The organism is Pantoea sp. BJFS-204 (genome assembly GCF_049310725.1).
Classification (GTDB): domain Bacteria; phylum Pseudomonadota; class Gammaproteobacteria; order Enterobacterales; family Enterobacteriaceae; genus Pantoea; species Pantoea agglomerans.
In genome coordinates this window covers 115,344-228,455 of the sequence record NZ_JBMOWE010000006.1, presented here as the reverse complement: position 1 = coordinate 228,455, position 113,112 = coordinate 115,344, and the positions used below count along the sequence as shown (strand labels likewise).

108 protein-coding genes (2 of these 108 running past the window's edge) are annotated in these 113,112 nt (G+C 57.1%); 45 read left to right on the top strand and 63 right to left on the bottom strand.

Translation table 11 applies throughout. The features are described 5' to 3' along the window. A protein-coding gene (kefG, locus tag ACO6VX_RS17335) for a glutathione-regulated potassium-efflux system ancillary protein KefG (protein WP_010253037.1) crosses the window boundary here: on the bottom strand, positions 1–451 show its 5' portion. 101 nt of this gene lie to the left of the window's left edge; the window shows 451 of its 552 coding nt (coding positions 1–451); the start codon lies at positions 449–451; its stop codon lies beyond the left edge, outside the window. A 112-nt stretch (positions 452–563) separates the two neighbouring features. Between kefG and ACO6VX_RS17330 the strand changes: the two genes are divergently transcribed. After that, entirely contained in the window at positions 564–2,468 is a 1,905-nt protein-coding gene (locus ACO6VX_RS17330; protein WP_010671582.1) for an ABC transporter ATP-binding protein, read from the top strand. Between the two features lie 32 nt (positions 2,469–2,500). Here the strand turns inward: ACO6VX_RS17330 and tauD are convergent, their stop codons facing one another. The 4 genes from tauD to tauA are packed head-to-tail and all read right to left on the bottom strand — an operon-like array spanning position 2,501 to position 5,915. Beyond that, positions 2,501–3,340 (bottom strand): taurine dioxygenase, encoded by an 840-nt coding sequence (gene tauD / locus ACO6VX_RS17325; RefSeq protein ID WP_010253043.1) that lies wholly within the window; start codon positions 3,338–3,340, stop codon positions 2,501–2,503. Next, positions 3,337–4,164 carry a taurine ABC transporter permease TauC gene (gene tauC, locus ACO6VX_RS17320; RefSeq protein ID WP_010253046.1) on the bottom strand — a complete coding sequence of 276 codons (828 nt, stop codon included), beginning with the start codon at positions 4,162–4,164 and terminating at the stop codon, positions 3,337–3,339. The genes tauD and tauC overlap by 4 nt, the downstream gene beginning before the upstream one ends. Beyond that, positions 4,161–4,928 (bottom strand): taurine ABC transporter ATP-binding subunit, encoded by a 768-nt coding sequence (gene tauB, locus ACO6VX_RS17315; RefSeq protein WP_010253049.1) that lies wholly within the window; start codon positions 4,926–4,928, stop codon positions 4,161–4,163. The genes tauC and tauB overlap by 4 nt, the downstream gene beginning before the upstream one ends. 9 nt (positions 4,929–4,937) lie before the next feature. Beyond that, positions 4,938–5,915, bottom strand: coding sequence for a taurine ABC transporter substrate-binding protein (gene tauA, locus ACO6VX_RS17310; protein ID WP_010253052.1), 978 nt, complete (start codon positions 5,913–5,915; stop codon positions 4,938–4,940). Between the two features lie 236 nt (positions 5,916–6,151). Between tauA and ACO6VX_RS17305 the strand changes: the two genes are divergently transcribed. Further along, positions 6,152–7,132 carry a LacI family DNA-binding transcriptional regulator gene (locus tag ACO6VX_RS17305; RefSeq protein ID WP_010253055.1) on the top strand — a complete coding sequence of 327 codons (981 nt, stop codon included), beginning with the start codon at positions 6,152–6,154 and terminating at the stop codon, positions 7,130–7,132. A gap of 1 nt (position 7,133) precedes the next feature. Here the strand turns inward: ACO6VX_RS17305 and ACO6VX_RS17300 are convergent, their stop codons facing one another. Then, positions 7,134–7,736, bottom strand: coding sequence for a LysE family translocator (locus tag ACO6VX_RS17300; protein WP_010671578.1), 603 nt, complete (start codon positions 7,734–7,736; stop codon positions 7,134–7,136). Positions 7,737–7,793: 57 nt separating this feature from the next. Between ACO6VX_RS17300 and ACO6VX_RS17295 the strand changes: the two genes are divergently transcribed. From ACO6VX_RS17295 to ACO6VX_RS17285, 3 genes are all read left to right on the top strand, one after another. Continuing rightward, positions 7,794–8,810, top strand: coding sequence for a hydrolase (locus ACO6VX_RS17295; RefSeq protein ID WP_031593717.1), 1,017 nt, complete (start codon positions 7,794–7,796; stop codon positions 8,808–8,810). 4 nt (positions 8,811–8,814) lie between these two features. Next, the gene (locus tag ACO6VX_RS17290; protein ID WP_010253066.1) at positions 8,815–9,033 is read left to right on the top strand and encodes a YheU family protein; all 219 of its coding nucleotides are present in this window, start codon (positions 8,815–8,817) and stop codon (positions 9,031–9,033) included. 61 nt (positions 9,034–9,094) lie between these two features. Next, positions 9,095–9,964 carry a phosphoribulokinase gene (locus ACO6VX_RS17285; protein ID WP_010253068.1) on the top strand — a complete coding sequence of 290 codons (870 nt, stop codon included), beginning with the start codon at positions 9,095–9,097 and terminating at the stop codon, positions 9,962–9,964. Between the two features lie 355 nt (positions 9,965–10,319). Here ACO6VX_RS17285 and ACO6VX_RS17280 read toward each other — a convergent pair whose 3' ends face one another. Further along, positions 10,320–10,724 carry an OsmC family protein gene (locus ACO6VX_RS17280; RefSeq protein WP_010253071.1) on the bottom strand — a complete coding sequence of 135 codons (405 nt, stop codon included), beginning with the start codon at positions 10,722–10,724 and terminating at the stop codon, positions 10,320–10,322. Positions 10,725–11,027: 303 nt separating this feature from the next. Here ACO6VX_RS17280 and crp point away from each other — a divergent pair, with 303 nt between their 5' ends. Both crp and ACO6VX_RS17270 read left to right on the top strand, forming a co-directional pair. Continuing rightward, entirely contained in the window at positions 11,028–11,660 is a 633-nt protein-coding gene (gene crp / locus ACO6VX_RS17275; RefSeq protein ID WP_003852956.1) for a cAMP-activated global transcriptional regulator CRP, read from the top strand. A 57-nt stretch (positions 11,661–11,717) separates the two neighbouring features. After that, the gene (locus ACO6VX_RS17270) at positions 11,718–13,793 is read left to right on the top strand and encodes a YccS/YhfK family putative transporter (protein ID WP_010253083.1); all 2,076 of its coding nucleotides are present in this window, start codon (positions 11,718–11,720) and stop codon (positions 13,791–13,793) included. A gap of 1 nt (position 13,794) precedes the next feature. Here ACO6VX_RS17270 and argD read toward each other — a convergent pair whose 3' ends face one another. The 5 genes from argD to ppiA form a co-directional block, all read right to left on the bottom strand. Continuing rightward, a complete protein-coding gene (argD, locus tag ACO6VX_RS17265) occupies positions 13,795–15,015 on the bottom strand; it encodes a bifunctional acetylornithine/succinyldiaminopimelate transaminase (protein ID WP_022624054.1) in 1,221 nt (406 codons plus the stop codon). Between the two features lie 81 nt (positions 15,016–15,096). Continuing rightward, entirely contained in the window at positions 15,097–15,672 is a 576-nt protein-coding gene (locus ACO6VX_RS17260) for an aminodeoxychorismate/anthranilate synthase component II (RefSeq protein ID WP_307378719.1), read from the bottom strand. Between the two features lie 41 nt (positions 15,673–15,713). Continuing rightward, positions 15,714–16,307, bottom strand: a complete 594-nt coding sequence (locus ACO6VX_RS17255; RefSeq protein ID WP_022624052.1) for a putative adenosine monophosphate-protein transferase Fic — start codon at positions 16,305–16,307, stop codon at positions 15,714–15,716. Next, a complete protein-coding gene (locus tag ACO6VX_RS17250) occupies positions 16,297–16,467 on the bottom strand; it encodes a YhfG family protein (RefSeq protein WP_010253095.1) in 171 nt (56 codons plus the stop codon). The genes ACO6VX_RS17255 and ACO6VX_RS17250 overlap by 11 nt, the downstream gene beginning before the upstream one ends. A 99-nt stretch (positions 16,468–16,566) precedes the next feature. Then, a complete protein-coding gene (ppiA, locus tag ACO6VX_RS17245) occupies positions 16,567–17,139 on the bottom strand; it encodes a peptidylprolyl isomerase A (protein ID WP_003852970.1) in 573 nt (190 codons plus the stop codon). Between the two features lie 261 nt (positions 17,140–17,400). On the opposite strand from ppiA, the gene tsgA reads away from it, so the two are divergent. Continuing rightward, complete coding sequence (tsgA, locus tag ACO6VX_RS17240) at positions 17,401–18,579, top strand: MFS transporter TsgA (protein WP_010671573.1); 1,179 nt, start codon at positions 17,401–17,403, stop codon at positions 18,577–18,579. A gap of 35 nt (positions 18,580–18,614) precedes the next feature. On the opposite strand, the gene ACO6VX_RS17235 is transcribed toward tsgA, so the two are convergent. Continuing rightward, positions 18,615–19,892 (bottom strand): cytosine deaminase, encoded by a 1,278-nt coding sequence (locus tag ACO6VX_RS17235; RefSeq protein WP_029519456.1) that lies wholly within the window; start codon positions 19,890–19,892, stop codon positions 18,615–18,617. 217 nt (positions 19,893–20,109) lie between these two features. On the opposite strand from ACO6VX_RS17235, the gene nirB reads away from it, so the two are divergent. From nirB to cysG, 3 genes are read left to right on the top strand one after another with little or no spacing between them, the layout of a single operon-like run. Beyond that, entirely contained in the window at positions 20,110–22,650 is a 2,541-nt protein-coding gene (gene nirB / locus ACO6VX_RS17230) for a nitrite reductase large subunit NirB (protein WP_422458237.1), read from the top strand. Next, positions 22,647–22,973: a nitrite reductase small subunit NirD gene (nirD, locus tag ACO6VX_RS17225; protein WP_010253107.1), complete on the top strand. Its 327-nt coding sequence runs from the start codon at positions 22,647–22,649 to the stop codon at positions 22,971–22,973. Before nirB ends, nirD begins: the two co-directional genes overlap by 4 nt. A gap of 45 nt (positions 22,974–23,018) precedes the next feature. After that, positions 23,019–24,383, top strand: a complete 1,365-nt coding sequence (gene cysG, locus ACO6VX_RS17220) for a siroheme synthase CysG (RefSeq protein ID WP_010671571.1) — start codon at positions 23,019–23,021, stop codon at positions 24,381–24,383. Positions 24,384–24,441: 58 nt separating this feature from the next. Here cysG and trpS read toward each other — a convergent pair whose 3' ends face one another. The 7 genes from trpS to aroK form a co-directional block, all read right to left on the bottom strand. Continuing rightward, a complete protein-coding gene (trpS, locus tag ACO6VX_RS17215) occupies positions 24,442–25,443 on the bottom strand; it encodes a tryptophan--tRNA ligase (protein ID WP_010253111.1) in 1,002 nt (333 codons plus the stop codon). A 16-nt stretch (positions 25,444–25,459) separates the two neighbouring features. Then, positions 25,460–26,137, bottom strand: a complete 678-nt coding sequence (locus ACO6VX_RS17210) for a phosphoglycolate phosphatase (RefSeq protein WP_010253114.1) — start codon at positions 26,135–26,137, stop codon at positions 25,460–25,462. Beyond that, positions 26,121–26,804: a ribulose-phosphate 3-epimerase gene (gene rpe, locus ACO6VX_RS17205; protein WP_010253116.1), complete on the bottom strand. Its 684-nt coding sequence runs from the start codon at positions 26,802–26,804 to the stop codon at positions 26,121–26,123. The genes ACO6VX_RS17210 and rpe overlap by 17 nt, the downstream gene beginning before the upstream one ends. A 67-nt stretch (positions 26,805–26,871) precedes the next feature. Beyond that, a complete protein-coding gene (gene dam / locus ACO6VX_RS17200; protein WP_010671570.1) occupies positions 26,872–27,687 on the bottom strand; it encodes an adenine-specific DNA-methyltransferase in 816 nt (271 codons plus the stop codon). 93 nt (positions 27,688–27,780) lie between these two features. After that, positions 27,781–28,833: an SPOR domain-containing protein gene (locus ACO6VX_RS17195; protein WP_010671569.1), complete on the bottom strand. Its 1,053-nt coding sequence runs from the start codon at positions 28,831–28,833 to the stop codon at positions 27,781–27,783. Positions 28,834–28,905: 72 nt separating this feature from the next. Next, positions 28,906–29,994, bottom strand: coding sequence for a 3-dehydroquinate synthase (gene aroB, locus ACO6VX_RS17190; RefSeq protein WP_010253124.1), 1,089 nt, complete (start codon positions 29,992–29,994; stop codon positions 28,906–28,908). Between the two features lie 38 nt (positions 29,995–30,032). After that, positions 30,033–30,554 carry a shikimate kinase AroK gene (aroK, locus tag ACO6VX_RS17185; protein ID WP_003852989.1) on the bottom strand — a complete coding sequence of 174 codons (522 nt, stop codon included), beginning with the start codon at positions 30,552–30,554 and terminating at the stop codon, positions 30,033–30,035. A gap of 97 nt (positions 30,555–30,651) precedes the next feature. Here aroK and ACO6VX_RS17180 point away from each other — a divergent pair, with 97 nt between their 5' ends. Beyond that, positions 30,652–30,825 carry a hypothetical protein gene (locus ACO6VX_RS17180; protein WP_223265993.1) on the top strand — a complete coding sequence of 58 codons (174 nt, stop codon included), beginning with the start codon at positions 30,652–30,654 and terminating at the stop codon, positions 30,823–30,825. 91 nt (positions 30,826–30,916) lie between these two features. On the opposite strand, the gene hofQ is transcribed toward ACO6VX_RS17180, so the two are convergent. Genes hofQ through pilM form a run of 5 tightly spaced genes read right to left on the bottom strand, consistent with a single transcriptional unit; the run spans position 30,917 to position 34,335 of the window. After that, positions 30,917–32,188, bottom strand: a complete 1,272-nt coding sequence (gene hofQ / locus ACO6VX_RS17175) for a DNA uptake porin HofQ (RefSeq protein ID WP_187508389.1) — start codon at positions 32,186–32,188, stop codon at positions 30,917–30,919. Then, on the bottom strand, positions 32,127–32,510 hold the full coding sequence (locus ACO6VX_RS17170) for a HofP DNA utilization family protein (protein ID WP_062759602.1): 384 nt from the start codon (positions 32,508–32,510) through the stop codon (positions 32,127–32,129). The genes hofQ and ACO6VX_RS17170 overlap by 62 nt, the downstream gene beginning before the upstream one ends. Continuing rightward, positions 32,500–32,994: a hypothetical protein gene (locus ACO6VX_RS17165; protein ID WP_010253138.1), complete on the bottom strand. Its 495-nt coding sequence runs from the start codon at positions 32,992–32,994 to the stop codon at positions 32,500–32,502. The genes ACO6VX_RS17170 and ACO6VX_RS17165 overlap by 11 nt, the downstream gene beginning before the upstream one ends. Beyond that, positions 32,987–33,529, bottom strand: a complete 543-nt coding sequence (locus ACO6VX_RS17160) for a PilN domain-containing protein (RefSeq protein WP_191920622.1) — start codon at positions 33,527–33,529, stop codon at positions 32,987–32,989. Before ACO6VX_RS17160 ends, ACO6VX_RS17165 begins: the two co-directional genes overlap by 8 nt. Further along, positions 33,529–34,335 carry a type IV pilus biogenesis protein PilM gene (gene pilM, locus ACO6VX_RS17155; protein ID WP_089415015.1) on the bottom strand — a complete coding sequence of 269 codons (807 nt, stop codon included), beginning with the start codon at positions 34,333–34,335 and terminating at the stop codon, positions 33,529–33,531. Before pilM ends, ACO6VX_RS17160 begins: the two co-directional genes overlap by 1 nt. A 116-nt stretch (positions 34,336–34,451) precedes the next feature. Between pilM and mrcA the strand changes: the two genes are divergently transcribed. Continuing rightward, positions 34,452–37,001, top strand: coding sequence for a peptidoglycan glycosyltransferase/peptidoglycan DD-transpeptidase MrcA (gene mrcA, locus ACO6VX_RS17150; protein WP_022624040.1), 2,550 nt, complete (start codon positions 34,452–34,454; stop codon positions 36,999–37,001). A gap of 72 nt (positions 37,002–37,073) precedes the next feature. Here the strand turns inward: mrcA and nudE are convergent, their stop codons facing one another. Continuing rightward, positions 37,074–37,637, bottom strand: coding sequence for an ADP compounds hydrolase NudE (nudE, locus tag ACO6VX_RS17145; protein ID WP_010253151.1), 564 nt, complete (start codon positions 37,635–37,637; stop codon positions 37,074–37,076). A gap of 391 nt (positions 37,638–38,028) precedes the next feature. Here nudE and ACO6VX_RS17140 point away from each other — a divergent pair, with 391 nt between their 5' ends. From ACO6VX_RS17140 to pckA, 5 genes are all read left to right on the top strand, one after another. Beyond that, entirely contained in the window at positions 38,029–40,164 is a 2,136-nt protein-coding gene (locus ACO6VX_RS17140; protein WP_010253154.1) for an intracellular growth attenuator family protein, read from the top strand. 57 nt (positions 40,165–40,221) lie between these two features. Next, positions 40,222–40,869 carry a GMP/IMP nucleotidase gene (gene yrfG / locus ACO6VX_RS17135; protein ID WP_422458236.1) on the top strand — a complete coding sequence of 216 codons (648 nt, stop codon included), beginning with the start codon at positions 40,222–40,224 and terminating at the stop codon, positions 40,867–40,869. Positions 40,870–40,882: 13 nt separating this feature from the next. Beyond that, positions 40,883–41,287 carry a ribosome-associated heat shock protein Hsp15 gene (gene hslR, locus ACO6VX_RS17130; RefSeq protein ID WP_010253159.1) on the top strand — a complete coding sequence of 135 codons (405 nt, stop codon included), beginning with the start codon at positions 40,883–40,885 and terminating at the stop codon, positions 41,285–41,287. A 49-nt stretch (positions 41,288–41,336) separates the two neighbouring features. Next, the gene (gene hslO / locus ACO6VX_RS17125; protein WP_010671560.1) at positions 41,337–42,203 is read left to right on the top strand and encodes an Hsp33 family molecular chaperone HslO; all 867 of its coding nucleotides are present in this window, start codon (positions 41,337–41,339) and stop codon (positions 42,201–42,203) included. Between the two features lie 368 nt (positions 42,204–42,571). Beyond that, a complete protein-coding gene (gene pckA / locus ACO6VX_RS17120) occupies positions 42,572–44,191 on the top strand; it encodes a phosphoenolpyruvate carboxykinase (ATP) (RefSeq protein WP_010253165.1) in 1,620 nt (539 codons plus the stop codon). A gap of 39 nt (positions 44,192–44,230) precedes the next feature. On the opposite strand, the gene envZ is transcribed toward pckA, so the two are convergent. Together envZ and ompR are read right to left on the bottom strand one after the other, a co-directional pair. Beyond that, positions 44,231–45,598: a two-component system sensor histidine kinase EnvZ gene (envZ, locus tag ACO6VX_RS17115; RefSeq protein ID WP_010253168.1), complete on the bottom strand. Its 1,368-nt coding sequence runs from the start codon at positions 45,596–45,598 to the stop codon at positions 44,231–44,233. Then, entirely contained in the window at positions 45,595–46,314 is a 720-nt protein-coding gene (ompR, locus tag ACO6VX_RS17110) for a two-component system response regulator OmpR (protein ID WP_003853014.1), read from the bottom strand. Before ompR ends, envZ begins: the two co-directional genes overlap by 4 nt. Before the next feature lie 537 nt (positions 46,315–46,851). On the opposite strand from ompR, the gene yjbE reads away from it, so the two are divergent. The 4 genes from yjbE to ACO6VX_RS17090 all read left to right on the top strand — a co-directional run bounded on the left by yjbE (position 46,852) and on the right by ACO6VX_RS17090 (position 52,001). Beyond that, positions 46,852–47,100: an exopolysaccharide production protein YjbE gene (gene yjbE / locus ACO6VX_RS17105; RefSeq protein ID WP_010253177.1), complete on the top strand. Its 249-nt coding sequence runs from the start codon at positions 46,852–46,854 to the stop codon at positions 47,098–47,100. A gap of 182 nt (positions 47,101–47,282) precedes the next feature. Beyond that, positions 47,283–47,756 carry a transcription elongation factor GreB gene (greB, locus tag ACO6VX_RS17100; protein WP_010253180.1) on the top strand — a complete coding sequence of 158 codons (474 nt, stop codon included), beginning with the start codon at positions 47,283–47,285 and terminating at the stop codon, positions 47,754–47,756. Positions 47,757–47,859: 103 nt separating this feature from the next. Continuing rightward, on the top strand, positions 47,860–50,187 hold the full coding sequence (locus ACO6VX_RS17095) for a Tex family protein (RefSeq protein WP_033759014.1): 2,328 nt from the start codon (positions 47,860–47,862) through the stop codon (positions 50,185–50,187). Positions 50,188–50,315: 128 nt separating this feature from the next. Further along, positions 50,316–52,001 carry an alpha-amylase family glycosyl hydrolase gene (locus tag ACO6VX_RS17090; protein WP_010253185.1) on the top strand — a complete coding sequence of 562 codons (1,686 nt, stop codon included), beginning with the start codon at positions 50,316–50,318 and terminating at the stop codon, positions 51,999–52,001. Here the strand turns inward: ACO6VX_RS17090 and ACO6VX_RS17085 are convergent, their stop codons facing one another. Both ACO6VX_RS17085 and bioH read right to left on the bottom strand, forming a co-directional pair. After that, on the bottom strand, positions 52,002–52,271 hold the full coding sequence (locus ACO6VX_RS17085; RefSeq protein WP_010253187.1) for a YdgH/BhsA/McbA-like domain containing protein: 270 nt from the start codon (positions 52,269–52,271) through the stop codon (positions 52,002–52,004). It abuts the gene before it with no gap. Positions 52,272–52,444: 173 nt separating this feature from the next. Further along, positions 52,445–53,218, bottom strand: a complete 774-nt coding sequence (bioH, locus tag ACO6VX_RS17080; protein WP_033768069.1) for a pimeloyl-ACP methyl ester esterase BioH — start codon at positions 53,216–53,218, stop codon at positions 52,445–52,447. 34 nt (positions 53,219–53,252) lie between these two features. Here bioH and gntX point away from each other — a divergent pair, with 34 nt between their 5' ends. Next, on the top strand, positions 53,253–53,933 hold the full coding sequence (gene gntX, locus ACO6VX_RS17075; RefSeq protein ID WP_022624032.1) for a DNA utilization protein GntX: 681 nt from the start codon (positions 53,253–53,255) through the stop codon (positions 53,931–53,933). A 58-nt stretch (positions 53,934–53,991) separates the two neighbouring features. After that, positions 53,992–54,567 (top strand): Fe-S biogenesis protein NfuA, encoded by a 576-nt coding sequence (nfuA, locus tag ACO6VX_RS17070; RefSeq protein WP_010253194.1) that lies wholly within the window; start codon positions 53,992–53,994, stop codon positions 54,565–54,567. Between the two features lie 35 nt (positions 54,568–54,602). On the opposite strand, the gene malQ is transcribed toward nfuA, so the two are convergent. The 5 genes from malQ to glpE form a co-directional block, all read right to left on the bottom strand. Further along, positions 54,603–56,684 carry a 4-alpha-glucanotransferase gene (malQ, locus tag ACO6VX_RS17065; RefSeq protein WP_422458235.1) on the bottom strand — a complete coding sequence of 694 codons (2,082 nt, stop codon included), beginning with the start codon at positions 56,682–56,684 and terminating at the stop codon, positions 54,603–54,605. A 9-nt stretch (positions 56,685–56,693) separates the two neighbouring features. Next, a complete protein-coding gene (malP, locus tag ACO6VX_RS17060) occupies positions 56,694–59,099 on the bottom strand; it encodes a maltodextrin phosphorylase (protein ID WP_187515378.1) in 2,406 nt (801 codons plus the stop codon). Positions 59,100–59,254: 155 nt separating this feature from the next. Continuing rightward, the gene (locus ACO6VX_RS17055) at positions 59,255–60,013 is read right to left on the bottom strand and encodes a DeoR/GlpR family transcriptional regulator (RefSeq protein WP_010253201.1); all 759 of its coding nucleotides are present in this window, start codon (positions 60,011–60,013) and stop codon (positions 59,255–59,257) included. Positions 60,014–60,044: 31 nt separating this feature from the next. After that, positions 60,045–60,866: a rhomboid family intramembrane serine protease GlpG gene (gene glpG / locus ACO6VX_RS17050; protein WP_033773027.1), complete on the bottom strand. Its 822-nt coding sequence runs from the start codon at positions 60,864–60,866 to the stop codon at positions 60,045–60,047. A 29-nt stretch (positions 60,867–60,895) separates the two neighbouring features. Continuing rightward, complete coding sequence (gene glpE / locus ACO6VX_RS17045; RefSeq protein ID WP_010253207.1) at positions 60,896–61,222, bottom strand: thiosulfate sulfurtransferase GlpE; 327 nt, start codon at positions 61,220–61,222, stop codon at positions 60,896–60,898. 227 nt (positions 61,223–61,449) lie between these two features. Between glpE and glpD the strand changes: the two genes are divergently transcribed. The 9 genes from glpD to mdcH all read left to right on the top strand — a co-directional run bounded on the left by glpD (position 61,450) and on the right by mdcH (position 70,400). Further along, complete coding sequence (gene glpD, locus ACO6VX_RS17040; protein WP_422458234.1) at positions 61,450–62,955, top strand: glycerol-3-phosphate dehydrogenase; 1,506 nt, start codon at positions 61,450–61,452, stop codon at positions 62,953–62,955. 381 nt (positions 62,956–63,336) lie between these two features. After that, positions 63,337–64,992 carry a malonate decarboxylase subunit alpha gene (mdcA, locus tag ACO6VX_RS17035; protein WP_010253213.1) on the top strand — a complete coding sequence of 552 codons (1,656 nt, stop codon included), beginning with the start codon at positions 63,337–63,339 and terminating at the stop codon, positions 64,990–64,992. Further along, positions 64,992–65,852 carry a triphosphoribosyl-dephospho-CoA synthase gene (locus ACO6VX_RS17030; RefSeq protein ID WP_022624028.1) on the top strand — a complete coding sequence of 287 codons (861 nt, stop codon included), beginning with the start codon at positions 64,992–64,994 and terminating at the stop codon, positions 65,850–65,852. Before mdcA ends, ACO6VX_RS17030 begins: the two co-directional genes overlap by 1 nt. Positions 65,853–65,860: 8 nt before the next feature. Continuing rightward, complete coding sequence (mdcC, locus tag ACO6VX_RS17025) at positions 65,861–66,160, top strand: malonate decarboxylase acyl carrier protein (RefSeq protein ID WP_010253220.1); 300 nt, start codon at positions 65,861–65,863, stop codon at positions 66,158–66,160. Further along, positions 66,153–66,986 carry a biotin-independent malonate decarboxylase subunit beta gene (locus ACO6VX_RS17020; RefSeq protein WP_010253223.1) on the top strand — a complete coding sequence of 278 codons (834 nt, stop codon included), beginning with the start codon at positions 66,153–66,155 and terminating at the stop codon, positions 66,984–66,986. Before mdcC ends, ACO6VX_RS17020 begins: the two co-directional genes overlap by 8 nt. Beyond that, positions 66,986–67,786, top strand: a complete 801-nt coding sequence (gene mdcE, locus ACO6VX_RS17015; RefSeq protein WP_033768059.1) for a biotin-independent malonate decarboxylase subunit gamma — start codon at positions 66,986–66,988, stop codon at positions 67,784–67,786. The genes ACO6VX_RS17020 and mdcE overlap by 1 nt, the downstream gene beginning before the upstream one ends. Before the next feature lie 133 nt (positions 67,787–67,919). Further along, complete coding sequence (locus ACO6VX_RS17010; protein WP_346531462.1) at positions 67,920–68,879, top strand: AEC family transporter; 960 nt, start codon at positions 67,920–67,922, stop codon at positions 68,877–68,879. 1 nt (position 68,880) lies between these two features. After that, positions 68,881–69,501, top strand: a complete 621-nt coding sequence (locus ACO6VX_RS17005) for a malonate decarboxylase holo-ACP synthase (RefSeq protein WP_346531461.1) — start codon at positions 68,881–68,883, stop codon at positions 69,499–69,501. Next, positions 69,498–70,400, top strand: a complete 903-nt coding sequence (gene mdcH, locus ACO6VX_RS17000) for a malonate decarboxylase subunit epsilon (RefSeq protein ID WP_010253234.1) — start codon at positions 69,498–69,500, stop codon at positions 70,398–70,400. The genes ACO6VX_RS17005 and mdcH overlap by 4 nt, the downstream gene beginning before the upstream one ends. Here mdcH and ACO6VX_RS16995 read toward each other — a convergent pair. The 7 genes from ACO6VX_RS16995 to asd form a co-directional block, all read right to left on the bottom strand. After that, positions 70,381–71,316 carry a LysR family transcriptional regulator gene (locus ACO6VX_RS16995; protein WP_010253237.1) on the bottom strand — a complete coding sequence of 312 codons (936 nt, stop codon included), beginning with the start codon at positions 71,314–71,316 and terminating at the stop codon, positions 70,381–70,383. The genes mdcH and ACO6VX_RS16995 overlap by 20 nt on opposite strands. 222 nt (positions 71,317–71,538) lie before the next feature. Next, positions 71,539–73,986: a glycogen phosphorylase gene (gene glgP / locus ACO6VX_RS16990; RefSeq protein WP_311974826.1), complete on the bottom strand. Its 2,448-nt coding sequence runs from the start codon at positions 73,984–73,986 to the stop codon at positions 71,539–71,541. Between the two features lie 19 nt (positions 73,987–74,005). Beyond that, positions 74,006–75,439, bottom strand: coding sequence for a glycogen synthase GlgA (gene glgA / locus ACO6VX_RS16985; RefSeq protein WP_010253243.1), 1,434 nt, complete (start codon positions 75,437–75,439; stop codon positions 74,006–74,008). Positions 75,440–75,502: 63 nt separating this feature from the next. Beyond that, a complete protein-coding gene (glgC, locus tag ACO6VX_RS16980) occupies positions 75,503–76,795 on the bottom strand; it encodes a glucose-1-phosphate adenylyltransferase (protein WP_010253246.1) in 1,293 nt (430 codons plus the stop codon). 10 nt (positions 76,796–76,805) lie between these two features. Beyond that, complete coding sequence (gene glgX / locus ACO6VX_RS16975) at positions 76,806–78,788, bottom strand: glycogen debranching protein GlgX (protein ID WP_422458233.1); 1,983 nt, start codon at positions 78,786–78,788, stop codon at positions 76,806–76,808. After that, entirely contained in the window at positions 78,785–80,968 is a 2,184-nt protein-coding gene (gene glgB, locus ACO6VX_RS16970) for a 1,4-alpha-glucan branching enzyme (RefSeq protein WP_191924664.1), read from the bottom strand. Before glgB ends, glgX begins: the two co-directional genes overlap by 4 nt. Positions 80,969–81,328: 360 nt before the next feature. Continuing rightward, positions 81,329–82,438 carry an aspartate-semialdehyde dehydrogenase gene (gene asd / locus ACO6VX_RS16965; protein ID WP_010671542.1) on the bottom strand — a complete coding sequence of 370 codons (1,110 nt, stop codon included), beginning with the start codon at positions 82,436–82,438 and terminating at the stop codon, positions 81,329–81,331. Between the two features lie 217 nt (positions 82,439–82,655). Here asd and ACO6VX_RS16960 point away from each other — a divergent pair, with 217 nt between their 5' ends. The 4 genes from ACO6VX_RS16960 to ACO6VX_RS16945 all read left to right on the top strand — a co-directional run bounded on the left by ACO6VX_RS16960 (position 82,656) and on the right by ACO6VX_RS16945 (position 84,738). After that, positions 82,656–83,249 carry a YhgN family NAAT transporter gene (locus ACO6VX_RS16960; RefSeq protein ID WP_003853054.1) on the top strand — a complete coding sequence of 198 codons (594 nt, stop codon included), beginning with the start codon at positions 82,656–82,658 and terminating at the stop codon, positions 83,247–83,249. A 159-nt stretch (positions 83,250–83,408) separates the two neighbouring features. Continuing rightward, positions 83,409–83,990 (top strand): hypothetical protein, encoded by a 582-nt coding sequence (locus ACO6VX_RS16955; protein ID WP_157353903.1) that lies wholly within the window; start codon positions 83,409–83,411, stop codon positions 83,988–83,990. After that, entirely contained in the window at positions 83,987–84,412 is a 426-nt protein-coding gene (locus tag ACO6VX_RS16950; RefSeq protein WP_157353906.1) for a hypothetical protein, read from the top strand. Before ACO6VX_RS16955 ends, ACO6VX_RS16950 begins: the two co-directional genes overlap by 4 nt. Further along, positions 84,409–84,738, top strand: coding sequence for a DUF805 domain-containing protein (locus ACO6VX_RS16945; RefSeq protein ID WP_081113823.1), 330 nt, complete (start codon positions 84,409–84,411; stop codon positions 84,736–84,738). Before ACO6VX_RS16950 ends, ACO6VX_RS16945 begins: the two co-directional genes overlap by 4 nt. Positions 84,739–84,751: 13 nt before the next feature. Here ACO6VX_RS16945 and gntU read toward each other — a convergent pair whose 3' ends face one another. The 4 genes from gntU to ACO6VX_RS16925 all read right to left on the bottom strand — a co-directional run bounded on the left by gntU (position 84,752) and on the right by ACO6VX_RS16925 (position 88,565). Then, a complete protein-coding gene (gene gntU, locus ACO6VX_RS16940) occupies positions 84,752–86,092 on the bottom strand; it encodes a gluconate transporter (protein ID WP_010671538.1) in 1,341 nt (446 codons plus the stop codon). A gap of 2 nt (positions 86,093–86,094) precedes the next feature. Then, the gene (gntK, locus tag ACO6VX_RS16935; protein WP_010671537.1) at positions 86,095–86,631 is read right to left on the bottom strand and encodes a gluconokinase; all 537 of its coding nucleotides are present in this window, start codon (positions 86,629–86,631) and stop codon (positions 86,095–86,097) included. A 140-nt stretch (positions 86,632–86,771) separates the two neighbouring features. Further along, the gene (gene gntR / locus ACO6VX_RS16930) at positions 86,772–87,767 is read right to left on the bottom strand and encodes a gluconate operon transcriptional repressor GntR (protein WP_010253274.1); all 996 of its coding nucleotides are present in this window, start codon (positions 87,765–87,767) and stop codon (positions 86,772–86,774) included. A 102-nt stretch (positions 87,768–87,869) separates the two neighbouring features. Continuing rightward, positions 87,870–88,565, bottom strand: coding sequence for a pirin family protein (locus ACO6VX_RS16925; RefSeq protein ID WP_010671535.1), 696 nt, complete (start codon positions 88,563–88,565; stop codon positions 87,870–87,872). 348 nt (positions 88,566–88,913) lie between these two features. On the opposite strand from ACO6VX_RS16925, the gene ACO6VX_RS16920 reads away from it, so the two are divergent. Then, positions 88,914–89,408 carry a GNAT family N-acetyltransferase gene (locus ACO6VX_RS16920; protein ID WP_033768045.1) on the top strand — a complete coding sequence of 165 codons (495 nt, stop codon included), beginning with the start codon at positions 88,914–88,916 and terminating at the stop codon, positions 89,406–89,408. Positions 89,409–89,659: 251 nt separating this feature from the next. On the opposite strand, the gene ggt is transcribed toward ACO6VX_RS16920, so the two are convergent. After that, positions 89,660–91,411, bottom strand: coding sequence for a gamma-glutamyltransferase (ggt, locus tag ACO6VX_RS16915; RefSeq protein ID WP_031292113.1), 1,752 nt, complete (start codon positions 91,409–91,411; stop codon positions 89,660–89,662). 206 nt (positions 91,412–91,617) lie between these two features. Here ggt and ACO6VX_RS16910 point away from each other — a divergent pair, with 206 nt between their 5' ends. Continuing rightward, entirely contained in the window at positions 91,618–91,911 is a 294-nt protein-coding gene (locus tag ACO6VX_RS16910) for a DUF2756 domain-containing protein (RefSeq protein ID WP_010253283.1), read from the top strand. On the opposite strand, the gene ugpQ is transcribed toward ACO6VX_RS16910, so the two are convergent. The 10 genes from ugpQ to ACO6VX_RS16860 all read right to left on the bottom strand — a co-directional run bounded on the left by ugpQ (position 91,908) and on the right by ACO6VX_RS16860 (position 102,364). Further along, the gene (ugpQ, locus tag ACO6VX_RS16905; protein ID WP_266094158.1) at positions 91,908–92,651 is read right to left on the bottom strand and encodes a glycerophosphodiester phosphodiesterase; all 744 of its coding nucleotides are present in this window, start codon (positions 92,649–92,651) and stop codon (positions 91,908–91,910) included. The genes ACO6VX_RS16910 and ugpQ overlap by 4 nt on opposite strands. Beyond that, positions 92,648–93,721 carry a sn-glycerol-3-phosphate import ATP-binding protein UgpC gene (locus ACO6VX_RS16900; protein WP_163638286.1) on the bottom strand — a complete coding sequence of 358 codons (1,074 nt, stop codon included), beginning with the start codon at positions 93,719–93,721 and terminating at the stop codon, positions 92,648–92,650. Before ACO6VX_RS16900 ends, ugpQ begins: the two co-directional genes overlap by 4 nt. Before the next feature lies 1 nt (position 93,722). Beyond that, on the bottom strand, positions 93,723–94,568 hold the full coding sequence (gene ugpE, locus ACO6VX_RS16895) for a sn-glycerol-3-phosphate ABC transporter permease UgpE (RefSeq protein ID WP_039387959.1): 846 nt from the start codon (positions 94,566–94,568) through the stop codon (positions 93,723–93,725). Then, positions 94,565–95,452 carry a sn-glycerol-3-phosphate ABC transporter permease UgpA gene (gene ugpA, locus ACO6VX_RS16890; protein ID WP_039387961.1) on the bottom strand — a complete coding sequence of 296 codons (888 nt, stop codon included), beginning with the start codon at positions 95,450–95,452 and terminating at the stop codon, positions 94,565–94,567. Before ugpA ends, ugpE begins: the two co-directional genes overlap by 4 nt. Before the next feature lie 54 nt (positions 95,453–95,506). Next, positions 95,507–96,823 carry a sn-glycerol-3-phosphate ABC transporter substrate-binding protein UgpB gene (gene ugpB / locus ACO6VX_RS16885; RefSeq protein ID WP_031592699.1) on the bottom strand — a complete coding sequence of 439 codons (1,317 nt, stop codon included), beginning with the start codon at positions 96,821–96,823 and terminating at the stop codon, positions 95,507–95,509. A gap of 620 nt (positions 96,824–97,443) precedes the next feature. Next, positions 97,444–98,157, bottom strand: a complete 714-nt coding sequence (gene livF, locus ACO6VX_RS16880; RefSeq protein ID WP_022624013.1) for a high-affinity branched-chain amino acid ABC transporter ATP-binding protein LivF — start codon at positions 98,155–98,157, stop codon at positions 97,444–97,446. A gap of 1 nt (position 98,158) precedes the next feature. Next, the gene (livG, locus tag ACO6VX_RS16875; RefSeq protein WP_022624012.1) at positions 98,159–98,926 is read right to left on the bottom strand and encodes a high-affinity branched-chain amino acid ABC transporter ATP-binding protein LivG; all 768 of its coding nucleotides are present in this window, start codon (positions 98,924–98,926) and stop codon (positions 98,159–98,161) included. Continuing rightward, positions 98,923–100,194 carry a high-affinity branched-chain amino acid ABC transporter permease LivM gene (locus ACO6VX_RS16870; RefSeq protein ID WP_010253305.1) on the bottom strand — a complete coding sequence of 424 codons (1,272 nt, stop codon included), beginning with the start codon at positions 100,192–100,194 and terminating at the stop codon, positions 98,923–98,925. The genes livG and ACO6VX_RS16870 overlap by 4 nt, the downstream gene beginning before the upstream one ends. Continuing rightward, on the bottom strand, positions 100,191–101,117 hold the full coding sequence (livH, locus tag ACO6VX_RS16865) for a high-affinity branched-chain amino acid ABC transporter permease LivH (protein WP_009087789.1): 927 nt from the start codon (positions 101,115–101,117) through the stop codon (positions 100,191–100,193). The genes ACO6VX_RS16870 and livH overlap by 4 nt, the downstream gene beginning before the upstream one ends. Positions 101,118–101,251: 134 nt before the next feature. Then, the gene (locus ACO6VX_RS16860) at positions 101,252–102,364 is read right to left on the bottom strand and encodes a branched-chain amino acid ABC transporter substrate-binding protein (RefSeq protein ID WP_010253311.1); all 1,113 of its coding nucleotides are present in this window, start codon (positions 102,362–102,364) and stop codon (positions 101,252–101,254) included. 395 nt (positions 102,365–102,759) lie between these two features. Here ACO6VX_RS16860 and panM point away from each other — a divergent pair, with 395 nt between their 5' ends. Continuing rightward, positions 102,760–103,155 carry an aspartate 1-decarboxylase autocleavage activator PanM gene (panM, locus tag ACO6VX_RS16855; protein ID WP_010253313.1) on the top strand — a complete coding sequence of 132 codons (396 nt, stop codon included), beginning with the start codon at positions 102,760–102,762 and terminating at the stop codon, positions 103,153–103,155. A 59-nt stretch (positions 103,156–103,214) separates the two neighbouring features. Here panM and rpoH read toward each other — a convergent pair whose 3' ends face one another. The 4 genes from rpoH to ftsY form a co-directional block, all read right to left on the bottom strand. Beyond that, complete coding sequence (gene rpoH, locus ACO6VX_RS16850; RefSeq protein ID WP_010253314.1) at positions 103,215–104,072, bottom strand: RNA polymerase sigma factor RpoH; 858 nt, start codon at positions 104,070–104,072, stop codon at positions 103,215–103,217. A gap of 240 nt (positions 104,073–104,312) precedes the next feature. Next, complete coding sequence (gene ftsX, locus ACO6VX_RS16845; protein WP_010253316.1) at positions 104,313–105,296, bottom strand: permease-like cell division protein FtsX; 984 nt, start codon at positions 105,294–105,296, stop codon at positions 104,313–104,315. Continuing rightward, a complete protein-coding gene (gene ftsE / locus ACO6VX_RS16840; protein ID WP_010253318.1) occupies positions 105,286–105,954 on the bottom strand; it encodes a cell division ATP-binding protein FtsE in 669 nt (222 codons plus the stop codon). Before ftsE ends, ftsX begins: the two co-directional genes overlap by 11 nt. Before the next feature lie 5 nt (positions 105,955–105,959). Next, positions 105,960–107,651 carry a signal recognition particle-docking protein FtsY gene (gene ftsY, locus ACO6VX_RS16835; RefSeq protein WP_061901966.1) on the bottom strand — a complete coding sequence of 564 codons (1,692 nt, stop codon included), beginning with the start codon at positions 107,649–107,651 and terminating at the stop codon, positions 105,960–105,962. Between the two features lie 232 nt (positions 107,652–107,883). On the opposite strand from ftsY, the gene rsmD reads away from it, so the two are divergent. Both rsmD and ACO6VX_RS16825 read left to right on the top strand, forming a co-directional pair. Continuing rightward, a complete protein-coding gene (gene rsmD, locus ACO6VX_RS16830; RefSeq protein WP_033759058.1) occupies positions 107,884–108,483 on the top strand; it encodes a 16S rRNA (guanine(966)-N(2))-methyltransferase in 600 nt (199 codons plus the stop codon). Then, entirely contained in the window at positions 108,473–108,745 is a 273-nt protein-coding gene (locus tag ACO6VX_RS16825) for a DUF1145 family protein (RefSeq protein WP_003852192.1), read from the top strand. Before rsmD ends, ACO6VX_RS16825 begins: the two co-directional genes overlap by 11 nt. Before the next feature lie 26 nt (positions 108,746–108,771). On the opposite strand, the gene ACO6VX_RS16820 is transcribed toward ACO6VX_RS16825, so the two are convergent. Next, entirely contained in the window at positions 108,772–109,128 is a 357-nt protein-coding gene (locus tag ACO6VX_RS16820; protein ID WP_010253324.1) for a DUF2500 domain-containing protein, read from the bottom strand. Between the two features lie 144 nt (positions 109,129–109,272). On the opposite strand from ACO6VX_RS16820, the gene ACO6VX_RS16815 reads away from it, so the two are divergent. Both ACO6VX_RS16815 and ACO6VX_RS16810 read left to right on the top strand, forming a co-directional pair. Further along, positions 109,273–109,902, top strand: coding sequence for a lysoplasmalogenase (locus ACO6VX_RS16815; protein ID WP_010253326.1), 630 nt, complete (start codon positions 109,273–109,275; stop codon positions 109,900–109,902). A gap of 93 nt (positions 109,903–109,995) precedes the next feature. Next, positions 109,996–112,287: a zinc/cadmium/mercury/lead-transporting ATPase gene (locus ACO6VX_RS16810; protein ID WP_064691026.1), complete on the top strand. Its 2,292-nt coding sequence runs from the start codon at positions 109,996–109,998 to the stop codon at positions 112,285–112,287. A 54-nt stretch (positions 112,288–112,341) separates the two neighbouring features. On the opposite strand, the gene tusA is transcribed toward ACO6VX_RS16810, so the two are convergent. Further along, positions 112,342–112,593 carry a sulfurtransferase TusA gene (tusA, locus tag ACO6VX_RS16805; protein WP_010253330.1) on the bottom strand — a complete coding sequence of 84 codons (252 nt, stop codon included), beginning with the start codon at positions 112,591–112,593 and terminating at the stop codon, positions 112,342–112,344. Between the two features lie 204 nt (positions 112,594–112,797). Here tusA and ACO6VX_RS16800 point away from each other — a divergent pair, with 204 nt between their 5' ends. Beyond that, a protein-coding gene (locus ACO6VX_RS16800) for a 7-cyano-7-deazaguanine/7-aminomethyl-7-deazaguanine transporter (RefSeq protein ID WP_010253331.1) crosses the window boundary here: on the top strand, positions 112,798–113,112 show its start. 351 nt of this gene lie beyond the right edge of the window; 315 of the gene's 666 nt are visible here — the first part of the coding sequence; its start codon is at positions 112,798–112,800; the stop codon falls past the right edge of the window.

The following is a 113,112-nucleotide window of genomic DNA, read 5'->3' as shown; positions in this document are numbered from 1 at the left end:
TCATCGGCGGCATCCAGTGCATACGGCACATCTGCGCGGTCAGCTCAAAAGGACGCATAATGTCATTGAGCGAATAGCGGTTCAGACCCTGATGTCTGAAGGCACTTTCCGGTTCTCCGGTGGTGACGACACTGCGCCAGTACTTTCCTTCCAGCGCATTGCCATCCACGCCATTGGCGAAACCGCGCGACAGAACCCTGTCCAGCCACTCTTTCAGCAGCGCCGGACAGCTATAGGTATAGAGCGGATGCTGAAAAATGATGACATCATGTTCACGCAGCAGCTGTTGTTCATGGTGAATATCGATAAAAAAATCCGGATAGGTCGCGTACAGATCGTGCACGGTAACGTGTTCCAGTGCCTGAGCCGGCTGCAGCAGAATCCGATTGGCGATCGAATCCTGTGATTCCGGATGAGCATAAAGCAGCAAAACCCTGGGTGGCTGCGACATCCTTTCCCTCCAAAGCGTCGTCATTGGTGCGGTTTTCCGCTACCATGCACGACGCAGCAAAATCTCATTATGTTGCCAGTAAATTAACATATTCTGACGATACGGCGCTTACATGATTGTCTTCTCAGCCTTACAAATTCGCCGCGGCATCCGCGTCCTGCTCGACAATGCCACCGCCACCATTAATCCCGGCCAGAAGGTCGGGCTGGTGGGTAAAAACGGCTGTGGAAAATCCACGCTGCTGTCGCTGTTAAAAGGTGAAATCACCAGCGATGCCGGTACCGTCACTTTCCCCACTCACTGGGCGCTGGCCTGGGTGAATCAGGAAACCCCTGCGCTGGATAAAGCCGCGCTGGAGTACGTGATTGATGGCGATCGCCAGTTTCGCCAGCTTGAAGCAGAACTGGCGGACGCCAATCTGCGTGACGATGGCAATGCCATCGCGCTGCTGCATGGCAAGCTGGACGCGGTGCAGGCGTGGAGCATCCATGCGCGCGCCTCAAGCCTGCTGCATGGTCTGGGCTTCAGTCAGGAACAGTTGCAACGCCCGGTCAGCGACTTCTCGGGTGGCTGGCGCATGCGCCTCAACCTGGCACAGGCGCTGATTTGCCGTTCCGATCTGCTGCTGCTGGATGAACCGACCAACCACCTCGATCTCGATGCGGTGATCTGGCTGGAGCGCTGGCTGAAGAGTTATGAAGGCACGCTGATCCTGATTTCGCACGATCGTGACTTCCTCGATCCCGTCATCGACAAAATTATTCATATCGAACAGGAGTCGATGTTCGAATATACCGGCAACTACAGCTCCTTTGAGCGGCAGCGCGTCGCCAAACTGGCTCAGCAGCAGTCACTGTATGAGAGCCAGCAGGAGAAAGTGGCGCACCTGCACAGCTACATTGATCGCTTCCGCGCTCAGGCCACCAAGGCGAAGCAGGCGCAGAGCCGCATCAAGATGCTGGAGCGCATGGAGATGATTGCGCCCGCCCATGTCGATAACCCGTTCAGCTTCACTTTCCGCAAGCCGGAGAACCTGCCTAATCCGCTGATGAAGATGGAGAAGGTCACTGCGGGTTATGGCGATCGTATTATTCTCGACGCCATCAAGCTCAACCTGGTCCCCGGCTCGCGCATCGGCCTGCTGGGACGTAACGGTGCCGGTAAATCGACCCTGATTAAGCTGCTGGCGGGTGAGCTGGAGGCGATGGACGGCAAGATGGGTCTGGCGAAAGGGATCAAGCTCGGTTACTTCGCCCAGCATCAGCTGGAGTATCTGCGAGCTGATGAGTCACCGCTGCAGCATCTGTCGCGTATTGCGCCTGAGGTGCTGGAACAGCAGCTGCGCGACTATCTGGGCGGCTTCGATTTCCGCGGCGATAAAGTCACTGAAATCACTGAGCGCTTCTCCGGCGGAGAGAAAGCGCGACTGGTGCTGGCGCTGATTGTCTGGCAGCGCCCTAACCTGCTGCTGCTGGATGAACCCACCAACCACCTCGATCTCGATATGCGCCAGGCGCTGACCGAAGCGTTGATCGACTTCGAAGGTGCGCTGGTCGTGGTATCGCACGACCGACATCTGCTGCGCGCGACCACAGACGATCTCTATCTGGTGCATGATGGCAAAGTGGATGTGTTTGAAGGCGATCTCGAAGATTATCAGAAGTGGCTGAGCGATCTGCAGAAGCAGCAGGCGCAACAGGATGCCGCGCCGAAGCAGGATAACGGCAACAGTGCCCAGGCGCGTAAAGACCAGAAGCGTCGTGATGCTGAACTGCGCACCCAGACGCAGCCGCTGCGCAAAGAGATAGAGAAGCTGGAAAAGCAGATGAGCAAATGGCAGAGCCAGCTGGCCGAAGCCGAAGCTCAGCTCTCAGACAGCGCTATCTATGAACAGAGCCGTAAAGCGGACCTGACCACCGCGCTGCAGCGTCAGGCGGAGAGCAAATCTGCGCTGGAAGAGGTGGAGATGGCGTGGCTGGAAGCGCAGGAACAGCTCGAACAGATTATGGCCTCATAAAAAAATCTCCCCGCTCGCGGGGAGATTCTCTTTTAACGGGGTTTATCGCCCAGCACCGTTGCCCGCTGCATAATGCGCCGGGCAGGATAGTAATCAGCATTGGCATAATGCTGCGTGACCCGATTATCCCAGATAGCCAGATCGTCTGGCTGCCAGCGCCAACGCACCTGAAACTCCGGTTTGGTGGCGTGCGCAAACAGAAAGCCCAGCACCGCATCACTCTCTTTCTCGCTTAAATCGACGATCCGCGTGGTAAAGCCCTCATTCACAAACAGCGCTTTTTTGCCGCTGACCGGATGGGTGCGGATGACCGGATGCTGCACCGGCGGATGTTTTGCTACCGCCTGCTGCCAGCGCTGATGCTCCTCCTCGGTTTTGCGGTACTTATACTCCTGGAATGACTTTTTGAAATCATGCTCGGCATGGAGACCTGCCAGCAGCTGCTTAAAGGGTTCAGAGAGCGCTTCGTAAGCCGCAATTCCGCTGGTCCAGAGCGTGTCACCCCCCGACTCCGGTAACACCTTCGAGGCCAGCAAGGCGATCGCTGGCGGCGTATCAATAAAGGTGACATCGGTATGCCAGTTGTCATTATCCGGCGGATTATCCTGATGGGTATCCAGCACGATAATCTCTTCGACGCCTTCCGCATGCGGATAGACCGGATGGATGTGCAGATCGCCAAAGCGGATTGCCAGCGCGCGGTGCTGTTCCGGCGTTATTTTCTGGTCACGCAGAAACAGCACCTGATGACGAAGCAGGCCATGATAAAGCTGCTCAAACTGAGCATCACTCAATGGGCGAGACACATCCAGGTTTGAGACCTGCGCGCCAATGTACGGGCCAAGCGGGGTAAAACTGAGACGTTCGTTCATGATTGTTCTCCACTCCAGGGCGTCAGACGGCGCTGCAACGCGCGGAGCCCGAGTTCTAAGCTAAAAGCAATAAAGGCGATTACCGCGATACCCGCCAGCACCACATCGGTGGCGAGGAATTCTCCTGCTGACTGCACCATAAAACCCAGACCCCGCGTGGCGGCAATCAGCTCAGCGGCCACCAGCGTTGACCAGCCAACCCCCAGACCGATGCGCAGACCGGTGAGGATCTCCGGCAACGCGCCTGGCAGAATCACCCAGCGCAGCAGTTGCCAGCGATTAGCCCCCAGCGAGCGAGCCGCACGAAGTCGGACCTGCTGCGTGTTACGCACACCGGCCAGGGTGGAGAGCGTCACCGGCGCGAAAATCGCCAGATAGATCAGCAGGATTTTCGAGGTCTCACCAATGCCGAACCAGATCACCATCAATGGCAGATAGGCGAGTGGCGGAATCGGGCGATAGAGTTCAATCAGAGGATCGAGCAACCCGCGAGCGACCGGGCTGAGGCCCATCAGGATCCCTACCGGAATACCGATGGCGGCAGCGGCAGTCAGCGCAATCAGCATTCGTGTCAGGCTGGCGGCCAGATGCTGCCACAGCGTGGCATCCATAAAGCCCTGCGCGCTGGCAATCAGCAGCAGCTTGCTTAACACCTGCTGCGGCGACGGCAGGAACAGCGGGGCAATCAGGCCCAGCGCGGTCACGCCCCACCAGAGCAGCAACAGCAGAGAGAGACTCAGCATGCTCAGCGTAAAGGCGGTTGAAAACGGCCAGCGCAAACGACGGCGCACCGGCAGAGACTTGTCATTGATGAGTGCACTCATGCAAACGCCTCCCGCTGATCAAAGACCCGGCTCAGCACATACTCGCGCTGGGCGATAAACTGCGGATCGGATTTGATGCTGCGGCACGACTCTCCCGCGGCAAAGCGCTGACCAAAGCCAGGACGCAGCCGCTCTACGATGCGGCCCGGTCCTGGCGACAGCAGAATCAGTTCGCTGGCCAGGAAAATCGCCTCTTCTATGTCGTGCGTAATCAACAGAATCTGTTTACCGCTGTCGCGCCACAGCGTCAGCAGCAGGGTTTGCATCTGCTCTCGGGTAAAGGCATCCAGTGCGCCGAAAGGCTCATCCAGCAACAGCAGTTGTGGATCGGTAGCCAGCGCGCGCGCAATGCCCACCCGCTGACGCTGACCGCCGGACAACTGCCAGATGGCGCGCTTTTCCGCGCCCTCCAGCCCCACCTGCCTGATTAACCGGCGGGCAATCGTGTCGCGATCCGGGCGTGACATCCCCGCCAGCTGCAGGCCAAAGGCGACGTTATCCAGCACATTGCGCCACGGCAGTAATCCTTCATGCTGAAACACCACGCCGCGCTCCGCACCAGGCCCGGTCACCGGCTGGTTATCCAGCGTGATGCTGCCCGACTCCACCGGCAGGAAACCGGCAACCAGATTGAGCAGTGTGGTTTTGCCGCAGCCGGAGGGGCCGAGCACCACCAGCAGTTCATGGCTATCCAGCTGCAGATTGATATCCTGCAACACCGGCTGTCCGGCATAACGGGCATTAAGGTGAGCGATGCGCAGCATAGTGCCTCCTTAAGGTTTAACTAATGGCTCGACGAAACGGGAGGTCACATAGCTGCTGTAGTCGTTATCCGCCTGCGGCACCCGGCCCTGCGCTTTCAGAAACTGCGCGGTATCGACGATCGCTTTATTGACCGGTTTGCCCAGTTGCTCAACCTGCTGCTGCGCCGTGAGGTAGGTATTGCCCTTCACCAGACCGGGCACCTGTGCTTCCGGCACACCGCTAAGGCGAGAGAGTTTGCTGAGGTTATCGGACTGCTTCAGCCAGCTGTCGGGGCTGTTCAGGTAGGCCTGCTGCGCGTCAAGCGCGCTGCGGGCAAAAGCAGTCACGATCTCCGGATGCTGCTGAGCAAAATCTTTGCGTACCACCCAGACATCCAGCGTCGGCGATCCCCAGCTTCCCACTTCCGCAGAGTCGGTTAACACCTTGCCCTCTTTTTCCAGCTCATTAACCGCCGGTGCCCAGACGTAAGCGCCATCAATGTCGCCACGCTGCCAGGCAGCAATAATCGCTGGCGGCTGCAGATTGACCAGCTGTACCTGTGACGGTTTGATGCCCCAGTGTTTCAGCGCAGCCAGCAGGCTGTAGTGGGTGGTAGAGATGAACGGCACCGCGATGCGTTTGCCAATTAAATCTTTGGGCGTAGTGATGTTCTTCTTCACCACCAGCGCTTCAGAGTTGCCCAGCTGAGAGGCGAGTAAAAAGGCTTCAATCGGCAGCTTCTGCGCCGCCGCGACCGCTAACGGGCTGGAACCGATATTGCCAATCTGGACGTCACCGGACGCCATCGCACGTAATACCCCGGCGCCGCTGTCAAATTTGCGCCAGTCAACGCTGGCCCCGCTCTCTTTCGCAAAGCTGTTGTCAGCCTGCGCCACTTTCGCCGGCTCAGCCGAGGTCTGGTAAGCCACGGTGACATTGACCGCATCAGCCCGAAACGCCAGCAGCGCCAGCGCTGCGGCTAAAAAAGTTAAACGTGTTGCTGCCATGATCACTACCCCACCGTTTTTATAGTGGAGGCAGTGTCTCTGCGCGCTATAGTTTCATAAAGGAATTAAAAATTATCCCTAATAGAAATAAGTTCTTAGATCACTATCTGCAAAACTAAGTCAAAAATCGCAAATGCTGAAAATAGCTAAAGTAAGCAAAAATGTCAGGCGCTCACATTGTCCCTGTGCTATTCATATGCGTTCCCAATTATTGCCTGTTAAGGTTTCTGAATCCGATGTCGATCGAGAAAGTCGCTCAGCTGGCTGGCGTCTCCAAAGCCACGGTATCGCGGGTTCTCAACGCGCATCCCGGCGTGAAGCCCGATACGCGTGAGAAAGTTCTGGCGGCAATCTCTGCCTGCGACTATCAGCCCAACTTACTGGCGCGTCAGCTGCGTACGTCGCAAAGCAACATGCTGCTGGTGCTGATCTCGGATATCACCAATCCCTTCTGTTCACGCGTGGTTCAGGGCATCGAGGCCGAAGCGGAACTGCACGGCTATCACATCCTGCTCTGTAACTCCGCCTCGCAGCTCCAGCGTGAAGCCGCCTATCTCTCCCTGCTGACCGGAAAAGTGGTCGATGGCGTGATTACGATGGATGCGGCCTCCGGTTTACAGGATTTGCAGGCGCTCATCGCCGGTGCGCCGTGGGTGCAGTGCTGCGAATTTGATCCGGATATTCCCGCCTCCTCGGTCAGCATTGATCACCTTGAAGCCGCGCGCGACACCGTCCATTACCTTGCCGGTAAAGGGCGTAAACGCATCGGGCTGATCAATGGCGACATGCGTTACCTTTACTCGCATCATCGTGAAAAGGGCTACCGGCAGGCGATTGAGGAGCTGGGGTATGCGTGGTCCGGCGTCTCCTACACTTACGAAATCTCCTGTGAGGCGGGCAGTCAGGGGCTAAGGGAGTTGATGGCGCTGCCGGAACCGCCGGATGCGGTGTTCGCTGTTTCAGATGTGCTGGCGGTAGGCGTGGTGCATGCGGCGCTGGAAGCGGGCTTGCGCGTGCCGGAAGATCTGGCGGTGGTCGGGTTTGATGGCGTGTCGTTTACCCGCAGCCTGAATCCGCCGCTGACGACCATCGAGCAGCCGATGAACCAGCTGGGCGCGCGTAGCGTGCAATTGCTGCTGCAGAAGATCCGCAATCCTAATGCGCCAGTCATCCGCGAGGTGCTGCCCTGGACGCGCGTTGAACGCGCATCCAGCTAATTTAGTGCCAGATTAACAGCACGCAGGCGGCGGTCAGCAGCCCCATGGCGAGGTTAAAAATTTTCCAGGCGCGACGGCTGCGCAGAATGCGGCCGATCATCGCACCAAATCCCATCCAGATAACACCCGATACCAGATTAACCAGAAACATGCCGATGCTTATCGCCATCACTGAATGGCGATATGCGTCACCGGCCAGGCTGAAACTGGCGACCGCGCCCAGCGCCATCAGCCAGGCCTTGGGATTGATCAACTGCAACAATCCGCCCTGCCAGAAGGGCATCGGCGCATCCGGCGCCTGATCGGTTTCCAGCTTCTCATAACTGGCGGTAGCGATTTTCCATGCCAGCCAGAGCAGATAGAGGCTACCGGCGATTTTCAGCACCAGGTGCAGCGAAGGATAGAGCAGGATCAGCCCGCCGACGCCAAAGGCCACCATCAGCAGCATCACCTGCATTCCGATCATGATGCCAATCATCAGCGGAATGGTGCGCATAAAGCCAAAATTAGCGCCCGAGGCGGTGAGTAACATATTATTAGGCCCGGGCGTAATGGCCGCGACCCAAAGAAATCCCAACATTGATAAGAAAAGACTCAGTTCCATGGCAATCGGGTACTCCTTACCCTGCAAGAAAAAACTTATCGAAGCTAACAGTGTGATATGGAACAGACAAGCTTTTACCACATGAAATTTACCGGACCGGAAAACGAGCACTTCACGCCTCCTGAGAGTCTGCGTAACGCGCACCTGCAGACCCTGCTGCCGCGCCTGCTACGTCGTCGTATCACGGGCGATCCCCACTGGCAACGTCTCGACCTGCCGGATGGCGACTTCGTCGATCTCGCCTGGAGTGAAGATCCGCAGTTCGCGCAGCATAAACCGCGCGTGGTGCTGTTTCATGGGCTGGAGGGCAGTTTTCATAGCCCCTATATTCATGGACTGATGGCGATCTGCCGCGCGCGCGGCTGGCTGGCGGTGGTGATGCATTTTCGCGGCTGCAGCGGCGAACCGAATCGGCTCAACCGCATCTATCACTCCGGCGAAACCGAAGATGCCCGTTTTTTTCTGCACTGGCTGCGCACCCGCTGGGGCCGCGTGCCCACCGCCGCGGTCGGTTTCTCGCTGGGCGGTAACATGCTGGGCTGCCTGCTGGGCCAGCAGGGCGCAGCCGCTGAGGTAGACGCGGGCGTCATTGTCTCCGCTCCGCTGCTGCTGGAGCCCTGTAGCGTAAAACTGGAACGCGGCTTCTCACGCGTCTATCAATACTATTTGCTGGCGCAGCTCAAGAAAAATGCCCGCCGCAAACTGCACGCCTGGCCGGATACGCTGCCGGTCAATCTGGCGCAGCTGAAAGCGCTGCGGCGACTGCGCGACTTTGATGATGCCATTACCGCCCGCGCCCACGGTTTTCTGGATGCGGCCGATTACTATCATCGTGCCAGCGCCATGCCCTGGCTGAAGCACGCAGAGAAACCGCTGCTGATCATTCACGCCAAAGATGATCCTTTTATGAGTGATGAGGTGATCCCGCACAGCAGCCAATTATCTGCCACTATTACTTATCAACTGACACCACACGGCGGCCATGTAGGTTTTGTTGGTGGGACATTACGCCAGCCTGAAATGTGGCTGGAACAGCGCATCCCCCAGTGGATCGCCCCTTTTCTGGATAACTGATCTCGTGATTATTCCCTGGCAACAGGTCTCACCTGAGACCCTTGAAAATCTGATTGAAACCTTTGTGCTGCGCGAAGGCACGGACTATGGCGAGCAGGAACGCAGCCTGATCGACAAGGTGGCCGATGTGCGACGTCAGCTGGAAACGGGTGAAGTGGTACTGGTGTGGTCAGAACTGCACGAATCGGTCAATATCATGCCGCGCAAAGAATTTCGTGGCTGATGCACCCAACGGCATTTCGTGTTAACAATGCCTATTGCCCGACCTCACAGGGAGCTTTTCTATGTCTGCACGTCATCCCATTATCGCGGTGACTGGTTCCAGCGGCGCAGGGACCACCACCACCAGCGTGGCGTTTCGCAAAATCTTTCAGCAGCTCGATCTTCATGCGGCGGAGCTGGAAGGTGACAGTTTTCACCGCTTTACCCGCCCTGAAATGGATATGGCGATTCGTAAGGCGCGCGATTTAGGACGTCATGTCAGCTACTTCGGCCCGGAAGCCAATGACTTTGGCCTGCTGGAGCAGAGCTTTAAAGAGTATGGTCAGAGCGGACAGGGCCAGTCGCGTAAATATCTGCATACCTATGATGAAGCAGTGCCGTGGAATCAGGTGCCCGGCACCTTTACGCCGTGGCAACCGCTGCCGCAGAACACCGATATTCTCTTCTACGAAGGGCTGCACGGCGGCGTGGTAACGGCGCAGCACAACGTAGCAGAACAGGTTGATCTGCTGGTTGGCGTGGTGCCGATTGTGAACCTGGAGTGGATACAGAAGCTGGTGCGCGACACTGGCGAGCGCGGCCATTCACGTGAAGCGGTCATGGATTCGGTGGTGCGCTCGATGGAAGATTACATCAACTTCATCACACCACAGTTCTCACGCACTCACCTCAACTTTCAGCGCGTCCCGACGGTCGATACCTCAAACCCGTTCGCTGCCCGCGCTATTCCGTCACTGGATGAGAGCTTTGTGGTGATCCACTTCCAGGCGCTGGAAGATATCGACCTCCCCTATCTGCTGGCGATGCTGCAGGGCTCGTTTATCTCGCACATCAATACGCTGGTGGTGCCTGGCGGCAAAATGGGTCTGGCGATGGAGTTGATTATGGGCCCACTGGTGAAGCGGCTGATGGAAGGCAAACGAATAGAGTAAGAGGCCAAAAGGGCCTTTCCAGACTAATGCCAATGCCAATGCCAATGCCAATGCAGGATGAATCTGACAGCAGCGAAAAAGCTTAACACGCAGGGAACCGGGTCAGAAGAGGAAAGCGTCCCGCGCCAGGGACGGCGCGGGCCGAGCGGCCAGGGATTGGCTTAAGCGACTTTCCGATCTGACCCGGTTCCCAGCGCAGGCACAGTCTGACAGCGGACCGACACAAACCGCTCTGACCCTGTTCAATACGCAGGCACAGTATCAAAGCGGATTCCCGGCCCAGGCACAGTCCTAAAGCAACCTGCATCAGATACTGGAAGTGAAGTTAGCAGGTCTGCAATAACCCCTGCGGCTACTAAAGTTCGATCACTTCATAGCTATGGGTAATGTTGACGCCTTTACCCAGCATGATGGCCACAGAGCAATATTTTTCAGCAGAAAGATCAACAGCGCGTGAGACCGCTTTATCCTGGAGGGCTTTACCACTCACGATAAAATGCAGGTTGATGTGCGTAAAGATTCGCGGCGCCTCTTCACGACGTTCTGAGGTCAGTTTTACTTCACAATCAGCCACATCGTTTCGGCCTTTTTGCAGAATTGATACCACGTCAATCGCGCTGCATCCGCCCGCCGCCATCAGCACCATCTCCATTGGGCTGGGCGCTTTATCACCCGAATTTCCATCCATCAGTATCTGATGGCCGGATGAGGATTCTCCGAGGAATGTCAGCCCTTCTACCCATTTCACTCTTGCCTGCATGATTTTTGCTCCGGAATACGCTGTTTTGTCGCCAGAGTACGCTTTCGCCTGGTAAACAGCAATCCAGAGAAATCCGCCCGTAGCTGAAGCGAGACAACAGAAGACAGTCGGCAAAAGCTGTGCTACAAACAGTGCTGAAAATATTTTTCGTCACCCGATGACGAAGCCGGGAAGGATGATGCGCACTGCGCCTGATGCGGCCCGAATAATTTCCTGAAATGGAAACGCTTGAAGCTTTCACCGCCTGACAGGGAAAACTGCCCCCTGTATTTTGGGCACGATTACAACAGAGGATAATAGCGAATGGTTCTCGGCAAACCGCAAACAGACCCTACACTCGAATGGTTCCTGTCCCATTGCCATATTCACAAGTATCCATCCAAAAGTACGCTGATTCACCAAGGTGAAAAAGCAGAAACGCTTTACTACATCGTGAAAGGTTCCGTTGCGGTTCTGATTAAAGATGAAGAAGGCAAAGAGATGATTCTTTCCTACCTGAATCAGGGCGATTTTATTGGTGAACTTGGCCTGTTCGAAGAAGGCCAGGAGCGCAGCGCCTGGGTACGTGCGAAAAGCGCGTGCGAAGTGGCGGAAATTTCTTACAAGAAATTCCGTCAGCTGATCCAGGTTAACCCTGACATCCTGATGCGACTCTCATCGCAGATGGCGCGTCGCCTGCAGGTGACGTCTGAAAAAGTGGGTAACCTCGCTTTCCTCGACGTAACCGGACGCATTGCACAGACCCTGCTCAACCTGGCGAAGCAGCCAGATGCCATGACGCATCCCGACGGCATGCAAATTAAAATCACTCGTCAGGAAATTGGCCAGATTGTTGGTTGTTCACGTGAAACCGTGGGCCGTATTTTGAAGATGCTGGAAGATCAGAACCTGATCTCCGCACACGGCAAAACCATCGTCGTTTACGGCACCCGCTAATTCCTGTCACCCACGGCGTGATGGCAACATCACGCCGTTATTGTTTGTGTTGGGCCGATGTGGCGTCGAATTATTTACCATCCTGAAGTTAACTACGCCTTGCGGCAAACGCTGGTGCTCTGTCTGCCGGTGGCGCTGGGCTGGCTGGCTGGCGACCTGCAAAAAGGTCTGCTGTTCTCATTAGTGCCCGCCTGCTGCAACATCGCCGGTCTGGATACCCCGCATAAACGCTTCTTCAAACGCCTGATTGTTGGCGGCAGCCTGTTTGCCCTCGGCAGCTTTCTGATGCAGTGGCTCACCCTCCATGCTATTCCGCTGCCGCTGATCCTGTTTGCTATGCCCTTATTGCTCGGCGTTACCGGGGAGATCAGCCCGCTGCATGGCCGTCTGCTGCCCGGCACCCTGATTGCCGCCATCTTTACCCTGAGCCTGATTGGCCGCATGCCAATCTATGTTCCCCCGCTGCTCTATATCGGCGGCACGCTGTGGTACGGGCTGTTTAACTGGTTCTGGTTCTGGCTGTGGAAAGAGCAGCCGATGCGCGAAAGCCTGAGCCTGATCTACCGCGAGCTGGCTAACTACTGCGACGCAAAATATACCCTGCTGACGCAGCTGACCGATCCGGAAAAGGCGCTGCCGCCGCTGCTGGCTCGCCAGCAGAAAGTTGTCGATCTGATTAACACCTGTTATCAGCAGATGCATATGCTGTCGGCAAGCCGCGATCACAGCCATAAACGGCTGACGCGCGCCTTTCAGGTGGCGCTGGATCTGCAGGAACATATCTCGGTCAGCCTGCATCGGCCGGAAGAGGTGCAGAAGCTGGTCGAACAGAGCCACGCCGAAGCGGTGATCCGCTGGAATGCCAAAACCATCTCGGCCCGGTTGCGGGTGCTGGCGGATAACATTCTCTATCACCAGCTACCCGATCGCTTTGCGATGGATAAACAGCTCGGCGCGCTGGAGAAAATCGCCCATCAGCATCCCGACAATCCGGTGGGTAACTTCTGCCTTTACCACTTCAACCGCATCGCGCGGGTCCTGCGCACCCAGAAACCCCTTTATCAGCGCGATCTGATGGCTGACCGCCAGCGCCGTCTGCCGCTGTTACCGGCGCTGCGCAGTTATCTCTCTTTTCGTTCATCGGCCCTGCGCACTGCCGGCCGCTTTGCGGTGATGCTGATGCTGGGCAGCGCGCTGGCGCTGTTCTTCAACATCCCCAAACCCTACTGGATCCTGATGACCATCATGTTCGTCAGCCAGAACGGCTACAGCGCTACCCGTGTCCGCATTCAGCACCGGGCGCTGGGCACTTTTGCCGGTCTGGTGATCGCGGCCGCCACGCTGCGCATGGCGGTGCCGGAGTCGCTGGTGCTGCTGATCATGCTGGCGATTACCTTTATCAGCTATCGCTTTACCCGCCAGTTTTATGGCTGGTCGATGATTGGCTTTACGGTCACGGCGGTTTACTCGCTGCAATTGCTATCGCTGAATGGCGCGCAGTTTCTGCTGCCGCGACTCATGGATACGCTGATGGGTTGTCTGATCGCCTTTGGCGGGATGCTCTGGCTGTGGCCGCAGTGGCAGAGCGGCTTGCTGCGGCAGAACGCCCATGACGCACTGGAAACTTATCAGGATGCGCTGCGGCTGTTGCTGGGTGACGAACAGTCACCAGAGAAACTGGCTTATCAGCGGGTGAAGGTCAATCAGGCACACAATGCGCTGTTTAACTCACTGAATCAGGCGATGCAGGAACCCGCGTTCAACTCCCGCTATCTGAGTGATATGCGGCTCTGGGTCACGCACAGCCAGTTTATCGTCGAGCATATCAACGCCATGACGATTCTGGCGCGGGAGCACACCATGCTCACTGCCTCGCTGGCTGAGCGTTACCTGCAATCCTGTGAAATCGCGCTGCAGCGGTGTCAGCAGCGGCTGGAATATGATGGTGAAAGCTCACAGGTTAACCTGCTGGATGAGCTGGAGAACATCAGTGAGGGACCGATCACGGTGGTGGAGCAGCATGTGCGGCGCATTCTCGACCATCTGAGCGTGATGTACACCATTTCATCGCTGGCGTGGAACCAGCGGCCGCAACATGGCCGCTGGCTGATCAGACGCTTACGTAAAAACTAAGCTAGCCGTTGAGCACATTGCCGACGGCCGTGGCGAAGCGGCTCATGCCCTCTTCGATGTCGGCAGGCTCAATGATCAGTGACGGGGCAAAACGCATCACGTCGGTTCCGGCAACCAGCACCATCACGCCTTCTGCGGCCGCGGCATTCAGGATGTCGCGTGCTTTACCGGCATGCTGCGGTTTCAGCGCCGCGCCAATCAGCAGACCCTTGCCGCGAATATCGCTGAAGAGATCATACTTCGCATCGATGGCCTGCAGCGCCGTGACAAAGTGCTGACGACGTGTCTCAACGCCTGCCAGCACCTCCGGCGTATTGATAATATCGAGCGCAGTTTCGGCGATGGCGCAGGCGAGTGGATTGCCGCCATAGGTGGTGCCATGCACGCCCGGCGCCATGGTCGAGGCGATTTCGTTAGTGGTCAGCATGGCGCTGACCGGGAAACCGCCGCCCAGCGCTTTGGCTGAGGTCAGAATATCGGGCTGGATGCCATAATGCTCATAGGCGAATAGCTTGCCGCTGCGCCCCATGCCGCTCTGCACTTCATCCAGCACCAGCAGCGCCTGGTGCTGATCGCAAAGCTCACGCAGTCCCTGCATAAATTCCTGCGTTGCGGGCACGACGCCGCCCTCACCCTGAATCGGTTCAACCACAATGGCGCAGGTATGATCGTCAATGACCGCTTTTACTGCGTTCAGATCATTGAACGGCACATGGACGATATCCGCCGGTTTAGGCCCGAACCCATCAGAATATTTTGGCTGTCCGCCGACCGTGACGGTAAACAGCGTCCGGCCATGAAAGGCGTTATGAAAGGCGATAATCTTACTTTTGAATGGGCTGTGACGTTTGCAGGCGTAGTAGCGCGCCAGCTTAAAGGCGGCCTCGTTGGCTTCGGCCCCGGAGTTAGCGAAGAAGACCCGCTCGGCAAATGTCGCCTGAATTAACTTACTGGCAAGACGCAGCGCCGGTTCGTTGGTGAAGACGTTGCTGGTGTGCCACAGCGTCTCGCCCTGACTTTTTAGCGTCTCCACCAGCGCAGGATGGCAGTGTCCAAGTGCGGTGACGGCGATACCACCTGAGAAATCGATATACTCTTTGCCCTGCTGATCCCATACACGACTGCCCTTGCCTTTTACCGGCACGAACTGCGCAGGTGCATAAACAGGCAAAATAACGTTATCGAACGTCTCCCGCGTGACCGCAATTTTTTCCGCTGCCATTGATGACCCCATTTAGATGATTGACGTGCAAATTTGAAATAATAATCACAAAATATGCATAAAAAATCACTCAAAGGCAACTTATTGCTCAAGGAAATTGCGCAGCAGCTGATGTCCCTGCTCGCTGAGAATACTTTCGGGATGGAACTGCACGCCTTCCAGCGCCAGGGTTTTATGGCGGAATCCCATAATTTCGTCAGGCTCGCCGTCACGCACCGTCCAGGCAGTCACCTCGAAGGCATCTGGCAGGGAGTCGCGCTGTACAATCAGCGAATGGTAGCGGGTCACGGTCAGTGGATTATTCAGACTGCGGAACACGCCCTGTCCGGTGTGCTGAATCGCAGAGGTTTTGCCGTGCATCACCTGACGCGCGCGCACGACCTGCGCGCCATACGCCTGCGCAATTGCCTGATGGCCCAGGCAGACGCCCAGCACCGGCAGCTGACCGGCGAAATGCCGGATCGCCGCCAGCGAAATGCCTGACTCCGACGGCGTGCAGGGGCCAGGGGAGATCACCAGATGAGTCAGCGGTAACGCCGCCATCTGCTCCAGCGTGATGGCATCATTGCGCACCACCTGAACCTGCGCGCCCAGCTCGCAGAAATATTGATAAAGATTCCAGGTAAAGGAGTCGTAATTGTCGATAAGCAGCAGCATGGCCAGTCCAGAATAATTACCCGCGCCGCTATTCTACGCGGTTAAGCCGCCTCGCTCACCACTTTCGCAAATACCTGCTCCAGCAGAGTCAGGTCTCCGGCCACACCAGCCTGATTCGCCGCTTTCCAGCTTTCAGCGTCAGTCTCTTCCCAGGAGAGCAGATAACCGGCATGCAGCGCCAGCTGTTCAAAGAAAATCCGCTGCGCCCGACCGTTGCCGTGGCGGAAAGGATGCAACATATTGATTTCGCAGTAGTAGTGGGCAACACGCTCAATAAACGCGTCACGTGGCAGGTCAGCAAGGCCCTTCTCCTCCTCCAGCGCGGCCATCAGGGCGTTACCTTCCTTTTCGATATATTCGAAATGACAGAACGGCGTCTCATCGCGCCAGATATCGATAGTGCGCAGTTCACCAGCCCAGCTGTAGACGTCCTGAAACAGCGTACGGTGGATCTGGCGCAGGTAAGGCAGTCCAGGATTACGTGGGCCCAGCTCCAGCGTGGCGGCACGCGCCGCACTAAAACTCAGCTCCGCCTTACGCAGCTGCGCGGCATCGTGAATATCGGGCAGGTTTTTCAGCACATTGTCATGCTGCCACAGGTAGGGATCCTGGCTGACGGCGGTATTAGAGTCCATATTGCCTCCTCAGTGACGCCAGACGTGCGGCCGCATCATCGCTGTTTACGCTGGTTTCATTTGGCGAGAAGCCTTCCAGCCGACAGCTGGCCTGATAGCTGGCGCTACGCCGCTGTCGCCACAGGGTGACCTTCTGTTTTTCGGTGAGTTTGTTCGCCATGCCGCCTCCTGCTCAGGTTTTTGCCCTAAGTATAAGAGCAAATTCTGGCTTTGCCGGATGCGGCAGGCGGTCGCCATCCGCAGATGGCGACGAACGGACTTAAGGCAGGACTTTGGCGGAGAGGATAACTACCGGTTTGGATGGAACATTCTGGTAAGGACCCACATCTTTGGTCGGTACCTGAGAAATTTTTTCAACCACATCCTGACCTTTCACAATCTTACCAAATACGGCATAGCCAAAATCGCGCTGTCCGTGATCGAGGAATGCATTATCCGCGACGTTGAGGAAGAACTGGCTGGTCGCACTGTCTTTATCGGCGGTACGCGCCATGGAAATCGTGCCACGCAGGTTACGCAGGCCGTTATCCGCTTCATTCTTGATCGGCGCGTTAGTCTGCTTCTGCTGCATGTCCGTAGTGAAGCCCCCACCCTGCACCATAAAGCCCGGGATCACGCGGTGAAAAATGGTGTTGTTGTAAAAACCGTTGTTGACGTAATCAACGAAGTTTTTCACAGAAACCGGCGCTTTCTGGTTATTCAGTTCGAGTTCGATATTGCCGGCGGAGGTGGTGAGCAGAACGTGGGTGTCACCTTTTGCAGCCAGCGCCTGGGCGGAAACGGAAGAGAGCGCTAACAGGGTGATGGCCGCTGTTAAAGTACGTTTAAACATGAAAGATTCCTTACCTGGGAGAGCGGGCACAAAAACGTGATTGATTGTAAAGAGACTCTATTCCAGGAGCCAGCGTTTTACCTATATTTACGCTGTGGCAGCAAATGAGGGGAGCAAACGTTAAACCCCGGCAATTACGTGATTAAAATCACACAACACATGAAATATGGATCTCTGGTTTCACTGGTTGTTTATTAAGATCACGGTTCCGTTTACACTTTCTGACACTTTTTGGCACCCGGTTCTCAACAGGTTCAGAACATGACAAACCGTAATCGTATTGGCCTCACCTGGATAAGCTTCTTCTCCTACGCGCTTACCGGCGCGCTGGTGATTGTTACCGGCATGGTAATGGGCGATATCGCAAAAGATTTCCAGATCCCCATCTCCAGCATGAGTAATACCTTCACCTTCCTCAACAGCGGCATCCTGGCGGCGGTTTTCCTGAACGCCTGGCTGATGGTGATTGTGCCACTGAAGCGTCAGCTGATTTTCGGCTTCGTCCTGATGGTACTGGCGATAATCGGGTTGATGACCAGCCGCGATCTGACCGTCTTCTCGCTCTGTATGTTTGTGCTGGGCGTGGTCAGCGGCATTACTATGTCGATCGGCACCTTCCTGATCACCCATATGTATGAAGGCCGCCAGCGCGGTTCGCGCCTGCTGTTTACCGACTCCTTCTTCAGCATGGCGGGCACGCTGTTTCCGGTGCTGGCGGGGATTCTGCTGGCGCGTCAGCTGCCGTGGTACTGGGTCTACGTCTGCATCGGCTTTATCTACGTCGCGATCTTCATCATGACGCTGTTTGTCGAGTTCCCGGTGCTGCGTAAGCCCGAAAACAGCCCGACAGTTGAGAAAGAAAAATGGGGTGTGGGCGTACTGCTGCTGGCAGTGGCGGCGCTCTGCTACATTCTGGGCCAGCTTGGCTTTATCTCCTGGGTGCCGGAATATGCCACCAAAGTCATGGGCATGAATATTAATGATGCCGGACAACTGGTGGGCAGCTTCTGGACCGCTTATATGGTGGGGATGTGGGCCTTCAGCTTCCTGCTGCGCTTCTTCGATCTGCAACGCATCCTGATGGTGCTGGCGGGACTGGCTACCGTGCTGATGTACTGGTTCGTCAGCAGCCAGGATGCCGGTATGCTGAAGTGGATCATTATGGTGTTGGGCTTCAGCTCGAGCGCAATTTACACCACCATCATCACGCTCGGCTCGCTGCAGACCAAAGTGGCGTCACCGAAACTGGTGAACTTTATTCTGACCTGCGGCACCGTTGGCACCATGCTGACCTTCGTGGTGACCGCGCCGATTGTTGAGAAGAGCGGCGTGCACACGGCGCTGGCCACCGCCAACGGCCTCTACGCGGTGGTGTTTGTGATGTGTGTCCTGCTGGGGCTGGTCACTAAACATCGCTCGCACGGTCACGTTACGCATTAATCATTCAGGGCGGCGATTGATCGCCGCCCTGCTGTTTAACGCCGGAAGTCTATCCGCTCCCGCTCCCGCCAGTAAATCTCGCTTTCTGCGGGCTTTGTCTCTGCCACCACAGTGCCGCGACGCAGTGAATAGCGCACCGGAACCTGTCTTCTTACTGCATCAAAACCACTCTCTGCCGGCAGAATAATCAGGCTGGCATCGTTGCCGGTCTGAATGCCATAGCCTGACAGCTGCAGCGTCTTCGCGCTGTTATGCGTAATCAGATCCAGCCCCGCATCAATCTGCTCATAGCCCATCAACTGACAGACGTGTAAGCCCATATGCAGCACCTGCAGCATGCTGGCGGTACCCAGCGGATACCAGGGATCGAACACATCGTCGTGGCCGAAACAGACGTTAATCTCCGCCTCCAGCATCTCTTTCACCCGCGTAATGCCGCGCCGCTTAGGGTAGGTATCAAAGCGGCCCTGCAGGTGAATATTGACCAGCGGATTCGCGACAAAATTAATGCCCGACAGCTTAAGAAGTCGAAACAGTCGTGAGGTATACGCGCCATTGTAAGAGTGCATCGCGGTGGTATGACTGGCCGTAACGCGCGCGCCGTTGCCATCGCGATGCGCCAGCGCCGCCACGGTTTCCACAAAGCGCGACTGTTCATCATCGATCTCATCGCAGTGAACATCGATCAACCGATCGTAGCGGTTAGCCAGCGCAAAGGTTTTATGCAGCGACTCAACGCCATATTCACGGGTGAATTCGTAATGCGGGATCGCGCCGACCACATCCGCGCCCAGCCGCAATGCCTCCTCCAGCAGCGCTTCACCGTTGGGATAAGAGAGAATACCCTCCTGGGGAAAAGCAACAATCTGGATAGTGATCCACGGCGCCATCTCCGCCTTCAACTCCAGCATCGCTTTAAGCGCCGTCAGTGACGGGTCAGAAACGTCAACATGAGTACGGACAAACTGAATGCCGTTGGCAATCTGCCACTTCAGCGTCTGCATCGCTCGCCGCTTAACATCTTCATGACTGAGCATGGCTTTGCGTTCAGCCCAGCGCTCAATGCCTTCAAACAGCGTCCCGGACTGGTTCCACGCGGGTTCGCCAGCGGTCTGGGTGGTATCCAGATGAATATGCGGCTCAATAAAAGGCGCGCAGGCTAAGCCACCCTCGCCGTCCAGCGATTCATCCGCCGGTGAAGCGTGCTGCGGCTGGGCTGAGAGCCGGGCAATTTTGCCATCGGCGATGGCGATCTGCCATAACCCATCCCGCCAGGGTAAACGCACGTTATTGATCCACTTAGGTGACATCATTGCCGACTCCTTTTCCGGTTTTGTGTTTTAAAACTAACACGATTCAGGTGACCCGCCGCAAGCCCGAATAATCAGCGGGTTATCCGCACCAGAAAAAATTATTTCAAATCAACCATATACCTCTTAATAGGTATATGGCGTCGTGGTTGATGTATATCAATAAGTGCCAGAAACGGCGCGCTATTGTAGCCGCAGATATCGCAAATTTGAGGCAAAAATGAGCAAGCACAATGTCGTCGTTATCGGTAACGGCATGGTCGGCCACCGCTTCATAGAAGAATTACTAGAGAAAGCGGAACCTGACCAGTTTTCGCTGACCGTCTTTTGTGAAGAACCCCGTGTCGCCTATGATCGTGTCCACCTGTCCGCCTACTTTTCCCATCACACCGCTGAAGAATTGTCGCTGGTTCGTGAAGGCTATTACGACAAACATCAGGTCAATCTGCTGCTGGGTGAACGCGCCATCACCATTAATCGTGATGAGAAACTCATCCACTCCAGTACCGGTCGCGCAGTGCATTACGATACGCTGATTTTTGCCACCGGCTCTTATCCGTGGATCCCGCCAATTAACGGTGCCGAAGGCAGCGACTGCTTTGTCTATCGCACCATCGAAGATCTTAACGCCATCGAAGCCTGTTCGCGCCGCAGCAAACGCGGCGCGGTGATTGGCGGCGGCCTGCTGGGGCTGGAAGCGGCGGGCGCACTGAAAAATCTGGGCATTGAAACCCACGTCATTGAATTTGCGCCGGTGCTGATGGCGGAGCAGTTAGATCAGCAAGGCGGTGAGCAGCTACGTCGCAAGATTGAGCAGATGGGCGTGCGGGTCCACACCGGTAAAAACACCCAACAGATTGTGCATCACGAGCACGGCGGCAAAACGCTGCAGTTTGCTGATGGCAGCGCGCTGGAGGTCGATTTCATCGTCTTCTCCACCGGCATTCGCCCGCAGGACAAACTGGCGAAGCAGTGTGGATTAGCACTGGGGCCGCGCGGCGGCATCGCCATTGATGACCAGTGCCGGACCAGCGATCCCACTATCTACGCCATCGGTGAGTGCGCTGCCTGGCAGAATCGCGTCTATGGCCTGGTGGCGCCGGGATACAAAATGGCCCAGGTCGCCAGCGACCATCTGCTGGGCCGCGACAGTGCGTTTACCGGCGCGGACATGAGCGCCAAACTGAAGCTGCTGGGTGTTGATGTTGGCGGCATTGGCGATGCGCGCGGCACCACGCCAGGCGCTCGCAGCGTGGTCTGGCTGGATGAGAGCAAATCGATCTACAAGCGCCTGATTATCAGCGAAGATCAGAAAACCCTGCTGGGTGCCGTACTGGTGGGCGACACCAGCGACTATGGCAACCTGCTGCAGCTGGTGCTGAATGCTATTCCGCTGCCTGCTAATCCGGAAGCGCTTATTCTGCCAGCCGGCAGCGGGGATAAACCGGCCATCGGCGTCGATTCTCTGCCTGATACCGCACAAATCTGCTCCTGTTTTGACGTCAGTAAAGGCGACATCATTAAGGCGGTACAGGGTGGCTGTCATACCGTGGCAGCACTGAAAAGCAGCACCCGTGCCGGCACCGGTTGCGGCGGCTGTATCCCACTGATCACCCAGGTTCTCAACAGTGAACTCAGCCGTCAGGGCATTGAGGTCAATAACCATCTTTGCGCCCACTTCGCCTGGTCACGTCAGGAGCTTTATCACCTGATTCAGGTAGAGGAGATTAAAACCTTTGACGAACTGCTGGCCCGCTATGGTCAGGGTTATGGCTGTGAAGTGTGCAAGCCGGTGGTTGGCTCACTGCTCGCCTCCTGCTGGAATGAATATGTGCTCAAACCCCAGCACGCGCCGTTACAGGACAGCAACGACCTCTACCTTGGCAACATCCAGAAAGATGGCACCTACTCGGTGATCCCGCGCTCGCCCGGCGGTGAAATCACGCCCCAGGGACTGAAAGTAATTGGCGAGATCGCCGAGCGCTATCAGCTCTACACCAAAATTACCGGCTCTCAGCGCATCGGTCTGTTTGGCGCGCAGAAAGACGATCTGCCCGCCATCTGGTCACAGCTGATCGACGCCGGATTTGAAACCGGCCAGGCCTACGCCAAGGCGCTGCGCATGGCGAAAACCTGCGTTGGCAGCGCCTGGTGCCGTTATGGCGTGGGTGACAGCCTCGGCTTCGGCGTGATGCTGGAGAACCGCTACAAAGGCATCCGTACGCCGCACAAGATGAAGTTTGGCGTCTCTGGTTGCACCCGCGAATGTGCGGAAGCACAGGGCAAAGATGTCGGCATTATCGCGACGGAAAAAGGGTGGAACCTTTACGTCTGCGGCAACGGCGGCATGAAGCCGCGCCATGGCGATCTGCTGGCGGCCGATCTCGATCAGCAGACGCTGGTCACCTATCTCGACCGTTTAATGATGTTCTATATCCGCACTGCCGACAAACTGCAGCGCACCTCGCTGTGGCTGGAGAGTCTGGAAGGCGGCATCGACTATCTGCGTAAGGTGATCGTGGATGACAAACTTGGCCTCAACAGCCAGATGGAGCAGCAGCTGGCCGCCCTGCGTACCAGCGTCAGCTGCGAATGGAAAGCGACGCTGGAAGATAAGGATCACCTGACGCGCTTTGCCCACTTTATCAACTCGCCGCAACGCGATCCTGGCGTGCAGCGGGTCGCGGAGCGCGACCAGCACCGCCCGGCACGCGCCGATGAACGCATTGCCGTGACCCTGATTGAGGAGACCGAATCATGAGCCAGTGGAATCCGGTGTGCCCGCTGACGCAGATCCTGCCCGCCACGGGCGTCTGCGCGCTGGTCAAAGGCCAGCAGGTTGCTATCTTCCGTCCCCGCAACGATGAGCAGCTCTATGCCATCAGCAATATCGATCCCTTTGCCGATGCCAGCGTGCTGTCACGCGGCATTATTGCTGAACATCAGGATGCGCTCTGGGTTGCCAGCCCGCTGAAAAAGCAGCGTTTCCGTCTTAGCGATGGCTACTGCATGGAGGATGAAACGCGCTCCGTGGCGGCCTGGCCGGTGCGGGTCAATGCCGGACAGGTTGAAGTCTGCCTGTAACTCCCGTCAACAGCCCGCCTCCGCGGGCTTTTTTAAGGACGTCTGATGGACTACTTCCCCTTATTCTGCCGCCTGCAGGGCCGACGCTGCCTGCTGGTCGGCGCAGGTGACGTGGCTGAGCGGAAAGCCCGCCTGCTGCTGGAGGCCGGCGCCGAGCTGCTGGTCGGTGCCCTTGATTTCTCCCCCGCCTTCCGGCAATGGGCGCAGCAGGAAACCATCACGCTGCTGCCAGGGGCGTTTGATCCGCACTGGCTCACCGGCTGCTGGCTGGTGGTCGCCGCGACCAGCGATGATGCGGTTAATCAGCAGGTGGCTGAAGCCGCCGAAAAACAGCAGATCTTCTGCAATCTGGTGGATGCGCCGCAGCAGGCCAGCGCCATTATGCCGTCGATTATCGATCGTTCCCCGCTGATGGTCGCCGTCTCTTCCGGTGGACGCGCGCCGGTACTGGCGCGGCTGTTGCGGGAGAAGCTGGAGGCGATGCTGCCGCAACACCTTGGCCAGCTGGCTCAGCTGGCAGGCACTCTGCGCGCGCGGGTGAAACAGCAGTTCAGCTCTGTCAGTGCCCGCCGCCACTTCTGGGAACGCTTCTTTAACAGCCAGCGGCTGGCCCAGACGCTGGCCAACGGCGACAGTGAACGCGCGGAGCAGATTACCGACCAGCTCTTTAACGCTGACCTTCGCCAACAGGGTGAAGTGGCGCTGGTCGGTGCCGGTCCGGGTGATGCCGGATTACTGACTCTGAAAGGCTTACAGCTGATCCAGCAGGCAGATGTCATCGTCTATGACCGGCTGGTTTCCGATGAGATCCTGAATCTGGTGCGCCGCGATGCTGAACGCATCTTTGTCGGTAAACGCGCCGGACATCACTGCGTGCCGCAGGATGAGATTAACCAGCTGCTCTGCGAACAGGCGCAGCGGGGAAAACGGGTCGTACGGCTGAAAGGCGGCGATCCCTTTATCTTTGGTCGCGGCGGTGAAGAGCTGGAAGCGCTGGCGCAGCGGCAGATTCCGTTCAGCGTGGTGCCGGGGATCACCGCCGCATCGGGCTGTGCGGCTTACAGCGGTATTCCCCTGACCCACCGCGATCATGCGCAGAGCGTCAGACTGGTTACCGGACATCTGCAGAAAGAGGGCTCGCTCGCCTGGCAGACGCTGGCGGCGGAACAGCAGACGCTGGTCTTTTATATGGGGCTCACGCAGGCCGGAGAGATTCAGCAGCAGCTGATAAAGCACGGTATGCGCAGCGATATGCCGGTGGCGCTGGTGGAAAACGGCACCACTACGCGTCAACGCGTGGTCACCGGGACACTGAGCGAGCTGGAAGCGTTAGCCGGTCAGGTGACCAGTCCCAGCCTGATGATCATCGGCAGCGTGGTAAGTCTGCGTGACAGCCTGCGCTGGTTCTGAGTCCGGCAAATAAAAACGGCGGGCACAATGCCCGCCGTCCTGGTTGTCTGCTCAGCCATTACGGCATCGCGACAAAGCCTACCGCCTGATACACCTTCTTCAGCGTTTCCTGCGCCTGTGCGCGTGCTTTGGCCGCGCCATCACGCATCACCTGCTCCAGCAGTGCTTCATCGTTGCGGAAGCTGTGATAACGCTCCTGCAGCTCAGAGAGCATACCCGACACAGCATCGGCTACTGCGCCCTTCAGGTGACCATACATCTTGCCTTCGAACTCCTGCTCCAGCTCGGCGATAGTTTTACCGGTCACGCCCGACAGAATATCCAGCAGGTTAGAGACGCCCGCTTTCTCTTTGATATCGTAGCGCACCACTGGCGGCTCTTCAGAATCGGTGACGGCGCGTTTAATCTTCTTCACGACCGCTTTCGGATCTTCCAGCAGGCCGATCACGTTATTGCGGTTATCGTCAGACTTGGACATCTTCTTCGTCGGTTCCAGCAGCGACATCACGCGCGCGCCAGACTTCGGAATCAACGGCTCTGGTACTTTGAAGATATCGCCGTAGATCGCATTGAAGCGGTGCGCGATATCGCGGCTCAGCTCCAGATGCTGCTTCTGATCTTCACCCACCGGCACCTGATGGGTCTGATAGAGCAGAATGTCAGCCGCCATCAGCACCGGATAGTCGAACAGACCGGCGTTAATGTTCTCTTCGTAACGCGCTGATTTATCCTTAAACTGCGTCATGCGGCTCAGTTCACCGAAGTAGGCATAGCAATTCAGGATCCAGCTCAGCTGCGTGTGCTCTGGCACATGCGACTGAACGAAGATGGTGCTTTTTTGCGGGTCTATACCACAGGCCAGATAGAGCGCCAGCGTGTCCAGCGTCGCTTTACGCAGTGCAACAGGATCCTGACGCACGGTGATAGCGTGCAGATCAACGATGCAATAAATGCAGTGGAAATCATCCTGCATCTGCACCCACTGACGCAGCGCTCCCATATAGTTGCCAATGGTCAGTTCGCCGGACGGCTGTGCGCCGCTGAAAACGATGGGTTTCATACTTATGTCCTGATATTTACAGCCCCAGAGCGGGCAAAAGTTCGTCGAAAGAGTCGAGGGTTAAATCGGGCTGGCTGGTGGCAATCGGCTCGCCATAGTTATAGCCAAAGGTCATGCCGATATTGGGTACGCCCGCCGCCTGTGCCGCCTGGATATCATTGCGTGAGTCGCCGACAAACAGCAACTCATTCGGCAACACACCAAAGGTGCCCAGCACCATAAAAATTGCCGCAGGATGCGGTTTTTTAACCGGCACATCGTCGCCACCGATAATCAGCGAAAACGCATCAGCAATGCCAAGCGACTCCAGCAGCGGTGCCACAAACGGCGTCGGCTTGTTGGTGACTATCGCCATCGGCAGCCCGGCGGCCTTTAAGGCGGCCAGCGTCTGCTTTACCTGTGGAAACAGCGTACTGCCCGCATCCACGGTATCGGCATAATGTCGGTCAAACAGCGCCCGCGCATCACGCTGCTCTTCCGGCTGCGGCTCACGGCCCAGCGCGAAGGTCAGCGCGCGGGCCATCATGATATCCGCGCCGTTGCCAATCCAGGTTGAGACACGCTCAAGGCCCGCCTGCGGCAGACGGAGGTCGTTCAGCGTGCGGTCAATCGCATCGGCCAGGCCGGGTGCGCTATCCACCAGTGTCCCATCGAGATCAAACGCCAGCGCACGAATATCAGTGAAATGAGCCATTGGCCTTCTCCAGTTCGTTGCGCATATCATCGATCACTTTTTTATAGTCAGGGTGACCGAAGATCGCGGAACCGGCGACAAACATGTCGGCACCGGCGGCAGCGATCTGGCCAATATTGTCGATCTTCACGCCGCCATCCACTTCAAGGCGAATGCTGTAACCGCTCTGATCGATACGCCTGCGCGCTTCACGCAGTTTATCCAGTGTACCAGGAATAAATGACTGACCGCCAAAGCCAGGGTTCACTGACATCAGCAGAATGATATCCAGCTTATCCATGACGTAATCGAGGTAGCTCAGCGGGGTCGCCGGGTTAAACACCAGACCCGCTTTGCAGCCATGCTCTTTGATGATTTGCAGGGTGCGGTCAACGTGTTCGCTGGCTTCGGGATGAAAGGTGATGTAGGTGGCACCCGCTTTGGCGAAATCAGGGATTAGCGCATCTACCGGCTTCACCATCAGATGCACATCGATGGGGGCAGTGATGCCATAGTCGCGCAGTGCTTTCAGCACCATCGGACCCATGGTCAGATTAGGCACGTAGTGGTTGTCCATCACGTCGAAGTGAACCACGTCACCTCCGGCCGCCAGCGCTTTGGCTGTGTCTTCGCCCAGGCGAGCAAAGTCCGCCGAAAGGATTGAAGGGGCCAGTAAATATTGTTTCATCCGATTCTCCCACTGTTGTGCGCCAGCACGCAGGCTGGCGTAATGCGTTGGTCGCGGACGAAACAGACTAGCTATAAAGTGCCAGCAGTTCGTCGACCTTGGTGCGACCCGTTATGCTTCGGCTGATAGAACGCCGGGCTTTGACCACATGTAACTCTGCATCCTGATACCATAAACGCGTCAGTGCAGTGTCGTGGTTAGAAATCAGTACCGGAATCCGGTCCTCCGACGAAGCCAGCTTTGCCGCTAACGCCGCCAGGTTCTCCTGCTCACGCAGGCTGAAGCTGTTGGTGTGATAAGCCGTGAAATTGGCCGTTGCCGACAGCGGCGCATAAGGCGGATCGCAATAGACTACCGAGCCTTTACCGGCATTGGTCAGGGTAACATCGTACGATTCACAGACAAACGTCGCTTTTTGCGCACGCTCGGCAAACCATAACAGTTCTGCTTCCGGAAAGTAGGGTTTGCGATAGCGGCCAAACGGCACGTTGAACTCGCCACGCAGGTTATAGCGACAGAGGCCGTTGTAACAGTGACGGTTCAGATAGAGGAACAACAGCGCGCGCAGGTAGGCGTCGGTGCTGGTGTTAAATTCGGTGCGACGCTGGTAATAACAGATCTCGTTGTTACTTTCCGGCGTAAACAGCAGCTGCGCGTCACGGATGAAATCCGCCGTGCGCGTTTTAACAATGTTATAGAGATTAATCAGGTCACTGTTGATATCAGCCAGATGGTAGCGATCAAATTCAGTGTTCAGAAACACCGAACCCGCGCCAACAAAGGGTTCTACCAGACAGTCGCCTTGCGGCAGATGGCGATGGATCTCTTCTACTAAGGGAAATTTTCCCCCTGCCCATTTCAGGAAAGCGCGATTTTTTTTCATGCTGTCGTGGTTATTACATCTTATTGTGAGGCTGTGGCTGGACCGACAGCAGATCTGCGCTTAAAACGGGGCCAGAAACTGGCCCCACATCCGCTATTGGCTGGCTTCTTTCTTCACCTGGCTTACTGGTTTAACCCACGGGTTCTTCGCACGCACTTCGGCAGGCAGTGAGGCTACCGCGCGTTTGGCATCAGCCGGTGTGGCATAGGAACCACTCACCAGCACGTACCACGACTGACCGTTACGGGTGGTTTTGTAGACGTGATACCCACTCAGATTCTGCTGCTTAGCCCAGGCATTCAGGCTTTCCGCCTTCGATGCACCGCTCAGCTGCAGGGTATAGCTGCCGCCTGGTAATGATTTGCTGGCTGAACTGCTGCCTGCCGCCGCAGTGGCCGGAGCAGAAGGGGCTGGCGTACGTGCTGGCGTGGTATGTGTTTTGCTGTCACGGGTTGCAGGCTTCGAAGCAGTTTTATGCGATGAATCGTGCGCCGGACGGGCAGAAGCGTTTGATTTGTTTGGCGTCTGACGGCCTGCAGGGGCCGTAACCGGATTCGCAGCCGTTCCGGCATTGCCGCTGACCGTGGCAGGGGCTGTTGGCAGTGAACTGCCACCCTGCGTGCCCATCGCGGCACTGTCGACCTGCTGCTGCTGATTACTCAGCGCGCTGTTCAGATCGCCCGGCAGCGTGACACGCTGCTGATTTGCTGGCGTCTCAACAGGGGCGGCCTGCGTAGGCGTTGAAGCCACAGGCGGCATTGAGACGTCGCGCTGCGGGTCAGACACAGCATTACCGCTGGTCGCCGCGTTATTTTCGCTGGTAGCTGGCGTGGTCTGCCCGCCGGTTGGCGTCGTCTGTCCACCCGACATGGAAGAGGAGCCGGCCAGGTCGATATTCTTTTCGCTGCCGGAACCGCCACCAGCGGCAGGCGTATTGCCCGCAGTCGCAGGTTTTTTCTCATCCGGGCCATTCAGCGCCGAACCAATACCCAGTACCAGTAACAGCAGAACCAGGATCCCGACACCCATCATGATGCGCTGGCGCGAAACCGGTATTTTGGCTGCGGGAGACGACTTACGAGGGCGCGAGGGACGGCGATCGCTGGCGTCAGGTTTTAACTCATCTTCCGGTTTAAACTCATCCATTTTGCCTCCTCCGTAAAGCGGCATTCCGCACTGCGCACCCTGCGCGCCGCGTCACCACTCAACTGCTTAATCTCAGGATTGCTGACAATCATTAATTGCAGCCAGCACCATATCATGTGCCACGCCACCACGCACTTCAGAGCGGCCAATCGACAGCGGGAGTACCAGCCGCAATTCGCCCGCCAGAACTTTCTTATCGCGCATCATGTGCGGCAGATACATCTCCGCACTCATCGCCTCAGGCCCATGTACCGGCAAACCGGCACGCAGGAACAGAGCAATAATGCGGTCCGTCTCCTGTGCCTGGAACTGCCCCAGGCGTTCAGCCGTGCGTGCCGCCATCACCATGCCCGCTGCAATCGCTTCACCGTGCAGCCAGTTGCCATAGCCCATGTGTGCTTCAATCGCATGACCAAAAGTATGGCCCAGATTCAGCAACGCCCGCTGACCGTTTTCACGTTCATCGGCGGCCACGACTTCGGCTTTCAGTTCACAGCAGCGACGAATGCAGTACGCCAGCGCCTGTTCATCCAGCGCCAGCAGGGCATCAAGATTCTGCTCCAGCCACTGGAAAAACGCACCGTCGAGGATGATGCCGTACTTAATCACTTCCGCCAGACCCGACGCCAGTTCGCGCGCGGGCAACGTCTGCAGACAGGCAGTATCAATCACCACCGACGCGGGTTGATAAAACGCGCCGATCATGTTTTTGCCCAGCGGATGGTTAACGGCCGTTTTGCCGCCAACCGAAGAGTCGACCTGCGACAGTAAGGTGGTCGGTACCTGAATAAAGCGTACGCCACGCTGATAACTGGCCGCAGCAAAACCGGTAAGATCGCCAATGACGCCGCCGCCTAAGGCGATAAGCGTCGTATCACGACCGTGCGGCTTTTGCAGGAGCGCGGTAAAAACCTGATCCATCACGGCCAGCGTCTTATATTGCTCGCCGTCGGGTAAGATCACCTGATCCACTTTTACACCTGCCGCCGTCAGCAGCGCAGTCAGCTGGTCAAGATAAAGCGGAGCCAGCGTCTGGTTTGTCACCACCATGGCGTTTTCGCCCGCGGTTAGCGGCCAAAAAGAAGCCGGATCGTTAAACAGTCCGGCAGCGATAGTGATGGGGTAACTGCGTTCCCCCAGTGAGACGGTGATCTTCTCCATGATGCCCGATACCTGTTAAGGAGCCTTCGAACGTTGGATCAACTTTTTTCCAACATGTGGATAATCTGATTCGCCACCACTTTCGCACTCTGATCATCTGTGCGAATGGTTACATCGGCGATCTCTTCGTAGAGCGGGTTACGTTCGCCAGCCAGCGCTTCGAGCACTTCACGCGGCGGTGAATCCACCTGCAGCAACGGACGTTTTTTGTCACGTTGGGTGCGCGCCAGTTGCTTCTCGATGGTGGTTTCAAGATAAACCACAACACCGCGGGCGGAGAGACGATTACGCGTTTCCCGGGATTTGACGGAACCACCGCCTGTCGCCAGGACGATGCCTTGCTTCTCGGTCAGTTCGTTAATGATTTTTTCTTCGCGATCGCGAAAGCCAGCTTCGCCTTCGACATCAAAAACCCAGCCCACATCCGCTCCGGTGCGTCGCTCAATTTCCTGATCGGAATCGAAGAACTCCATGTTGAGTTGCTGAGCCAACTGACGGCCAATAGTGCTTTTGCCGGCACCCATCGGCCCAACCAGAAAGATATTGCGTTTCTCTGCCATTTTGTCGGTATTACTAAGAATTCGTTAATGATACCCCGCGTTCAGCATTTGCTGGCGGGACAGGAACTGAGACCTCATGAGCGTTAGCAAGAGTCAGATGAAAAATTATCTCAACACTCAAGGCTGTTTGGCAACCGATTATATTGCCTTCAGCACATCCATTTCTGAATTGGCCTGTGTTCGCGAAACTGTAACGCGCCAGCGCTGCGTCTTTACAACGCTGCGTACAGAGGAGTTTTCTGATCTGTTTGCCGGGATTTACCCAGCATAGACGGTTACACCGTATTGAAAATCGCTAAACCTTGTAAGCTAATTCCTCTCCTGCGTCAACGCAGATGGCCTTAAGGGACGCATTTTCCGTTTTATCCAGCCGTAAGCGCTGCTTCCCTGACCAATCGCGGCGTAATGAAGATCACCAGCTCTCTTTTTTTGCGCTGATCAGATTGCTGGCGAAACAACCCGCCAATCAGCGGCACATTTCCCAGTAGCGGCACCTGATTCTGTCCGCGGGTGCGCTGCTGCTGAAAGATACCGCCTAACGCCAGTGTTTGCCCGTCACTGACCGTGACCTGAGTCTCAATTTCCTGTTTATCGATGGATAATATGTCGCTATCGCCGGTTCTGATGCTGCGACCCGGCATATTCTGACTGATATGGATCTTCAGCTGGATGCGGCCATTGCCGGAAATCGTCGGTGTCACCTCCATACCCAGCACCGCTTCTTTAAACTCAATACTGGTGGCACCGCTGTTTCCTGCCGACACTTCATAAGGAATTTCTGTGCCCTGCTTAATCGAGGCGGTCTGCTGATGTGAGGTAAAGAGGCGCGGACTGGCGATGATTTCAATCTGATTCTCCTGCTCCAGCGCACTTAACTCCAGATCCAGAAGCTGCCCTCCGATGCGCGCCAGCGCCATACCCACGCTGATGCCGGGTGAACTCACCGCCAGCGGAACATCCAGCCGGGGATGATGCAGGATATCTGTTACGGCGGCGTCCCCCGCCTGCAATCCCCACTTCACGCCCAGCTCCTGCAGATGCTCCTCGCTGATAGTAACGATGTGGGCTGACAGTTCAATCTGTTCCAGTGGCAGATCCAGCGCCCGTATCCAGCGCTCCGTCTCTTTTAAAGCCGCCGCACTATCGCGCAGTAACAATGCGTTGGTGCGTTTGTCGACCGTCACGCTACCGCGTGGTGTCATCAGCGACTGACGCTCACTCAGCAGGCTGGCATACACCTCGCTGGCGCTGGCATAACGCAATATCACAGCGCGCTGTTGCAAAGGAACCTGCTGCAACTGCGACTGCTTCTCAGCCTCACGTGCCTGCTGCTGAGCCTGCTGCCAGCTTTCCGGATAGACCAGCAGGACATTATCCTGTTCAACCAGCGTCAGCTTTGCCATGCGCGCCACCAGGTCGAGCGCCTGATGCCAGGGCAGGTTATCCAGCCGCAGCGATAACGAACCTTCAACCTCTGGCGCAATCATCAGATTGATCTGCTGATAGTCAGCCAGCGCCTGCAAAATACGCTCTACCGGAGCGTTATCAAAAGTCAGACTGAGAGGCTCCTCATCAGCGGCGTAAACCGGCAGCAGGCAGCTTAGTAGCAGCAGCAGAGTGGTTATCCTTATCATGCGAACGTCCTTTTAAATAAAATACGGTCTGTTGTGCGTTGCAGCTATTCGCCACCGCTAAGGTGAGGCTGCGGCGGGTCATATCCGCCAGTTGCCAGGGTGCGAATGGAAATGGCTTGCCGGTGCGGGCCGTAATACTCTCTCCCTGCGGGGTCAGCAGCCAGGCATGGAAATGCGCCTCCCGGCCAATAATCCCCTGCAGACGCCAGCCGGTGAGCGGTTCCACTGACGCCTCACAGACGGAACCGGCTACAGGCCGGAACGGATCGCGCGCCAGTACGCCGCCACAGCACAACAGTAAAATCAGCAGACTATGGCGCATCGTCAGGTTCCAGCCAGAGTTGAGCCACCAGGTACTGCGGCTGCGCCAGCAGCTGGAAATGCACCGGAAACGGTGCGGAGGCCTGGGCCAGCTCGGCAAAAAGCGACTGGAACGCCGGCCACTGCAGATGCAGCGTCAGCATGCGTGAGGGGGCGTCCGGCTGCCACTCTTCCAGCTGGCTACGGCGTGCCGCCAGGATCTCTTCCACTGCACGGCCCGATGCAGATGCTGATCTCGCGATCTGCATCGACTGCAGCTGCGCCTGCAACTGTGCATTATCAGGGTTCTGACGCCACTGGTGCTGGCGCAGCTGCAGAGTGCGGGTCAACTGCAACAGCGTCTGCTGTTCAGCAATGAGCGCCTGCTGCTGTGGCCGTAACCACAGGATCCAGGAGAGCAGCAGCAGACCGGATAAGAGTGCGGCGAGCAAGCCATAGCGCGCAATAGCGGCCATCTGCCACCAGCGCTCCCACCATTCACTCACTGTTCACCTCCTGCATCTCTGCCCGCAGTGAAAACCGATAATGGCCATCAGCCTGACGCTTAACCCCGCCCTGCTTCACCAGACCAAACAGGGCCACAGTGGTTAATTGCTGGCGGAACTGTCGGACTGCCGCCATATCCTGTGCCCGCCCCTCCAGTGTCAGACGGTTGTCGCGCTTTTCCAGCCGGGTCAGCCAGGCGGTGTCGGGCAGCAACGCGGGTAAATCGAGCCAGAACTGCTGCCAGGCGGCCAGTTGTGCAGCCTGCTGGCGATGCTTCGCCTGCTGTTTTTGCACGACCGCGAGCTGCTCCAGTAACTGCTTTTGTTGCGCTAACTGCTGCCCCAGGCTTTCCAGCGCCTGCTGCTGCGTCCTGCTCGCCTCTGCCACCTGCTGACGCGTCTGCTGGATCCGCCAGGTTTGCTGCATCACCACCAGTAACAGGGCGCCAGTCGCCAGTGACAGCACGACCAGGCTCTGTCGCCGCTGCTGTTGCCGACGGCGCTGCCGCCAGGGCAGCAGATTAACCGCGACCATCACTCATCTCCGTCGCGCAGCGCCAGCCCGGCCGCCAGCGCAAAAGCGCCCGGATTCTCCGGCAAAGGTGGCTGCTTATAACGAAACAGATCAAAAGGGGAAAACGCGCTAACGTCTGCAGGCAACGGCGCCTGCTCTGCAGTACACCAGGCGACAGAACGCGCCCCGGGAAAGGCCTGCCGTTGCAGTGCCTCCAGCGTGGCGGCTTCGCCTGTGTCAGCAGCGGTGTGCGCATCGCTCCAGAGCCAGCGGTTATCCTGCTGCAGAACCAGTACCGCATCGTCCTGCAGCGCTGCCTGCCGGGCTAACCGCTTCAGCGCCTCGGTGGTTAATTCGAACACCTGCGGCTTTAAACCCGCCTGCAACAGGGGTGCCGCCCACTGGTCGATAATCTCCAGCCGCGCTGCCGTGACGCAGAGCTGACCGCTCTGCGCATCCGGTCGGTAATCCAGCGCCAGCGCAGCGGGCTCCAGCGGAAAGAGACGGCGCGCGGCCGCCTGCACGTAGTGCCCCAGCGCGGGCTCATTCAGCGACTGCGCAGGCAGGGGAAGCTGGCGCTGCAGCACCAGCTGGGCAGGCAATCCGACCCGCAGCGAATAACGGCGTGGTAACCGCTGACGCCAGGTCGTTAAGGCCGCCAGTAATTCAGGCGAAGATTGCAGCACGCCGTTTCTTAACGTATCTTGCGGCAGCCGCTGCTGCCACCAGTGGCGTAGCTGCCAGCCATCACGACGAGGCTGGAGGGCCAGGGCGCAAATCTGCCTATTCTGAATATCCAGCCCAATTTGCCAGGTATGAAAAGCCATACGCGCGATCTCCTTATCGTCCGGGAAAATGGACATATCAAAGCGTCTGGCTTGCCTTTATACTACCGCGCGGTTGTTTATAAACTGCTCAAACGACAACAGATGGGAAATTCCAGGTGAAGTTCGTAAAGTATTTATTGATCCTTGCAGTGTGTTGCATCCTGTTGGGAGCTGGCTCGATTTATGGTTTATACAAATACATAGAGCCACAGCTGCCCGACGTAAACACGCTGAAAGATGTGCGTCTGCAAACCCCTATGCAGGTTTACAGCGCCGATGGCGATCTGATCGCCCAGTATGGCGAAATGCGCCGTATTCCTTTGACTCTGCAGCAAGTGCCACCTGTGATGGTGAAAGCGTTTATTGCGACCGAAGATAGCCGTTTTTATGAGCACCATGGTGTTGATCCGGTGGGTATTTTCCGTGCGGCCAGCGTTGCGCTGGTCTCCGGTCATGCCTCGCAGGGTGCCAGTACTATCACTCAGCAGCTGGCCCGTAACTTCTTCCTGAGCCCGGAACGCACCCTGATGCGTAAAATAAAGGAAGCGTTCCTGGCGATACGCATTGAGCAGTTGCTGAACAAAGATGAAATCCTTGAGCTCTACCTGAATAAGATCTACCTCGGCTACCGTGCTTATGGCGTTGGCGCAGCCTCACAGGTCTATTTTGGTAAGCCGGTTGACCAGCTGTCGCTGAGTGAGATGGCGATGATTGCCGGTCTGCCGAAAGCCCCTTCCACCTTTAACCCGCTTTACTCGCCGAGTCGTGCCCTGTCGCGCCGCAACGTGGTGCTGGCGCGTATGCTGGATCAGCATTACATCACGCAGCAGCAGTATGATGAGGCGCGTAATACGCCGCTGGTCGCGAAGTATCACGGCCCGGAAATCGCTTTCTCTGCCCCCTATCTCAGCGAGATGGTGCGTCAGGAGATGGTGAAACGCTACGGCGAGAATGCCTACACCGACGGTTACAAGGTCTACACCACCGTGACCCGTCGCCTGCAGGAAGCCGCGCAGACCTCCGTTCGCAATAACGTCATGGCCTACGATATGCGTCATGGCTATCGCGGCCCGACCAGCGTGCTGTGGAAAGTGGGTGAACCGGCCTGGGATCAGACGAAGATTGAGAAAGCGCTGAAGACGCTGCCGGTCTATGGTCCGCTCAATCCGGCAGTCGTAACGGAAGCGCGCAGCGATGAAGCGACGGTGATGCTGAAAGATGGCAGCAATGTGTCGCTGGCATTAGCCGGTGTGCGCTGGGCGCGTCCTTATAAGTCTGACACCGTGCAGGGCCCGACGCCGAAAAGCGTGACGCAGGTATTGCAGGCAGGCCAGCAGATCTGGGTGCGCAAAGTGGGTGATGAGTGGTGGCTGGGCCAGGTGCCGGATGTGAACTCGGCGCTGGTCTCGCTGGATCCGAATGATGGTGCGGTGCGCGCGCTGGTAGGCGGCTTTGCCTTTAACCAGAGCATGTTTAACCGTGCGACCCAGGCGCTGCGTCAGGTCGGCTCTAACATCAAGCCTTTCCTCTATACCGCCGCAATGGATCGCGGGCTGACGCTCGCCTCAATCCTTAACGATGTGCCGATTTCACGCTGGGATGCGGGTGCGGGTGCTGACTGGCGTCCCAAGAACTCACCGCCAACTTACGATGGTCCGATTCGTCTGCGTCAGGGTTTAGGCCAGTCGAAAAACGTGGTGATGGTGCGTGCGATGCGTGCGATGGGCGTGGATTACGCTGCTGAGTATCTGCAGCGCTTTGGTTTCCCGGCTCAGAACATTGTTCACACCGAATCGCTGGCATTAGGTGCGGCCTCGTTTACCCCGTTACAGGTGGTGCGCGGCTACTCCGTGATGGCGAATGGCGGCTTCCTGGTCGATCCTTACTTCATCACCCGGATTGAGAACGAACAGGGCGGCCTCGTATTTGAAGAGAAACCGAAGATCGCCTGCCCGCAGTGCAATCTGCCGGTGATCTACGGCGAGACCAAAAAAGCGCTGGCCCTGAATGAAGAGAGCGTCGAGAACGTTGCTGCCTCAAATAACAACCAGAATCAGGCCGTTCCTCAGCCTGAACTGGAGCAGGTTCCCGCTCAGGCACAACAGGGTGAGCAGCAATATGCACCCCACGTGATCAACACCCCGCTCACCTTCCTGATCAAGAGCGCGCTGAACAGTAACATCTTTGGCGAACCGGGCTGGATGGGAACAGGCTGGCGTGCCGGGCGTGACCTTAAGCGTAATGATATCGGCGGTAAAACCGGTACCACTAACAGCTCGAAAGATGCCTGGTTCTCGGGTTACGGCCCTGGCGTGGTCACCTCAGTCTGGATCGGCTTTGATGATGCGCGCCGCAATCTGGGCCGCAGCACGCTCTCCGGCGCCATTCCCGATCAGATTTCGGGCTATGAAGGCGGTGCTAAGAGCGCACAACCGGCATGGGATGAGTACATGAAGAGTGCGCTGGATGGTGTACCGGTGCAGCCGTTAACGCCGCCGGATGGTGTGGTCACCGTCACTATTGATCGCAGTACCGGCAAGCTGGCAAATGGGGGGGGTAACACCCGTCAGGAGTACTTCATCAATGGCACCCAGCCAACCGAATATTCGGTCCATGATGTGGGTACCACCATTATGGATAACGGTGAGAGTCACGAGCTGTTCTGATGCGACCCACGAAACCGCACTGTAAAAAAGGCCGACGTCAGTCGGCCTTTTTTATTCAGTCACAGATGATATTCAGTAACTCAGCCGCCCCTGCTTCACCAGCCATTCGCGCGCCATAAACAGCGCACTGACATTACGTGCCTCGCGGAAATCGGGCTCATCCAGCAGCGACATCATATCGCTCAGCGGCCAGCGGTGGACAATCAGCGGCTCCGGCTCATCGCCTTCCAGCTTTTCAGCGTAGAGACCTTCCGCCACCACAATGTTCATTTTGCTGGAAAAGTAGGAGGGCGCCATGGTGAGTTTGCCCAGCGTTGTCAGTTGGTCAGCACCAAAACCGACCTCTTCTTTCAGTTCGCGAACTGCCGCTTCATTCACGGTTTCACCTGAATCGATCAGCCCCTTGGGGAAACCAAGCTCATAGGTTTCCAGTCCGACGGCATACTCCTGAATCAGGATCAGATGGTCATCAATAATCGGCACAATCATCACCGCTTCACGCTCTGAGGGCTTCATCCGCTCATAAACGCGATGCGCACCATTGCTGAAAGTCAGATCGACCGATTCAATGGTGAATAACCGTGAACGTGCCACGGCGGTGATATTGAGGATGTCAGGTTTTTTTGGAATTTTCATATCAGCCTCAAATTATTTTGCGCCGGCTATCTGGAGCGAATTAGCATACCTAACCACAGGCAATTGTGCGACAGTCAGACAATCACGTTATCGTTACACAGATTACATCGATTGAATAACAGCCTTTGGTTATCAGTTAAGACTAAATTTGCATTAGTCAATATGCTGCGATAAGTTTCAGATAATACCGATATTTAATCCAGTCTGAGCCGGTTACCATTCGGACAAGGCAGGGTTTAACAAATGCTAATCAGATATACGCTGGCACTATTTCATCGGGTGTCTGACTCCTCAGGGTTATATAATCTTCCGGAATGCCTCTTTTATAGTGAGCATAACCGAAAGCGAAAGTTTAAAGTGAAGGCAGCATTTTGGCTGAATTGAGCAGAGCATGAGCACAATCTTGATGATCCTGGCCATAGTGCTGACCTGTTCAATCCTGGCAGGCATTGGGTTCTGGTACGCTATGCGGCATCGTCCGCCGTTGGCGAAACCTCTGCCATTTATCAGTCCGCCCTGCCGTAAACTCTCTGCTCAGGAGCGTGAGGCGGTTGATAAGTATGTCGCCGCGCTGGAAAAGCAGCCCCGTACTACGGTGACGACCGATAAGCGCAGCGCGTCCGAACGACTGACGCTGACGGCACAAAGCAACAATGTCTACCCCGTTACCCGTGCGATTACCCGCTACGGACTCTCCACGGACGATCCCCATAAATGGCGCTACTACCTTGATGAAGTTGAAGTTCATCTGCCGCCGCTGTGGGAGCAGTACATCGCCGACGAAAACTACGTTGAGTTAATCCGCACCCAATCTATTCCGCTGGTGATCTCGCTGAACGGCCACTCGCTGGTGGATTACGCCGTGGATCAACAATCGCTGCCGACGCTGATGCGTCCGGTGTCGACCAACGCCTCTATCCGCAAAGCGGAAACGGAAAACGTCGAACTGCTGCAGGTGCGCAAAGAGACGCCGGAAGAGTATCGTCTGTCGCGACCAGATGGCACGCGTGAAGCGGTGCTCATCTCTCTTGCCTTCTTACTCTTCTTCTTCAGCCTGTTAGTCCCCGCAACGCTGATGATCTGGCTGGTGCTGACGGGTGCAGTCATGATTGCCGCCAGCCTGTGGCTGCTCTACCGCATTCCGGGTGAGCGCGGCCTGCGTGACATACACTGCCTGCGCGGCGCGCCAAAGCGCTGGGGCCTGTTCAGCGAATCGAACCAGGAGCAGAGCAATATCACGCTGGGGATTATTGACCTCGCCTATCCACCACACTGGCAGCCTTATGTCGCGCACGATCTCGGACAGGTGACGGATGTGGAGATCTACCTTAACCGTCAGGTGGTGCGTCAGGGTCGCTTCCTGTCGCTGCAGGATGAAGTCAAAAACTTCCCTATTCAGCGCTGGCGGAAAAACGTGGTGCTGGCCTGTGGTTCACTGATGGTGCTGACCATGCTGGTCACCTGGATCCCGCTCGGCATGCCGATCAAACTCAGTCTGGCCTGGGCCAGGGGCACCGACAGCCTGGAGGTCAGCAGCGTCGATAAACTCAGCAGCGTGCCCCTGAATATTGGCGACAACCTCAAAGTGAGCGGTACCGGCATGTGTTCGGTGCCGGACAACTATCAGAGCAACCGAAGTTACGCCTTCATGCCGTTCGACTGCTCGGCGGTCTACTGGAATAACGCCACGCCGTTGCCGCAGCCACAATCGGACATTATTGATAAAGCCGCTGCTCTGCTGGAGACCACCACAAAGCAGCTGCATCCGGAAACCAATACCGATCCTAAACTGAATCCGCAGCTGGCCTCCGCGATTCAGAAGTCCGGCATGATCCTGCTGGATGACTTCTCCGATCTGGTGATGAAAACGCAGGATCTCTGTAATCAGCCACAGGATTGTATGCGCCTGAAAAATGCGCTGGTGAACCTGGGCAATGCCAAAGACTGGGAAGCGCTGATGCGTCGCGCAGATTCCGGCCAGCTAAACGGCATGAATGTGCTGCTGCGGCCGGTCAGTGCCGAAGCCCTGGAAAACCTGGTCAATACCGCCACCTCGACCTTCTTTTTCCGCGAAACCCGTCGTGCGGCAGAAAATCTTAACAGCCCGCCGCCAGGGGGGTTCCTGATCGTCAGCGACGAGGGTCGCCAGCTGGTGAATCAGCCTCAGCCAACCGTGTCGCTGTTTGACCTCGATCCGCCCTCTCAGTGGCGCGAACTGCAACGTATCTCCGCCATGCTGCTGCATACGCCTTTCAGCGCCAGCGGCATCATCACCAGCATTTCAACGGATGCCAACGGCACGCGTCACATCGTGCTGCACAATGAACCGGATGCCATGGCGCAATGGCGCTATCTCGGCACCGTATTGCTGCTGCTGGTGCTGTTAACCTGCGGTGTGATCAATGGGTTACTGGCGCTGCGCCGTATGCACCTTAATCGCCAGCGCATGATCGATATCCAGCACTATTACGACAAGTGCTTCAATCATAACCTCGGCACTTTGCAGAGCGTGCGCCCGATATTCTGAGCCCTGCCCTTCTGTGCTACCCTGTCGCCCGGTTTTTTTACAGGGTGAAACATCCGCATGCTCAACTGGTCTGAGATTGATACCGTGCTGCTCGACATGGATGGCACACTGCTGGATTTGGCGTTTGATCGTCACTTCTGGCTGGAGCATGTGCCTGAACAACTCAGTCAGCAACGCGGCATCACCCGGGCGGAAGCCGAAGCAATCATCGCAGAAAAGTATCAGGCCGTTGCCCATACGCTAAACTGGTATTGTCTGGATTACTGGGCAGAAGCGCTGGCGCTGGACATCCGTGCCATGACCTGGGCGATGCGCAGCCGCATTGCGCTGCGTGACGATACGCTGCCTTTTTTGCAGGCTCTGCGCCGCGCGGGCAAGTCCACTATCCTGCTGTCCAACGCGCATCCTTACAATCTGGACGTCAAACTGGCGCAGACAGGTTTAGCGCCGCACCTTGATTTATTACTTTCCACCCATACCTTTGGGTATCCGAAAGAAGACCAACGTTTATGGCAGGCGGTACAACAGCACACCGGCTTTTCTGCGCCGCGCACGCTGTTTATCGATGATAGCGAAGTGATTCTGGATGCTGCGGCGTCATGGGGCATCGGCGAGTGCTTAGGCGTAAAGAACCCCGATTCGGGTCGTCCTGAGCAAATCTTTCAGCGTCATCGCGCCACCGGCGATTACCGGACGCTGATCTGAGTCAGGAGCAGCAATGAAGAAAGAGAAAAGCAGCGAAGAGGTACGCCTCGACAAGTGGCTGTGGGCCGCGCGCTTTTACAAAACCCGGGCGATTGCGCGGGAGATGATTGAAGGCGGCAAAGTGCATTACAACGGCCAGCGCAGCAAACCCGGCAAGGTGGTAGAGCTGAATGCGGAACTGACACTGCGTCAGGGCAACGATGAACGCACCGTAGTGGTGGCGGACATCAGCGCTCAGCGCCGTCCCGCCAGCGAGGCCCAGCAGCTCTATCGCGAAACCGATGCCAGCATTGAAAAACGCGAAAAAATGGCGCAGGCGCGCAAAATGAATGCGCTGACTATGCCCCATCCCGATCGGCGACCTGACAAAAAAGAGCGTCGCGATTTGATGAAGTTTAAATTATCGGGCGATGAATAACGTCGTCTTAGCTGACGCGCCATCGCCCCGCACCAGTGAGAGAAAAAATATGTCAGCCCAGGATCAACTGCACCGTTATCTGTTTGAAAATGCCGCCGTGCGCGGCGAGCTGGTGAACGTCTCTGACACCTGGCGTGAAACCGTAAAGAACCATGACTATCCGGCACCGGTTAAAACGCTGCTGGGTGAGATGCTGGTCGCCACCAGCCTGCTGACTGCCACGCTGAAGTTTGATGGCGAAATCACCGTGCAATTGCAGGGTGACGGTCCGCTGTCGCTGGCGGTGATCAACGGTAACAACAACCAGGAACTGCGCGGCGTAGCGCGTATCAAAGGCGACATCCCGGACGACAGTACCCTGAAAAGCATGGTGGGCAATGGCTATCTGGTGATCACCATTTCCCCTGAAAAGGGCGAACGTTATCAGGGAGTGGTGGGACTGGAAGGTGAAACTCTGGCGGAGTGCCTGGAAGATTACTTCATGCGCTCAGAGCAGTTGCCAACGCGGCTGTTTATCCGCACCAGCGACAAAGGCGCCGCGGGTATTCTGCTGCAGGTGATGCCTGCGCAGGATACGGAGAAAGAGGTTTTCGACCATCTGGCAACGCTGACCGAAACCATTAAAACGGAAGAGCTGATCGATCTGCCTGCGAATGAAGCGCTGTGGCGTCTCTACCATCAGGAAGAGGTCACCCTCTACGATCCGCAGCCGGTGATCTACAAATGCACCTGCTCGCGTGAGCGCTGTGGCGAAGTACTGACCACGCTGCCGCAGGAAGAGGTAGATGAGATCATCGCGGAAGATGGCAAAATCGACATGCACTGCGACTATTGCGGCTCAAACTACGTGTTTGACGCCGTCGATATCGCCGGTATTCGCAGCCACTCCCTTGAGAATAATAACCAGCTTCACTGATTTATCGGGCGGCTTCTGCCGCCCCTTCCCCGCCGCCCATGCCTATCCCCATAATTTTTCAGACAAATTATCTTTTTTTACTTTCATAACATCTTTTAAACGTTCGAAACATAGCCTTAACGCGCCCTGAGTCGCATTTTTAGATCACTGCCCTTTTTCCCTTAACGCAGAAGAGTAAACTGCGCGCGATCGTGCAAACGCCCGGAAGTCAGAGGCAGATGCCCTGAATTGCCCGGTGATCTTTGCAGGCTGTCGTGACGAAGCGCAGTCGACTGTCAGTGATTTGCCGCACCCGATACAACAGCCGGTGGCACGATCCCAACCTATCTCTGCTTTGCAGAACAGACACCGATTTAAGGAGCAGTAAAATGCGCGTTAACGGCCTGACCTCGCAAGACCTTGCCGCTTTGGGCATCGTGGATACCACGGAAGTGGTTTACAACCCTGATTACGACACGCTTTTTCAGGAAGAGACGCGCCCGGACCTCGAAGGTTTTGCTCGTGGCACCCTGACGCAGAGCGGCGCGATTGCAGTAGACACCGGGATTTTCACCGGGCGATCGCCAAAGGATAAGTACATTGTGCGTGACGACACCACGCGCGATACCCTGTGGTGGAACGACCAGGGCACCGGCAAAAACGACAATCAGCCCCTGTCGCAGGAGACCTGGAACGCGCTGAAAAGCTGCGTCACCCGCCAGCTTTCCGGCAAGCGCCTGTTTGTGGTGGATGCGTTCTGTGGTGCCAATGCCGATTCCCGTCTGAGCGTACGTTTTGTCACCGAAGTGGCCTGGCAGGCACACTTCGTGAAAAACATGTTCATCCAGCCTGACGACGCTGAACTGGCCGAATTCACTCCCGACTTTGTGGTGATGAACGGCGCCAAATGCACCAATCCAGACTGGCAGGCGCAGGGTCTTCACTCTGAAAACTTTGTCGCCTTCAATCTGACTGAACGCATGCAGCTGATTGGCGGAACCTGGTACGGCGGCGAGATGAAGAAAGGTCTGTTCGCCATCATGAACTACCTGCTGCCGCTGAAAGGCATCGCCTCAATGCACTGCTCAGCAAACGTGGGTAAAGCGGGCGATGTGGCGGTCTTCTTTGGCCTCTCGGGCACCGGTAAAACCACACTTTCTACCGATCCTGACCGCCAGCTGATCGGTGACGATGAGCACGGCTGGGACGATGATGGCGTGTTTAACTTCGAGGGCGGTTGTTACGCCAAAACCATCAACCTCTCTGAGCAGGCTGAGCCGGAGATCTACCGCGCCATTCGCCGCAATGCGCTGCTGGAAAATGTGGTGGTCCGCGAAGATGGCAGCGTCGATTACGACGACGGCAGCAAAACCGAAAACACCCGCGTCTCCTATCCGATCAATCACATCGACAATATCGTGCAGCCGGTCTCAAAAGCGGGCCACGCGAAGAAAGTGATTTTCCTGACCGCCGATGCGTTTGGCGTGCTGCCGCCGGTTTCACGTCTGACGCCGGAGCAGACGCAGTATCATTTCCTGTCAGGTTTCACCGCCAAGCTGGCGGGGACCGAGCGTGGCGTCACTGAGCCGACCCCCACCTTCTCCGCCTGTTTCGGCGCGGCGTTCCTGATGCTGCATCCGACGCAGTATGCGGAAGTGCTGGTGAAACGGATGGAGGCGTCCGGTGCGCAGGCTTATCTGGTCAATACCGGCTGGAACGGCAGCGGCAAACGCATCTCACTGAAGAATACCCGCGCCATTATCAATGCCATTCTGGCGGGTGAGCTGGATGATGCGCCGATGGAAACGCTGCCGATCTTTAATCTGCAGATGCCGGTTACGCTGGGCGAACTGGATAGTGATACGCTCGATCCGCGTCGTAGCTGGGAGAGTGAGGAGAAGTGGACCGCCGCCGCCGAAGGTCTGGCGCAGCGCTTTATTGATAACTTCGACAAGTACACGGATAACGCTGCAGGTGCTGCGCTGGTGAAAGCTGGCCCGCAACGCTAAAAGAAGCGGCGCGGCAATGAAACTGCCGCGCCGTTTTTATCATCCCGACACGCTGTTGCTGCCGTTGTTGTGGCTCAGCGCCATGCTTTCCACTAACGGCAACCAGGCACGAATGCGTAAACCGCCGCGTTCGCTCTCGCCAATCTCCAGCGAGCCCTGATGAGCATCAATAATACGCTGCACGATCGCCAGGCCCAGACCGGTACCGCTGGTGCTGCGGGCGCTGTCGCCGCGCACAAAGGGCTGGAACAGATGCGCCAGCTGATCCGGCTTAATGCCAGGTCCATCATCTTCCACCTGGAACCAGGCACGATGCAGTTCCCGTCCGCTGCTGACCCTGATCCAGCCATTACCGTATCGCGCGGCGTTGACCACCAGGTTAGCCAGTGCCCGTTTAATCGACAGCGGGTTGATATCCAGCATTAACTCTTCCGGCATCACCGCATTTTCGATCTCACGTTCATAGCCGCTTTCAGCGGCCACCACTTCGCCCAGCACACTGTTAAGGTCGGCGCGCTCAGTCTGCATCTCCTGACCGGTGCGCAGGTAGTCGATGAACTGTTCGATAATGGCGTTGCACTCTTCGATATCTTTATTAATCGATTCGGCCAGGTAGCCATCCTGCTCGCTCATCATCTCGGTGGCGAGACGAATACGGGTCAGCGGCGTTCGCAAATCGTGGCTGACGCCCGCCATTAACAGCGTGCGGTCATCCGCCAGCTGCTTCACCCCGGCCGCCATCTGGTTAAAGGCGCGGGTCACCGATCGCACTTCTGACGCGCCATACTCGCGCAGCGGCGGCGGAATAATCCCGCGCCCGACCTGCAGAGCGGCGTGCTCCAGATCCACCAGCGGGCGGTTCTGGATGCGGATAAACAGCCAGGCACCGCCAATCGCCAGCAACATAATCGCCAGGGTGTAGCGGAACAGCGGCGAGAAGTCGCCCTGATGAATCTCAGTCAGCGGCACCCGCACCCAGATATCGGGCGACAGCCAAGTTTTCAGCCAGACGACGGGCGAGTTTTTGTTAACCTCAACCCGCACATCGGTGGGACCGCCAAGCTGCTGGCCCATCTGCTCGCTCAGGAATTCATAGTGCTGCGCCCATCGCAATCCGCTCTCCTCTGCTGCTGCATTGGTGTAGAGCGAGATCCCCAGTTCGCGGTAGATTTCCCGGCGAAACGCCGGTGGCACTTCCAGCTGCGTGCCATCTTCCAGCTGCAACCGGTCGGTCATCAGCATACGAACTTCGTAAGCGAGCACCTTATTGAACTGTTGCAGGCTGGGAAGAATGGCGAAGTTCAGCACCACCAGATAGGTCGTTACCAGGCTGACAAACAGCAGGGTAACGATCAGCAGCAGGGTGCGGGCAAACGAACTGCGAGGCGAGAAGCGCAGTCGCTTCATGCTTTACTGCCGTCCGGCACAAAGACGTAGCCCAGACCCCAGACGGTCTGGATATAACGCGGATGCGCAGGATCCTCTTCCACCATGCGACGCAGGCGGGAGATCTGGACGTCAATCGAACGTTCCATGGCGCTGTATTCACGCCCACGCGCCAGGTTCATCAGCTTATCGCGAGACAGCGGCTCACGTGGATGGCTGACCAGTGCTTTCAGCACCGCAAACTCACCGCTGGTCAGCGGCATCGGCTCATCTTCACGGAACATCTCGCGGGTGCCGAGGTTAAGTTTGAACTTACCAAAGGCGATGATCGCCTCTTCCTGCGAAGGCGCGCCTGGCAGTTCATTAGCCTGACGGCGCAGCACCGCACGGATGCGCGCCAGCAGCTCACGCGGGTTAAAGGGTTTAGGAATATAGTCGTCAGCGCCGATCTCCAGCCCCACGATACGATCCACCTCTTCGCCCTTGGCGGTCACCATAATAATCGGCATCGGGTTGCTCTGACTGCGCAGACGACGGCAGATAGAGAGACCATCCTCGCCCGGCAACATCAGGTCGAGCACCATCAGATGAAAGGATTCACGGGTTAACAGACGATCCATCTGCTCGGCATTAGCGACACTGCGCACCTGAAAGCCCTGCTCGGTGAGATAGCGTTCAAGCAGTGCACGCAGACGCATATCATCATCGACGACCAGAATTTTGTAGTTCTCTTGCATTTTCAACTCCCAAAGGCGCTATTGCCTGAGCCAACATTGTTAAAAAAAGATGCCTTATAGTGACAGTCATTAATGGTTTATATTCTAGCCAAAATTGTTACAAAGCATATTAAACAGGAGCTTATATTTGATTTAAGGCGATTTCGTGTCAGTTTTAACGCGTCTGGCGCTGCCCGGCCCCTGTTACGGCAAATCTGAAAAAACGGCTCTGTTTCTCTGAATCGCTGGCGTCAGAAGCGGGCCAGTTTTTATTCGATGAACGAATTCAGCAGGTTAGCAGACAATTTGACTTAATGATCAGCCATCACTGTGGATAAGCTCCAGATAATCTACCTCAACAGTAGCCAGGCAGCATAATATTCCAGCAAACCTGCGTAACGCCCCACTCTCCTCTCGGATTAGTTTCAGCGGTGCCACCAGCAAGACCAGTTGAAATTAAAGTCCGTTAAATCAATCAGTAAAGCCAACTTTTCGCCTTCTCCGTTTTCAACCAGACTGCTCAGGCAACATTCGATGTCTCAACGGGGATTACACACAATGAAAAAAACAATTTTACTGCTGAGCGCGCTGGCATTAAGCAGCGTCACTCCAGCTTATGCTGCCACAGCCACCGGTGAAGCAGCTGGCGCAGCGGCAACCACCACAGCACAAGGTAACTCTAACGCCATCGGTGTTGGCGCAGTCGCAGCCCTGCTGGGCGTTGCGCTGGCCACCATGGGCGGCGGCGGCGGTGACGGTCACAGCACCGGTACATCGACCACCACGGCGACTCACGCCGGTAAATAAGTATCACGACTTCTTTTACAGCTTCAGATTACTGGCTTCAGATTGTTGTTCAGCACCAACCCTTTCGCCGCCGGGGAAGTCAACGTGGGTTTTTAGCCTTTAAAAACCCTTTCCCCGCCCTTTTTTGCCGCGCCCCCTTTGTCTTACACTGTTCCTCTTTGGATCTCTCTGGCCGGTATAGCATGAAAACCCGACTCATTACCCGCGAAGGCTTCGATAAGCTGAAAGCAGAACTCGACTATCTCTGGCGTGAAGAGCGACCGGAAGTGACAAAAAAAGTCACCTGGGCTGCCAGTCTTGGCGATCGCAGTGAAAATGCCGATTATCAGTACAACAAAAAACGGCTGCGTGAAATCGACCGTCGCGTTCGCTATCTGACCAAAAGTCTTGAACAGCTGCGTATCGTTGACTATTCACCCCAGCAGGATGGCAAAGTCTTCTTTGGCGCCTGGGTGGAAATTGAAAACGATGAGGGCGACCTCAAACGCTTCCGCATTGTGGGCTACGATGAGATTTTTGGCCGCAAAGATTACATCTCCATCGACTCGCCCATGGCGCGGGCGCTGCTGAAAAAAGAGGTCGGCGATGCCGCCACCGTCGAGACGCCAGTGGGGCCGGCACTGTGGTATATCAACGCGATTGACTACCCGCAATAACCCTTCAGATTATCGCTGAAAGCCGCCCGCGTCTCTGGCAATTTTAACCATCAATCCGTATAACTGTCGGCTATTTCTCAACCCGGAAAGCAAGACAATCCTGATGATGAAAGTTCTGAGCCAGATAATTGCCAGTGAGCTCCAGGCGCGTCCAGAGCAAGTTGACGCCGCCGTTCGCCTGCTGGATGAAGGGAATACCGTGCCGTTTATCGCACGCTATCGTAAAGAGGTCACCGGCGGGCTGGATGATACCCAGTTGCGCCAGCTGGAAACCCGCCTCAGCTATCTGCGTGAACTTGAAGAGCGACGCCAGTCGATTCTGAAGTCGATTGACGATCAGGGGAAACTCACTGACGACCTCGCCCGCGCGATCAACACCACCCTCAGCAAAACCGAGCTTGAAGATCTCTACCTGCCCTACAAACAGAAACGCCGGACGCGTGGACAGATCGCTATCGAAGCGGGTCTGGAGCCGCTGGCGGAGACACTGTGGCAGGAGCCGTCTCACATTCCTGAGCAGCTTGCCGAACAGTATGTCGATGCCGACAAAGGCGTCGCCGACGTCCGTGCCGCGCTGGATGGTGCCCGCTACATTCTGATGGAGCGTTTCGCTGAAGATGCCGCGCTGCTGGCGAAGGTGCGTAATTACCTGTGGAAAAATGCCCATCTGGTGTCACGCGTGGTGGAAGGCAAAGAGGAAGCGGGCGCGAAGTTCCGCGACTACTTTGATCACCACGAAGCGCTGAGCGGCGTGCCGTCGCACCGTGCGCTGGCGATGCTGCGTGGCCGCAACGAAGGCGTGCTGCAACTGTCGCTGAATGCCGATCCGCAGTTTGATGAAGCACCGCGTGAGAGCCACGGCGAAACGCTGATTGCTGAGCACCTGAACCTGCGCCTGAATAACGCTCCTGCCGACAGCTGGCGTAAAGCGGTGGTGAGCTGGACGTGGCGCATCAAGGTGATGCTGCATCTGGAAACGGAGCTGATGGGCACGGTGCGCGAACGCGCAGAAGATGAAGCGATTAACGTCTTTGCCCGCAACCTGCACGATCTGCTGATGGCCGCTCCCGCCGGTATGCGCGCCACCATGGGGCTGGACCCAGGCCTGCGCACCGGTGTCAAAGTGGCGGTGGTCGATGCCACCGGCAAGGTCGTCGCGACCGATACCGTCTATCCGCATACCGGCCAGACCGCGAAAGCCGCGGCCGCCGTAGCGGCACTCTGCATTAAGCATCAGGTTGAGCTGGTGGCGATTGGCAACGGCACCGCTTCACGTGAAACTGAGCGCTTCTTCCTGGATCTGCAGCAGCAGTTCCCGCAGGTCACGGCGCAAAAAGTGATTGTCAGTGAAGCTGGCGCATCTGTCTATTCGGCCTCTGAACTGGCGGCGCTGGAGTTCCCGGATCTCGATGTTTCGCTGCGCGGCGCGGTGTCGATTGCCCGACGTTTGCAGGATCCGCTGGCTGAGCTGGTGAAAATCGACCCGAAATCGATCGGTGTGGGTCAGTATCAGCATGACGTCAGTCAGAGCCAGCTGGCGAAGAAACTCGACGCGGTAGTGGAAGATTGCGTGAACGCCGTCGGCGTTGACCTCAACACCGCCTCGGTGCCGCTGCTGACCCGCGTGGCGGGCCTGACGCGCATGATGGCGCAGAATATTGTCGGCTGGCGTGATGAGCATGGCCGCTTCCAGAACCGTCAGCAGTTGCTGAAAGTGAGCCGTCTTGGGCCAAAAGCCTTTGAGCAGTGTGCGGGCTTCCTGCGCATCAACCATGGCGATAACCCGCTGGATGCCTCGACTGTGCATCCGGAAGCCTACCCGGTGGTGGAGCGCATCCTGGCCGCCACCGAGCAGGCACTGAGCGATCTGATGGGCAACGCAGGCAGCCTGCGTAATCTCAGCGCCCGCGATTTCATTGATGAACGTTTTGGTCTGCCGACCGTCACCGACATCATGAAAGAGCTTGAGAAGCCGGGCCGCGATCCGCGTCCTGAGTTTAAAACTGCACAGTTCGCTGAAGGCGTAGAGACGCTGAACGATCTGACGCCGGGCATGATCCTCGAAGGTGCCGTCACTAACGTGACCAACTTCGGTGCATTTGTGGATATCGGCGTGCATCAGGATGGCCTGGTGCATATCTCTTCGCTCTCCGATCGCTTCGTGGAAGATCCGCATCAGGTGGTGAAAGCGGGCGATATCGTCAAAGTGAAAGTGATGGAGGTCGATCTCCAGCGCAAGCGTATTGCCCTGACCATGCGTCTTGATGAGCAGCCAGGCGAAGGCAATGCCCGTGGTGGCGCGAAAAACGCTGCTCCGCGCGAGGAGAAACGTCAGAACACCGCGAAAGGTCGTCCGCGTCCGGTCAGCTCGTCAGCAGGTAACAGTGCGATGGGTGATGCGCTGGCTGCGGCTTTCGGTAAAAAACGCTAAGCTTTTCAGGGGGCCACTGCCTGGCCCCCTCTTCACACCCTTCTCCCCGGTTGAAAATCCCCGCCATCGCGCTACGCTAAAAAGACGCCTGTCATAAAAACAACACCTGCTGTGGCACCCAATTCACGATGGAAACGATCACCGATCTGATTGATAAGATTTATGCTGGCACATTTCCGGAGGCGACCTTTGCGCGCCTGCTGGCTGACATCGCCACCGCCCGCGAGGCCATTAAGCTGCCGCGCAAGGCACACTGGGATGAGCAGGATGTGGTGCTGATCACCTATGCCGATCAGTTTCGCGAAGCCGATAAACCCACGCTCAGCACCTTTTCCCGGTTCTATCAGCAGCACCTGCAATCCACGTTTCCGCTGGTTCACCTGCTGCCCTTTTTCCCCTGGTCGTCCGATGACGGCTTTTCGGTGATTGATTACCATCAGGTCGATCCGCTGTGCGGCGACTGGCAGGACATTGCGCGGCTGCATCAGGAAACCCGGCTGATGTTCGATTTTGTCTGCAACCATATGTCGGCACACAGCGCCTGGTTCAGCCACTTCCTGGCGCAGGATCCCGGCTGGGACGATTTCTTTATCAGTATGCCGCCCGCCACCGATCTCAGCGCCGTGACGCGTCCGCGCACCTCGCCGCTGCTGACGCCGTTTAAAATGGCGGATGGCGAAACCCGCTTTATCTGGACCACCTTCAGCGCTGACCAGATCGACCTCAACTTTGCCAATCCTGAGGTGCTGCTGCGCATGGTCAATGTGCTGCTCGATTACCTGAAACGCGGCGCTGACTATGTGCGTCTCGATGCGGTCGGCTACATGTGGAAAACGCCCGGCACGCGCTGTATTCATCTGGAAAAGACTCATCAGCTGGTGAAGCTGTTTCGCGCTATTGCCGACCAGGTTGCGCCTGGCACGGTGATTATCACCGAGACTAACGTGCCGCATCAGGACAACATCAGCTATCTGGGCAACGGGCACGATGAGGCGCAGATGGTCTATCAGTTTTCACTGCCGCCGCTGGTACTGCATGCGATTCACACCGGCTCGGCGCGTGCACTGCGGCAGTGGGCGAGCGCTCTGGATCTCAGCAGCAACGACACCACCTTTTTCAACTTTCTGGCGTCACACGACGGCATCGGCCTTAATCCGGCGCGCGGCATTTTGTCTGAAGTAGAGATTGTGGCGCTGGTGCGCGATCTGGCGCTGGAAGGCGCGCTGGTCTCCTATAAAAACAACCCTGACGGCACCACCAGCCCCTATGAAATCAACGTCACCTATCTGGATGCGCTCAACCGTGAAGATGACGATGACGCCACGCGGCTGAAACGTTTTTTGCTGGCCCATGCGATTCTGCTGGTCTTTCCCGGCGTGCCTGCCATCTATATCCAGAGCATTCTGGGTGGTCGTAACCATTACGATGGCGTGCGCGCCGCCGGACACAACCGGGCGATTAATCGGCAGAAGTATGATTTACAGCAGATTGAGGGAGATCTGGCGGGCGGTAACTGGCTGCGCCAGCAGGTCTATACCCGGCTCGGGCAACTGATTCAGCTGCGTCGTCGTCAGCCTGCGTTTCACCCGGATAATCCGATGACGCTTTATGAGAGCGAAAACGCCGTGCTGGTGCTCAGACGTCATCAGCCAGAAAGCGGCGACGGGCTGCTGTGCGTGTTTAATCTCAGTGGACGGTCAGTGGAGACGCAATTACCGGTGGCGCATACGTTGCAGGATGTGGTGAGCGGAGAGAAAATTGATGGCACCCAGCCGGTTAAGCTGGATGCCTGGCAGTTCATGTGGCTACGTTAATTACTTGTAGACTTCAGCCGTTGCGCTGAATTTGCCGTGTTCGCGACCGGCGATCACCAGGTAATATTTACCGCCTTTTTCGTCAGCGAGCTGCGACAGCACTTTTTTAGCATCCATTGGCGAGGTGGTTTCCGCCGTGGTGTTAACGGTGCCGATCTTCTGCAGGTTCATTGTCTTAACTTCTTCTTTGGTGACTTCTTTCGCTGCCATCGCAGAAAATGAAATCGCGCCCATCATCATTGAAGCCACAACCCATTTAAAAACCTTCATTATGTTTACCCTCATTCATGATCCATTGTGAGATGTAAGCAGCCGCTAAACGCGTAAGGCAGTATGGAACGGCATAGTCATTTCCATGACTAATCACATAAAATTGCAACGGCCTCGCTCACAGAGAGAAGTATTGCTGCTGTCTGCGATTTTGCCAGTTCAAAGCGTCATTATCACGGCAGATTACTGATAAAATTAACAATATGCTGGCAAAAGCGCTCAGGATGGGAAATAAAAGGCGCATGTGCGGCTTTTTCGATAACCACTGAGGGCGATGCTGGCAACATTTCATCTATCTCCGCCGCAATCCGGCGCGGCACCAGTCCATCTAACGCGCCATAGAGTCGCAGGAACGGCAGCGTAATTTGCGGTAACGCGTCGCGCAGATCGACCTGGCGCAGAATCTCCAGCCCGCCATCCAGCACCGCCACCTCCGGCATCGGCTGCGACAGCACCACCTCTTTCAGCTGCCGCGCATCGGCGCGAGCCGTTTCGGTACCCAGCGTCTGCAGCGCCAGAAAGCGCTCCACCGTGCGCTGGAAATCGTTGCTGAGCATCTGCTGAAAGTTCTGCAGCGTCTCCGGTTTAATGCCGGGCCAGCTCTCTGTGGCGGTGAAACAGGGCGACGAGGCAACGGTGATCAATGCAGCCAGTTTTTCTGGCGCACTCAGCGCCAGCTGCGTCGCCACCAGTCCGCCCAGCGACCAGCCCACCACAATCGACTGCGGTGGCAGCGCAGGCAGCAATTGCGCTGCCATCTGCTCCAGCGTCAGCGCACCGAAATGCTGGCTGCGGCCATAGCCGGGCAGATCGACCAGATGCAGGCGATAGTGCGCGCTGAGTCGCGGAATGATGCTTTGCCAGACTTCGGCATTCAGTCCCCATCCGTGCAGCAGCACAAGATCGCGTTTTCCTTCTCCGCAGGTGTGCCAGTAGAGCGACGTCATCAGTTACTATCCCGAAAATGATAAGGAGGTCGCTATGCTAGCAATGCCCGCCCTGTGTTGGCTATGCCGGATGCCGTTGCGGATAGCCCGGCATGGCATCTGCAGCTTATGTCTGCGCGGATTACCGCCGTTACCGCTGCTCTGTCCACGCTGCGGATTGCCGGCAGGTTCAGCAAAGGTCGCCTGCGGCCGCTGCCAGCTTAAACCGCCCGCCTGGCAGGCGCTGGTCTGCGTCAATGACTATTGTCCGCCGTTCAGCCAGTGGGTTAACCAGCTTAAATTTTCTCACATAACCGCACTCAGGGTGATGCTGGCGCGGCTGCTTTTGCTAAGCTGGCTTAATGTTTACCGGCGTGGCAGTGTGCCGCGTCCCGATCTGCTGCTGCCGGTTCCGCTGCATCGGCGACGACGCTGGCAGCGTGGCTTTAATCAGACGGTACTGCTGGCCGCACCGCTGGCGCACTGGCTGGGATGTGAATGGCGCGAAGGTCTTTCCCGCAAGCGCGGGGGCGCATTACAGCATCAGCTCAGCGCCCGCCAGCGCCGCACCAACTTACGGGGTGCTTTCTGCCTTGAAATGGTGGTGCAGGGACGCCATATCGCTTTGCTGGATGACGTCATTACCACCGGCAGTACGGTAGATGAAATCAGCCGCCTGTTAATGGCCCAGGGTGCCGCCAGCGTGCAGGTCTGGTGCCTGTGCCGTACCTTGTAGAGCGTCTTTGATGGGCGTATTATAACCAACTAAATTAGTCAACTATTGAGCAATCGACATGATCCGAATTACTGACTCTGCCCAGGAACATTTTTCTAAACTGCTATCCAAACAAGAAGATGGCACCCAGATTCGCGTATTCGTGATTAACCCGGGTACGCCAACAGCCGAGTGTGGCGTCTCTTACTGCCCGCCCGATGCCGTTGAAGCTACTGACACCGAACTGAAGTTCGAAAAGCTCTCTGCTTACGTTGATGAACTGAGCAAGCCGTATCTGGAAGATGCTGAAATTGACTTCGTTACCGACAATCTTGGTTCACAGCTGACGCTGAAAGCGCCGAATGCCAAAATGCGTAAAGTCTCTGATGATGCGCCAATGGTTGAGCGCGTTGAGTATCTGCTACAGGCGCAGATCAACCCACAGCTGGCCGGCCATGGTGGTCGCGTGTCGCTGATGGAGATCACCGATGAGGGCTACGCCATTCTGCAGTTTGGCGGCGGCTGTAACGGCTGTTCGATGATCGACGTGACCCTGAAAGATGGTATCGAGAAAGAGCTGCTGGCCGCCTTCCCGGAACTCAAAGGCGTGCGGGATATTACTGAGCATCAGCGCGGTGAACACTCGTTCTACTGATGATTAAGCGCGGCAGCATGGCTGCCGCGCTTCTGTTATTGCCCTTTCTGTCCTGACTGACGCTGCTGGCTGACCACCTTCAGCAGTGCATTCACTTCTTTGTCCGCAAAGATCTCCTCCAGCGTTTTGCTCAGCTTGCGTCGCCAGTTAGGGTACTGCTCCACCGTGCCCGGGACGTTGACCGGCGTGGTCATGCCAAGCCAGTCCTCAGGCTGCAGGCCAAGCAGCGCACTGTCGGTATCCGCCAGGAAGCGATGTATTGCCCGATTCAGCGCAGGCGTCATGGTGAGCTTCTCTGCCTTCTTCTGGCTGCGTGCCGGTAAGGCGCCCGCCTGATGCAGCGCATCCAGCAGCGCCTGCTTCTGCGCGGCGCGCTGCTGATGTAACGCTTTCACCGCATCGCCCGGATAGAGGCCAATCTTCTCACCCAGCGCCAGGTCGCCCTGCTCCCAGAAGCCGGTCAGCGTAGGCAGATCGTGCGTGCTGGCGCTGGCGATAGACTGGCGCGGATAGTCCTGCGGCGCGCGATAGCGCTCATCCTTCTCCTGCTCAAACCAGAGCACCTTCCATGAAAAGACGCCACTTTTACGCAGCAGGCTGACAATCTCCTGGGGCACAGTGCCAAGGTCTTCACCAATCACCATGCAGCGCAGCCGGTGGCTTTCCAGCGCCAGGATGCCCAGCAGATCGTTGACCGGATAGGCCACATAGGCGCCTTTATCCGCCGTCTCCCCGGCAGGCACCCACCACAAACGCAGCAGTGACATCACATGATCGATGCGCAACGCGCCGCAGTCGCGCATATTGGCGCGCAGCATGTCGATAAATGGCTGGTAGCCGCGCGCCTTCATTACATGCGGATCCATCGGCGGTAAGCCCCAGTTTTGTCCCAGCGGACCAAGACGGTCAGGCGGCGCACCCACCGAGGCCTTGAGGCGGTAAAGCTCCGGGTCGTGCCAGGTTTCCGCGCTGCCTTCCGCCACGCCCACTGCCAGGTCACGATAGAGTCCGACGCTCATGCCCAGCGCCTGACTGTGCGTCCAGCAGCCAGAGAACTGCTGCTGCGCCAGCCATTGCAGCCACTGCCAGAAGGCGATCTCCTCTTCATGCTGTTCACACCACTGCTGCACCTCCGGCAACTGGCTGTTGCGCCATGCTTCCGGCCACGCAGGCCAGCCGCCCTGCTGCGCCTTGTCTGCCCGCCGCTCCAGCTGTATGCCGTCGTAGGCGGCCTGATAACGCAGGCTGTCGCCGCCTTCATGCACAAAGGCCGCCCAGGATTGATGCTCTTCGCTCTGGCTGTCTCGCGTCTGAAAGTGTGCCCAGGCGTGCCGCAGCGCAGCGAGCTTAAGCGCCATTACCGCCTCGTAGTCAACCAGCTCCGCCTCACGCGCTTTGGTCAGCGCCTTCCGGGTTCTGGCGCTGTTCCACCACTTCTGTGCCGCCGCGCTTTGCTGAAAATCGGCCACCTGACTGACGTCGATATAGATTACGTTCAGCCAGCGGCGCGACGACGGGCTGTACGGACTGGCGAAACCGGCGCTGGCGGGATAGAGCGCATGCAGCGGATTCAGCCCGACGAAATCGCCACCGCGTTCAGCCAGCTGCACCAGCAGCTGGTCGAGATCGCCGAAGTCGCCGATGCCCCAGTTCTGTTCAGAGCGCACGGTGTAGAGCTGCACCAGCGCACCCCAGCGTTTTTCCCCCGCCTCCAGCGCCGGAGGCAGATAGCAGCGGCGCGGCGCGACGATAAGCCGCGTCTGCCAGCTTTTTTTGCCCTTACTGAGTGTGAGCTGGTGGTACCCCTGCGCCAGCGGGCCAGGCAGCGTAAAAGGCTCACCGGCGGTTAACTCGCCGCTGTGCTGTTTGCCCTTTTCAGTCTGCAACTGCCAGCGGTAAACGCCGCTGCCCTGTGGCGTCAGCTGTCGCTTGCCACTGCCGCTGAACACCGCGACCGGCGGCAGCGGCGATTTTTTTGCGTCCTGCGGATCATCCATCACCGCCAGCAGCGCCTGCAGGGTCTCATCGCTGATCGCCTCTTTCTCGCCATTGACGTTGATGTAGTCCAGTGAAATTCCCGCGGCACGGGCGGCCTGACCGAGTGAATGTTGCTTCATTGCTGCTCCTTAGCGCGGTGCCTGCCAGATACGTTGCTGATAGTCACGAATTGACCGGTCCGAACTGAACATGCCGGTTCGTGCCGTATTGAGGATGGCGGCGCGGGTCCAGCCTTCCGGGTCGCGCCACAGGGCTTCCACCCGTTGCTGCGCCTCGATATAGGCCTGGAAATCGGCCAGCACCAGCCAGGGATCGCCATGTTTCGTCAGGCTCTCCAGCATCAGGTCAAACGCATGTTTATCCCCGTTGCTGAATTTGCCCTTCTCCAGCGATTTCAGTAGATCGTCCAGCGGCTTGTTCTGCTTACGCACCTTTTTCGGGTTATAGCCTTTCGCCTTGAGCGCTTTGACCTCATCCACGGTGTGACCAAAGATAAAGATATTCTCCTCACCCACCTGTTCGGCAATCTCGACATTGGCGCCATCCAGCGTGCCAATCGTCAGCGCACCGTTCAGTGCCAGCTTCATGTTGCCGGTGCCGGAAGCTTCATATCCGGCGGTGGAGATCTGCTCTGAGAGATCGGCCGCCGGGATCATCAGTTCGGCCACGGTGATGCGGTAGTCCGGGATAAACACCACTTTAAGTCGGTCACCGACGCGTGGATCGTTGTTCACCACCTCCGCCACCTTGTTAATGGCGTAAATGATATTTTTGGCGAGGTAATAACCCGGCGCGGCTTTGGCACCGAACAGGAACACCCGTGGCGTAAAGGTGACATCCTCCGGGTTATGACAGATTTTCTGATAGCAGTAGAGGATATGCAGCAGGCTGAGGTGCTGGCGCTTGTACTCATGCAGCCGTTTGATCTGCACATCGAACAGCGCGGCCGGGTTCACGATAATCCCCGTGTGGCGGGCGATATACTCCGTAAGCTGCGCTTTGTTCTGCTGTTTGATGCTGCGATAGCGCTGACGAAACGCCTGATCGTCGGCATAGGCCTCCAGACCGCTTAACGCCTCAAGGTTATTGGCCCACTCGGTTTTCAGCGTCTCATCAATCAGCCCGGCCAGCGCCGGATTACACTGCTTCAGCCAGCGGCGCGGCGTGATGCCGTTGGTGACGTTGTGGAATTTCTGCGGCCAGAGCTGGTGATATTCCGGGAAAAGATCGCTGACCACCAGGCTTGAGTGCAGCGCCGCCACGCCGTTGACCGCAAAGCCGCTGACGACGCAGAGATTCGCCATCCGCACCTGACCGTCAGCGACCACCGCCAGCTTGTGCCACATCGCTTTGTCATCCGGCCAGCGTTGCTTCACCTGCTTTTTCAGCCGCTGGTTGATCTCTTTGATGATCAGCATATGGCGCGGCAGCAGACTGCGCATCAGCTTCTCATCCCAGCGCTCCAGCGCCTCAGGCATCAGCGTGTGGTTGGTGTAGGCAAACAACCGGCTGGTGATCTGCCACGCCTCATCCCAGCTCAGCTGATGCTCATCCAGCAGCACGCGCAGCATCTCCGGGATGGCGATGGTGGGATGTGTATCGTTAAGCTGAATCACTTCGAAGTCAGGCAGGCTGTGAATACTGCGTCCCGCCAGATGGTGACGACGCAGGATATCCGCCACCGCACAGGCGCACTGGAAATATTGCTGCATCAGGCGCAGCCGCTTGCCGGCCTGATGGTTGTCATTGGGATAGAGCACTTTGGTCAGTTTTGCCGCCTCGATGCCCGGCTGCTCCGCCTGCAGAAAATTGCCGTCATTAAACGCCGTGAGATCAAAAGGATGCGCACTCACTGCCTGCCACAGACGCAGCGGCAGCGTCACGCCGTTGCGGTAGCCGGTCACCGGCAAATCCCAGGCCTCACCGCGCAGCGTAAAATCGGGCAGCCAGCGTACGCCGCCGTTTTCCTGCTTTTCTACCCGGCCACCCATCGCGACTTCCACATCCAGCGCCGCGTTGTGGCGGAACCAGGGATAGCGCTCACGCTGCCAGTCATCGGGCGCTTCAATCTGCTGGCCATCATCGAAAGACTGGCGGAACAGGCCGTACTGGTAGTTCAGTCCGTGGCCGGTGGCGGACTGCCCCACCGTTGCCATCGAATCCATGTAGCAGGCGGCCAGTCGTCCCAGCCCGCCGTTACCCAGCGCCGGGTCGACCTCCTGCTCCAGCAGTTCCGTTAAATCGAACTCGTGCTCAGCCAGCGCCGCTTTGACGTCGTTATACCAGCCAAGATTGAGCAGGTTGTTGCCGGTCAGACGGCCAATCAGAAACTCCATCGAGAGGTAATTAACGTGACGCTGCTGCACAGCCGGACGCGGTGCCGGTTGTGCGTCCAGTAGCTCCGCCAGCGACGCGCTGACCGCCTGCCACGCCTGGTGCGGGGTCATCTGCTGGGCGGAACGGAGACTTAATTGTTGCCACTGGCGGGTAAAGGCGGCATTAAAACGGGCTTTATTAAATTTTTGCTGCGGCATATCACTCCCTTCTGTTACGCAATGAGGTGAAGCAAAAATAGAAAGCGCACGGGCTGGCAACCGGGTGCCAGCAACCGTTAAGTAAAGACGGGAGTGAGGAAAAAAGCGACAGCAATCAAAGAAAAACGCCAGCCGGGAGGCTGGCGTGGCAGGAATCAGCAGAGTTCGAGGTGAACCTCATGCTGCTCAATCACCTTCATTACGCTGGCAGGCGGCGTTTTGTCGGTGTAGAGGTAGTCAAGCAGACTCATGTTGCCGAGGTTGACCATGGCGTTCCGGCCAAACTTCGAGTGATCCACCACCAGCATCACGCAGCGTGAATTTTCGATGATGGCGCGCTTGGTGCGGACTTCGTGATAGTCAAACTCCAGCAGCGAACCATCCATATCGATGCCGCTGATCCCCAGAATGCCGTAGTCGAGCCGGAACTGAGAAATAAAGTCGAGCGTCGCTTCACCCATTACCGCGCCATCGCGGGTCCGCACTTCACCACCCGCGATAATGACCCGGAAATCGGGTTTATCCATTAGCAGCATGGCGACGTTAAGGTTATTGGTGACCACGCGCAAATCGCTGTGGTTGAGCAGCGCATGCGCCACCGCTTCCGGCGTGGTGCCGATATCGATAAACAGCGTAGCACCATCCGGGATCTGGCTGGCCACGCGCTGGGCAATCCGCGCTTTTTCCGCTGACCACATCATTTTACGGTCGTGCCAGGCGGTATTCTCAGAGCTGGAGGGAAGCGCCGCGCCGCCGTGGTGACGCTGAATTTTGTTCTGATCGGCCAGATCGTTGAGATCGCGACGAATGGTTTGCGGGCTGACCTCAAAATGATCCACCAGCTCCTCAGTACTGACATATCCCTGACGACGGACTAAATCGATAATCGCGTCATGACGTTGCGTCTGCTTCACGTTCCTCTCCTGTTAACCCGCATAATCCTGTCTAACGACGCGTGACTTTACGCGTATCCACCAGCGCCATCGCCAGTCCGACCACCAGACCGGCGACGTGCGCCGCGTTGGCAATAGCCAGACCAAAGACGCCAAACCAGCCAATCACCAGCCAGACCAGCGCAAAACCGATCAATCCCCGTTCAAGATAGACGCCGCTGTCGGGATCGCGCTCCCCGCGCAGCCAGCAGTAACCCATCAGGGCATAGACCACGCCCGACAGGCCACCAAACCAGATGCCGCTGAACTTCGCCTGCAGCCAGCCGCTGAGCAGAGCCGAAATCAGCAGGATGACAAAGAGTTTGCCGCTGCCAAGTCGCTTCTCAACCGCGCCGCCCAGATACCACCACCACATCAGATTAAACAGAATGTGCAGCAGTGAAAAGTGCAGCAGCGCATGGCTGAACCAGCGCCAGACCTGAAGATGCTGATCGGCATCCGGCCAGGAGAGCCAGGCCATCACGGTACGATCGCCCATGACCTGCATCAGAATAAATACTGCGATACAGAGCACCATCAGCGTCATGGTCAGCGGACCGGCACGCTCACGGATATTCGCCCAGATATTGCTGCGCTCATAGCGCAGGCCACTGTCGGTTTTTCCGCTGTGCCAGCTGGCGGCCTGATAACGCGGATGGTTAGGGTCGTGCAAAAACTGCTGAAGTTCGTTTTCGACCAGTGAAATCTTGCTCTCATCATCCAGCATGATGACGTAGTGATTTTCATGCTCAATACGCAGCGTGATGCCCCGCGTCGCCATGTAATCAACAAAGGCCTGCGCCATGCGGGGCTGATTAAATTGGGTAATGCGCATCAGTAACTCTCCATGTGACGAGCGGCAAACTATTCACTGCCGAGGGCAACCTGCTGAGGAAAGGCAGCACGCCAGGCATCAAAGCCGCCATCAATGCTGTACGCCGCGCTGAAGCCCTGTCCCAGCAGATATTGTGCCGCGCTTTTGCTGCTGTTGCCGTGATAGCACATCACCAGCACCGGCAGGCTGTGATCGGCGCCGCTGACAAAATCGCTGAGGTTGCTGTTGGTCAGATGCAACGCACCGGCCGCATGACCCAGGGCATAACTTTGCGGATCGCGGATATCTACCAGCAGCGCACCCTGCGCCAGACGCGCCTGCGCCTGCTGCACATCAATACATTCGAACGTTTCCATGGGATCTCTCATAACAGCGTCACAATAGCGCGTAGTGTAACCCGAGAATCCACGCCGATAACCTGACAATCGTTACGGCTATCGGTTTTTTTGGTGGGCAGAATGTTAGCTATATCACGCAAAAATGTTTTTACCTGGTTAAAAGCTGGCGTCAATGTTGGTTTGCGATTATGATTATGCTCGAAAACGAACATTAGTGAACTATTCCGAACATCGGAGGAGATGACGTGGAAACCAAAGACCTGATCGTGATCGGCGGCGGCATCAACGGTGCCGGCATTGCAGCAGATGCTGCAGGACGCGGACTGTCGGTGTTAATGCTGGAGGCGCGGGATCTGGCTTGCGCGACCTCCTCTGCCAGTTCAAAACTGATTCACGGCGGCTTGCGCTACCTTGAACATTACGAATTCCGTCTGGTCAGTGAAGCACTGGCCGAGCGTGAAGTGCTGCTGAAAATGGCTCCGCATCTGGCGTTCCCGATGCGCTTCCGTCTGCCGCATCGTCCGCATCTGCGTCCGGCGTGGATGATCCGTACCGGCCTGTTTATGTATGACCATCTTGGCAAGCGTACCAGTCTGCCAGGCAGTAAAAGTTTGCGATTTGGCGCGGATTCGTCCCTGAAGCCGGAAATTACGCGCGGATTCGAATATTCTGACTGCTGGGTCGATGATGCCCGCATGGTGGTACTGAACGCACAGGAAGTCGTGAAGCGTGGCGGCGAAGTCCGTACCCGCACCCGCGTGACCCGTGCCTGGCGTGAAGGCGGCCTGTGGAAGGTCGAAGCGGAAGATGTCGACAGCGGTAAAACCTTTACCTGGCAGGCGAAAGGCCTGGTCAATGCTGCCGGCCCGTGGGTCAAACAGCTGTTCGACGACAGCCTGAAGCTGAAATCGCCTTACGGTATTCGCCTGATCAAGGGCAGCCACATCGTGGTGCCACGCGTCCATACCGAAAAGCAGGCTTACATTCTGCAGAACGAAGATAACCGCATCGTGTTTGTCATCCCGTGGATGGATGAGTTCTCTATCATCGGTACCACCGACGTCGAGTACAAAGGCGATCCGAAAAACGTCAATATTGATGACAGCGAGACCGACTATCTGCTGAAAGTGTTCAACGGACACTTTAAAAAGCAGCTGACCGCTGACGATATCGTCTGGTCCTATTCCGGTGTCCGTCCGCTGTGTGATGACGAATCCGATTCGCCACAGGCGATCACCCGTGATTACACCCTGGATGTGCGCGACGATAATGGTCAGGCTCCGCTGCTGTCGGTATTTGGCGGCAAGCTGACCACCTACCGTAAGCTGGCAGAACATGCGCTGGAGAAACTGGCGAAGTACTACCCGAACGCGGGCCCGGCATGGACGAAGAACTGCGTGTTGCCAGGCGGAAATATCTCCGGCACCCGTGAAGATTATGCGGCCAGCCTGCGTCGTCGCTATCCGTTTATCAGTGAAAATATGGCGCGCCACTTCTCGCGCACCTACGGCAGCAGCACTGAAACCCTGCTGGCTGGCGCGAAAAGCCTGGACGATCTGGGCGAGAACTTCGGTCACGAGTTTTACGAAGCAGAATTACGCTACCTGGTGCAGCATGAGTGGGTTCGTGAGCTGGATGATGCTATCTGGCGTCGTACCAAACAGGGCATGTGGCTGACCAAAGAGCAGCAGGCGCGAGTCACCGAGTGGCTGGCAGCGAAAGCTAAACCCGCCCTGTCGCTGGCATCATAAACGGACAGTAACTAACTAAAGAATCAGAAAGCAGGCTTCGGCCTGCTTTTTTTATGTCTGCGATAGCGGGTCGGTGAATCCGGGTGCTGATCCGACAGGTTGCGCTTTTCAGCGTGTAGCAGAGTTTATTTTTGTACGACGAACTTTTTATTAAAAATGCCAGGCTCAAACCATTTTTTATACAGAAATCCGTTTATGCGATCACATTTTTGGTCAGCGCCTAAACTCAACTCTTTCTGCTTCGCATATCAAAACGTTCACATCCTATTGTTACTGTAAATATAACGTTCAGGCTTTTTGCTTAATTGAACGACGTCATCAGAAAGCACAAACTTTCCTCAGTAAAAACGAAACAACCGTTATTTTAATCAGGAGGTTGAAATGAACACAGGCCAAACGCCTGCCCGGGAATGGAACACGCGCCGCAGTGAAAAAGCGCGTCGTCTGGCATCCTTCCCTGTTGATGGCAAAGTCATTCCTACTGAAAGAGCTGTAGAAGCATTTGAAAAACTGATTGCACCGGGCGACCGGGTGGTACTGGAAGGGAATAACCAGAAGCAGGCCGATTTTTTGTCACGCACCCTGGCTGAGGTTAATCCGGCGATAGTACACGACCTGCATATGATTATGCCGAGCGTGGGTCGCAGTGAGCATCTGGATATTTTCGAAAAAGGCATTGCCCGTAAACTCGACTTCTCTTTTTCCGGTCCGCAAAGTCTGCGTATTTCTCAGTTGTTAGAAGACGGGCAGCTGGAAATAGGCGCAATCCACACCTATATCGAACTCTATTCCCGCCTTTATGTCGATCTGAGTCCAAACGTCGCGCTGATTGCCGGTTATAAAGCTGACCGCAAAGGCAACCTTTACACCGGCCCGAGTACTGAAGATACGCCTGCCCTGGTGGAAGCCGCCGCGTTCCGTGACGGTATCGTGATTGCCCAGGTAAATGAGCTGGTCGATGACGAGACCGACCTGCCCCGCGTCGATATTCCTGGCTCCTGGATCGATTATATCGTCGTAGCCGATAAACCTTTCTTTATCGAACCGCTGTTTACCCGCGATCCGCGCCTGATTAAGCAGGAACATATCCTGATGGCGATGATGGCGATTAAAGGCATTTACGCCGAACATCAGGTGCAGTCACTTAACCACGGTATCGGTTTTAACACCGCCGCGATCGAACTGCTGCTGCCTACCTACGGCGAACAACTCGGCCTGAAAGGCAAAATCTGTAAGCACTGGACCCTTAACCCGCATCCGACGCTGATCCCGGCGATTGAGAGCGGCTGGGTTGAAAGCGTGCACTGCTTCGGTGGCGAGCTGGGCATGGAAGAGTACATTCGCGCCCGTCCCGATATCTTCTTCACCGGCAGCGACGGCTCTATGCGCTCTAACCGCGCCTTCTGTCAGCTGGCAGGTCAGTATGCGGTGGATATGTTTATCGGTGCCACCCTGCAGGTCGATGGCCTGGCAAACTCCTCAACCGTGACCCGCGGTCGCCTTTCCGGGTTCGGCGGTGCGCCTAACATGGGCCACGATCCGCACGGCCGACGCCATGCCACGCCTGCATGGCTCAATATGATCACCGAACCGGATCCGATGCAGCGCGGTAAAAAACTGGTGGTTCAGATGGTGGAAACCTTCCAGGCCGGTGCCAAACCGACCTTTGTTGAAACGCTTGATGCCGTTGAAGTGGCGAAATCGACCGGTATGCCGCTGGCACCGGTGATGATTTATGGCGATGACGTCACCCATGTGCTGACCGAAGAGGGTATTGCCTATCTTTATCGCGCGGAAAGCCTTGAAGAGCGCCGTGCGATGGTCGCTGCGGTAGCCGGCATCACCGATATCGGCCTTGGCGTCGATGCGGCGCGCGTGGCGGCCCTGCGTAAAAGCGGCAAAGTGGTCTATCCGGAAGATATGGGCATTCGTCGTTCAGATGCGACCCGCTCACTGCTCGCCGCCAGCAGCGTCTCTGACCTGGTGGAATGGTCGGGTGGTCTTTATAACCCACCGGCAAAATTCCGGAGCTGGTAATGAAACTTCTGTCGCAGACTCAAACCGAGGCGCAGGCCAGCCAGCTGGCGACGATTGCGCGCGATTGTCTGACCGATGAAGCGCGGCTAAGCCCCAAGCCGGGTCTGGTAGACAGTCGGGGGAACGGCGCGCATCAGGATCTGACGCTGGCGCTGATGGAGCGTTCCGCTCACAGCCTTGTGCCGACCTTTCTGGCGCTGGCCCGTCACAGCTGGCTGCGTCCTGCTGATATTGCCCTGCGTGAAACGGTGGGTCGGCTGGGCCGTGACGGTGAACAGCAGATGATGGCGGCAACCGGCGGCGTCAACACCCATCGGGGTGCGATCTGGGCGCTGGGACTGCTGGTCAGTGCTGCAGCCATGCACGGTGGCGCGGCCAGTGCCGACCAGCTGACCCGCACCGCAGCCGCGCTGGCCAGCCTGCCCGACCGCGCCGCGCCAAAACTGTTCAGCAAAGGGTTAAAAGCGACGCATCGCTATCAGGTGCCCGGCGCACGCGAAGAGGCGCAGCAGGCGTTTCCTCACGTGATGAAGCTGGCGCTGCCACAACTGCTGACCAGTCGTGCAACGGGTGCCAGTGAAAGTGAAGCCCGTCTTGATGCGCTGATGGCGATCATGACCTCGCTCAGCGATACCTGCGTGCTGTCACGGGCCGGTATGACCGGACTGAAAGCGATGCAGCAGGGAGCACGCGCCGTGCTGCTGTCTGGCGGCTGTCGCACAGCAGGCGGCCAGAAGGCGCTGGCGCAGCTCGATCAGCGCATGCTGTCGCTCAACGCTTCGCCTGGCGGGGCCGCCGATTTGCTGGCCGCGACGCTGTTTATTGATCGGGTCTGTTCCCCTGAACATTCTTATTTCTAGAGGCCATTATGGAACACATCACATTATCTTTACCTGCTAACCGCTCACTCAGCGGTAAAGCTCTGGCAGGGGTCGTTGGTTCCGGTGATATGGAAGTGCTGTACACCGCAACTGAAGGACAAACGCTTAGCATTGATATCACCACCTCACTGGATAACAGCGACGCCCGCTGGAAGGCGCTGTTTGACCGCCTGAATTTAACCAACGGTCTGCCTGCCGGAAAGCTGATTATTCACGATTTCGGCGCGACACCCGGCGTAGCGCGTATCCGTATTGAACAGGTTTTTGAGGAGGTGAGCCATGCGTAACGATGCCAGTTTTATTGAATTACGCGCCCGTGAGCGCGCCCGTGCACTGCTGGACGACGGCAGCTATCGCGAACTGCTGGATCCTTTCGAAGGCATCATGTCGCCGTGGCTGGCCCCGCAGGGTGTGGTGCCGCAGTCAGATGACGGCATGGTGGTGGCACGCGGCACGCTGAACGGTCAGCCTGCGGTCGTTATCGCCATTGAAGGCACCTTCCAGGGTGGCAGCATGGGCGAAGTCTCCGGTGCCAAAATGGCGGCGGCGCTGGAACTGGCAGCCGAAGACAACCGCAACGGAATACCCACTCAGGCCGTGCTCTGCCTGGAAACCGGCGGCGTGCGTTTACAGGAAGCAAATCTGGGGCTGGCGGCGATTGCCGATATTCATGCCGCGATTGTCGATCTGCGCCGCTATACCCCGGTTATCGGCATTATTGCAGGTACCGTCGGCTGCTTTGGCGGGATGTCCATCGCCGCTGCGCTGTGCAGCTACCTGATTGTGACGCGTGAAGCGCGCCTGGGGCTGAACGGTCCGCAGGTGATTGAGCAGGAAGCGGGCATTGAAGAGTATGACTCGCGCGATCGCCCGTTTATCTGGAGCATGACCGGCGGTGAAATCCGCTACGCCAGCGGCCTGGTCGATGCGCTGGTCGGTGATGGCGTCAATGCGGTTAAAAGTGCGATGAATGACTTCATTGCCAAAGGCGTTCCGGCGCAGCACCGCAGCGATAAATATGCCGATTTCCTGCCACGTCTGACACAGTTCGACACCCGTCAGCAGGCGGACACGGCGCAGATTAAACAGCTTTTCGCCCGGGAGGATAAATAATGACCCAGACAAACAGCCGCGGTGCAATCTGGCTGGAAAAACTTGCACCTGATGCGCAGCGCCTCAGCGGCCTGTGTGCCTCTGTCCAGGTGGCGGACGGTGAACTTAATGGTGAAAGCGTGCGCTTTATCGCCGTGGTGCCCGATGCACAAAACCACTATCCACGTGCCGCGAGGGGCGAAGTCGGTCTGCTGGAAGGCTGGACGCTGGCGAAAGTGGTGAATGAAACGCTGGAAGAGGACAAGAACAGCGACGTGAAACGCCCGATTGTGGCGGTGATCGACGTGCCAAGTCAGGCCTATGGCCGTCGCGAAGAGGCGTTCGGTATTCATCAGGCGCTGGCCGGGGCTGCAGGCGCTTATGCCAAAGCACGCCTTGCGGGTCATCCGGTGATTGGGCTGATTGTTGGCAAAGCGATGTCTGGTGCCTTCCTGGCGCACGGTTATCAGGCCAACCGCCTGATTGCGCTCAACGATCAGGGTGTGCTGGTGCACGCGATGGGTAAAGAGTCCGCCGCGCGTATCACGCTGCGTTCGGTGGAGGCGCTGGAGAAACTGGCGGCGACCATTCCGCCGATGGCCTATGACGTGAATAACTTCGCCACGCTGGGTCTGCTCTCCGATCTGCTGAACGTGGCCAATCCCGATGCGCCTTCTGACGCCGATGTGGCGATGGTCGAGATCGCGTTGCAGAAAGCCATTAGCGATGCGCGTCAGGATCCGAGCCTGAAAAACCGGCTGGGCGCATCCAATCGCCACAGCTCCTCCCTGGTTCGCGAGCGGATGCGCGCAACCTGGTAATTAAATAAAAAAATAAACCTGCCGAAACCGGTCTGACGGGGCGCATTGCTAAGTGCGCCCCGGGGCAGTGGCCGTGTTCAGAATTATAAACATCGCTGTTAACAGAAAATTCTTTCTTAAATACAGGTGATTTATGATTTATATAATTGTTCATGCCCTTGCTCCGATTTTTGTCATCATGCTGCTGGGTTTCTGGGCCGGTAAGGCCGGAATGGTCAACAACAAAGACGTCTCTCTGCTGAATATTTTCGTCATGGATTTTGCGCTGCCCGCCGCGCTGTTCAGTGCCACGGTACAAACGCCCTGGCCGGGCATCGTGGCGCAATGGCCGCTGATTGTGGTTATTACCGGCGCAATGTGGATTACCTATGGAGCTGTCTATTTCGCGGCTACAAAAGTTTTCAAAAAGTCACCGCAGGATGCGGCTGTGCTGACGCTGACGGTGGCGCTGCCAAATTACGCCGCGCTGGGCCTGCCCATTCTGGCCAGCGTGCTGGGTGAAAATGGTGCCACTTCGCTCTCGGTAGCGGTCTCCATCGCCTGTGGTTCAGTGCTGCTTACACCGCTTTGCCTGCTGATTCTGGAACGTGGAAAAGCGTTTGCCGATGGCACCGAACACGGTTCAACCCTGACCATGCTGCCGATTCTGATGTGGCGTTCTGTGAAAAAACCGATCGTACTGGGACCGTTGATTGGCGTGGTGTTATCAGCGCTGGGCGTTAAAATGCCTGATCTGGTGCTGGCCGCCATCAAACCGCTGGGTCTGGCTGCCACCGCCGCTGCACTCTTCCTGACCGGTGTCATCCTGTCGGCACGCAAACTGAAACTCAACGCGGTGGTGGGCGTCGGCACGGTAACTAAACTGCTGATTCAGCCCTTTATCGCCTGGGGTCTGGTGCTGGCATTGGGTCTCAGCGGTCCTGTGGCAATTACCGCCATTCTGATGATTGCGCTCTCCGCCGGTTTCTTCGGGGTGGTGTTTGGCAACCGCTTTGGCGTGCAGTCGCCGGATGCAGAGGCTGTGCTGCTGCTCAGCTCTATTCTCTGTATTTTGTCATTACCGCTGTTCATTACGCTGACATCAGGAATGTAATATGAGCTCTGTACCGCGCCCCCACGATCTGCTCTGGCTGCGAGACGGCAACGCCTTAGCCGCCATCAGTGAGATCTGGGTCAGTCAGTTCTGGCATCCCGGCCTTCCGGTCGTGGTGCGGCGCGACAGGAGCGAAACCGGGCTGATACCGGTGGGTGTGCGCGGCGAGCGCCGCGAACAGCGCGCCGCCGGATGGGTCAATGCAGCGGACATCGTTCGCGTTGTCACGCCGGAGATGCTGGCGGCGCGTGCGCAGTTGCTTGCCTCGCCGTTTACCGCTTATGCGCCGGTCGGCGCGGCGATTGCCCTCAGTGAGCACGACTGGCCGTGGCGCTGGGGTATTACCGGCAGTACCGGTTACGCACTGGCAACACAGCAACCCACGCTGCATGCCGCCAGCGATCTTGATTTAGTTATTCGCGCGCCAGAGCCGCTGGCGCGCGATACGCTGCAACGCTGGCAGGCGCAAACCGACACGCTGGCCTGCCGGGTCGATACGCAGGTAGAAACGCCGTCCGGCGCGTTTGCCCTCAGCGAATGGCTGCGTGAAGGCCGCGCGCTGGTTAAAACCGTTACCGGGCCGATACTGACCGCTTCACCCTGGAGCAGGGAGCTACAATGAAAATACTCTTTACCTTTCCCGGCCAGGGCACTCAGCGTGCCGGGATGTTACAGCACCTTCCCGACGGCGACGCCCTGTTAAACAGCGTGCGTGCAGTGCTGGGCGACGAGACTGACCAGCTCGACAGTGCCGATGCACTGCGCCACACGCGCGCCGTGCAGCTCAGTCTGCTGATTTGCGGTGTCGCCTGGGCGCGCGAGCTGATTCGCCGTGGGGTGAAACCCGATATCGTCAGCGGTCTGTCGATTGGCGCGTTTCCTGCTGCGGTGATTTCCGGCGCGCTGGATTTCAGTGATGCTCTGCGGCTGGTGGCGCTGCGCGGCGATCTGATGGAGCAGGCTTATCCGGAGGGATATGGCCTGACCGCCATCACCGGCCTGACGCTGAGTCGTCTGGAAAAACTGCTGCCCGGCAGCAACACCTATATCGCCAACCTGAATGCGGAAACGCAGATTGTGATTGCTGGCCGCGACGAGGATATGGCGGTAGTCGCGCAGAAAGCGCTGGATGCCGGTGCCAGCAAAGCGATTAAACTCGCGGTGAGCGTGCCGTCGCACTGCGCGCTGCTGGATAAGCCCGCCGCAGAACTGGCGCGCGCGTTCGGGTCCGTCAGCCTTTCCCGTCCCCATTGCGCTTACCTCAGCGGTTCAACCGGACGCGTGATTTGGGAGCCGGAGAAGATTGCCGACGATCTTGCCTTTAATATGGCGCGTACGGTGCAGTGGAATGATGCGATGGTTTCAGCCAATCAGCGCGATGCCCGACTGGCGATTGAGATGCCGCCTGGCAATGTGCTGACCGGCCTGACGCTTCAGGCGGGCTGGCAGGGCGACGCGATTTGTCTGGAGCGCAACAGCGTTGAGGTTGCACTCCATCTGGTTAAACGGCTGAGTCAGTAAGGCTGCGGGCGTACATCCGCCCTTCTGCCGCCAGTGCCAGCAGGTCATTATCCCGTTCGCGGCGATGTGAGTAGACAATCGAGATCTGCTGACGCATCTGGTAAGGCTCAGCGAGCGTCAGCAGCTGAATGTTGTTTTCATACACCTTCTTCATCCGTCCCGGGATCAGTGCCAGGCCGACGCCCGCCTGCACCAGGCTTATCATCGAAAAGATGTCATTCACCTGGGTGACCATGCGCGGTTCAAATCCGGCTATCTGGAACGCCTCCTGCGAACCGGCATAGGTGGCAAACCCCTCAGCCAGCGAGACAAAATCACGGTCGGCATAATCACGCAGATCCACCGGACCGGCTCCGTCCCGCGTCTCACCGGCCGGTGTGGCCAGAAAGATCCTGTCCTCAAACAGCGGAATCACATCAAAATGCGCGTCGCTGAGTTCGCCGTCATCGGTGGCGATCAGAATCGCATCCAGCGCGTCATCTTCCAGCATATTCAGCAGCATTTGATTGGAACCCATGGTCAGATCGAGCTCCAGCGTCGGCCGACGCAGCTTCATGCCCATGATCAGCCGGGGAATGGTCTCCAGCGTCAGGGAGTAGAGCGTGCCAAGTCGCAGACGCCCTCCGCCGATGCCTGCGACTTTGCGCGCCTCTTCAATGCCTTTGCCCATCAGGGTGGTCACATCGCGACAGTAGTCCAGCAGTGTCCAGGCGGCAGGCAGCGGCACCAGGTTGCGGCCCTTGTGGATAAACAGCGGGCAGTCGATGCCCTCTTCCAGCGTATGCAGTGCGCGATGCACGCTGACGCTGCTCAGCGCCAGCGCTTCCGCTGTACGGGCGATATTGCCCTTGCTCATAAACATCATGAAGACGCTGAGTTTACGGAAGGTAATTTCCTGGTTGATGTTGTCACTCATTGCTGCTGTTGCCTGTAGGGTCATTTTGCTTTCCCGCATAGTAGCGATTCTCAGCCAGGGTGTAATGATCTGGCTCGCACAAGAGGCACTTACGGAGGCAGAGGCGATAAGAGGCTGAACCTTCTGAAAGAGGAGCGGGATAGACGGTGAGCAAAGAGAGCAAAGGAGAGTGCGGCCGATCCCTCGGCCGCAAAGAAAGTCAGAAACCTTACTGCACGCGCCTTACAACCTTACTGGCGAGATATTCCAGATCTCATCAGCGTACTCCTGAATCGTACGGTCCGACGAGAAGTAGCCCATTCCGGCGATGTTTTTAGCCGCGCGGCGTTGCCACTCATCCGGTTTACGGTAGAGCGCATCCACTTTATCCTGGGTATCCACATAGCTGCGATAATCCGCCAGCAACTGGTAGTGATCGCCGAAGTTGACCAGTGAATCGAACAGATTGCGGTAGCGGCCCGGATCCTGCGGACTGAACAGACCGGAAGCAATCTGAGTCAGCACCTGATGCAGCTCTTCATCCTTTTCATAATAGTCACGCGGGTTATAGCCCCCTTTACGCAGGGCTTCGACCTGCGGCGTGGTATTACCGAAAATGAAGATGTTCTCTTCACCGACGTGATCCAGCATTTCAACGTTGGCCCCATCCAGCGTACCGATGGTCAGCGCGCCATTCAGCGCAAACTTCATATTACTGGTGCCGGACGCCTCTGTCCCTGCGGTAGAGATCTGCTCAGAGAGATCGGCCGCCGGAATAATGATCTGCGCCAGGCTCACGCTGTAGTTCGGGATGAAGACCACTTTAAGTTTGTTCTTCACCTGCGGATCGTTGTTGATCACATTGGCGACATCGTTGATCAGATGAATGATGTGCTTGGCAACGTAATAGGCCGACGCCGCTTTACCGGCAAAGATATTGACGCGTGGCACCCAATCCGCCTGCGGATCGGCCTTGATACGGTTGTATCGGGTGATCACATGCAGCACGTTGAGCAACTGGCGTTTGTACTCGTGAATGCGCTTGATCTGCACATCAAACAGCGCGTTCGGGTCGAGCACCACGTCCAGATTCTTCGCCACCCAGTCGGCCAGCCGACGCTTGTTCTGATACTTGGCGACCGCCACTTTTTCAATAAACGCCGGATAGTCGATCTGCGCCTTCAGCTCGCCCAGCTGGCTGAGATCGGTGCGCCAGTTGCGGCCAATCTCCTCATCCAGCACATCTGACAGCGCCGGGTTCGCCAGCGCCAGCCAGCGACGCGGGGTGACGCCATTGGTTTTGTTACAGAAGCGGCCAGGGAACAGGCGGGAGAAATCGGCAAACAGCGACTGTACCATCAGGTTGGAGTGCAGCTCCGAAACGCCGTTTACTTTGTGGCTGACCACCACCGCCAGCCAGCCCATGCGTATCCGGCGGCCATCGTTTTCATCGATGATCGAAATGCGCGACAGCAGATCCAGGTCATCGGGATAGTGATCCTGAATGGTCTTAAGGAAGAAGTCGTTAATTTCAAAAATAATGCTGAGGTGACGCGGCAGGATCTTGCCGATCATATCAACCGGCCAGGTTTCCAGCGCTTCGGTCATCAGCGTATGGTTGGTGTAGGAGAAGACCTGACAGCAGACGTCAAAAGCGTTGTCCCAGCTGAATTTATGATCGTCGATCAGCAGACGCATCAGTTCGGGGATCGCCAGCACCGGATGGGTATCATTCAGGTGAATAGCGATTTTATCCGCCAGGTTGTCCCAGGTCTGATGCATCCGCCAGTGACGATTCAGAATGTCCTGCACCGTCGCGGAGACCAGGAAATATTCCTGACGCAGGCGCAGCTCGCGGCCTGAGTAGGTCGAATCATCCGGATAGAGCACGCGCGACACGTTCTCGGAGTGGTTTTTATCTTCCACCGCCGCAAAGTAGTCGCCCTGGTTGAACTTGCCGAGGTTGATTTCGTTGCTGGCCTGCGCGCCCCACAGCCGTAAGGTGTTGGTAGCGTCGGTGTCAAAGCCCGGAATGATCTGGTCATAGGCCATCGCCAGGATCTCTTCGGTCTCCAGCCAGCGCACTTTCGCGCCTTCGTGCTGGACGCGGCCACCAAAGCGCACTTTGTAACGGGTATTGAAACGCTGGAATTCCCACGGATTACCATATTCAAGCCAGTAATCCGGCGACTCTTTCTGCTCACCTTCCACAATGTTCTGTTTGAACATGCCGTAATCATACCGGATGCCATAGCCACGGCCCGGCATGCCCAGCGTCGCCAGCGAGTCGAGGAAACAGGCTGCCAGGCGACCCAGACCACCGTTGCCCAGCCCCGGATCGTTCTCCTCTTCCATCAGCTCGGCCAGATCCAGACCCATCTCATCCAGCGCCTGGTTGAGATCGTCATAAATCCCCATCGCCAGCAGCGCATTGCCCAGCGTGCGGCCCATCAGGAACTCCATCGACAGGTAATAGACCTGCCGGACATCCTGCGACAGCTGAGCACGGCTGGAACGCAGCCAGCGCTCCACCATCCGGTCGCGCACCGCCAGCAGCGAGGCGTTAAGCCACTCATGCTTATTGGCGATAGAGGGATCTTTGCCGATGGTAAACATCAATTTATAGGCAATCGAATGCTTTAAGGCATCAACCGTCAACGTTGGTGAGGCGTAAGTGAAAGGTGCATTCATATCCAGTTTTCCCAATCCGTTACATCAAACGTTGGTAGAGATCACGGTAGGCTTGTGCTGCCACCTGCCAGCTAAAGTCCATCGCCATTGCCTGGCGCTGAACATAGCGCCAGAGCGAAGGACGGGACCACAACACAAACGCGCGCCGGATAGCCCGAAGCAGTGACCAGGCGTTTGCATCTTCAAAACTGAATCCACTGGCGATGCCGTCGGCCAGATTCTCCAGTGAGCTGTCATTCACTGTATCGGCCAGCCCGCCGGTGCGGCGCACTAACGGCAACGTACCATACTTGAGGCCATAAAGTTGTGTCAGACCGCAGGGCTCAAAGCGACTCGGCACCACAATCACGTCCGCGCCGCCGACAATGCGGTGTGAGAACGCTTCGTGATAGCCGATCTGCACGCCGACGCTGCCCGGATGCTCTGCCGCCGCCGCCAGGAAGCCCTGCTGCAGTTCAGCATCGCCCTGGCCCAGCAGCACCAGTTGACCGCCCTGCGCCAGCAAGCCGGGCAGCGCCTCCAGCACCAGGTCCAGCCCTTTCTGTTTGGTCAGACGGCTGATCACGCAGAACACCGGCGCTTTATCATCCACCTTCAGACCCATCGCCACCTGCAGCTGGCGTTTGTTCTCCGCTTTCGCTTCCAGCGTGTCGCGGTTATAACGCGCGCTGAGCAGCAGATCGTGCGCCGGATCCCAGATAGAGGGATCAACGCCGTTGAGAATGCCGCTGAGACGGCCTTCACGCATCCGCTGTGCCAGCAGGGTTTCCATGCCGTAAGCATATTCGGCAGAGGTAATTTCATGGGCGTAAGTCGGGCTGACCGCCGTGATATGGTCGGCGTAAAAAAGTCCCGCTTTCAGGAAGGAGATCTGACCGAAAAACTCCAGCCCGTGCATGTTAAAGAACGACCATGGCAGGCCAATCTCTTCCATGTGGTGCGCCATGAACAGCCCCTGATACGCCAGGTTGTGCACGGTGAAGACCGATTTAGCCGGACGACCACGCGCTTCCAGATAGGCGCAGGTCAGGCCTGCGTGCCAGTCATGGGCATGCACAATATCGGGACGCCACATCGCGTCCATGCCGCACGCCAGTTCACAGCCAACCCAGCCCAGCAGCGCAAAGCGCAGATAGTTGTCGACATACGCAAACTGCGATTCGTCATGGTAAGGACTACCCGGACGATCGTAGAGGCCGGGAGCATCAATCAAGTAGATGCCCACACCGTTAAATTCACCAAATAGCAGACGTACATGACCGGCAAATGTTTCTCGCTCTGTCACGACCTGGAGATCAGGTATGCCTTTGCGCAATGCGGGAAAAGCGGGCAGTAGTACCCGCGTATCCGTGCCGCCCGCAATTTGTGCCTGAGGTAATGCCCCGACTACATCAGCCAGTCCGCCCGTTTTTAGCAGCGGGAAAAGTTCCGAACAGACATGTAAAACCTGCATCCTCGACCTCATTAAGTTATCCGACACGCTCCGCGTGCCGATTGCGTAAGTTTCGCTTATCGCTTACAGCCCCGCTTTGGCCAGCCTGGCCAGCATGGCGCGGGTTACCAGTACGATGCCTTCATCCGAACGGTGAAACCGGCGACTGTCTTCATCCGGGTTTTCGCCAATGACCATGCCTTCCGGTAACTCGCAGGCACGATCAATGACGCAGCGACGCAGACGACACGATCGGCCCACTACCACATCAGGCAGCAGTACAGTTGAATCTATATTGCAAAAAGAGTTAACGCGTACCCGCGGGAACAGCACCGAATTGACCACCACTGAACCGGAGATGATGCAGCCCCCCGAGACCAGCGAGTTCATAGTCATCCCGTGACTGCCGGAACGATCCTGAACAAATTTGGCAGGCGGCAGCGGCTCCATGTGGGTACGAATCGGCCAGGTGACGTCATACATATCGAGTTCAGGCATCACCGATGCCAGGTCGAGATTGGCGCGCCAGTAGGCTTCCAGCGTCCCGACGTCGCGCCAGTAAGGCGGCGCATTGTCATCGTTCTGTACGCAGGAGAGCGCAAAGGAGTGCGCATAGCCTTCGCCGCTTGCCACGATTTTCGGCAGGATATCTTTGCCGAAGTCGTGGTTAGAGCCTGGCGTCTGCAGATCCTCTTCCAGCAGTTCATAGAGATAGTCTGCGTTGAAAACGTAGATCCCCATGCTGGCGAGCGCCTGAGTGTCATCACCCGGCATGGTGGGCGGTTTCGCGGGTTTCTCCACGAAGTCGATCACCATGTTCTCTTCGTCCACCGCCATCACGCCAAACGCCGTGGCTTCATGCACCGGCACCGGTAAACAGGCGATGGTACATTTCGCCTCGTTGACCACGTGATCCAGCAGCATGCGTGAGTAATCCATCTTATAAATGTGGTCCCCGGCGAGGATCACGATGTACTGCGCCTGATAGCGGCGAATCACATCAAGGTTTTGCGTCACGGCATCGGCCGTCCCGCGATACCACTGTTCGGTCGAAAATCGCTGCTGCGCTGGCAGCAAATCGACAAACTCATTCATCTCTTCATTGAAGATCGACCAGCCACGCTGGATGTGCTGAGTCAGGGTATGAGACTGATACTGAGTAATCACGCCAATCCGTCGGATACCGGAGTTGACGCAGTTGGAGAGGGCAAAGTCGATAATGCGGAACTTGCCGCCGAAATGCACCGCCGGTTTGGCACGTTTGGCCGTTAAATCGACCAGGCGCGTGCCGCGTCCGCCGGCGAGGATCAGAGCAACCGTCTGTGTAGGGAGCTGGCGGGCCAGCATCAGGTGATCTGTTCTATCTAACTTAACCATGTCTGACTCCTTATGATTGCTTTTGGAACACGCACACACCGTGTGCGGGACCATGCCAGACAGTTAGCAGGATGGGGTTGTCGTCCCCGGCGAAAGGAGGAAGGGCGCGCCATTCTCCGTCTGGTAACACGATGTCATTCACCGTATCCGTGGCGTTTATTGTTATTAACCAGCGGCCGGACAGCAGGATCTGCAATCTGTGCATCCCCTGTGCCCATTCATCGTGTTGCAGTGGCTGGCCACCGGCATTGAGCCACTGCACATTGCCGTCACCGTCCTGCCACCAGCGATCTGCGGTCAGCGCCGGAATGCGCTGGCGCAGCTCGATCAGTGCAGCGGTGAGTCCGACTAATCCCTTCTCATCCGCCTGCCAGTCAAGCCAGCTCAGGGCGTTGTCCTGACAGTAAGCGTTGTTATTGCCGCGCTGGGTGTGGCCGCGCTCATCGCCTGCCAGCAGCATCGGCGTGCCCTGTGACAGCAGCAGCGTCGTCAGCAGTGCCCGCACGCTGCGACGGCGACGTTCAATCACGTCGAAGCTGACGTTCAGCCCCTCTTTGCCGTGGTTGTGGCTGTAGTTATCGCCGTGACCATCACGGTTATCTTCCCCGTTCGCTTCGTTGTGTTTACGTTCGAAGCTCACCACATCCCACAGCGTAAAGCCGTCGTGGGCGGTGATCAGGTTAACCGTGGCGTGTGGCGACCGGTCATCATGCTGGTAGAGATCGCTGGAGGCGGCAAAGCGACGGACGAACTCGCCGTTGCTTATGTCGCCGTGCAGCCAGTAACGTCGCGCGGTGTCGCGAAACTGATCGTTCCATTCGGCAAACGGCGGCGGAAAACGACCAACCTGATAGCCGTCAGGGCCGATATCCCAGGGTTCAGCAATCAGCTTGACCTGAGAGAGCAGCGGACAGGCGCGTATCGCCTCAAAAAATGGCGCATCACGCTGGTAATCCGGTGTGCGGCCCAGCACCGGCGCGAGGTCAAAGCGGAAGCCGTCGACGTGGCAGACCCGCACCCAGTAGCGCAGCGCCTCTAAAGCCCACGTCATCACCTGCGGATGATGGATATTCAGCGTGTTGCCGCAGCCGGTCCAGTTCTGATAATCGCCCTGCTCATCGAGCCAGTAGTAGCTGGCGTTGTCGATGCCGCGCATGGAGATTGTCGGGCCAATCTCATCCAGTTCAGCGGTGTGGTTGAACACCACATCCAGCAGCACTTCGATACCCGCGGCGTGCAGGTTTTTGACCGCCTGCTGAAACTCCTGCAACGGCGTCACGCCCGGCTGACCGGAGGCGTAACGGGGATCCACCGCCCAGAGCGCAAAGGGGTTATAGCCCCAGTAGTTGCTGAGGCCGAGCTGCAGCAGTCGCGGCTCGCTGGCGAAGTGCGCCACCGGCAGCAGCTCAAGGGTGGTAATCCCCAGACTGCGCAGGTAATTCACCATAACAGGATGACCGAGCGCCGCGTAAGTCCCGCGCAGCGTTTCCGGAATTTCCGGATGCTGCTGCGTCAGGCCGCGCACGTGGGCTTCGTAAATCACCGTGTTACCCCAGGGAATACCCGGTGCGACGTCGTCCTGCCAGTCAAAATCCTCCGCGACTACCCGTGACTTCGGCGCAATCGCCGCGTTGTCATGCGGATCGGGCTGCGCCTCGCCGCCATGAAACAGCGGGTCATCCGGTACATCGCCCTCAACCGCGCGGGCGCAGGGATCAACCAACAGCTTCGCCGGATTAAAACGGTGTCCCTGCTGCGGGGCCCAGGGACCATGCACCCGGTAGCCGTAGCGCTGTCCTGGCTTCAACGCCGGAACATAACCATGCCAGATATCCCCGCTGCGGCCAGGCAGGTCAAGACGCTGTTCTGCGCCCTGCTCATCAAACAGGCAGAGCTCTACGCGCCCGGCATGCTGTGAGAACAGGGTGAAGTTAACGCCTTTGCCATCGTAACTGGCACCCAGCGGTTCGGGATCTCCGGCAGTGATGGTCATTCAGCCTCCCGCACCAGCCATACCGTTGCCAGCGGCGGCAGATTGAGGCTCAGCGACTGCGGTCGCCCGTGGCTCTCCTGCTCATCGGTATGCACCCGATGGTTGCGCACGTCGCTGCCGTGATACTCATGCTGATCGGTATTCAGCACTTCACGCCAGCAGCCAGGCTGGTTAACGCCAAAGCGATAGCCCGGACGCGGCACCGGCGTAAAGTTACTGACCACGATCACTTCGTTGCCTTCACGGTCACGACGGACAAAGGCGAAGACGGAGTGTTCCGCATCGTTTACCACCAGCCACTCAAAGCCTGCCGGATCGAAGTCGAGCTGATGCAGCGGCGTGTAGTACTGATAGGTGTGGTTGAGATCGCGCACCAGACGGTGAACGCCGTGGTGCCAGTTGTCGTCCCCTTCCAGCAGATGCCAGTCAAGGCTGACGTCGTGGTTCCACTCGCGACCCTGGGCAAATTCATTGCCCATAAACAGCAGTTTCTTGCCGGGGAAGCCCCACATCCAGCCGTAGTAAGCACGCAGGTTGGCGAACTTCTGCCATGCATCGCCCGGCATACGATCGAGAATCGAGCGCTTACCGTGCACCACTTCGTCATGCGACAGCGGCAGCACAAAGTTTTCGGTGTAGTTGTACATCATGCCGAAGCTCATCAGATCGTGATGGTGCTTACGGTAGATGGGATCGACCTTCATGTAGTCGAGGGTGTCGTGCATCCAGCCCAGATTCCATTTGAACCAGAAGCCCAGCCCGCCGTCTTCGGTGGGACGCGTCACGCCAGGGTAGTCTGTCGACTCTTCGGCCATGGTCACCGAACCGGATGCCACAGTGCCGAGCGTACGGTTGGTGTGACGCAGAAACTCAATCGCTTCCAGGTTTTCACGGCCGCCGTACTGATTCGGCACCCATTCCCCTTCGCTGCGGCTGTAGTCGCGGTAGATCATCGACGCCACCGCATCCACACGCAGGCCATCAATGCCAAAGCGCTCCGTCCAGTAGAGCGCATTGCCCGACAGGTAGTTGCTCACTTCCCGGCGACCAAAGTTGTAGATCAGGGTATTCCAGTCCTGGTGAAAGCCTTCACGCGGGTCGCTGTGCTCATAGAGCTCGGTGCCGTCGTATCTTGCCAGACCGAAATCGTCGCTGGGGAAGTGGCCCGGCACCCAGTCGAGCAGCACGTTGAGGCCCGCCTCATGGGCGGCGTCAATGAAGGCGCGGAACTCGTCACGGGTACCAAAACGTCGGGTCGGCGCATACATGCCCAGCGGCTGATAGCCCCAGCTGCCATCAAACGGATGTTCGTTGATCGGCAGCAGTTCGATATGGGTAAAACCCATCTCTTTGACGTAGGGCACCAGCTGTTCAGCCAGCTCTTTGTAGCTCAGCCAGAAGTTGTTGTCGGTGTGACGACGCCAGGATCCCAGATGCACTTCATAGATGGAGATCGGCGCGTCAAAGGCGTTGGCCGCCTTGCGCTCCGCTTTCATCTCAACCGGCTCCGGCAGACCACAGATCATCGACGCAGTCTGCGGACGCATCTGCGCCTCAAACGCGTACGGGTCCGCTTTGATGCGCAGTTCGCCATTGGCGTCGATGATTTCATACTTATAGAGCTGGCCATTGACCGCGCCCGGTACAAACAGCTCCCAGATGCCCAGCTCCTGACGCAGACGCATCGGATGACGGCGGCCATCCCAGAAGTTGAAATCGCCAACCACTGACACGCGACGGGCGTTGGGTGCCCATACGCAGAAGCGGGTGCCGAAGACGCCATCGATGACGTCACCGTGCGCGCCCAGCGTCTCATAAGGGCGCAGGTGCGTCCCTTCTGCCAGCAGCCACAGATCCATCTCCTGCAGCAGCGGACCAAAGCGATAGGCATCGTCTACCAGGTTTTGCTGGCCGTGCCAGTTCACCGCCAGCTGATAGCGGAACGGGTTTTTGCGGCGTGGAATAACGCCACTGAAGAAGCCACGTGCATCTTCACACACCAGCTGAGCCAGTTTGCGCCCGGTGGAGGTTTCAATGACCCACACTTCAAGCGCTTCGGGGAGCAATGCCCTGACTTCAAGGCCTTGCTGAGTTCGGTGCATCCCTAGTAACGAAAAAGGGTCGGCATAATTACCCGCAAACAGGGCATTGATCGCATCGCGATCGGGAAGCTCTGACATGACTTTCTTCCTGTGATAATTGGCAGCCGAAATGAACGCGACACAGCCTGTCGCGGTTCACCTGCGCTGCTCTTCATTGAGCCATACGTACAACGACAAAGAAGTCAGGCCATTCCGTGGGAAAAGTGTTTTTGCCGTGTACCACAACCATTTAATCCGGAAAGCACAAGAGTTACCTGTGGCACATCATGGTTAAATCATAGCTTGGTCACGGCACTTGCCATGGACTAAAGCAAAATAATCTTTACCGACCGGCAAAAAAGGGAAGTTGATCACTGAGTAAGCGAAACGGCAGATTGTTTCGTGTACGACAAAAACAAAAAAGGCCGGATAAATCCGGCCTTTGGCGATGTTTTCTGTTTAGCTGGTTAACAACCGCAGCATGCGACGTAGCGGTTCGGCTGCGCCCCATAACAGCTGGTCGCCCACCGTGAAGGCGGAGAGATATTCCGGCCCCATATTCAGTTTACGCAACCGGCCAACCGGCGTGGTCAGCGTACCGGTGACAGCGGCAGGCGTCAGTTCACGCATCGTCAGTTCGCGGTCATTCGGCACCACTTTGACCCACTCATTGTGAGAGGCCAGCAGCTGCTCAATTTCAGCCAGCGGCAGGTCGCGTTTCAGCTTCAGCGTAAAGGCCTGGCTGTGGCAGCGCAGTGCCCCGACGCGCACGCACAATCCATCAACGGGGATGACGTTACGGGTGGCGAGGATCTTGTTGGTCTCAGCCTGGCCTTTCCACTCTTCGCGGCTCTGACCGTTTTCCAGCTGTTTGTCGATCCACGGAATCAGGCTGCCCGCCAGCGGCACGCCGAAGTTATCGGTCGGCAGGGTACCGGAACGGGTGAAGTCGGTCACGCTACGCTCGATGTCGAGGATGGCGGAGGCCGGGTTCTGCAGCGCAGGCGCAACGTGATCGTGCAGCATGCCCATCTGGGTCAGCAGTTCACGCATGTGGCGCGCGCCGCCGCCAGAGGCCGCCTGATAGGTGGCAACCGAAGCCCACTCCACCAGGTCCTGAGCAAACAGGCCGCCCAGCGACATCAGCATCAGGCTGACGGTACAGTTACCGCCGACAAAGGTTTTGATCCCACTGTCGATACCCTGGCGAATCACCGCATGGTTGACCGGATCGAGGATGATGATGGCATCATCTTTCATGCGCAGCGTGGAGGCCGCATCAATCCAGTATCCCTGCCAGCCGCTGGCGCGCAGCTTTGGATAGACGTCACTGGTGTAGTCGCCACCCTGGCAGGTAATAATGATATCCAGCGCCCGCAGCGCCTCAATATCAAACGCATCCTGCAGTGTGCCCTGCTGTTTGCCCGCAAATGCGGGTGCCGCCTGACCATGCTGCGACGTCGAGAAGAAGACCGGATTGATTGCATCAAAATCACGCTCTTCACTCATGCGGGACATCAGCACGGAGCCGACCATACCGCGCCAACCAACAAAACCTACATTCTTCATGTCGTGTCCGTCTAAGGCAGTTACACCTGCTTTTCATTTCAGAGGAGAGAGCGGCGTGCTATTTTCACGCCGCTCTGCGTAATAATAAGATTTACCTGTGTCCCTTCACTCTACAAAATGCAGGCCGGGTAGCAAGTGAATTAATTCGATTACGCTAACTTTTTCAGCAGCGTAACTAATAACTCCGCTTTTTCGTGAACAACATGGCGTAAAACCGATGACTGAAATGATTTCAGCGACAATATTATTGTTGTTAATTATGGATCCGCTGGGCAATCTGCCGATTTTTATGTCGGTTTTAAAGCATCTGGAGCCGAAACGGCGGCGAGTGGTGCTGATCCGTGAAATGTTGATTGCCCTGATCATCATGCTGCTGTTCCTGTTTACCGGTGAACGCATCCTGGCATTTTTGAATCTGCGTACTGAAACGGTGTCGATTTCCGGCGGGATTATCCTGTTTCTTATCGCCATCAAAATGATTTTCCCGTCGGCGGAAAGCAGCAGTTCTGGTTTACCGGCGGGTGAAGAGCCCTTCCTGGTGCCGCTGGCGATTCCACTGGTGGCCGGGCCATCGCTGCTGGCGACGCTGATGCTGCTGTCGCATCAATATCCGCATCAGATGTCGCACCTGGTCGGCGCGCTGCTGATCGCCTGGGGCGTGACGGTGGGTATTCTGCTGATGTCAGGTCTGTTCCTGCGGCTGCTGGGCGATAAAGGCGTGAATGCGCTGGAGCGGCTGATGGGATTAATACTGATTATGCTGGCCACACAGATGTTCCTGGACGGCATTCGGGCTTATCTGAAGTTATAAGCGCACCTTTGTCCTTTTGCCCTGGCAGGCTGGCAGGCTGGCAGGCTGGCAGGCTGGCAGGCTGGCAGGCAACCGCATTAATCCAGCCTGTTTATCACAAAGTTACGGCATTGAAATGAACAATATTATTTATATAATGCTGTAAAAAAGGAGATAACTATGGCGGGCAGTATCGAAAATTATGCCGGGACAGGCGTCTTTATTTTCGTTGAGCGGCTTTACAGCAGGGATGCGCCGAACTGGCACGGTGTTGGCGCCTCCATGGTGCAGATTCACAAAATGGTTTACCAACTTTATCATAAGCAAGATGTTTATCTGGAAGGCAAGAAGATCGAACCTGACAGCGCGACGGTTTGGCAGCGTTTAAAAATCCTGTTTGGCGCGGATTTGGTGCAGAAAAATGCAGCCGATAACAGTACCTGCTTTTCTCTCGACTATGCAGGTTCCCGCTTTGTCACTACGCCTTTCTCAGGCATCGATTCAAAAAAAATCCCGGATTTTTTGACCAGAGAATATACCCTGCCTGGCCGCAACGTGCTGGCCTTTGGCAGCGATCCCTTTCCGCATGTCAGCCTTTATGGCCGTTCAGATGCCCGCTTTGTGATGGCGGAGGGTGGTAAAGGTGACCCGACCGCCGCCGCGAAATACGATGCAAAAAGTAAACAGCTGGTGATGGTGGACCCCGGAAAAGAGCTGCCGCAGCTGATGCAGCGTCTGAAAACCCGGAGGGAAATGCAATGAGGTTGTTATTACCCTTTTTTTTCGGTGCGCTCTATCTGATAACAGGTTACTTCTCCCTTCAGGAAGTGCTGCAGTATGCCAACGGCGGCCATTCAGGAGTGATCACCGATATGCGCAGTTATCTGGTTGCCCCGCTACTCTGCGCGTTGCTCTGGCTGCTGGTTTATCTGGTAGCCTGGTGGGGTTTCAGAAAAATTGCCTTTCTGTCCGCGGCTAAAGAAACAGCCTTTCAGGCACTATTCTTTCTGGCAAATATACTCTGTTTGGCTGGACTGACCGTATTATCCGTCTCGGGCCGGAAAGCGGCATTGAATGACGTGCAGCTGATACAAGTTGACGTCACTGATTTTGCCTGGGTTTACTTACTTGCCGCCGCCATTACGCTGGTTGTTTTTGCTGTGATAAGAAGAAAATGGGCATGAACAGGCTGCTGCAGATTATCAAAAGCTGTCTGCTGAGCACGTTTAACTATGAGGGGCGTGAAGGAAGGACGAGCTATTTTATTTTCCTGCTGTTTCAGCTGGTCTGGTTCTGCAGTTATCTGCAATGGTTTACCGGGCCACAACATGAAATAGGCTTAATCGCGCTGCTGCTGTTTATTTTGCCTGTTTTTTCCTGTGGGGTGAGGAGAATAAATGACTCTGGCTATTCACGCGGCATCATTGTTCTTTTGGTAGTGGCGCCTTATCTGCTGTTCCCTTTTTTACTCTTCCCCCGCTCGCGGGAAAAAAACCTGACGGGCCGATAGCCCGTCGGGTTGGTCAGGAAAGCAGTTCGAAAGCAATCATACCTACGATAGCCCCGGTAGTGCCGAGAATGGTTTCCATCAGTGTCCAGGTCTTCAGCGTTTCCGCTTCGCTGGCCCCGGTGAAGCGACCAAACAGCCAGAACCCGGCATCGTTCACATGGCTGATAATGATTGAGCCACCGCCGATGCAGATCGATAGCGCCGCCAGCTGAGCGCCGCTGTAGTGCAGCGGTTCAATCACCGGCATGATTAAGCCCACCGTGGTCAGACAGGCGACCGTCGCCGATCCCTGAATCACCCGCACCGCACCCGACAGGATAAAGCAGGCCAGCGCAATTGGCAGTCCTGCGCCGGTCAGCGCATTGCCCAGCACCGGACCCACGCCGGAGTCCACCAGCACCTGCTTAAACACGCCGCCCGCGCCAATCACCAGCAGGATAATACCGGCCGGTTGCAGCGCGCTGCCGCACACCTGCATTACCCGCTCTTTATCCATACCCTGACGGTAAGCCAGGCCATAAATCGCCACCAGCAGCGCCAGCAGGATTGCGGTGAAAGGATGGCCGATAAATTCCAGCCACTCATACAGGGTGGTGCCTTCGGTCGTGAAGCGTGCGCCGATGGTTTTCAGGCCAACCAGCACCAGCGGAAACAGAATCAGTGAGAGGCTGAAGCCAAACGACGGCAGCTTGCTCTCATCGACATCCGGTTGATGATCTTCCGGCGGCGCGCTGAACGAGACGTGGTTGCCAATGAAGTTGCCAAACAGTGGCCCGGCAATCAGCATGCCCGGGATCGCCGCACAGAGACCCAGCAGGATCATCCAGCCAAAATCTGCGTGCATCTGCGAAGCCAGCAGCATCGGGGCCGGTCCGGGCAGCAGAAACGCCGCCGCTGCGGCCACACCGGCAAACAGCGGGATCACCAGCTTCACCAGATTGCCGCCGGTACGCCGTGCCACCGCAAAAGCGATGCTGATCAACAGCACGACTGCCACCTCAAAAAAGAGCGGCAGCGCGCAGATCAGACCGGCAATGCCCATCGCATAATGGGCACGGCTCTGACCAAAGGTTTTCAGCATCCGGATGGCGATCTGATCAACTGCGCCGGTTTCATGCAGGATTTTGCCGAACATCGCGCCCAGCGCGACCACAATCGCGAGGAAGCCGAGCGTGCCGCCCATCCCCTTCTGCATGGTTTCAGCGATTTGATTCAGTGGCATGCCGGAGAACAGCCCGGCACCGATGGACACTAACATCAATGCGACGAAGGCGTGCATACGGGCCTTCATCACCAGGAAAAGCAGCAGCAGGACGGAGCCCGCTGCGGTCAAAACGAGTGTTGCGGTATTCATCTCTAACCCTGGCTGATAGCGTCCTGGATAGTCGCAACCGTAGCCGCCACCACATCGTCCAGTGAATGCGCGATATCCACCACCAGTACATCCGACTCGTCCCGCCCTGGCTCTTCCAGCGTCGCAAACTGCGTCACCAGCATCTGCGGCTTGAAGAAGTGGCCTTTACGCGCTTTCAGGCGGGCTTCGATGGTGTCGAAGTCGCCCTTCAGGTAGACGAAACGCAGGTTGTCATTTCCCTGACGCAGGATGTCGCGATAACTTTTCTTCAGTGCTGAACAGACAATGATGGAAATCGCCTGGGTGCGCTGCATGGCAAACGCGGCGTCGTTCAGTGCCTGTAACCATGGCTGGCGATCGTTGTCATCCAGCGGATGACCATCGGCCATCTTCAGGATGTTGGCGCGGGGGTGGAGAAAATCACCGTCAAGAAAGGCTGTATTCAGCTGGTGAGAGACCTGATTGGCGACGGCAGACTTTCCGCTGCCTGAAACGCCCATCAGGATAAAAACGTGATGCGACGGGGATTGCGTTGTCATTTTTCTGCTCCGGCAGGTAAGAATTTGCCAATGTTACCGATAACAATGTCGTTTCTCATTCTCCTGGCCGCTTAACAGCCTGGCAACCTTTTTACCAGGAAATGCATGAAAGTGTGAGCTGACTCATAAAAACGCCACAATCAGATGCTGCCACCTTCACTGATCTCAAAACCGACATCCAGCGGCTGGCAGGTGCTGGTTTCTCCGGCAATGCGCGCCAGCAGCAGCGCCGCGGCTTCGCGTCCCATGCGGTCGCGTGGCGTCAGCACTGTCGCCAGTTGTGGCGTGACAACCTGACTGATGTCATGGCCGTGGAAACCGGCTATCGCCATCTGAGAGGGCACCTGCAATCCCTGACGCTGGCACTCAAACATCGCGCCGACCGCCAGGTCGTCATTGGTACAGAACAGGCTATCTGTTTCAGGGTAAAGGCGCTGCGCCTCACGCAGCAGATCACAACCGGCGCTGAATGAAGAGGCATCTTCCATCATCACACTGCGTGGCGTCAGCCCCGCTTCGCGCATCGCGATTTCGTAACCGCGCTGCTTCTGCAGCGTACGTTCATCCAGGCGTGCGCCGAGGTAGACGGTATGACGATGACCTTTACTGAGGATTGCCTGCGTCATCTGCCGGGCCGCTTCAACGTTATCAAAGCCTACCGCCATATCCAGGCAGGGCGTGACGCTGTCCATCACCTCAATCACCGGGATACCGGCCACTTCCAGCATGCGCAGCGTGCCTGGTGTATGGGTGCGTTCGGTGAGGATAACCCCATCAATGTTCCAGCCCAGCAGCGAGCGCAGTTGCAGCTCCTCTTTTTGCGGGTTGTAACCAAAGTGGGCGACCAGCGTCTGATAGTTGGCTTCGTCGGTGACGGCTTCGATGCCGCGCAATACGTCAGCAAAAACCTGGTTTGTGAGTGACGGCAGCAGTACGCCAATGGCGCGGCTGGTGGCGTTAGAAAGCATATCGGGGGCGCGATTGGGGATATAACCCAGCTCATCCAGTGCCACCGCAATCTTATCCCGCAGGGCAACGGAGACCTGCTCTGGATTACGCAGGTAACGGCTGACGGTCATTTTAGTAATGCCGACGCGATCGGCAACGTCCTGTAATACCGGTCTTTTCTTCTTCATCGTAGCGCCTGGGATCGCCCTTAAAGCTAAAGTACGATGAGTCTATCACTTTTCTGTCACAAAATTGCCAACCGGGCGCGACGATGCGCGCCCGTTATCTGCTTAGACCGGTGGCAGATCAAACAGCAGGACTTCTGCAGCCGAGCTGGCTTCAATGGTCAGCGCGCTTTCGTCCCAGATAGCCAGAGCATCGCTGGTGGTGATCGCGTTGCCGTTAACGGTAACATCACCTTTCACCACCTGAATCCAGATACGACGTCCCGCATCAATCGCGACGTTGTCCTGTTCGCCGGCAGCCATTACCCAGCGCGATAAGGTCATGTCCTGAAAGACTTTCAGCGATCCTTCACGGGCATCCGGGCTTAACACCAGCTGACGCCCCTGCACATCCGGGAAGCGGCGCTGATCGTAGCGTGGCTCAATACCGGTACGCTCAGGAATGATCCAGATCTGATAAAGGTGCAGCGGCTCGCTTTCGCTGGCGTTGTACTCAGAGTGACGTACGCCGGTGCCGGCGCTCATAATCTGGAACTCCCCTGCCGGGATCTGCTCTTTGTTGCCCATGCTGTCCTGATGCTCAACCGTACCGGAGAGCACGTAGGTCAGGATTTCCATATCTTTGTGAGGATGGGTACCAAACCCCTGGCCGCCATCAATCACATCTTCGTTGATGACCCGCAGCGCGGAGAAACCCATAAAGTTCGCATCGTGATAGCTGGCGAAAGAGAAAGTGTGCCAGCTATCCAGCCAGCCATGGTTTGCGTGACCGCGTTCTTCAGCTTTGCGTACATAAATCATGTTCAAATCTCCTCAATGTTTTTTATAGTCTGTCCCTGAGGGGGTCTGATTGATAGCTGAAAAACTTCACGCCTCTGTTCAAAATAGTTGAATGAGCATTGAGCAGTGACTGAAAAGCACTGAAGAAGGGCAGGCAAAAAAAAAGCCAGCGGATAAGCTGGCTAAATAATACTGGAAGCAATGTGAGCAATGTCGTGCTTTCTCAGGCTGTCGGGCGACCTCCCGAGAACGCATGACAATAATAATCATTATCATTCGCGTCTGTAAAGTCATTTTCACTTTTTTTACCCTGATTAACGCGGTGAATACCTTGATGTTTAAAGGGTTTAATGGGCTAAAGGAGAAACCATGAGTGAAATAGTTGTCCGCCACGTCACGCCTGAAGATGCTGCTGCGCTTCACAGGATCTACGGTCAGCCAGATACCCAGGCCAGCACACTCCATTTGCCCCACTCATCACTCCAGATGTGGCATACCCGTCTCGCGACGCCTCAGCCCCATGCGCATCTGTTGGTGGCCTGTATCGATGATGTCGTCGTCGGTCAGTGTGCGCTGCATGTGGAAGAGCGCGCCAGACGGCGTCATGTGGCCTCACTGGGTATGGGCGTGGATGAACGCTATCGTCAGCGTGGCGTCGGAACCGCACTCATGCGTGAAATGGTCGCGTTGTGCGACAACTGGCTACAGGTGAGCCGAATGGAACTGACCGTGTTCGTCGATAATGGCCCGGCTATCGCCCTTTATCAGCGTTTCGGTTTTGAGATTGAGGGAACGGCTAAAGGCTTCGCAATGCGGCACGGTGAACTGATCGACGCGCATTATATGGCTCGGGTTAAAGCCTGACGTGTGGAAGCAGAAAGAGCAGCGAAGGCGCCCTTTCTGCTGATAAACCCTGACAAGATTCGCTGTCAGTTAGCGCCTGCGCAGGAAACAGGGTCAGATCGGAAAGACGCAAAAGCCGTCATCCATGACATGCTCGGCCCGCGCCGTCCTGGCGCGGGACGCTTTCCTCTTCTGACCCAGTTCCCTGCGCGTTAAGCTTATTTATTGCTGTCAGATTCACCCGGGTTTGAGTTTGTCAGCAGTCTCAAATCTCAATAACCCGCACTCAAATCATCGATGCTGCGCGGATCGGAAGCGCCATAGAGCATGCCATCCGGCCCAATCATGATGCTCTGTGTACTGCCCATCGACGGCAGTACCTTCACATGCTGACCTTTGGTTTCCAGCAGACGCAGCGTATCGGGGCTGAAGCCCTTCTCCACCCGCAGCTGATCCGGCAGCCACTGATGATGGAAACGCGGCGCATTAGTGGCTTCCGCCACGTTCATCCCGAAATCGATGCTGTTAACCACCATCTGCAGCACCGTGGTGATAATGCGGCTGCCGCCAGGACTACCCGTCACCAGCCAGGTTTTTCCCCCTTTGGCGACGATGGTCGGCGACATCGATGACAACGGACGTTTCGCCGGTTGCACCGCATTCGCTTCCCCGCCGACCAGCCCGTAGACATTGGGCGTGCCTGGCTTGGCTGAGAAGTCATCCATCTCGTTATTCATCAGGATGCCGCTGTTGCCCGCCACAATTCCGCTGCCGAAATAGGTGTTAAGCGTGTAAGTCACCGCGACCGCATTCCCCTGCTTATCCACCACCGAGAAATGGGTGGTCTGATTACTTTCGTAAGGTTCGAGCTTGCCCGGTTTGATCTCGCTGGAAGGCCGCGCCTTCGCCACATCGATCTGCTGCGCCAGGGTTTTGGCATAGGCTTTACTGGTCAGCGCCTGCCACGGCACCTTCACGAAATCGGGATCGCCGAGATATTCCGAACGGTCCGCGTAGGCATATTTCTCCGCTTCTGCCATCACCTGCATGGCATCAGCACTGCCAAAGCCCATCTTCGCCAGATCGAAGTTCTCCAGGATATTCAGAATCTGCACGATGTGGATGCCACCGGATGACGGCGGCGGCATTGAGAAGACTTCATAGCCACGGTATGTCCCGCTAATTGGCTTACGCTCGACCGCACGATAGGCCGCCAGGTCAGCTTTGTTGATCAGGCCGCCATGCTGCGCCATCTCTCCGGCGATCTCATCCGCGATTTCACCTTTATAAAAAGCATCCGGCCCCTGACGGGCAATCAGTTGCAGGCTGTGAGCCAGGTTTTTCTGCACCAGCCTATCGCCCTTCTGCCACGGCGTACCGTCCGGTTTGTAGAAGATCGCTTTGCTGTTGGGATGGGTGATCAGCACTTCTTTGCCGTAGGTTTTCAGATCGTCCGCCAGCGCGTCGTTGACCGGAATACCGTCACGCGCCAGTTTGATCGCCGGTGCCAGCAGCGTGCTCAGCGGCAGAGTGCCATATTTCTGCGCAGCCAGCGCCAGTCCGGCCACGGTGCCCGGCGTGCCGGAGGCGAGATGTGATGTCAGCGACAGCTTGCTGTCAGCGTTGCCCTGCTTATCCAGGAACATGTCACGCGACGCGTGTCCCGGTGCCATTTCACGGAAATCGATAGCCGTGGCGCGGCCAGAAGCAGTGCGCAGCAGCATAAAACCGCCGCCGCCGAGGTTGCCCGCCTGCGGATGGGTCACGGCCAGCGCAAAGCCCACCGCCACCGCGGCATCCACCGCATTGCCGCCCTGACGCAGGATCTCCACGCCAACCTGTGTCGCCATCGCATCCACTGACGCTACCATGCCGTGCTGCGCTTTTACCGGGTGAAAAGTGTCACTGTCCACACCGTAGGAGACCGGAGGAGCCTGCGTTGGCGCGGCGTTAGCGCCTGCCACGACGGTGAAACTCATCACCAGCGACCAGCTAAGCTGACGCACTGTTTGCTGCATTTTCATCCTGCCACCATCCCATATTGTTATTTACATTTTTTTATCATTTCTGCAAGTGCCTACAAATACAGCAAAATAACCGGGGTTAAGTCAAATCAGGAATAGATCGGAAAGTAAGGTCTGTGATATCGGGTAAACTTATGGCTACGACCCTGATATCGGTGTACGCCGTTGTGCACCCAAAACCCTGTCGCTTTAAGGAAGGAGGAGTGATGAAAAAGTGGATGATTATTCTGGCCGCTCTGCTGCCTTTCGCCAGTCAGGCGAACACGCTGAACAGCACTAACGATCCGAATAAACCTGGCTATAACCCCAGCCAGCAGCGGATGCAGTCGCAGATGCAGACCCAGCAGCAGCAGCAACAGCTGAAGCTGCGCCAGGATCAGCAGCGTCAGACGCAGGACACGCAGCGTAAAATGCAGGAGCAGCGGAACAGCGCCCAGCAGCGGGTGATTACCACGCAGCCGGGCCAGCAGAATCAGAACCAGAATCTAAACCAGAACTAATGAAAATCGGGGCCGATGATGTCGATGGCATCAGTACAGATGGCATCGACGCCCCATTTCAGCAATTCCCGCGCCCGATCCGGGCTGTTCACGGTATAAACCAGAATCTTCAGGCCTGCGGCTTTCAGTTCGGCGACCCGCTCAGCGGTCAGCACCTTATGATTAAGATGAATTGAGACGCACGCCAGCGCAGCAGTTTTCTCCTGCCACTGCGGATCCCAGCTGTGCGACAGCAGGCCACGCGGCAACTGCGGCTCTGCCTTCATCGCGGCTTCCAGCGCCTCAAAAGAGAACGAAGAGAGCAACGGTGCGACCTGATCCTGCCACAGTATCGCGGCAGCCTGCGCCACGGCGCGTCCGGTTTCAGCGTCGCTGCCGGTGGTCGGTTTGATTTCGATGTTCGCCATCATCTGATGCTGACGGCAGCGTGCCGCCACCTGATCCAGCCGCGCCAGCTTTTCACCGGTAAACGCGTTGCCAAACCAGCTGCCCGCATCAAGCTGCGACAGCTTCTCCCACGGCAGCTGACCCGCCACGCCCCAGCCGTTGCTGGTGCGATCGAGCGTGTCGTCATGCAGCAGGAAGATCTGCGCATCGGCCGATAATTTGGCATCAAATTCAATCATCTGATGACCATATTTCGCGCCGGTGTCGATCGCCACTAGCGTATTTTCCGGTGCCAGTTTACCGCCGCCGCGATGGGCGACGATGCGGGGATAGGGCCAGTGTTGTGTGCTCATTCCAGACGCTTCCCATGAGTTGAATCGAAGAAGTGTAACGCATCTGACGGCAGATGCAGCCACAGCGTACTGCCGGGATGCGGGCGTTCACTGTGGGCTAAGCGTACCACCAGTGGCGTGTCACCGATGCGGCCATGTGCCAGATTATCAGCCCCCAGCATTTCCAGCGTATCGACCCGTAGCGGTACGCCGCCCTGCTCGCGGCTACTGAGCCGGATGTGCTCTGGCCGGATACCCAGCACCACCGGCCGGTTAGCCCATTTCGCTTTACTGTCGCTGAGCGGCAGAGCGTGCGAGGCGTCGAGGTCGAAGCGTGATCCATCGCTGCTGAACTGCCCTTTCAGCAGATTCATGGCGGGCGCGCCAATAAACGAGGCAACGAACTGGCTGGCGGGACGCTCATATACCTCGACTGGCGTGCCGAGCTGCTCGACCACCCCTTTGTTCATCACCATCACCCGCTGCGCCAGCGTCATCGCCTCCACCTGATCGTGGGTGACATAGAGGCTGGTGGTCTGTAAGCGGCGATGCAGCAGCTGCAGTTCCAGCCGCATCTGCACCCGCAGGCGGGCATCAAGGTTGGAGAGTGGCTCATCAAACAGAAAGACCGCCGGTTCACGCACGATCGCGCGGCCCATCGCCACGCGCTGCCGCTGTCCGCCGGAGAGTTCGCGAGGCCGACGCATCAGCAGGTGATCCAGCTCCAGACTGCGCGCCGCGTCGAGCACCCGCTGGCGAACCTGCTCTTTGCCCATGCCACGGATTTTCAGGCCATAGGCCATGTTCTCTTCCACTGACATATGGGGATAGAGCGCGTAGTTCTGGAACACCATCGCAATCCCGCGATCTTTTGGCTCTTCCTGAGTAACGCGCCGGTCGTCGATATAGATATCGCCGGAGCTGACGCGCTCCAGTCCGGCCACCATGCGCAGCAGGGTCGATTTACCGCAGCCGGATGGCCCGACCATCACCATAAATTCGCCGTCATTGATGGTGACATTCAGCGGCTGGATGATCTGATTTTTGCCATCGTAGGATTTAGTTACTGCCTGAAGGGTTACGCCTGCCATCTTATTTCTCACTCTCAACCAGACCGCGCACAAAGGCACGCTGCATGACCAACACCACCACCAGCGGTGGGATCAGGGTTAATAACATTGCCGCCATCACTTCGTTCCACTGGGTCGGTGAGCCGCTGGTGGAGATCATGCTTTTGATCCCCGCCACCGCCGTGCCGAGGCTGGCGTCGTTGATGATCAGCAGCGGCCAGAGGTACTGGTTCCAGCCGTAGATAAAGGTGATCACAAACAGCGCCGCCAGATTGGTTTTCGACAGCGGCAGAACAATGTCGATAAAGAAGCGCATCGCGCTGGCACCATCGATGCGTGCCGCCTCCACCAGCTCATCCGGCAGCGACATAAAGAACTGGCGGAACAGGAAGGTGGCGGTTGCTGAGGCCATCAGCGGCAGGGTTAATCCGCTGTAGCTGTCGAGCAGGTTGAGATCGGCGATCACCTGTACCGTCGGGAAGATACGCACTTCAACCGGCAGCATCAGGGTGATGAAGATCAGCCAGAAAAAGAGCGTACGCAGCGGAAAACGGAACCAGACCAGCGCAAACGCCGACAGCATCGACACCGTGATTTTGCCGAAGGTGATGCCCAGCGCCATGATCATGCTGTTGAGCAGCATCAGGCCAAACGCCGGCCCGTTGCCGTTGACGCCATGCGTCCAGATGCGCGAGATGTTCTCCCACAGGTGCGTGCCGGGCACCAGCGTCATCGGCACCTGATAGACCGCTTCGTTATCCAGCGTCGCCGCCACAAAGGCGACGTAGAGCGGAAACAGGATGGTGAGCACGCCCAGCACCAGCACGATGTGGCTGAAGAGATCCAGCCCGCGTCGATTCTCAATCATTGGTATTGCACCTTACGTTCAACAAAGCGGAACTGGAGCACCGTCAGCCCGATGACCAGCAGCATCAGCACCACCGACTGCGCAGCGGACGAGGAGAGATCCAGACCGGTAAAGCCTTCGCGATAGATTTTGTAGATCAGCGTGGTGGTCGCCTGTACCGGCCCGCCGCCGGTGGCGGCATCGATCACCGGGAAGGTATCGAAGAAGGCGTAGATCAGATTCACCACCAGCAGGAAGAAGCTGACCGGCGTAATCAGCGGCAGCGAGAGGTTGAAGAAGCGACGCACCGGTCCGGCACCGTCAATGGCGGCGGCTTCCACCAGCGATTTGGGGATCGATTGCAGCGCAGCGAAGAAGAACAGGAAGTTGTAGCTCATCTGCTGCCAGATCGATGCCAGCACCACCAGGAACATCGCCTGACCGCTGTTTTGCGCATAGTTCCAGTTGTAGCCGATGTGGTTCAGCAGATAGCTGAACAGGCCCAGGCCCGGATTAAACAGGAACATCCACAGTACCGCGGCCACGACAGGCGCAACGGCGTAGGGCAGCAGCAACAGCGTCTGATAGAGACGGCGCAGCCGCACCACATAATCCACCAGCGCCGCCAGCAGCAGCGAAAAGACCATGCCGAATACCGTGACCATGCCGCTGAATTTTATGGTGGTCCAGAACGAATCCAGATAGTAAGGATCGGCAAACAGGCGTCTGAAATTTTCCAGCCCGACAAAGCTGCTGGAGATGCCAAAGGGATCGAGGCTTTGCAGCGAGTACCACAGCGCTTCACCGGCAGGCCAGAGAAAGAAGATGGCGGTAATCAGCAGTTGCGGCAGCACCAGAAGATAGGGCAACAGACTGGTGCGAAAGACCGGACGAGATGAAGACATGGCGTACCTGGCGTCAGAGAGAGGGGCCAGCCTGAGCTGGCCCGCAAGGAGAGATTACTTCACCTGCTGCTGGAAGCGGCGCAGCAACTCGTTACCGCGTTTCACTGCGTTATCCATCGCGTTCTGCGGCGACTGCTTGCCGGTCCAGACGCTTTCCAGCTCTTCGTCGATCACGGTACGAATCTGCGGCATGTTGCCCAGACGCATGCCTTTGGTAAACGGCAGTGGCGGCTTGTTCATCATCTGACGGGTAGCGATATCCGCGCCCGGATTCTTATCGTAGAAGCCCTGCTGTTTAGTCAGCTCGTAGGCGGCGGTGGTAATCGGCAGATAGCCGGTTTTCTGGTGCCATTCCGCGGCGATTTCCGGTTTAGCGAGGAACTGCATAAACTCAGCCACACCTTTGTAGGTTGCGGCATCTTTGCCTTTCATCACCCACAGGCTGGCACCGCCGATCAGGGCGTTCTGCGGCGCATTCGGCACGGTCTCGTCATACGGCATCATGCCAACACCGAAGTTGAATTTGGCGTAATGACGGATATCAGCCAGCGAACCCGATGAGGCAGTGGTGATGCCGCAGTCGCCGTTGTAGAACTTGGCGGTGGACTCATCTTTGCGGCCAAAGTAGGTGAAGTCCCCTTTCTTGTTCATCGCTTCCAGCAGCTCGATATGACGAACCAGTACCGGCTTGTTGAACTCCAGCACCGCATCAAGTCCGTCAAACCCGTTGTTTTTGGTCGCTACCGGCAGAGCGTGCCAGGCACTGAAGTTTTCAATCTGGATCCAGCCCTGCCAGCCGCTGGCGTAGCCACAGCTCATGCCCGATTTGCGCAGTGCAGCGGCATCCGTCGCCAGCTCCTGCCAGGTTTTCGGCGGCTGGTCCGGGTTCAGACCTGCTTTTTTAAAGGCATCTTTGTTGTAGTAGAGCACTGGCGTCGAGCTGTTGAACGGCTGAGAGATCAGCTGACCTTTGCTGTCGCTGTAGTAGCCCGCCACCGTTGGCACGAACTGCTTTTCATCAAAGGGGATTCCGGCGTCTTTGAAGACCTGATGCACCGGCACAATCGCCTGCGAGGCCATCATGGTCGCCGTACCGACTTCATAAACCTGCAGCACCGCAGGGGCTTTGCCGCTGCGCACTGCCGCAATCCCTGCTGCCAGGCTCTGCTCGTAGTTACCTTTGTAGGTCGGAACAATTTTGTAATCGGGATGCGTCTGGTTAAAACGCTGTGCCAGCGAATCCACTTCTTTGCCTAGCTCGCCTTCCATAGAGTGCCAGAAAGGGATCTCAGTGGCGGCCATGGCATGGCTGCTGAGCGTCAGACCGAGCAGCACGCTCATCAGGCTACGACGAAAGGTAACGACGGACATAGAATTTTCCTGTGCAGGTAAATACGCGTGAAATCACGGATTTCTGTTTCGCGAAGTAACATGACATGGGGAAATGAAGGATTAATAACAGAAAGATGACAGCCGGGTGACAGACCGGTATGCGCAAAAGAGGAGGCTGGCAGCGCAGCGGTAACGCGTCACTGCTGCCAGGTTTTGGTTACATAATTTGCAGAGCGGCTGGGCAGTAAAAAAGCCCGCAGCGGATTCTACTTCACCAAATGCAAAAGGCGATGGCGGCCCCTCTAACACCGACACTTACGGCCGTCGGCGGCGCATCACACACCCATTTTGAAGGCCGTCGGCGGCGCAGGCAGGTTGCGGGCGGACAGCGCGCAGCCACCGGAGCGTACACGTAGTACGTGAGGATGGCGAGCACTGCCCAACCGCAACCTGACCAGTAAGCCAGGCCTGTGTACCAAAGCGCGCAGCCACCGGAGCGTACACATATACGTGAGGATGGCGAGCACTGCCCAACCGCGACCTGACCAGTAAGCCAGGCCTGTGTACCAAAGCGTGCAGTAACCGGAGCGTATATATATACGTGAGGATTACGAGCACTGCCCGGTGTCGAAATGGCAAGTAAGCCAGGCCGTGCCCCATCAGGCACCTAAGTAAGCACTGCGGACGGCTTCGTTGGAAAGAAGTGCTGCACCTGTGTCTTCAAGCACCACATGCCCGTTCTCCAGCACATAACCCCGATCCGCCAGCTTCAGCGCCTGATTAGCATTCTGCTCCACCAGGAAAATCGTCATCCCCTCGCTGCGCAGCTGCTCAATGGTGTCGAAGATCTGCTGAATAATGATCGGTGCCAGTCCCAGCGACGGTTCGTCCAGCAACAGCAGGCGCGGCTGGCTCATCAGCGCACGGCCAATCGCCAGCATCTGCTGTTCGCCGCCCGACATCGTCCCGGCGCGCTGGATTTTACGCTCCTCCAGCCGCGGGAAGAGTTCATAAACGCGCTTGATCCGCGTCAGATAGTCCGGACGGCTTGCAAAAAAGCCCCCCATCGCCAGGTTCTCTTCTACCGTCATGCGCGAAAAGACCCGCCGGCCTTCCGGCACGATGGCGATCGCTTCACGCATAATGCGTGAGGTTTGCCAGTCGGTAATGGTTTTGCCATCAAAGGTAATGGTGCCCTGCGTCGCGCGCGGTTCGCCGCACAGCGTACCCAGCAGCGTGGTTTTTCCGGCACCGTTAGCGCCAATCAGGGTGACGATTTCGCCCTGATTGATATAGAGGCTGACGTTGTGCAGCGCCTGAATTTTGCCGTAGTGGGCGCTGACGTTCTCAATGGTTAACATCGCATTTGCCATCTCAGGCCTCTCCTAAATAGGCACGAATGACATCCGGGTTATTACGAATCTCTTCCGGCGTTCCGTTAGCCAGCGGCGTTCCCTGATTGACCACATAAATACGGTCAGAAATCCCCATCACCAGCTTCATATCATGTTCAATCAGCAGCACCGACACCTTATGTTCGCCACGCAGCTCCGCAATCAGCGCATCCAGCTCGTGCGTCTCTTTGGGGTTAAGGCCCGCCGCCGGTTCATCCAGCATCAGGATTTCCGGGCGCGTCACCATACAGCGCGCAATCTCCAGCCGACGCTGCTGACCATAGGCCAGATTGCCTGCCTGACGGTTAGCCAGATCCAGCAGCCCCACCCGCTCCAGCCAGGTCGCCGCACGATCCAGCGCCTCGTTCTCACTGCGGCGAAACGCCGGGGTTTTCAGCAGACCGGAAAATACGCCGCTTTTCAGATGCTGATGCTGCGCCACCAGCAGGTTCTCAATGACCGTCATCTCACGGAACAGACGCACGTGCTGGAACGTCCGCACGATGCCCATCCGCGCAATCTTCTGGCCCGGCAACCCTTCAAGATGCTGCTCACGCAATGTGATCGTCCCGCCGGTTGGCTTGTAAAAGCCGGTCAGGCAGTTGAACACGGTGGTTTTACCGGCACCGTTGGGGCCAATCAGCGAAACGATCTCCTGCGGACGCAGCTCCAGCGCCACATTGTTCACGGCTAACAGCCCGCCGAAGCGCATCATCAGGCCTTCAACGGCTAATAAAGGCTGAATCATGCCTGCTCTCCTTGTTTACCGGTTCTGAGCTTCAGATGCGGACGCTTCATCGGCAACAGGCCCTGCGGACGCCAGATCATCATCAGCACCATCAGGCCACCCAGCACCAGCATGCTGTACTCATTGAGATCGCGCATCAGCTCGCGTGACACCACCAGAAGGATGGCGGCCAGAATCACCGCAAACTGCGACCCCATCCCGCCCAGGACGACAATCGCCAGCACAAAGGCGGATTCGACAAAGGTAAAGGATTCCGGGCTGACAAAGCCCTGACGTGCCGCGAACAGGCTGCCGGCAAAACCGGCAAACGCGGCACTGATGGTAAAGGCGGTCAGCTTGATGCGGGTCGGGCTGAGGCCCAGTGAACGACAGGCAATCTCATCCTCGCGCAGGGCTTCCCAGGCACGGCCCAGCGGCATCCGCAGCAGCCGGTTGATCACAAACAGCGTCAGCACCACCAGCAGCAGCGCCACCAGGTAGAGGAAGATAATGCGGTCGCTGGGATCGTACTTCAGCCCAAAGAAGTTATGGAAGGTATCCCAGCCGCCTTCACGCGGCGTACGGCCAAATTCCAGACCAAACAACGTCGGTTTCGGGATCTGGCTGATGCCGTTCGGCCCGCCGGTCAGGGCGGTATTGTTCAGCAGCAGAATACGCACGATCTCACCGAAGCCCAGCGTCACTATCGCCAGATAGTCGCCGCGCAGTCGCAGCACCGGGAAGCCCAGCAGCAGACCAAACAGCGCGGCAACTATGCCGGAGAGCGGCAGGCACTGCCAGAAGCCGAGACCGTAATAGTGGTTCAGCAGCGCAAAGGTGTAGGCACCGATGGCGTAAAAGCCGCCATAACCCAGCACCAGCAGGCCAGAGAGGCCGACCACCACGTTTAAGCCCAGACCGAGCATCACGTAGATCAGCGTCATGGTGGCGATATCGACGGTGCCGCGTGACACCAGGAATGGCCAGGCAACGGCGGCGATAATCAGCACCGCCATCACCAGTTTCTGCTTCGGCGTCGAGCCATCCAGACCCGGTAACACCAGCGCCGGACCCGAGATTTTCTTCAGGCCGCTTTGCCATACCGGACGCAGCAGCTGAAACAGAAACACCACCGCACAGCCTGTGGCGATCCAGTTCCAGCGCACGCTGCCGGCGTTCTGCACTACCAGATTAGTGCCGTCCAGATTCAGGCGCAGCCCCATAAAGAAGGTGGCGAGTACCAGCAGCATCACCGAGGAGATCAGGGCATTGATAAAGGAAGTCTTCATACTTTTTCGACCTCCGGGCGGCCCAGAATCCCGGTCGGCATCACCAGCAGCACCACAATCAGCAGGGCAAACGAGACCACATCTTTATATTCCGTACTGAGATAGGCCGAGGTCAGCGCCTCGGCGATGCCCAGTACCAGACCACCAATCATCGCGCCCGGAATACTGCCAATCCCGCCCAGCACGGCGGCGGTGAACGCCTTCATGCCTGCCATAAAGCCGATGAAGGGGTTGATTGAACCGTAGAACTGTCCCAGCAATACGCCCGCCACCGCAGCCATCGCGGCACCGATAACAAAGGTCAGCGAGATCACGCGGTCGGTGTTTATCCCCAGCAGGCTGGCCATTTTCAGGTCTTCTGCGCAGGCGCGGCAGGCGCGGCCCATGCGTGAATAGCGAATAAAGGTGGTCAGCGCCAGCATCGCCAGGAACGTCACCACCCAGATCACTATCTGCATGGTGGAGATGGTAGCGGCAAAGCCGTTGCTCTCGCCTACCGTCCACTGTCCGGTAATCAGACTCGGCAGCGCCAGGTCGCGTGAACCCTGCGTCAGGCTGACGTAGTTTTGCAGGAATATTGACATCCCGATGGCGGAGATCAGCGCAATCAGGCGCTTGGACGAGCGCACAGGCCGGTAGGCGACGCGCTCAATGCTCCAGCCGTAGGCGCTGGAGATAATTACCGCCATCACAAAGCCGGCCGCAATCATCAGCCAGGTGGTGTCGATGCCCATCATCATCAGGGCGGCAATCACGATAAAGGAGACATAGCTACCGATCATGTAGACCTCGCCGTGGGCGAAGTTGATCATGCCGATAATGCCGTAAACCATGGTGTAACCGATGGCGATCAGCGCGTAGGTGCTGCCCAGGGTCACACCGTTAAACATCTGCTGAATAAAATAGAGAAACTGCTCGGACATACCTTGACCCTTACTTAACCGATCATGGGCGATCGGGGTACAAAAAACGCCTGGCAGACCAGCACCAGGCGTTCGTGTCGCTGGTCAGGGGAAACCGGTTAACCGGCCTCCCGCTCACCACAAAACAGCCTGGTTTACTTCACAGCAGTCGAGGTGCCATCGGCATGCCATTTAAAGACGCCGAATTCAAAGCCCTTAAGGTCACCCTTCTCATCCCAGTTAAGGTTGCCCATCACGGTTGGCACCGCGGCACCTTCCTTGAGGTTTTTCACGATAGCGTCCGGCTCAGCGCTCTTGCTGCGCTCCATGCCGGTTGCCAGCGACTGCAGTGCGGCATAGGTGGTCCAGACGAACGGTCCGGTCGGATCCAGTTTCTTCGCTTTCAGCGCTTCCACGATCGGTTTGTTGGTTTCAACCTGGTCATAGCGTTTTGGCAGGGTCACCAGCATGCCTTCAGAAGCGGCACCGGCGATGTTGGACAGCGAGGCGTTACCCACGCCTTCCGGTCCCATAAACTGGGTTTTCAGGCCCGCAGCACGTGCCTGACGCACGATCTGGCCCATTTCCGGGTAGTAACCGCCGAAATAGACGAAATCGACGTTCTCTTTCTTGAAGCGCGCGACCAGCGTAGAGAAATCTTTATCGCCAGCGGTGATACCTTCAAACATCACGATATTAGCGCCCTGCTTTTTCAGGCTCTCCTGTACGGAGCGCGCCAGGCCTTCGCCATACTGCTGTTTGTCATGCACCACGGCGATACGCTGCGGTTTAAGCTCGCTCATCACATATTTCGCGGCGGTCGGACCCTGATCGGAGTCGAGACCAGTGGTGCGCATAATCAGTTTATAGCCGCGGGAAGTCAGGTCAGGGGCGGTCGCCGCCGGGGTAATCATCAGCACGCCTTCATCTTCATAGATGTCAGAAGCGGGCTGGGTGGATGAAGAGCAGAGATGGCCGATCACGTAGCGGATGCCGTCGTTAATCACCTTGTTCGCTACCGCAACCGCCTGTTTCGGGTCACAGGCGTCGTCATATTTCACCGCAACCAGTTTGTTGCCGTTAACACCGCCTTTGGCGTTGATATCTTCAATCGCCTGAGTCGCACCGGCGAATTGCATGTCGCCGTACTGCGCCACCGGGCCAGACATTGCGCCGACAATCGCTACTTTGATATCTTCAGCCAGCGCCGCATGGCTCATCGCCAGTGCTACACATCCCGCCAGTAATGCGCGACCTTTCATTTTCATCCTGACTACCCCATTTGTTTTGTCGTGTATGTTGTGAGTGTTTGTGCTGTCAGATAAAGTCGAAAACTGATTAAGCATGAATGAGTTAGCGTACTTTTCTGACATTTTTTATTAATAAGGCTTTATTTTTCAGGTTATTAAACAGGAAGTTTCTTCTGTAAATCAACTGACATATTCAGAATTGACTGAGTGAAACAGCATAATACACTGGAGGCAACGGCCGGTTTTTCACCGCTTTGCCAGCGCGTTATGCTGGATTGATCGCACGCTATCCCTGTTTACAACTATCATCCTGGCATCCCGACCATCTTTTGACCTGTTTTATTGATGAAAATGTGGTAGCACTCTGGTTGTACATTTTCGCTGCACTTTCCCCTGTTACAGAGGTTTTTGTTATGAAGCTCACTATCCAGCGTTTAACCACGCTGACCGCGCAGGACCGCATCGATCTTGGCAAAGTCTGGCCGGATCTGGAGATTGAACAACTGGAGCAGCAGCTGGATGAGCGCCATCGTCTCTATGCTGCCCGTTTTAACGACCGGCTACTGGCGGGTTTGCAGCTGGAAATCGCCGGGATCCACGGCAAAGTTCACCGGCTGTCGGTGCGCGATGTCACGCGCCGACGCGGGGTGGGACAATATTTACTGGAGGAGACGATCAGGCAGAATGGGTCGATAGCGGACTGGTGGATTGCCGATGATGGCAGTGACGATCAGCAGGTGCGGGCAGCCTTTATGCAGGCGTGTGGCTTCAGGGCGCAGAGTGATGGCTGGATAATGGCGGTAGAATAGTCAGGCGCAGAAAAACAAAAAGGGCGACATAAAGTCGCCCCTTAAGATGTCGAAGTGCGTTACGCTTCGATCGCCATACGCAGTTTCTTCATGGCGTTCTTCTCCAGCTGCCGGACACGTTCGGCTGACACGCCGTACTGATCGGCCAGCTCCTGCAGCGTGGTTTTATTGTCTTCGTCCAGCCAGCGGGCGCGAATGATGTGCTGACTACGCTCATCCAGACCTTCCATCGCATAGCTCAGCTTGTCAGCCGCGTGCGCATCCCAGTTATCCTCTTCAATACCGTCAGCAAAGTCAGAGGTTTTATCCTGAAGATAAAGCACGGGTGCCATAGATCGGCCTTCGCTGCTCTCGTCGTCGGCAGACATATCAAAGGTCATATCCTGCGCGGCCATACGCGATTCCATTTCACGCACATCTTTGCTGCTTACGCCCAGCTCACGCGCAACCATCTCGACTTCGTCCTGATTGAACCAGCCCAGACGCTGCTTGGTTTTACGCAGGTTAAAGAACAGCTTACGCTGTGCTTTGGTGGTCGCGACTTTCACGATACGCCAGTTACGCAGCACGTATTCGTGAATCTCCGCTTTAATCCAGTGCACGGCAAACGAAACCAGACGCACGCCCACTTCTGGGTTGAAGCGACGTACCGCTTTCATCAGGCCGATATTGCCTTCCTGGACCAGGTCAGCCTGTGGCAGACCGTAGCCGGAGTAATTACGAGCGATATGAACTACAAAGCGTAGGTGAGACAGGATCAGCGTCTTTGCCGCATCCAGATCGCCCTGGTAATGCAGCCGTTCAGCCAACGCTTTTTCCTCTTCTGCCGAGAGCATCGGCCAGGTATTCGCAGCCCGGACGTAAGACTCCAGGTTGCCAAGAGGAGCAATAGCTAAAGTTTGCATTTCTTTGGTCATTCAAACCCTCACAAATTCAGTGGAATTGCCGCACATTTCCCTGCGCAGACGATACATTACGTCAACGTCGCGCGAAATCCGAAAGCAATCTGTGCTACTTAGAGTGGTAAAGTTATCCACAAGTTCAATTATAGCGGTGAATATTTTACACACAGATGACAGGAAAGGAAGAGGGGAAATATCCTCTGCACCCACCATCGGTAGCAGAGGACCATTATAACAAAAAAATGTTGCAGGCGTTTACTGCGGCGTAAATCGACGTAAATGTTGTACCGTTGCCAGCCACGCAGCCACCCAGCCGATGATCGCCGCAATCAGTAACAGCAGCAGCGCCTCATCCCACGAGAAGCCTTCCAGCGAGAAGGTGGTACCAAATACCGTCGCCACACTGGCAACAACGGACTGCAGACGCAGCACCAGCACTTCCGACAGCAGCAGCGACAGCACTGCCCCGCTGAAGCCCAGCAGCGCCCCGCCATAGAGGAACGGACGCAGGATAAAGCCGTCAGTGGCACCAATCAGCTTCTGCACGTTAATGGTGTCGCGTCGGGCAAAGATGCTGAGCCGGACGCTGTTACCGATCACCAGGAACACCGCCACGATCATCAGCACGCCAATCATTGAGGCGATCTGCCCCACCAGCCCGGTCAGCGCCGCCAGCCGCGCAAACCAGCTATCATCCATCCGCACTTCATCCACGCCCTGCACTTTAGTTACCCGATCGCGCAGGCTTTGCATGGTGTCTGAGTTCTGGAAATTGAGCTTAGGCGTGATGATGGCCACCGCAGGCAGCGGATTCTGCTCCAGCATATCCATTGCGCCGCCAAAGCCTGACCAGTTGCGGAACTCGTTCAGCGCCTCTTCCCGCGTCAGGTAGTTGACGTTATCCACGCCTTCGACCTGCTTGAGCTGCGCCACCACGTTTTCTGCCGCCGTGTCATCCAGCGTTTTGGAGAGATAAACGGTTAACTGCGGCGCCGGATACCACTGCGTTGCCGCCTGGCTGACGTTTTTCCATACCATGTAGCAGACGCTGGGCAGCGTCAGTGAAATGGCGATGACCATCACCGTCAGCAGGGTTGCCAGCGGCTGACGCCACATATCAGAAAGCGTACCGCGCAGCGCATAGCGCCACTGCTCCTGCCAGCCGCCTTTCAGCGCTTTGCTCTTCGACTGCTGCTTCGCTTTCGGCGCAGCCGGACGTTTAATACGTTTATTGACCATCGTGGCCTCCGTGCAGACGTCCCTGATTCAGCGTCATCATCCGGTAGTTGCGTCGGGCGATAAGACCGCTGTCATGCGTCGCCATCAGGACGGTGACGCCGACGCGGTTAAACTCTTCGAACAGGCGCAGAATATCTTCTGACAGCGCGTCGTCAAGGTTACCGGTCGGTTCATCGGCCAGCAGCACGGCTGGCTTGTTCACCACCGCACGGGCGATGCCCACACGCTGCTGTTCACCGCCAGAAAGCTGAATCGGATAACTTTTCGCTTTGTCGAGCAGACCCACTTTATCCAGTGCCGCCGAAACGCGACGACGAATGTCTTCGCCGCTGGCACCGGAGATAATCAGCGGGATCGCCACATTTTCATAAACCGAACGATCCATCAGCAGGTGGTGATCCTGGAAAATCATGCCGATCTGACGACGCAGGAAAGGCACCTCGCTGTTACGCAGGCGGGAAATGTCATGGCCGCTGAACCAGATTTTTCCGGCACTCGGGCGCTCAATGCCACAAATCAGCTTCAGCAAGGTACTTTTACCGGCACCGGAGTGGCCGGTCAGAAACGCCATTTCGCCGGGACGCAGACGGAAATCTACCCCCTGCAGCGCCTGACGTCCGCCGAGATATGCCTTACTGACCTCTTCAAAGCGAATCATCCTAATTAGTCCTCTCGGGCAAACAGTGCCTCAATAAAATCTTCTGCCTTAAACGGCCGTAAATCTTCAATGCCTTCACCGACGCCGATGTAGCGAATCGGAATACCGAACTGATCGGCCACCGAGAAGATCACGCCGCCTTTGGCGGTGCCATCCAGCTTGGTGAGCGCAATCCCGGTCACGCCAACGGCTTCGTTAAACAGTCGGGCCTGGCTGACCGCATTCTGTCCGGTGCTGGCATCCAGCGTCAGCATCACTTCGTGTGGCGCTGAATCATCCAGTTTCTTCATCACGCGGGTGATTTTTTTCAGCTCTTCCATCAGGTGCGATTTGTTCTGCAGACGACCCGCGGTATCGGCAATCAGCACGTCAACGCCACGCGATTTAGCCGCCTGAATAGCATCGAAGATCACCGAAGCGGAATCTGCACCGGTGTGCTGAGCAATCACCGGAATGTTATTGCGCTGGCCCCACACCTGCAGCTGCTCAACAGCCGCGGCGCGGAAGGTATCACCAGCCGCTAACATCACGGATTTGCCTTCAGCCTGATACTGGCGCGCCAGTTTACCGATGGTGGTGGTTTTACCTACACCATTGACGCCAACCATCAGGATCACAAACGGCGTTTTGCCTGAGACGTCCAGTGGCGCGTCCACTTTCGCCAGAATCGAGGCCATCTCCGCTTTCAGCAGGCCGAAGAGCGCTTCCGCGTCACGCAGCTGCTTGCGGTTTGCCTGCTGGGTCAGATGCGTGATGATGCGGCGAGTGGTATCCACACCCACATCCGCAATCAGCAGTTGCTCTTCCAGCTCGTCAAACAGCTCATCATCAATCTTTTTGCCACGGAACAGGCTGATAAAACCGGAACCGAGGTTCTGACGGGTTTTCACCAGGCTGCGCTTCAGGCGGGCAAAGAAGCCCTCTTTGCTGGGACGCTCCTGCTCCTGCACGATGAGTGGCGCGGCGGCCAGCGGGAGATCGCTGACGGTATCGGATAATGTCTCTGCCGGTTCCGCGTCGGTGACTTCGGCTTCGCCCAGTGCCAGTGCGGTCAGCTCTTCTTCGGTGAGCGGTGCTTCCGTTTCGCTGTCCGATGTTTCAACGATCGCAGCCTCGTCCGGCGTCAGCGCTTCATCGCTTAACGGCGCTTCGGCTTCGCTGTGCGGGGTTTCAACGATCCCGGCGTCATCCAGCGCCAGCGCGGTCAGCTCTTCTTCGCTTAACGGCGCGTCCGCTTCGCTGTCCGGGGTTTCAACGATCGCTGCATCGCCCAGTGCCAGCGCGGTCAGCTCTTCTTCGCTTAACGGCGCATCCGCGGGTTCCGCATCAACGGCTGGCTTTACCACGTCGTCGGCGTCAATAACCGGCGTCGCGTCATGTTCAGGTGCGGCGATTTCCAGTAGCGCTTCAGGATCGGCCTCAATCGGCGCAGCTTCATCCAGCACCATGGGTGCTGACTCGTGCGGCGCTGCCGCGGTGACTTCCGCCTCACGCTGCTGCCCGGCCACCGTTTCGGTGATAACGACAGTCTCTTCCGCTTGCGCTTCAGCCTGGCTTAATGCCGGGGCGTCCTGTTCTGCCTGCTGCTCTGCGGGTTCTGCGACCTCTTGTGTCTGCTCCTCCGCGACAGGTTGTTTCTCTTCCTCTTTGCCAAATCCCAGCCAGGAAAAAAAGCCACGTTTTTTCTCTTTTGCCATTGTGTGACGACACTCCTCGATGGCTTTGTCCCGGTCGCGCGTGGTTTCCAGGGGTAAATCAATGAAAGTTGGTCAGCGCCAGACCGGCGTAAACCGCAGAATAATGCATGACTTCAGCAACTCAGTAGTCTAACACTTTCCAGCCAGCTCACCACAGCACCCTTTTTTAACGTTTCTTCTCACCGATTCGCCCGTTAAACTACGCAACAAATTATGACGAGTTGTGAGCAAGATGAATAAAAACCCCCGCAGTACAGGCGGTGCCGGGCAGATTCGCATCATTGGCGGCCAGTGGCGCGGACGCAAACTGCCGGTGCCGGACAGCGCCGGACTGCGCCCGACCACCGATCGGGTACGTGAGACGCTGTTTAACTGGCTGGCCCCGGTGCTGCCAGATGCGCGCTGCCTCGACTGCTTTGCCGGTAGCGGCGCATTAGGACTGGAAGCCCTGTCGCGTTACGCGGGATCGGCGACGCTGCTGGAGCTGGAACGGCCGGTGGCGCAGCAGCTGACAAAAAATCTGCAGACGTTGCGCGCCAGTAATGGCACCGTGATTCAGACCAATGCGTTAAACTGGCTGGCACAGCCAGGTGAACCCTTTGATGTGGTGTTTATCGATCCGCCGTTTCGTCAGGGATTGCTGGAACAGACGTTACAGCTGCTGGAGCAGAATCACTGGCTGGCCGATCAGGCGCTGATTTACGTCGAAAGTGAAGTGGAAAATGGCGCACCGCCGGTGCCGCCAGAGTGGGATCTTTATCGCGAGAAAATAGCCGGACAAGTGGCTTATCGTTTGTATCAACGTCAACAGGAGACGCAGGATGTTACTTAATTTGGGGCGTCTGTTGATGCTATGCGTGTGGGGATTTCTGCTGGCTAACCTGGTTCATCCCTACCCGAAACCGCTGACTTATTTTATCAACGTTGCGCTGATTTTCATGATCCTGATGCATGGCCTGCAGCTGGTGTTACTTCGCACCACGCAGACCAAAGATGCGCCGCCGATTGACCGCGTCACCCAGGCCAAAGTGTTTCTGTTCGGGGTGTTCGAACTGGTCGCCTGGCAGAAGAAAAACTTCCCACGCAAGAAATAATTCCGGGCGGGCGCAATGCCCGCCGGTTACTGCCGGGGTGTGAAGCTGATAAAGCGCGTGCCCTGCATCTTCAGTTCACCTCTGGCGCCCTTGTCCAGCTGATGATATTCCGCCTCTTTAAGCTGCACTTTGATGTCGCTGGCACCGTTCAGCGGGTGAAACAGCACCTCGTAGCGCATCTCTTCCCCGGCGATCACTTCCCGCTGCCGTGAACGGCGATTGGGTGCAGGAAATTCACGTTTGGTTCTGACCTCAGCCTGCAGAGAGCGCTCGGGTGAAGCGTCATTCACCGCCACTTCCCGGCGTTGCTTAATGAACTGACGGGTCGCCAGCACGGCGATAATCGCCAGAACGATAATAAAGATTAGCGGCGGTTTGCTCATAGCGTTCTTGTGCCTGCAGGATGATTAATCAGGCGGCAAAGCATACAACCAGAGTTGCCTGATTGTCACATCTCAGAGGCTTAACCTAAACTGGAAGGGATATTTTGGGATCTTTCACCATTTTGAACAAAAAAGGGAGAAACAATGCTCTGGTCTTTCCTCGCTGTACTTTTCTCCGGCTGGCTCTATGTCGACGCCACCTATCGCGGCCCGCAATGGCAACGCTGGTTATTTAAGCCGGTCACGCTGCTGCTGCTTGTCGGGCTGGCCTGGCAGGCACCGGTGCTGCAGACTACGGACTACCTGATTCTGGCCGGTCTGGTCGCGACGCTGGTCGGTGATGCGCTAACGCTGCTGCCGCGTCAGCAGATGCTCTATGCCATCGGGGCTTTCTTCCTGTCGCACCTGCTTTATACCCTCTGCTTCGCCGCCAGCATGACCATGACCTTCTTCTGGCCGATTCCGCTGACGCTGCTCATCATCGGTGCCGCCCTGATTGGCATCATCTGGAGCCGACTGGAAGATCTGCGCTGGCCTGTCTGCACCTTTATCGGCATGACGCTGGTGATGACCTGGATAGCGACCGAGCAGTACTTCTTCCGCCCGACCGATTACAGCTTCTCGATTATGGTTGGTGCAGGTCTGCTGCTGCTGGCAAACGCCGTCTGGTTTATCTCACACTATCGTCGCCGCTTTACCGCCGACAGCGCGATTGTCGCCGCCTGCTACTTCGCCGGTCACTTTATGATCGTGCGCTCGTTGTGGGTCGTCTGAAAAAATAGCCTTGACTCTGGAGTTCACTCCAGAGTGTAGGATAAGGGATGGGCTGCGTTGCTCATCCCACTATCCTTACACTCTGGAGGTCATATGCATCAACATCACGCCTGTGGCTGCGGCAAACCCCGTGCCAGTCACGCCGCAGCAAAACCGCTGTGCCAGGTTCGCCAGGCCCGCCCCCTCTCCCTTTCTATTCACGCCGCGACGCCTGTACCTGCCGAGACGGCAGGCTGTTGCTGTGACAGTCACTGCAGCCCTGGCAACGACGCCGACACCGCTGAGGAAAGCGACCGGCGAGGTGCCGACAGTTATCCCTTTAGCTGGCAGGTCAGCGGGATGGATTGCCCGTCGTGTGCTCGCACCATTGAAACCGCTGTCCGTCAGGTAAGTGGCGTGACCGACGCCCGTGTCTTGTTCAGCAGCGAGAAACTGGTGGTCAACGCTGAACACGATGTACAAAACGCCGTTGAACAGGCGGTGAAAAAAGCCGGCTTCCAGCTCGCAACCCCATCAGCCACGTCGGCCACATCCCCCGCTACGCCGGGCTGGCAGCATAACCGAATGCTGATTTTGCTGGCGCTGCTGGTGCTTGCCAGTAGCATTCTCAGCCAGTTCGCGCCCGCCTGGGGCGATCGGCTGTTTGTGCTGACCACGCTGGTCGGCCTGGTCCCGGTGGCGCGCGGCGCCTGGCAGCGTCTGCGCAGCGGATCGCCTTTTACTATTGAGACATTAATGACGCTGGCGTCAGCTGGCGCACTGATTATTGGCGCACACGCTGAAGCCGCGATGGTGCTGGTGCTGTTTCAGCTGGGCGAACAGCTGGAAAGCTATGCCGCTTCCAGGGCGCGCAGCGGCGTTACCAGCCTGATGGCGTTGCGGCCTGAATCGGCGATCCGTCTTGAACAGGGCAAACGTACTGAGGTACCGCTCGCAGCGCTGCAACCCGGCGATGTGATTGAAGTCGCGGCGGGCAGCCGCTTGCCGGTCGATGGCAGCTTAATCAGCCCGCTTGCCAGTTTCGATGAGAGCGCGCTGACCGGTGAATCGCTGCCGGTAACGCGGGCCAGCGGCGAAAAAATTCTTGCCGGTGCCACCAGCGTTGACCGGCTGGTGATGCTGGAAGTGGTGTCGAAGCCGGGTGAAAGCGCGATCGACCGTATCCTGCAGCTGATTGAAGAAGCGGAAACGCATCGTGCGCCGGTCGAACGCTTTATCGACCAGTTCAGCCGTATTTACACGCCGCTGGTCATGCTGCTGTCGCTGCTGGTGATGGTGGTGCCGCCCCTGCTCGGCGCAGGCGACTGGCAGCCTTGGATCTACAAAGGGCTGACACTGTTGTTGATTGGCTGCCCCTGTGCGCTGGTGATCTCCACGCCTGCCGCCATTACCTCCGGGCTGGCTGCGGCGGCGCGACAGGGCGCACTGATCAAAGGCGGTGCGGCGCTGGAGCGGCTGAGTTCGGTGCGCAGAATGGCGTTTGATAAAACCGGTACTCTGACGCTGGGCAAGCCACAGCTGACGCAGATCCTGCGCTTTGGCACGGCCAGCGAGTCAGAGATGCTGGCGCTGAGCGCCGCTGCGGAACAGGGTGCCACCCATCCGCTGGCCAGCGCTATCGTGGCGGCCGCGCAGGCGCGTGATCTGGTGATTCCTGACGCGCAGGATCAGCAGGTGCAGGCGGGACGCGGCATCAGCGCGAAAGTCGCTGGCCAGCAGATTCAGCTGCTGACGCCCGGCCATGCACCCGGTCTGACGCCGCAGCAAAATGCGCAGATAGCGCAACAGGAAGCTGAAGGTGAAACCCTGGTGGTGCTGATGCGCGATGGCGAAGCGCTGGGTGCGCTGGCTCTGCGCGATCAGTTGCGCGACGACGCCGTCGAGGCGTTAAAGGCGCTGAAAAAGCTGGGTATTGAGAGCCTGATGCTGACCGGCGACAATCCGCGCGCTGCGGCGACCATTGCCCGCCAGCTCGATATTGATTATCGCGCCAGTCTGCTGCCCGCCGATAAAGTCGCGGCGATCCGCGAACTGAGTCAGCAACAGCCGCTGGCGATGGTCGGGGATGGCATTAACGACGCGCCAGCAATGAAAGCGGCAACGCTGGGCATTGCGATGGGCAGCGGCACCGATGTGGCGCTGGAAGCGGCCGATGCTGCCCTGACGCGTAATCAGCTCAGCAATCTGGCTCCGATGATTGCGCTGGCACGCCGGACTCGGCGCATCATCCGTCAGAATATCGGTATTGCGCTGGGGCTAAAGGCGATTTTCCTGGTCACAACCCTGCTGGGTCTGACCGGACTCTGGCTGGCGGTGCTGGCAGATTCGGGTGCGACCGCGCTGGTCACCGCCAACGCGCTGCGGTTACTGCGTCGCCGCGCCTGAGCAGGCGGCTTCTGATCTGAAGAGTGAGGTTAACGGCGGCCTGTACGGCTGTCGTCAACCCGCCATGCCTTTGCGGATCAGAAACTGATAGGGCAGCGTGTCGGTTTGCTGCGCCAGCAAGCCATGTTCCATAAAGCGGCAGAAGCCGGGAATATCACGCGTGGTGGCCGGATCATCGGCGATGATCAGCAACGTCTCGCCATCCTGCAGGCTGCGTACGGTTTTGCGCACCATCATCACCGGCTCCGGGCAACGCAGGCCACGGGCATCCAGCTGATGATCGGCAGAGGAAAAAGCATCGCTCATAATCAACTCAGTTCAGGTAAAGGGCGCTCATTCTAGCGCGTGCTGGCGGTGAAGCAAGGCGATAACGATTGCGCTAAAATTAACCATTGCATAAAAAGCACAACGCGGTAAGATGCCGCCGCTTTTTGCTCATAAAACTGCCAGGCGCTGCCCGAACGGCGTCCCGCAATGGGTTCCCTCACCCCAACATTAAAAAGGTTGAATATGCTCGCATTTTCTTCGCGTCAGCGCATGCATGCGCTTTTCTGGTTATCGCTGTTTCACCTGCTGGTGATCACTTCGAGTAACTATCTGGTTCAGTTGCCTATTTCAGTGTTTGGCTTCCACACCACCTGGGGTGCATTCAGCTTCCCGTTTATCTTCCTGGCGACCGACCTCACCGTGCGTATTTTTGGCGCACCGCTGGCCCGACGCATTATTCTGGCCGTGATGATCCCGGCGCTGTTTATCTCTTACAGTGTCTCGGCGCTGTTCTATCAGGGTGAATGGCAGGGCTGGCAGGCACTGGAAGTGATGAAT

Excerpts from the sequence above, each read along its gene's own strand:
- ACO6VX_RS17330 (WP_010671582.1), top strand. The coding sequence starts at position 564 with ATGATTGTCTTCTCAGCCTTACAAATTCGCCGCGGCATCCGCGTCCTG.
- tauD (WP_010253043.1), bottom strand. The coding sequence starts at position 3,340 with ATGAACGAACGTCTCAGTTTTACCCCGCTTGGCCCGTACATTGGCGCG.
- tauC (WP_010253046.1), bottom strand. The coding sequence starts at position 4,164 with ATGAGTGCACTCATCAATGACAAGTCTCTGCCGGTGCGCCGTCGTTTG.
- tauB (WP_010253049.1), bottom strand. The coding sequence starts at position 4,928 with ATGCTGCGCATCGCTCACCTTAATGCCCGTTATGCCGGACAGCCGGTG.
- tauA (WP_010253052.1), bottom strand. The coding sequence starts at position 5,915 with ATGGCAGCAACACGTTTAACTTTTTTAGCCGCAGCGCTGGCGCTGCTG.
- ACO6VX_RS17305 (WP_010253055.1), top strand. The coding sequence starts at position 6,152 with ATGTCGATCGAGAAAGTCGCTCAGCTGGCTGGCGTCTCCAAAGCCACG.
- ACO6VX_RS17300 (WP_010671578.1), bottom strand. The coding sequence starts at position 7,736 with ATGGAACTGAGTCTTTTCTTATCAATGTTGGGATTTCTTTGGGTCGCG.
- ACO6VX_RS17295 (WP_031593717.1), top strand. The coding sequence starts at position 7,794 with ATGGAACAGACAAGCTTTTACCACATGAAATTTACCGGACCGGAAAAC.
- ACO6VX_RS17285 (WP_010253068.1), top strand. The coding sequence starts at position 9,095 with ATGTCTGCACGTCATCCCATTATCGCGGTGACTGGTTCCAGCGGCGCA.
- ACO6VX_RS17280 (WP_010253071.1), bottom strand. The coding sequence starts at position 10,724 with ATGCAGGCAAGAGTGAAATGGGTAGAAGGGCTGACATTCCTCGGAGAA.
- crp (WP_003852956.1), top strand. The coding sequence starts at position 11,028 with ATGGTTCTCGGCAAACCGCAAACAGACCCTACACTCGAATGGTTCCTG.
- ACO6VX_RS17270 (WP_010253083.1), top strand. The coding sequence starts at position 11,718 with ATGTGGCGTCGAATTATTTACCATCCTGAAGTTAACTACGCCTTGCGG.
- argD (WP_022624054.1), bottom strand. The coding sequence starts at position 15,015 with ATGGCAGCGGAAAAAATTGCGGTCACGCGGGAGACGTTCGATAACGTT.
- ACO6VX_RS17260 (WP_307378719.1), bottom strand. The coding sequence starts at position 15,672 with ATGCTGCTGCTTATCGACAATTACGACTCCTTTACCTGGAATCTTTAT.
- ACO6VX_RS17255 (WP_022624052.1), bottom strand. The coding sequence starts at position 16,307 with ATGGACTCTAATACCGCCGTCAGCCAGGATCCCTACCTGTGGCAGCAT.
- ACO6VX_RS17250 (WP_010253095.1), bottom strand. The coding sequence starts at position 16,467 with ATGGCGAACAAACTCACCGAAAAACAGAAGGTCACCCTGTGGCGACAG.
- ppiA (WP_003852970.1), bottom strand. The coding sequence starts at position 17,139 with ATGTTTAAACGTACTTTAACAGCGGCCATCACCCTGTTAGCGCTCTCT.
- tsgA (WP_010671573.1), top strand. The coding sequence starts at position 17,401 with ATGACAAACCGTAATCGTATTGGCCTCACCTGGATAAGCTTCTTCTCC.
- ACO6VX_RS17235 (WP_029519456.1), bottom strand. The coding sequence starts at position 19,892 with ATGATGTCACCTAAGTGGATCAATAACGTGCGTTTACCCTGGCGGGAT.
- nirB (WP_422458237.1), top strand. The coding sequence starts at position 20,110 with ATGAGCAAGCACAATGTCGTCGTTATCGGTAACGGCATGGTCGGCCAC.
- nirD (WP_010253107.1), top strand. The coding sequence starts at position 22,647 with ATGAGCCAGTGGAATCCGGTGTGCCCGCTGACGCAGATCCTGCCCGCC.
- cysG (WP_010671571.1), top strand. The coding sequence starts at position 23,019 with ATGGACTACTTCCCCTTATTCTGCCGCCTGCAGGGCCGACGCTGCCTG.
- trpS (WP_010253111.1), bottom strand. The coding sequence starts at position 25,443 with ATGAAACCCATCGTTTTCAGCGGCGCACAGCCGTCCGGCGAACTGACC.
- ACO6VX_RS17210 (WP_010253114.1), bottom strand. The coding sequence starts at position 26,137 with ATGGCTCATTTCACTGATATTCGTGCGCTGGCGTTTGATCTCGATGGG.
- rpe (WP_010253116.1), bottom strand. The coding sequence starts at position 26,804 with ATGAAACAATATTTACTGGCCCCTTCAATCCTTTCGGCGGACTTTGCT.
- dam (WP_010671570.1), bottom strand. The coding sequence starts at position 27,687 with ATGAAAAAAAATCGCGCTTTCCTGAAATGGGCAGGGGGAAAATTTCCC.
- ACO6VX_RS17195 (WP_010671569.1), bottom strand. The coding sequence starts at position 28,833 with ATGGATGAGTTTAAACCGGAAGATGAGTTAAAACCTGACGCCAGCGAT.
- aroB (WP_010253124.1), bottom strand. The coding sequence starts at position 29,994 with ATGGAGAAGATCACCGTCTCACTGGGGGAACGCAGTTACCCCATCACT.
- aroK (WP_003852989.1), bottom strand. The coding sequence starts at position 30,554 with ATGGCAGAGAAACGCAATATCTTTCTGGTTGGGCCGATGGGTGCCGGC.
- ACO6VX_RS17180 (WP_223265993.1), top strand. The coding sequence starts at position 30,652 with ATGAAAAATTATCTCAACACTCAAGGCTGTTTGGCAACCGATTATATT.
- hofQ (WP_187508389.1), bottom strand. The coding sequence starts at position 32,188 with ATGATAAGGATAACCACTCTGCTGCTGCTACTAAGCTGCCTGCTGCCG.
- ACO6VX_RS17170 (WP_062759602.1), bottom strand. The coding sequence starts at position 32,510 with ATGCGCCATAGTCTGCTGATTTTACTGTTGTGCTGTGGCGGCGTACTG.
- ACO6VX_RS17160 (WP_191920622.1), bottom strand. The coding sequence starts at position 33,529 with ATGGTCGCGGTTAATCTGCTGCCCTGGCGGCAGCGCCGTCGGCAACAG.
- pilM (WP_089415015.1), bottom strand. The coding sequence starts at position 34,335 with ATGGCTTTTCATACCTGGCAAATTGGGCTGGATATTCAGAATAGGCAG.
- nudE (WP_010253151.1), bottom strand. The coding sequence starts at position 37,637 with ATGAAAATTCCAAAAAAACCTGACATCCTCAATATCACCGCCGTGGCA.
- ACO6VX_RS17140 (WP_010253154.1), top strand. The coding sequence starts at position 38,029 with ATGAGCACAATCTTGATGATCCTGGCCATAGTGCTGACCTGTTCAATC.
- yrfG (WP_422458236.1), top strand. The coding sequence starts at position 40,222 with ATGCTCAACTGGTCTGAGATTGATACCGTGCTGCTCGACATGGATGGC.
- hslR (WP_010253159.1), top strand. The coding sequence starts at position 40,883 with ATGAAGAAAGAGAAAAGCAGCGAAGAGGTACGCCTCGACAAGTGGCTG.
- hslO (WP_010671560.1), top strand. The coding sequence starts at position 41,337 with ATGTCAGCCCAGGATCAACTGCACCGTTATCTGTTTGAAAATGCCGCC.
- pckA (WP_010253165.1), top strand. The coding sequence starts at position 42,572 with ATGCGCGTTAACGGCCTGACCTCGCAAGACCTTGCCGCTTTGGGCATC.
- envZ (WP_010253168.1), bottom strand. The coding sequence starts at position 45,598 with ATGAAGCGACTGCGCTTCTCGCCTCGCAGTTCGTTTGCCCGCACCCTG.
- ompR (WP_003853014.1), bottom strand. The coding sequence starts at position 46,314 with ATGCAAGAGAACTACAAAATTCTGGTCGTCGATGATGATATGCGTCTG.
- yjbE (WP_010253177.1), top strand. The coding sequence starts at position 46,852 with ATGAAAAAAACAATTTTACTGCTGAGCGCGCTGGCATTAAGCAGCGTC.
- greB (WP_010253180.1), top strand. The coding sequence starts at position 47,283 with ATGAAAACCCGACTCATTACCCGCGAAGGCTTCGATAAGCTGAAAGCA.
- ACO6VX_RS17095 (WP_033759014.1), top strand. The coding sequence starts at position 47,860 with ATGATGAAAGTTCTGAGCCAGATAATTGCCAGTGAGCTCCAGGCGCGT.
- ACO6VX_RS17090 (WP_010253185.1), top strand. The coding sequence starts at position 50,316 with ATGGAAACGATCACCGATCTGATTGATAAGATTTATGCTGGCACATTT.
- ACO6VX_RS17085 (WP_010253187.1), bottom strand. The coding sequence starts at position 52,271 with ATGAAGGTTTTTAAATGGGTTGTGGCTTCAATGATGATGGGCGCGATT.
- bioH (WP_033768069.1), bottom strand. The coding sequence starts at position 53,218 with ATGACGTCGCTCTACTGGCACACCTGCGGAGAAGGAAAACGCGATCTT.
- gntX (WP_022624032.1), top strand. The coding sequence starts at position 53,253 with ATGCTAGCAATGCCCGCCCTGTGTTGGCTATGCCGGATGCCGTTGCGG.
- nfuA (WP_010253194.1), top strand. The coding sequence starts at position 53,992 with ATGATCCGAATTACTGACTCTGCCCAGGAACATTTTTCTAAACTGCTA.
- malQ (WP_422458235.1), bottom strand. The coding sequence starts at position 56,684 with ATGAAGCAACATTCACTCGGTCAGGCCGCCCGTGCCGCGGGAATTTCA.
- malP (WP_187515378.1), bottom strand. The coding sequence starts at position 59,099 with ATGCCGCAGCAAAAATTTAATAAAGCCCGTTTTAATGCCGCCTTTACC.
- glpG (WP_033773027.1), bottom strand. The coding sequence starts at position 60,866 with ATGCGCATTACCCAATTTAATCAGCCCCGCATGGCGCAGGCCTTTGTT.
- glpE (WP_010253207.1), bottom strand. The coding sequence starts at position 61,222 with ATGGAAACGTTCGAATGTATTGATGTGCAGCAGGCGCAGGCGCGTCTG.
- mdcA (WP_010253213.1), top strand. The coding sequence starts at position 63,337 with ATGAACACAGGCCAAACGCCTGCCCGGGAATGGAACACGCGCCGCAGT.
- ACO6VX_RS17030 (WP_022624028.1), top strand. The coding sequence starts at position 64,992 with ATGAAACTTCTGTCGCAGACTCAAACCGAGGCGCAGGCCAGCCAGCTG.
- mdcC (WP_010253220.1), top strand. The coding sequence starts at position 65,861 with ATGGAACACATCACATTATCTTTACCTGCTAACCGCTCACTCAGCGGT.
- ACO6VX_RS17020 (WP_010253223.1), top strand. The coding sequence starts at position 66,153 with ATGCGTAACGATGCCAGTTTTATTGAATTACGCGCCCGTGAGCGCGCC.
- mdcE (WP_033768059.1), top strand. The coding sequence starts at position 66,986 with ATGACCCAGACAAACAGCCGCGGTGCAATCTGGCTGGAAAAACTTGCA.
- ACO6VX_RS17010 (WP_346531462.1), top strand. The coding sequence starts at position 67,920 with ATGATTTATATAATTGTTCATGCCCTTGCTCCGATTTTTGTCATCATG.
- ACO6VX_RS17005 (WP_346531461.1), top strand. The coding sequence starts at position 68,881 with ATGAGCTCTGTACCGCGCCCCCACGATCTGCTCTGGCTGCGAGACGGC.
- mdcH (WP_010253234.1), top strand. The coding sequence starts at position 69,498 with ATGAAAATACTCTTTACCTTTCCCGGCCAGGGCACTCAGCGTGCCGGG.
- ACO6VX_RS16995 (WP_010253237.1), bottom strand. The coding sequence starts at position 71,316 with ATGAGTGACAACATCAACCAGGAAATTACCTTCCGTAAACTCAGCGTC.
- glgP (WP_311974826.1), bottom strand. The coding sequence starts at position 73,986 with ATGAATGCACCTTTCACTTACGCCTCACCAACGTTGACGGTTGATGCC.
- glgA (WP_010253243.1), bottom strand. The coding sequence starts at position 75,439 with ATGCAGGTTTTACATGTCTGTTCGGAACTTTTCCCGCTGCTAAAAACG.
- glgC (WP_010253246.1), bottom strand. The coding sequence starts at position 76,795 with ATGGTTAAGTTAGATAGAACAGATCACCTGATGCTGGCCCGCCAGCTC.
- glgX (WP_422458233.1), bottom strand. The coding sequence starts at position 78,788 with ATGACCATCACTGCCGGAGATCCCGAACCGCTGGGTGCCAGTTACGAT.
- glgB (WP_191924664.1), bottom strand. The coding sequence starts at position 80,968 with ATGTCAGAGCTTCCCGATCGCGATGCGATCAATGCCCTGTTTGCGGGT.
- asd (WP_010671542.1), bottom strand. The coding sequence starts at position 82,438 with ATGAAGAATGTAGGTTTTGTTGGTTGGCGCGGTATGGTCGGCTCCGTG.
- ACO6VX_RS16960 (WP_003853054.1), top strand. The coding sequence starts at position 82,656 with ATGACTGAAATGATTTCAGCGACAATATTATTGTTGTTAATTATGGAT.
- ACO6VX_RS16955 (WP_157353903.1), top strand. The coding sequence starts at position 83,409 with ATGGCGGGCAGTATCGAAAATTATGCCGGGACAGGCGTCTTTATTTTC.
- ACO6VX_RS16950 (WP_157353906.1), top strand. The coding sequence starts at position 83,987 with ATGAGGTTGTTATTACCCTTTTTTTTCGGTGCGCTCTATCTGATAACA.
- ACO6VX_RS16945 (WP_081113823.1), top strand. The coding sequence starts at position 84,409 with ATGAACAGGCTGCTGCAGATTATCAAAAGCTGTCTGCTGAGCACGTTT.
- gntU (WP_010671538.1), bottom strand. The coding sequence starts at position 86,092 with ATGAATACCGCAACACTCGTTTTGACCGCAGCGGGCTCCGTCCTGCTG.
- gntK (WP_010671537.1), bottom strand. The coding sequence starts at position 86,631 with ATGACAACGCAATCCCCGTCGCATCACGTTTTTATCCTGATGGGCGTT.
- gntR (WP_010253274.1), bottom strand. The coding sequence starts at position 87,767 with ATGAAGAAGAAAAGACCGGTATTACAGGACGTTGCCGATCGCGTCGGC.
- ACO6VX_RS16925 (WP_010671535.1), bottom strand. The coding sequence starts at position 88,565 with ATGATTTATGTACGCAAAGCTGAAGAACGCGGTCACGCAAACCATGGC.
- ACO6VX_RS16920 (WP_033768045.1), top strand. The coding sequence starts at position 88,914 with ATGAGTGAAATAGTTGTCCGCCACGTCACGCCTGAAGATGCTGCTGCG.
- ggt (WP_031292113.1), bottom strand. The coding sequence starts at position 91,411 with ATGAAAATGCAGCAAACAGTGCGTCAGCTTAGCTGGTCGCTGGTGATG.
- ACO6VX_RS16910 (WP_010253283.1), top strand. The coding sequence starts at position 91,618 with ATGAAAAAGTGGATGATTATTCTGGCCGCTCTGCTGCCTTTCGCCAGT.
- ugpQ (WP_266094158.1), bottom strand. The coding sequence starts at position 92,651 with ATGAGCACACAACACTGGCCCTATCCCCGCATCGTCGCCCATCGCGGC.
- ACO6VX_RS16900 (WP_163638286.1), bottom strand. The coding sequence starts at position 93,721 with ATGGCAGGCGTAACCCTTCAGGCAGTAACTAAATCCTACGATGGCAAA.
- ugpE (WP_039387959.1), bottom strand. The coding sequence starts at position 94,568 with ATGATTGAGAATCGACGCGGGCTGGATCTCTTCAGCCACATCGTGCTG.
- ugpA (WP_039387961.1), bottom strand. The coding sequence starts at position 95,452 with ATGTCTTCATCTCGTCCGGTCTTTCGCACCAGTCTGTTGCCCTATCTT.
- ugpB (WP_031592699.1), bottom strand. The coding sequence starts at position 96,823 with ATGTCCGTCGTTACCTTTCGTCGTAGCCTGATGAGCGTGCTGCTCGGT.
- livF (WP_022624013.1), bottom strand. The coding sequence starts at position 98,157 with ATGGCAAATGCGATGTTAACCATTGAGAACGTCAGCGCCCACTACGGC.
- livG (WP_022624012.1), bottom strand. The coding sequence starts at position 98,926 with ATGATTCAGCCTTTATTAGCCGTTGAAGGCCTGATGATGCGCTTCGGC.
- ACO6VX_RS16870 (WP_010253305.1), bottom strand. The coding sequence starts at position 100,194 with ATGAAGACTTCCTTTATCAATGCCCTGATCTCCTCGGTGATGCTGCTG.
- livH (WP_009087789.1), bottom strand. The coding sequence starts at position 101,117 with ATGTCCGAGCAGTTTCTCTATTTTATTCAGCAGATGTTTAACGGTGTG.
- ACO6VX_RS16860 (WP_010253311.1), bottom strand. The coding sequence starts at position 102,364 with ATGAAAATGAAAGGTCGCGCATTACTGGCGGGATGTGTAGCACTGGCG.
- panM (WP_010253313.1), top strand. The coding sequence starts at position 102,760 with ATGAAGCTCACTATCCAGCGTTTAACCACGCTGACCGCGCAGGACCGC.
- rpoH (WP_010253314.1), bottom strand. The coding sequence starts at position 104,072 with ATGACCAAAGAAATGCAAACTTTAGCTATTGCTCCTCTTGGCAACCTG.
- ftsX (WP_010253316.1), bottom strand. The coding sequence starts at position 105,296 with ATGGTCAATAAACGTATTAAACGTCCGGCTGCGCCGAAAGCGAAGCAG.
- ftsE (WP_010253318.1), bottom strand. The coding sequence starts at position 105,954 with ATGATTCGCTTTGAAGAGGTCAGTAAGGCATATCTCGGCGGACGTCAG.
- ftsY (WP_061901966.1), bottom strand. The coding sequence starts at position 107,651 with ATGGCAAAAGAGAAAAAACGTGGCTTTTTTTCCTGGCTGGGATTTGGC.
- rsmD (WP_033759058.1), top strand. The coding sequence starts at position 107,884 with ATGAATAAAAACCCCCGCAGTACAGGCGGTGCCGGGCAGATTCGCATC.
- ACO6VX_RS16825 (WP_003852192.1), top strand. The coding sequence starts at position 108,473 with ATGTTACTTAATTTGGGGCGTCTGTTGATGCTATGCGTGTGGGGATTT.
- ACO6VX_RS16820 (WP_010253324.1), bottom strand. The coding sequence starts at position 109,128 with ATGAGCAAACCGCCGCTAATCTTTATTATCGTTCTGGCGATTATCGCC.
- ACO6VX_RS16815 (WP_010253326.1), top strand. The coding sequence starts at position 109,273 with ATGCTCTGGTCTTTCCTCGCTGTACTTTTCTCCGGCTGGCTCTATGTC.
- ACO6VX_RS16810 (WP_064691026.1), top strand. The coding sequence starts at position 109,996 with ATGCATCAACATCACGCCTGTGGCTGCGGCAAACCCCGTGCCAGTCAC.
- tusA (WP_010253330.1), bottom strand. The coding sequence starts at position 112,593 with ATGAGCGATGCTTTTTCCTCTGCCGATCATCAGCTGGATGCCCGTGGC.